The organism is Halorubellus salinus (assembly GCF_020567525.1).
GTDB classification, from domain to species: Archaea; Halobacteriota; Halobacteria; order Halobacteriales; family Natrialbaceae; genus Halorubellus; species Halorubellus salinus.
Map to the genome: position 1 here is coordinate 171686 of NZ_JAJCVI010000003.1, position 113437 is coordinate 285122.

Consider the following 113437-nt stretch of genomic DNA (forward strand, 5'->3'; position numbering starts at 1 on the left):
GCCGAGACGGAGGTGCTCGCGAATGAGCGCGAGCACCGGCGTCATCGAACGCGACGCGGACGAGGACGTCGTCCTCTCCGTCGAGAACGTCGACTCGGGGTACGGCGACGTCCAGGTGCTGGATGACCTGTCGATGACGCTCGCCGAGGACGAGATCGCGTGCCTCGTCGGCCCGAACGGTGCCGGGAAGTCCACGGTCCTGAAGACGGTCTTCGGGATGCTGACGCCGTGGACCGGGCACGTGAAGTACCACGGTGACGACATCGGCGGGATGGCGCCCGAGGACATCGTTCGCACCGGTATCGGGTACGTCCCGCAGACGGAGAACGTGTTCGGGAACCTCACGATCGAGGAGAACCTCCGCATGGGTGGCGTCGCGCGCAGCGACGACCTCGACCCCATCATCGACCAGCTCTACGACCGCTTCCCGCTGCTCACCGAGAAGCAGTCCGCGAAGGCGCGGACGCTCTCGGGTGGCCAGCGGCAGGTGCTCGCGTTCGCGCGAGCTCTCGTGATGGAGCCGGACGTGCTGCTCATCGACGAGCCCTCGGCGGGCCTGGCGCCGAACACCGCGGACGAGGTGTTCGCGGACGTCCAGGCGGTGAACGAACTCGGCACCGCCATCCTGATGGTCGAACAGAACGCCCGGAAGGGACTGGCTATCAGCGACAAGGGCTTCGTGCTCGACCAGGGCACGGTCGCGTACGCCGACGACGCCGACGGCCTGCTCGACAACCCCGAGGTGTCGCGGCTCTACCTCGGCGGCTGAGTCGACCACACACCCGCCGCGTTCGCCTTCTTTGGTCCTAGTCACTGCTCGATGTCGAGTGCGCCCTCCTCGGCGGACGTGGCCTCTCGCCACCAGACGAGTTCGAACTCGATGCTCTGTTTGGCGTCTGTCTCCCCCTGTGACCAGTCCGATTCCCCTTCGAGTTTGAACGTGACGGGGTCCGTCGGACGGAACTGCACTGTCTTCCCGCCGAGGTCGAGCGTCACGTCACCGTCACCGTCGAGCTGGTCGGCCAGCTCTCGAAGGTAGGTAGCGATCTCCGCTCGCGTCTTCTGCTCCTCTGTCTCGAGTTCTCCCATACGTGACGATACTCGCAGGTGCTCGAAAAGCATGTGTATGATTCCCAAAGGCCGGGAGGGTCGAACTCCCTCCCAGCAGGACCATCGGCCACTGGACGGCCGTGGTCGGGCTCCTCGCCTCCGTCCGACGGCCGCCGTCTCTGGCAGTCAGTACCCGGCAGCGCTCGAGGGGCTCGATGGAATCGCTTCGTTCGACGAACGCCGAAGCGGCGGTCCGCGAGGGCTCAGGCGTCGGGCGTCTCGAACCGTTCGAGTGTCAGAGTCGTCGCGTCCAGTTCGTAGTAACTCCGCCAGGCGGCGTCGAGTCCGACGACGCGCGTGTCGCGGTACGTCATCTCCAGGTGCTCGTGGTGGTGCCCGACGAGGCAGAGGTCGGGGTCGAGCGCGTCCAGGATGTCGTCGACCTGATCGCAGCCGGGGTCGTAGTGCTCGTACTTGAGGAGGCCGTTCGGTGCCTCGTGCGAGAGGAAGACGTCGACGTCCTCCAGGCGTTTCGCCGCTTCGACGTCGTCCCTGACGAAGTGCCGGCGGCGGTCGCCGTGGAGGTGCGTTCGCTGTTTGTCGTACTGCGTCGGCGCGAAGTTCCCGGAGAGCCCGGCGAACCGGACGCCATCGAGGTCGACGGTCGTGCTGTGCACGAGGTTCGCGTTCTCGGTCCCCGGCGGGTGCTCGCCGGCGCGGAGCGCCTCGATGACGTCCAGGTCCTCGTTGTTCCCCGCGATGAACCACGTCGGCACGGGGAGGTCGTAGTACATGAGGTCGCCGAGCTGGAGCGCCGTCGTCGCACCCGAGGCCTCGTACGCCGAGCGAAGCGCTCGTCGCCGCTCCGGTTCGACCGCGTGTGCGTCGCCGAGGACGAGCATCTGGTAGAGAACACCGGTCGGCCCCCTTTAGCGTTGATATTTCGCGAGAAGCGACGCGCAGCGGTCACCGCGACCGTCGACGGCCCCAACGGTACACCTAAGAGACCGCGAGCCGTACCAATCGTAGTTATGCCACCCGAACAGCCCGAAGACCACGGGACCGACGACCGGGTGACGGTCTCCGCCGAGAACTTCGGGATCGCCCTCGGCGACCCGAGTCGCCGAAACGTCCTCTTCCACCTCAAACGTCACCGAAGAGCCTCCTTCGAGGACCTCGTCGACGTGGTCGTCGCGACGGTCCCACCACGAACCAGCACGGCCGTCGACGAGAACCGGTCTGCCGTCGAGAACGCGCTCTTCCACCTGCACCTCCCGAAACTCCAGCTGCTCGGTGTCGTCGACTGGAACCGCGACACGAACGAGGTCGTGCTGCGCGCGGACCCCGAGCGACTCGCCGACTGGCTCGAGCTCTCGTTCGCCGAGAGCGTTCACGGTGCAACCGGGACGAACGACGTCGCCGTCCTCGGGCGGGCCGACACCATCGAGATGCTGTTCGTCGAGGACTACGAACCGCTCCGCGAGGTGCTCGTCGACCAGTTCGCGTCCGAACACGACGACATCTCGGTGACGACGGCGTCGAACCCGGAGAGCGCGCTCGAAGCGCTCGAATCGACCGTGTTCGATTGCATCGTGAGCGACTACGACATGCCGGGGTCGAGTGGCCTCGACTTCCTGAAGGCGATCCGTCGCGTCGACGAGACCGTTCCGTTCGTCATCTACACGGGGAAAGGCACGGAGGAGACGCGCGTCGCGGCGTCGGACCACGGCGTGAGCGCGTACCTCCAGAAGAGCGGCGGTGCAGCGCAGTTCGACCTGCTCGCGGACCGCATCCGCCAGGTCGTCGCCGAGTACCGCGACGGCAGACCCACGGCGGCGTAGTCGGGCGGCTCAAGTGGCATAGTCGGGCGGCTCAAGTGGCTTAGTCGGGCGGCTCAAGTGGCGTAGTCGAACGGCTCAAGTGGCGTAGTCGAACGGCTCGGGCGACGTAGTCGGGCAGCTCAAGTGGCGTAGTCGGGTGGTTCAGACGTCGTCGTAGCCGTCGACGCCGGTGGCGCGGAGGTACTCCTCGAGGAGCGTCGGGAACTGGCCGCCGCGGACGTACCGGAGCCCGAACTCGTCGGCCCACGAGATGATGCCGCGGTCCTCGGTGACGACGCCGGCGTCGAGTTCGCGGGCGAGCACGAGCAGGTCGAAGTCCTCGCGCGAATCCAGGACGCCCTTGCGGAGCGCGCGCCGGTACTTGTCCCGCATCGACGAGAGGATGCGGTCGGCTTCGGTCATGTAGTCCCCGGCGTTCTCGTCGGCGGCGAGCGCCTCGGGGTCGAGTTGCTCGACCTCGCGGAGGGCCTCCTCGCTGACGCGGAGACCGCGGTCGACGCGGTCGCTCATCTCGTCGATGAACTCGTAGACGATGTCCGCCGGGATGGTGACGCCGTACCGGTCCGGGCTCTTCCGGACGATCCACGTGTCCAGGCGTTCGAACACCTCGTCCCCGACGTGGCGCTCGCGGAGCATCGCCGAGAGCTCGTCGTGGATCGACGGCGGCACGTAACAGGAGATGTTGAGCTCGAGCCGTGCGGTCGCGACGAGGTCGAGGAGCCGGAGGACGGCGTCCTCCAGCGATTCGTCCTCGCGACGGATCTGCTCGGTGATGAACAGCGAGGTGTCGAGGACGAACCGTTGGCGGGGGAGGTCACCGGGCATACACGCACCTAGAGCGTGCTTGGCGTTAACGTTTCCCGAGGTTCTTCGCGGGGTGGGCGTCGTCGCGAAGGCCACCGAACGGGGCGCGATGGTGACGGACACGGCCGGGCGCGAGCGTCGTGCCGAGGTCGCTCTCGCTGGGCGAGGCCATCCCCGAGTCGACGGTCGAGACGGTTCGCGCGCTCAGACGCTGGCGAGCGTCGCGGCGCCGAAGGGAACGGAGAAGTCGTCGCACCACGCGGCCACGCCGTCGGCGTCGTCGCCGTCGACGCCAGCGGGTAGCGACCCCGCGAACGTCCCGGTCTTCGTCAGCTCGCCACCGTCCGCACCGCCGTCGATGCGGACTCTCGTCCCGCCCGCGACATGGGCCTTCGTCTCCGGGTCCGCGTCGGGCGTGAGGTAACAGAAGACGTCCGGCCCCGGCGTCATCTCGAAGTCGCGGAACTGGAGGAATCGCCCCTGCGCGTCCTCGGCGAGTTCCACCGTCCCCGAGCACTCGTGGCCGTCCTTCCCCGTGAACTCGCCGCGCTTCAGCACCGTCGCCCCGTCACCACCAGCGCTCGACCCACCGCCGTCGCCGTCGTCGCCCGAACCCGAGTCCCCGTCCATCGAGGCTCCGTCGGTCCCGCCGGCGACGCGGTCCTCGTCGACCGCGGTCGTTCGCTCCGGCGCGAACAGTTCCCAGCCGAGGTACCCGCCGCCGAGGACCGCCACACCGCCGACCGCGCCGAGGAGCGTGCGTCGCTTCATACCGTCCCGGACGCCAACGAACGTGAAAGCGATTTTTCAAACTCCGTCTAGAATCCGTGGGAACTCCTGGAGAGCGCGGCGGTCGCGCCGGGACCACAGGTGCGCGAGCGGTCCCGGCGGCGGTCGATAGGTCGGGCTACGTGTCGTCCGCGGCGTCGTGCTCGAGACGCGTCTTGAGGTTCTCGAGCGTCGTCCGGACCTCGCGGTCGTTGTACCGCTTGACGAACGGGGCGGCGAGTCGCTCGAGGACGCCCCCCGGGACGTCGTACCCGGCGGCGTACGTGAACCGCGTCCCGCCGTCCTCGGGTTCGAACGTCCACGTTATCTCCCCGGAGAGGTCGCCAGTCATCTCCCACACGATGCGCTCCTCGGGAACGTACTCGACCGCGTCGAGTTCGCCGTCCATCGTGATGCCGCCGAGGCCGTACCCGTACGCGACGCGCTTGCTGCCGTCCTCGCGCGCCGCCAGGATCTCCGACCGCTGCAGGCTCGGGGTGATCTCGGGCTGGTTCGCCGGCTGGTCCATGTACGCGAACACGTCGCTGACGGGGACGTCGACGTGGACGTCGTGACTTGTCTCTATCATGGGTCTCCCGTGGCTGGGTCTACGTGCCGCCGCGCCGTAAGTACGGGGCGTGTCGCCGACGGTCAGGCGACGCGCGCGCCGTCCTTGAACGTCGCCGCGACGACGTCCTCGCCGAACCGATAGGGGACGTGGACGTGACTGGGCGCGTCCACGATCGCCATGTCTGCGGGACTGCCGGCGTCGAGCCGGCCCTTCGCCGGTCGGTCGACGGCGAGCGCGGCGTGTTCGGTGGCGGCGACGAGCGCCTGTGCGGGCGTCATCCGCATCTCGACGCAGCACAGCGCCTGTGCGAACGCCATCGAGCGACTGTGGCAGTTCGGGTTGAAGTCGGTCGCGACCGCGACGGGCGCGCCCGCGTCGAGCATCGTCTCGGCGTCGGCGTAGTCCGCGCCGAGGCCGAACGCGGTGCCGGGGAGGACGACCGGGACGACGTCCGCGTCGACGAGCGCGTCGACGTCCTCGCGCGTCGCGTGCAGGAGGTGGTCTGCACTCGTCGCACCGACCTCCGCTGCGAGCTTCGTGCCGCCGACGTGCGCGAGCTCCTCGGCGTGCACCTTCGGCGTCAGGCCGGCTTCCTTGCCGGCTTCGAGGACCCGCCGGGACTGCTCGACGCTGAAGACGCCCTCCTCGCAGAAGACGTCGCAGTACTCCGCGACGCCCTGGTCGTCGACCGCCGGGAGCTGCTCGTCGACGACCGCGTCCACGTACGCGTCCGCGTCCATCCCCTCGGGGACGGCGTGTGCGCCCATGAACGTCGGCACGACGTCGACCGCGTGGTCCTCGGCGACCGTCTCGACGGCCGAGAGGAGCTTCAGTTCGGTCTCGGTGTCGAGCCCGTACCCGGACTTCACCTCGACCGTCGTGGACCCGTACGCGAGCATCGCGTCGAGGTGCTCGCGGAGATTGCTGGCGAGGTCGGCCTCGCTCGCCTCGCGGACCGCGCGGACGGTGCGGAGGATGCCGCCGCCGTCGGCGAGGATGTCCTGGTACGTCTTCCCCTTCAGCTTCGCCTCGAACTCGTCGCTCCGGTCGCCCGCGAACGCGGCGTGCGTGTGCGGGTCCACGAACCCGGGGACGACCGTCTGCCCCGTCGCGTCGTAGGCCGAATCCGCGTTCTCCGCGGGATACTCGCGGAGCACGTCCTCGGTGGGGCCGACGGCAGCGACTTCGCCGTCGACGACCGCGACGGCCGCGTCCGCGTACGTCTCGAGGAGTTCGCTCCCCTCACCGGGCCACGCCCCTTCGCGTTTCCCGACGACGACCTCCGCCGCGTCGTGAACGACCGTCTGGAGATCGGCGCTCATTCCCCCTCCCCGTCAACGTGCTCGTGCCGGTCTCGCATCGGGACGGCGACGCCGCTCCGTTCGGCCTCGTCGATGGCGTCCTCGTAGCCCGCGTCCGCGTGCCGGATGACGCCCATCCCGGGGTCGGTCGTGAACACGCGCCGGGCCTTCTCCGCGGCGAGCTCGGTGCCGTCGAGGACGACGTGGTTGTTCGTGTGCAGCGAGTTCCCGATGCCGACGCCACCGCCGTCGTGCACGCTCACGATGTCCGCGCCCGACGCCGTGTTCGCGAGCGCGTTCAGTATCGGCCAGTCAGCGACCGCGTCCGTGCCGTCCTTCATCGCTTCCGTCTCGCGGTTCGGGCTCGCGACCGAGCCCGCGTCCAGGTGGTCCCGGGTCACGACCACGGGCGCCGCTATCTCGCCGCTCGCGACGAGTTCGTTGATGCGGACCGCGAACAGCGCGCGCTCGGTGAGTTCCATGTCCTCGTCGACGTGCGTCGCGTCGAGCGGCGTCTCGCTCACGGGCGTCGTCTCGTACCCGAGCCAGCAGACGCGACTGGGGAGACCCTGGAACGACACCTGCTCCCTGGCGAGGTCGATCCAGCGTGCGAGGTCGTCCTTCTCCGGGAACAGCTCGAGGACGGCCTCGTCGGTCCGCGCGATGTCGTCCTCGTCCCCCGACAGCGCCGCCCACCGGAACGGGCCCTTCCCGCGACAGAACAGCGGCCGGATGTACGCCGGCACGAACCCCGGGAAGTCGAACGCGTTCTCGAAGCCCCGGTGGTTCTGGACCTGTCCGCGGATGTTGTTCCCGTACTCGAACGCGATCGCGCCCTCGTCCTGCATGTCGAGGATGCCCTGCACGTGGCGTTCCATCGTGTCGAGGCTCGCCTCGACGTACGCCTCGGGGTCCTCGTCGCGCAGCGAGTCGGCCTCGTCGACCGTGTACCCGCTCGGGTAGTACCCTTCGAGTTCGTCGTGCGCGCTCGTCTGGTCCGTGACGATCTCGGGGACGAAGTCGCGTTCGAGCATCCCCTCGAACATGTCCGCGGCGTTCATGTGCAGGCCGATGGAGAGGGGTTCGCCGTTCGCCGCGGCGTCCTCGGCCATCGCGATGGCCTCGTCGAGGTCGTCCGTCTTCGTCATGCAGTAGTCCGTCTCGATGCGGCGCTCGATCCGGTGCTCGTCGACCTCCGCGGCGATGCAGACGCCGTGATTCATCGTCACCGCGAGCGGTTGTGCACCACCCATCCCGCCGAGACCAGCCGTGACGGTGATGGTGCCACGGAGCCCCTCGCTCTCGGGGAAGTGCTGGCGGGCGGCCTCCGCCAGGGTCTCGAACGTCCCCTGGATGATGCCCTGCGTGCCGATGTACGCCCACGACCCCGCGGTCATCTGGCCGTACATGATCTTCCCCTCGGCCTCGAGCTCGTGGAAGTGCTCCCAGTCGTCCCACGCGCCAACGAGGTTCGAGTTCGCGATGAGGACTCGCGGCGCTCGCTCGTGCGTCTCGAACCGCCCGACCGGTTTCCCGGACTGCACGAGCAGCGTCTCGTCGTCGCCGAGGTCGCGGAGCTCGGCCAGGATGGCGTCGTACGCGTCCCAGCTCCGCGCTGCGCGACCCGTCCCCCCGTACACGACGAGGTCCTCGGGGGCCTCCGCGACCTCGGGGTCGAGGTTGTTGTTCAGCATGCGGAGCGCGGCCTCCTGCCGCCAGCCCTCGCACTCGAGGTCCGTCCCCGTGGGCGCACCCTCGTACTCGCGATACTGTTCGCTCACGTCGCCAACGTCCAGGTTACCGCCGCCTGCGTTGTCCGCCATACCTACGAGTTCGGCCGGGAGCCGGTTGGGTCTTGACCCACCACTCGGAGTGGTATTCAAATACGAGCCGGCGGGTCGCGTCGGAAGGCCACGCTCGCCCGTACCGCTCTCGGCGCGAACCCAGCCGCTCCCGCCCGGATTTATGTCGGCGCGACCGGAAGGGCGGGTATGGAAGACGTCGACTTCGACGAACTCGTCGCGTCGCTCACGCTCCGAGAGGAGAACACTGCCATCAAGAGCTACCAGAACACCGTCTCGGTCACCTGTCCCGCGTGCGAGGACCCGTTCGACGACCTCGTCGTCTGCAAGGAGAACCCGACGAGCCTCAACCTCTCGCGGCAACTCGACCTCTGCGTCGGAAGTGTCGACGGCAACGCCGTCATCTTCACGCACAAGCGCTGACGGCCGGAATCGAGCGTACTCGGACGGAGTCTCGCCCCACCGGACGGTCGACCGTGCTGCGACGAACGCGCTCCAGCCGACCGCGCCACCGCTTCGATGGGAGTGCCGTGGTTCGCCGTCAGGCCCGGAGCGCGTCGCCGGGCGTCGCACCCGTGGTCTCGCCGTCTCGCACGACGAACTCGCCGTTCACGAGGACGTGCGGGACGCCGTCCGCGTACTGCGTCGGGTTCTCGTACGTGGCTGGCGAGCCGACGACCGCCGGGTCGAACACGGTGACGTCCGCGTCCATCCCGGGTCGCAGGACGCCCTTCGAGTCCAACCCCATCGACCGTGCGGGGAGCGACGTCATCATGCGGACCGCCTCCTCGACGGAGACGAGGTCCTCGTCGCGGACGTACGTCCCGAGGACCTTCGCGAACGCGCCGTAGACCCGCGGGTGGGGGTTCCCGCCGAACAACCCGTCAGTGATGACGTTCACGCGCTCGTGGGCGAGGATGTCGCGGACGTCGTCCTCGTCGATGAAGTGATTCACGCAGGAGACAGCGAGGTCCTCCTCGGCGAGGAGATCGCAGACGGCGAGGATGGGTTCGGTATCCCACTCGTCGGCGAGCGCCTGCACGGTGAGGCCCTCGAGGTGGTCGTTGGCGTCGCTCTCGACGCTCGCCACGACGACGTTCTCCCAGCCGGAGTACCAGCCGGGGTTGTCCCAGCCGTCGATGCGGTTCTCTTCGACGTCCCGCAGGATGCGCTGGCGGGCGTCCGCGTCCTCGAGGTACGCGACGGCCTGCTCGGGGCCGTCCGCGTGCACCCACGGCGGGAGGACGTACGAGAGGAGGGTGTTGCTCGCGGCGTAGGGGTACTGGTCGGCGGAGAAGTCGACGCCGCGGTCGCGAGCGGCCTCGACGAGCGCGAGCGCGCGGTCGGCCTTCCCGTGCTGAGGCGGGCCGCCGAGCTTGAAGTGACTGAGGTGGACGGGGACGTTCGCGTCCGCGCCGACGTCCACGAACTCGTCGAGCGCCGACCAGATGTCGGCGCGTTCGCTCCGGATGTGCGCGACGAACGGTCGCCCGTACGGCTCCAGGCGCTCCGCGAGGTGCGTGATCTCCTCGGTGCTCGCGTACGAGCACGGCGTGATGACGAGCGCCGTCGACAGGCCGAACGCGCCGTCGTCCATCGCTTCGGTGACGAGGTCCGCCATCTCCTCGAGTTCGCTCTCGGTCGGCTCGTCGTCGCGCATCCCCATGACGTTGAACCGCACCGTTCCCTGGCCGACGAGCGTGCCGACGTTCGGTGCCACGCCGTCGCCCTCGACCGCGTCCAGGTAGTCGCCGACGCCGCCCCACGTCCACTCGCGGTCGACGCGACCGGCGAGCCCCGAGAGCTGGTCCTGCCACTCCTCGGCACCGCCATCGCGGCGCATGGGCGCCATCGAGAACCCGTCCTGGCCGACGATCTCGGTCGTGATGCCCTGACGGGCCTTCGGCGCGAGCGTCGGGTCGTCGAACAGCTGGAGGTCCGAGTGCGAGTGCGTGTCGACGAACCCGGGTGCGACCACCGCGTCGTCGACGTCCACGACCGTCTCGGCGTCGACGTCGTCGGCCGCGAGGGCGGCGTCCGGAGCGTCCGTCGGGTCGGGGACGCGTTCGACGGTAGCGATCTCGCCGTCGCGCACGCCGACGGCACCGCGGAACCACGGCGCGCCAGTCCCGTCCACGACCCGCGCGTTCGTCAGGAGTACGTCCAACATGGGTGCGAGTACCTCGCACGGTGGGTTATGCGTCGAGTCTCCGTGTGGTGGGTGAAAGCCCTCCTGCGCGATAGGGCGGGTGGTCGGTCGCGGTCAGGCGCCGAGCAGTGCGCGGACGGCGACGAGGGCGACGACGCTGGTGGTGACGAGCGCGGTCAGGAGGAGCGCGATCGGCGTGACGCCGGTGTCCCGGAGGTCGGCGACGTCGACGCTGAGTCCGAGGCCGACGAACGCGAGCAGGAACAGCCAGCGGTACGCGTTCGTGAGTTGCGCCGTGGCGGCGTCCGAGACGACCGCGGTGGACGTGAGGACGACGACCGCGAAGAACCCGAGGACGAACTTCGGGAAGGCGTCCCAGAGTCGACGCGGCGAGAACGCGCTCGCGGTCGACGCGTCCTCGCCCGGGGCGCCGTCGGCGTCGTCGCTGCCGGGGTTCGCGTACCGGATGGAGTACGCGCCGACGAGGACGCCGAGCAGGAGGTTCCGGGTGAGTTTCGTGACGGTCGCCCACTGGCCGGCGGCGTCGCTGAACGCGAACCCGGCCGCGGTGACGGGACCAGTCGAGAACATCGTGAGGCCCGCCCAGACGCCGAACACGCGGTCGGAGAGCCCGAGGACGCCACCGAGTGCGGGGTACGTGAACAGCGTGACGACGTCGAACAGGAGGATGGTCCCGGCGGCGTACGCGACGTGCTCCTCGGTCGCGCGGACGCTCCCAGCGACGCCGACGGCCGCGGACACCCCGCAGACGCTCGCGCCCGCAGCCAGGAGCGACCCGAGCTTCCGGTGGACGTCGAAGACGCCACGAGCGAGTACCTCCACGAGGACGAGCGTGAGTGCGACGATACCGACGACGAGGACGGCGAGTTGCGCGCCCGTGTCGACGAGCGTCCCGAGCGACACGCGAGCCCCCATGAGGACGATGCCGGCTTCGAGCCAGAGCTTGTGCGTCGACGACCCCGCCTGCAGGCGCTCGGGGACGCCGACCGTGTTCGTGAGGACGATGCCGAGGGCGACGGCGACGACGAGCGCGCTCGCGTACGGGACGAGCGTGCTCGCCACGCGTGCGAGAACGGCGAGCACGACGAGGAACGCGACGCCCGGTGCGACCTCGCGGACGACCGCCAGCGGCGACGTCCCGGTCGCGTCCGCGTCGCGACCGCCCGGCGAGGTCTCGTCGTCGCTCATCTATCGATCAGTACGGGACCGGTACGCCGGTCTGTGCGATGAACGTGACGATACCCGCCACCGCGACCGCGCGCCACCCCCGGTCCAGGTGCCGCCACCGGTCGACGGCCCACTCGAGGGGGCTCGCGACGGTCCCGGAGTCGTCCGCGGTCGGTTCCGTCGTCATTCCTGCCGCGAGTACGACGTCGGGAGGCTGGTCATCGTCGCGAGCCCCGGGTCGGCGTCGACGACCGTCGGTGCGACGTTCGCGACGACCGCGGACGTGGAGACGTCGCCGTGGTAGCCGCCCTCGACCTCGACCGCGACGTCGGGTTCGCCGTCGAACTCGACGCGGTCGTGGGGGTCGTCCGCGCCGACGTACATCCTGAGGTCGAGTTCGACGACGGCCTCGCCGTCCTCGTAGCCGTGCACGACCTGCTTGATGCCCGCGACCTCGCCCGCTTCGGCGGTGAGGTAGTCGGTCTCGACGCGCTCGTCGGCGATCACGGGCTCGATGGATTCCTCGATCTCGTCGAGGTCGAAGTCGAGCGCGTCCGCGAGCATCGCGACGGACTCCGTGCTCCCGACGTGCCCGGCTTCGGTCGCGATCTCTTCCTCGAACGTCTCCTCCGTGACGCCCGCACCGACTTTCTCCTGGAGTGGCTTGCGGCGCTCGCTCGCGTTCTGCACGCGCTCGACGCGCACCGCGTCCACCTGGGCCATCGGCGTGGAGAGGGCCGCAGGCATCGCGTCCATCACGAACCCGGGGTTGATGCCAGCACCGAGAACGGTGCCACCGTGCGCTTGGGCGGCCTCGTCGAGTTCTTGGGCGACATCGGGGTGACTCCACCACGGGTACGAGAGTTCCTCGGTCGTCGACACCACGCTCGCGCCCGCTTCGAGCGCCTCCTTCAACTGGGGTGCGGCGGCCTCGACGGAGGAGACCGTCGAGTGGAAGACGACGTCCGGTTCCGTGGCGAGCGCGTCGGCGGCGTCGTCGGTGACCTCGACGCCGAGTTCCTCGCCGACGCCGGCGACCTCGCCGAGGTCCTCGCCGACCTTCTCCGGGTCGATGTCGATAGCGCCGACGAACTCCACGCCGGTGCGGTGCGCTGCGTTCACGATGCGACTCCCGATCGGGCCGATACCGTACTGGACGGCGGTGAGGGATTCCTGAGTCATTCTTGGGTCCCGGGCCTCGCGGCCCGCGTGTCGTGATTCGACAGAGCGTGGCGCGCTCGGTATATATGGCGTCTCCAATCGGAGGGTGAAGGGGGAGAGGGTCAGGAGGCATCGTTCGTCGATCCACCAGCCGTCTGGTCGCAGTCCCCCGGTCCAAACACCGTGGCCGTCTGGACGCCGACCCAGGGGTCGCCGGACGCCTGGATCGCCATCTCGACGAGCCGGAAGTCGGTCTCACCGAATGGGTCGACGACGGTCCCGTTGAGTGGCCCGACAGCCATCCAATGGAACCTGCCGGTGCTCGTGTCGACGTACGTGAGCACGAGGTCGTAGGAGACGTCGGCGGGGTAAACCGTCATCTCGAGTGCCGCGCAGTCGAGCGTGACCGTCGCGTGAGCGTGCGTGAACGCTATCTCGTGCGTGTCGTTCGACGGCGTGTCGCGCAGATTCGGCCCATTCGTCAGTGCATCGAGTGCAGCGGGGTCGGTCGGCCCGGCGACAGCTTCGGTCGAGTTGGTCCCGGTCGGGTCGGTCGCGGTCGGTTCCATCCGAGACGAGTCAGCCGCGGTCGGGTCCGCTCGGGGTACGTCGACCAGGTATTCAGCGCTCGGTGGGACGGTCTTCGCAGGGTCGACGTGTTCGGGGTCGTACCCGAGCGCGTCGTCCGCGAAGCCTGCTGCGAGCGCGAGGAGGAGCGTGAATGCGAGCGCGAGCGTGATGCGTTTCTGGTGGGTGAGTCTCATGGTGGTTCCTGTGACTGGATAGGTCGCGCAGCCGGTTAAATGTCAGCTGAAATATATTTATATAGGGTCGCGAACGGAAATTCTCGTCCCTAATCCTGCCGACACGTCGGTTGCATACCAAGAGCCAAGACTAACCAATCAGGACAAGACCCGCGGTTCGTGCCGACCGCTCGAACGCTCGACGCGGTTTAAGTCTGAGCGACCCCTACAAAGAGAGATGGACAATCCAGGGAGCAGCGACCCGCGCCTCGACGGCGATAGCGAGCGAGCCCGCTCGGAAGCGGCCCTCGCCGCAGTCGGTGACGAGACCCGGCTTCGCATCCTCCAAGCGCTCCACCGGGCGCGAGACACGAATCGACACCCGGACGTTCGCCCGGTTCCCTTCACCGAACTCCGAAAACGCGTCGGGATGCAAGACGGCTCGCAGTTCAACTACCACCTCAAGCAGCTCGTCGGCCCCTTCGTCCAGCGAACCGAGGACGGGTACGTGCTCCGGCGAGCCGGTGAACGCATCGTCACCGCGGTCCTCGCGGGCGAGTACGCCGACGCCGTCGTCTACGACGCGGAACCGGTCCCCACGCCCTGTGCCATCTGTGGGGGCGACGTCGTCCTCGACTACAACGTCGAACCGTTCCTGGACTACCTGGTCGTTCGCTGCACCAACTGCGAAGGCGTCGTGTCGGCACCCGGACGGCCACCGGGCATGCTCTCGTTGACCGACGCCATGCCACCCGTCGGGATGCAGACGCGCGACCCCGTCGAGACCTACCTCGCCACGTTCAGCTTCATCGGGAACCAGTTCCGGACGATCGTCGACGGCATCTGTCCGCACTGCTCTGGACGGCTGACCGCCGAACCGCGCGTCTGCGAAGACCACGATCCCGGCGACGGAACCGTCTGTGAGCGCTGTGGAACCATCTTCTTCGTCTGGTACCACCACCGATGCGACGTCTGCGGGTTTTCAGCGATGATCTTCCTCGACCGACACTTCGTCGTGCACCCGACCGTCGCCGCGTTCTACCACGACCACGGCTACGACCCGTTCGGTCCCGAGTGGCTCCGCGTGGCGGCGGAGACCATCGCCTCACAGACCGTCGTCACCGAGGACCCGTTCGAACTCGAAGTTCACCTGGCGATAGACGACGACGCGCTCACGGTGACGCTCGACGGGAACGGCGACGTCCTCGCGGTCGCGTAAGGTTCGACGATGACGTCGACGTCCTCCATCAGCCGCGTCCGGCGAGTGAGAATCGCGAGATACCCGGCGACGAAGACGTGCTCGACGTCGAGGTCGGCGAGCATCCTGGAACACTCGATGCCGAGGTCGTCGACGACGTTCGATTCCCAACCGACGTGGAGCGGGTCGTCACTGGGCCCTTTCCCGCCCATACCCTGCGTTCCGCCGTCTTCGCATCAAAATGCACGCCGGGTCGAGGTGTCGAATCACTCGGCGTCCGCGTCGATCGGGCGGTCGACGTGCGTGCCGCGGCCGCGCTCGGCGACGACGTCGCCGTGCTCGTAGGCGACCTCGCCGCGGACGACCGTGTGGGTCGGCCAGCCGGTGACGTCGCGGCCCGTGTACATCGTGTAGTCCGCGGCGGACTGGAGGAGGTCGGGCGTGACGGTCTTCGTCTCCTCCAGGTCGACGACGGCGAGGTCGGCATCGCTCCCGACGCGAATCGCGCCCTTCTTCGGGTAGAGGTCGTACGCCTTCGCGGCGTTCGCGCTCGTCACCTGGGCGACGCGCCGGAGCGAGAGCCGGTCCTCGTGGTAGCCCTCGGAGAGCACCAGCGGGAGCATCGTCGCGGAGGACGGCGACCCCCACATGGAGTCCCAGATGTCCTCGCCGACCTTGTTCGCCCGCTTGTTCGAGATGTGGTCGGTGCCGACGACCGAGAGCGTACCGTCCGCGAGGCGCTCCCAGAGCACGTCCTGATGTTCCTCGGAACGAACGGGCGGGTTGATCTTGTGGCGGTCGTCGCACTCGTCTCGCGTCAGGCAGAGGTAGTGCGTGCACGTCTCGCCCGTGACGCCGTACCCCTGCTCGCGGAGTGCCGCGAGCTCGTTCGCGGTCTCCTTCGCGCTCACGTGGACGACGTAGAAGTCGTCGTCGTAGTCGTGCTGGCGGGCGAGGTTCGCGCCCGAAACCATGCTCTGGGCCTCGGCGTATCCCGGGAACCGCTCGACGATGAGGTCGTAGCCCGTCGCGTCCGCCGCCCGCAGCTGGTCGGTGAGGTGGTTCGTGATCTCCGAGTTCTCCGAGTGGTACGCGAGCGTCGTCGGCGCGTCGACGTCGGCCAGTTCGCGGAGGAAGTGGTCCGAGACGTCGTCCAGCAGGTTCTGCTCGAGGTCGAACATCTCGGCGACGTCGAGCTTGTAGTTCATGTACCACTTGAACGACGTGATGCCGAGGTCGTCGACGATGTCGGGGACCTCAGCGGCGTGGTCGTGCGAGAGCAGGCCGAGCGTGAAGAAGTAGTCGTGCCGATAGTTCGCCTCGGCCGCCTCGAAGAACTCGTCCATGATGTCGCCGTAGGCGCCGCCCCGGCGGAAGATGTTCCCGGTCGTGGTGACGCCGCCGACGAGCCCGGATCGGGACTCGCTCGCGGCGTCGTCGTCGAGCGGCCGGAACAACCCGTGGTGGACGTGCGGGTCGACGACGCCCGGGAACACGTGCTTCCCGCTCGCGTCCACGACGCGCTCGCCGTCGAGGCTTCCCGGATCGCCGATCGCGGAGACGACGCCGTCCGTGGCGGCGACGTCCGCCTCGAAGACGCCCTGGTCGGGACTGACGACCGTGCCGTTCGCGACGACGAGGTCGTGCACGGCTAGTCGTCCTCCGCGGACTGCGACTCCGCTTCGACCGCCGCCGGTCGACCGTCCTGGTCCGTTGGGGCGGCCTCCTCGACCGCGACGCGTTCACTCATCGGAATCGGGACGTCGGACTGCACAGCCTCGTCGACCGCCTTCTCGTAGCCCGCGTCCGCGTGCCGCATCACGGCCGTCGCCGGGTCCACGTCGAACACGCGCCGGGCCTTCTCCGCGGCGAGGTCGCTCCCGTCGAGCACGACGTGGTTGTTCGTGCTCGTCACCTCGCCGACCGCGCCCGCGCTCGAGTGGATGCTCACGACGTCCGCCCCGGCGGCGGTGTTGAGGAGCGCGTTCAGGATCGGCCAGTCCGCGACCGCGTCGGTCCCGTCCTTCATGTCCTCGGTCGCCTCGTTCGGGTTCGCGATGCTCCCGCCGTCGAGCTGGTCGCGCGTCACGACGACCGGCGCGGACAGCTCGCCGTCGGCGACGAGTTCGTTCACGCGGAGCGCGAACCGCGCGCGCTCGCTCAACCCGGAGTCGTCCGCCTGGTAGCCGAGCCAGCACACGCGAGCGGGGAGGCCCTGGAACTGGACGTGCTCCTGCGCCAGGTCAATCCAGCGCGTGAGCGAATCGTTCTCGGGGAACAGGTCCTTGACGACCTCGTCGGTCCGGTGGATGTCGTCGGGGTCGCCCGAGAGCGCGATCCACCGGAACGGACCACGACCCTCGCAGAACAGCGGCCGGACGTACTCGGGCGCGAACCCGGGGAGGTCGTGGGCGTCCTCGAACCCACGTCTGTCGGCGACCTGTCCGCGGATGCCGTTCCCGTACGTGAACGTCACCGCGCCGGCGTCGTGGAGGTCGAGCATCGCCTGGACGTGCCGTTCCATCGAATCCAGGCTCGCTTCGACGTACGTCTCCGGGTCGTCCTCGCGGAGCGCGTCGGCCGCCTCGACGCTGTAGTCGACGGGATAGTACCCGGTGAGTTCGTCGTGCGCGGCCGTCATGTCCGTGAGGACGTCCGGGACGATGTCGCGGTCGCGCATCGCTTCGAGGAGTTCGACGACGTTCGCCTGCACGCCGATGCCGACCGCCTCGCCCGCCTCCGCCGCTTCCTGCGCGCGTTCCAGCGCGTCGTCGACGGTGTCCACGCGCTCGTCGCAGTACCCCTCCTCGATGCGGCGGTCGATGCGCTCGCCGCTGACCTCCGCGACGAGACAGACGCCCTCGTTCATCGTCGCGGCCAGCGGCTGGTTCCCGCCCATCCCGCCGAGCCCCGCGGTGACGACGACCTGGCCGCGCAGGTCGCCGTCGAAGTGCTGGCGAGCGACGGTCGCGAGCGTCTCGTAGGTCCCCTGGAGGACGCCCTGCGAGCCGATGTACCCCCACGACCCGGCGGTGTAGTTCCCCATCATCATCTCGCCGGCGGCCTCGAGTTCGCGGAAGTGCTCCCAGGTGTCCCACTTCGAGACGAGGTTGGTGTTCGCGATGAGCACGCGCGGAGCGCGCTCGTGCGTTCGCAGTCGACCGACCGGTTTGCCCGACTGGACGACGAGCGTCTCGTCGTCGCCGAGGTCGCGGAGTTCCTCGACGATTGTGTCGTACGCGTCCCAGTTCCGCGCGGCGCGCCCGACGCCCCCGTACACGACGAGGTCCTCTGGGCGCTCGGCGACCTCGGGGTCGAGGTTGTTGTTCAGCATGCGGAGCGCGGCCTCCTGCCGCCAGCCCTCGCACTCGACGTCGGTCCCGGTATTCGCACCCTCGTAGGCCCGCCACGTGTCGCTGGGCTCGCCGACGGTGGTATCGTCTGTCATGGTTTGGCGTTACGACCTTCGCGGATTATATATGGACCTTCCAGATGGAGGGGTAATGTTTTCCCGGGGAACCCGTCACCGTACTCGTATGCCAACAGTTCACGCGTCGCGTCCCGCAGGACCGCCGCAGGTGCCCGACGCCGCCAGTCGTTCGGGTGGTCGACGATGGTGACGGTCGACGGCGCCCTGACCGTCGACGCCGTCGAGGCGGTCGCGCGCGACGGCGCGCCCGTCGAACTCGCCTCCGAGGCGCGCGAGCGGATGGCCGCGAGCAAGCGCGTCGTCGACGACGTCACCGACGCGAACGAGGAATCCGTCTACGGCGTCAACACGGGCTTCGGGAACCTCAAGGACATCAGTATCGACCGCGAGGACCTCGAGACCCAGCAGCACAACCTCCTGCGGAGCCACCACGCCGCGACCGGCGACCCGCTCCCGAAGGACGTGACGCGAGCCGCCGTCCTCGTCCGCGCGAACGCGCTCGCAGTCGGCGCCTCCGGCGTCAGCGTCGACCTCGTCGAGCGGCTGCTCGCGCTCCTCGACGCCGACGTCCTCCCCGTCGTGCCGAGCGACGGGAGTGCGGACAACGCTTGCGAGCTCGCGAACGTCGGGCTCGTGCTCGCGGGCGACCCCGCCGGCGAGGCCATCGTCGACGGTGAACGCGTTTCGAGCGACGCGGCGCTCGACGCCGCGGGCCTCGACCCCTACGAGTTCGGCCCGAAGGAGGGGCTCGCGCTCATCAGCGGCACGAGCGTGCAGACCGCCCAGACCGCGCTCGCCGTCGCAACGCTCCGACGCGTCGCGACCGCGGCCGACCTCGCCGGCGCGTGGACGGTCGCGCTCGTCGGCGAGGAACCGGGCGCGTTCGACGACCGGGTCTTCGACGTGCGCGACGTCGACGGTCACCGCGCGACCGCCGCGAACGTCCGCGCACTCACCGGCGAGGACGCCCCAGACCGCGCGGACATGACCCAGGACCCCCTTTCAATCCGCACGCTCCCGCAGGTGAACGGGACGCTCCACGAGCACCTCGCGATGGTCGCCGACCCCGTCGAGCAGGAGCTGGCGAGCGCGACCGACAACCCGCTCGTGTTCCCCGACGGGACCGCGCGCTCGGTCGGCCACTTCAACGGCCAGCACCTCGCCGGGCTCGCGGACCTCCTCGCGCTCACGACGCGGAAGGTCGCCGTCGCGAGCGAACGCCGCAGCGACCGCCTCCTGGAGACGGCCGCGAACCCCCACCTCGCGACCGACCCCGGCCTCGAGACGGGACTCGCACGGGCGCAGTACGCCGCCGCGAGCCTCGTCACCGAGATGCAGACGCTCGACACCGCGAGCGACCGGTCGTTCGTCGCATCGACCGGCCAGGAGGACGTCCACGCCGCCGGGAACCTCGCGAGCGCGAACCTCCTCGAGACCGTCGACCTGACGAGTCGCGTCGTCGCCACCGAACTGCTCTGCGCGGCGCGCGCCACCACGCAAGCTGGCGTCGACCTCCCACGCCCGCTCGACGTCGCGTACTCGAAGGTCGACGAACTCGTCGGCCTCCAGCTCGGCGACGTCACCTGGAGCGAGAAGATCGAGTGCCTCGCCGCCGCCGTCCGCCGCGGAAGCATCGTCGAAGAAGTCCGCGCCACCGGCACCGAACTCCACTGACCCGCGGACGCTATCCGGGGTGCACAGCGTAGCGAGAACAACCCCGTGGAGGACCTCCTTCGGTGACAGAACTCCGCTGCTGAATGCGGAGTTCACACCGGCCGTGAGAGATGGCCGTGGCCTCGACATACCGAACTGGTAGATACAGAGAGTACACTTATCGACCCACAGTAGATCCTTTCAACCGCCCATTTTAAGAGAGCTGGAAGTCACCTCTCCGAAACATGAGTGACGACAATCAGGACACGCAATTTCGGTTGAGTTATTTGGAAAATCTCGTCATTCTTGGCCTTCTCATCAACGCTTACTACTACTTTGGAGTCCAAGGCGCGTTCATCGCGTTAGTCCTTGCCCTCATTCTCGAACCGATCTCCAGAACAGATGTCCTCTTAAGGACATCTTCGGACGAGGACGACGAACCTCAGCAGTAGCGAGCGTTGCCAACACGAATTGGCCCGAGAGCCATCTAAGGACTCACCAATCCAGTCTTCGTTCGGTTCGCACGCCTACCTAACAGCAGTTTCATCAGATGAGATGTCTAACGAATAGGATTTCAACAGAGCTATCTTCCGGCGAACCGCGGTAAGGCTGATAACTGACCTATCCCCTAACGAACTCCTCACTACCACTAATTAGGGTGCGGACACGATGTTTTTCGGGGTCCTCAGCATGAGCACAGGTTTCCCTGATACTCGCTAATTTCTTCATCTCATTCCAGGATGTCTTATCAATCACGTCCGCCTCGTACAGGGTCTGGGAGAGTCTGCTAATCCCATGAGATGGATTGAATTTGGCGACCTGCTCCGACTCCTCACACAGCGTCATCAACTCTCTCTCCACCGCCACGGCCGCAACTACACCAGCAGCTCTGATGAAATCTCCTTCAAACAATTGCCAGGCTTGCTCAATTTCGTTTCGAGCAACATTCTTAGAAACTTGACGTCGAGCTTTGAGTTCCTTGACCTCTATTTTACCTATTATACTCCGGATTATTGCCGTCTGAGCGTCTAATGCATGGAAGGTTTCGTTTGTGACTCCTTCTGGGCTTGTGCTCGTTTTCGTATCGCCTCCAAGTCGGAGCGTTTCCTGAATAGTTTCGTAGTGAGACTGAAAGTCTTCTAAGCGAGTCGCCCGGTATTCTCGTACCAATTCCTCGGCCTTTGCGTGCCACTTTTCATACTCAATTTTCGCTTCCCGCTTCATAGGCACAGAGTCTCCAGCGTCATTCCATGCATACTGGACCGTCGATATCTCTGTTCGCTCCGACTCAGTTTCTATATCGCTGAGAAATCGCCGAATCCTGTCCTCAACTTCGAGTACGTCCTCGTCTAATTCTTCGACTAGTTCCTCAACCTCTTCTGATGAAAACATACTCAATATACGGAATAACCTCACTTAGTGGTGTCTCACTGAGGGGTCGGCTATAGTAGCGTTCCTGCCGGCATTCTTGGATGAAATGACTTTGTTCCGCTACTGCTGAGTATGCCTCATCGGTCGGCGACGCTTGCACAGCACTGGATATACCTGAATCCAGCGGGACCATTATTACGGCCTCGACAGTCGTGCCGGTATGCTCGATTCTGAGTACAAGATTCCCGGCGATCACAGGTTATCCCGGTCGATATCAGTCTGGCCACAGACCTCACCCGATCCAATCTTTCAAAAGATGAACTTCGCGACGGTGATCTCTCGAGGGCTGGTTTTTCCAACCGGATCTGTCGAAGACTATCCTTACAGACGCCAAACTCTCGGAAGCCGAACTTTTCGGCGCAGACCTCCCAACAGCTATCCTAATTTAGAGAGTGTCATAGAACTCTTCACAAGGAGCTTATTTTCAGTGTGAAACTGGCTCAAGACGCTGTTCACTAAGCACATCTACTGAACAGGAGATTCGGCGCCTCATCCGTGGATTGAACCGGGTTGGTGTCCCGGACTCGGTCCGTGTATGCGATACGGCCGCTGAAACGAGTCGATGGACGAGGGGCTCGGTACGACGACCTGGATTGAACAGTTGTCCAAGCAGTCGTTCGAGAACGTCGTAGCAGCGAGGAGACGTGCGCGCCGGGTCCTCAGGCGGCCGCGCCGCCCTCGGTCGTGTCGCGGCTCACGCCCTCTGGCGTGACCATGCCTTCGAGGACGCTGAACCCGCGGTCGAACGCGATGACGGTGAGCGCCCCGGGGATGGCGCCGGCGAGCATCACGTCGTAGTTCACCGTCGTCAGCCCGGCCTGGATCCACGTACCGAGGCCGCCAGCGCCGACGAACACGCCGATGTACGCGACGCCGACGCAGAGCACGGTCGAGGTCCTGATGCCCGCGAAGATCACGGGGAGCGCCAGCGGGAGTTCGATCCGGCGGAGTCGCTGGACGTTCGTCATCCCCATGCCGCGGCCCGCGCGAACGTCCGCCTCCTCGACGTTCTGGATGCCAGCGACCGTGTTCTTCAGGATGGGGAACAGCGCGTAGATCGTGATAGCGAGGATCGTCGGTCGCTTCCCGAGCCCGAGGAAGGTGAACGTCAACGCGATCACGCCGAGTGCGGGGATGGTCTGTGCGACCGCACCGAGGTTCTCGATGATGCGCGCCAACCGCGGGTCGCGGGTCGCGAGGATACCGGCGGGGACCGCGATGAGGATCGCGAGCAGTTCGCCGATTCCGACCATCACGAGGTGGCCGCGCAGGAGCGTCAGGAACTGATCCCAGTTCGCGCCGATGTAATCGATCCAGCCCGTGAACACGGACGAAAGCGGGACGTCGAGCAGTGCGAGCGCCGCAGCCCACGACATCACTGTAGCACCTCGCTCGTCCGCCGGTCGGTCACCGCCTGGATGTCCGCCTCGCTCACCTGTCCGACGACCTCGCCGTCTTCGACGACCGGGAGCGGGTCGCCCTGCTGGAAGATCCGCTGGAGTGCGACCTTCAGCGAATCGTCCGGCGACAGCGGGTTCTCGCCCGCGCCCTCACCGACCTGGGGCGCGTTCATCACCTCGCGTACCGTGACCGCCGAGAGTTGCTTGAGGACGCGGTCCTCGCCGATGAAGTTCGCGACGAACTCGTTCTTCGGGCTCCCGAGGAGGTCCTTCGGCGCGTCGTACTGGACGAGTTCGCCGTCCCGGAGCACCGCAACTCGGTCGCCCATCTTCAGGGCCTCGTCGATGTCGTGCGTGACGAACATGATCGTCGTATCCAGTTTCTGCTGGATGTCCAGGAACTCGTCCTGGAGTTCGTCGCGCGTGATTGGGTCGAGCGCACCGAAGGGTTCGTCCATCAGGATGATGTCCGGCTCCGCCGCCATCGCGCGAGCGACGCCGACGCGCTGGCGCTGCCCACCGGAGAGGTTCGCCGGGTACTGGGTCTTGACGTCCTGGGGGAGCTGGATGAGCTCGAGGAGCTCCTCGACGCGCTCCTGTTTGCGCTCCTCGTCCCAGCCGCGGAGGTCCGGCACGATGCTGATGTTCTCCGCGATCGTCATGTGCTCGAACAGCCCGATCTCCTGGATGACGTACCCGATGTTCCGCCGGAGGTCAATCACGTCCGTGTCCTGGATCGACTCGCCGTCGATCCGGACGTCGCCCTCCGTGATCTCCGTGAGCCGATTCACCATCGTCATCGTCGTCGTCTTCCCGCAGCCCGATGGCCCGACGAGCGTCACCGTCTCGCCTTCGGGGACCTCCAGGCTCACGTCGTCCACCGCCACTGTACCGTCGCCGTACACCTTCCGTACGTTGTCGAGTTCGATCATGGTCAGGTCGCCTCCGAGCCACCGGGGAGTGCGCGCTGCACCGCGAGCAGGCCGTAGTCGGTCGCGATCGCGATCACGGACACGACGATCGTCGCACCCAGTACTTGCCGCGGGAAGTCCAGTCGGATGCCCGCGAAGATCGATTCGCCGAGGCCGCCCGCGCCGAAGAACGCCGCGATCGTCGTGATCCCGATGACGAGCACCGCGGCCTGCCGGATGCCCGCGAAGATGACGGGGAGCGCCATCGGTATCTTCACCTTGAACAGGAGTTCGCGGTCGGTCATCCCGAGGCCACGGCCCGCGCGCACCATCGACTCGTCGACCTCCTCGAGCCCCGTGTACGTGTTCCGGATCATCGGGAGCGCCGAGTACAGGACGAGCGCGACCACGGCGGGTGCGACGCCGATCCCGACGATCGGGATGAGCAACGGCAGTAACGCGAGGCTCGGGAGCGTCAGTATCATTCCCGCGGTCCCGATGACGGGCGGCGCGAACTCGTCGTGCTCGTGCAGGAAGAGTCCGAGGGGGACCCAGAGCACGAGTGCGATTCCGACCGACGTCAGCGAGACGTTCAGGTGCTGGATGGTCTGTTCGATGACCGACTGCTGGTTCTCGACGAGCCACGTGAGCGTGTCCCCGAGTATCGTGAGCGGTGGATACATCGCTCGTTACAGGAATCCTTCGCTCGTGAGCCAGTCCTCCGCGACCGCGGACGGGTCCTCCTTGTCGATGGACACTCGCGCGTTCAGGTCGATCATCGTCTGCGTGTCGAGCGCGCTCGTCGGCTCGTTCAGCACCTGCTTCACCTCGTCGGTGAGGACGTCGCTGTCCACGACGGGCGCGGGATAGTAGATGACGAACCAGTTCTCGTCGTCCTCGACGGTCGCCAGGTCGAACTTCTTGATGTTCGGGTTCGTCGCGAACCCGACGCCGAGGTCGACGTCGCCGTTGGACACCGCCTTGTAGTTGATGGTGCCGATCGCCATCTTCTCGTAGGTGACGTTGTCCATGTTCTCCCGGTACTCGTAGAAGTCCGGCATGTTCCCGAACGCGGTCGGGTTGTTGATGTACTCCTGGGAGACCGCCCACGTCACCTCGTTGCCCGCGTTGATGTGTTCGGCGAGGTCGCTCATCGTCTCCACGCCCGTCTCCTCCTGCCACTGCTGGTTCGCGGTGACGACGTACGTGTTGTTGAACTCGGCGGTCTGCAGCCACTCGATGCCGTACTCCTCCTGGTAGGCCTCGTTGACCTTCTCGTGGAGCTTCTGGGGGTCGCGGATCTTCTCGTCGGTGTTCCCGAGGTGGTAGTTCCACCCGGTTCCCGTGTACTCCCAGTAGTGGTCGACGCGGTCGTTCGTGAGCGCCTTGTGGTTCGCGGTGTTCCCGCCGACCGGGAACTTCGAATCGACCTCGAAGTCGTTGGACTCCAGGAGGTGCTTGCTGATGTTGCTGAGGATGAGTTGCTCGGTGAACTGCTTCCCGCCGATGGCGACGGTACCCGTGCCGCCACCGAGGAGGCTCATGCAACCGGCGGTGCTTGCTGCCGCGCCTGCGCCGACGCCTTTCAGGACGTCACGCCGAGTGGGACTGGTACGCATACGTGTGAAACTCTCCCACCCAAGGATATATTATCCGGCACCGTATGGGGCTGTCTTTAAATGACAGAACTCGCATCCGTGCGAATTAACGTATGAGGTGACAGTTTTCGGGCGATTCGGCGATCTGGCTTCCCTTCGGGATCGCCCGTCCGAGACGACGAACGTCCTCGACTGCAGTGGGCAGTGCTCCCGCCGACGCTGACGAGGACCGCCACGAACCACGGTACGACAGGATAGCGAATCGCGGACGCGTGCGGACGACGGTCGTCGTACGAGGTCGCGAACCACCGCGAACGACGACGGTAGCCGGCGACCGACAGCGCTGACCGTGGAACGCCGGGGAGTGGCGCGACGGAGCTTGTTGCGGTCGGCAGTCGAACGAAGACGAAGAGCCGTGGGTGCCGGCGTCTTCGGCGAGGAGCGCCCGTCGGTGTCGACGGGCATCGCGCGTCGACCTAGAGGAGGTTCTCGCTCTGCAGCCAGTTCTTCGCGACCTGGGAGGGGTCCTGCTTGTCGATCGAGACCCTCGCGTTCAACTGCTGCATCGTCTTCGTGTCCAGGCGCTCTGGCACCTGGTTCAACGTCTGCTTCAGCTCGTCGGTGAGGACGTCCTGACGGACGACTGGCGCCGGATAGTAGATCGTGAACCAGTTCTCGTCGTCCTCGACGGTTCCGAGGTCGAACTTCTCGATGTTCGGGTTCGTCGCGAACCCGACGCCGAGGTCGACCTCGCCGGTCGCGACCGCCTTGTAGTTGATCGTCCCGATCGCCATCTTCTCCCAGGTCACGTTATCTTCGCCGTCAGCCCACCCGTAGTACTCGGGGAGCCGCCCGAACGAGGTCGGGTTGTTCAGGTACTCCTGACTCACTGCCCACGTGACCTCGTTCCCACCGTTGATGTACTCGGCGAGCCCGGAGAGCGTCTTCACGCCCGTCTCCTGCTGCCACTCTGGGTTCGCGGTGACGACGTACGTGTTGTTGAAGTTCGCCGTCTGGAGCCAGTCGACGGCGAACTTCTGTCGGAACGTCTCGTCGACGTTCTCGTAGAGCTGCTCAGGGTCCCGGATCTTCTCCTCGGTGTGATTGAGGAAGTTCTTCCAGGCGGTCCCGGTGTACTCCCAGTAGTGGTCGACGCGACCGCTCTTGACCGCCTTGTAGTTCGCGACGCTTCCACCGACGGGGTACTTCGCACTCACGCCGAAGTCTTTCGACTCGAGCAGCTGCGTCGAGATGTTCGAGAGAACGAGCTGTTCGGTGAACTGCTTCCCGCCGACCGCCACCTCGGCCTTCCCGCCGCCGAGGAGGCTCGTGCAGCCGGCGGTGCTCGCGGCCGCGCCCGCGGCGCCGGCTTTCATGATATCGCGCCGCCCAAATTGCTGGTTCATGCTACCAACTCTCACGGCCCCGTGGGAGTAAAGTCGGTCTCCGTGTGGGGAGGGTTTATCATGCGAGCGCGTCCGTAGATACGGTCGAGATGTACGAGGCGACCTTCCACATCCGTGGCGACGTGGCCTACGAGGACGCGACAGCGGGTCGCGACGTCGACATCGAGCTGTGGTGCAACGACCACTGCGACCTCCTGCACGTCCGCGGCGACACGAACGGCGCGGTCGTCGAGGAGGTGTCCGCCGCGGTCGGCGTCGAGGATACGATCGAACGCGGCGACGAACAGATCATCATCACGTCCGAGTGTCTCCGCCCGCACACCGAGCAGAACGTCGAAGGGTACCTCGAACGCCACGACTGCCTCCTCCTCCCGCCGCTCCGGTACGAGAACGGCGGGAAGCTCGTTCGCGTCCTCACGCTCGACCCCGAGAACCTGACGCGATTCTATCAGGACATCCAGGACTCGTTCCACGTGACGGTGCGCTCGAAGCGCGAGATCGATAGCGTCACCCAGGACCGACCGTTGCTCTCGGTCGATACGCTCATCCCCGAACTCTCGGATCGCCAGGAGGAGGCCGTCGTCAGCGCGTGGGAGGAGGGGTACTACGCGATCCCGCGGGAGACGACGACCGAGGAGCTCGCGACGGCGCTCGACATCGACCGTCGGACGTTCGAGGAGCACCTCCGGATCGCCGAGAACAAGCTCGTCGGGACGCTCGTCGAACAGCTGTTCGCGTGACACGCGGCCGACGGTCGCCGTCGTTCGTCCTCGGTGTCGCCTCGGACCTTACAGGTCGAACGCGTCTGGGAGGAACGACGGTTCGGTCTCGCCGCGGTCTGCGAGCGAGAGGTCCATCGCGGTGACGATGCTCGTCGCGGACTGCGCGTCGCACGTCAACAGGAGCAGTTCGACGACCTGGCCGTCGTCGTAGCCCGCGTCCCTGAGCGCGTCCACGTCGGCCTCGTTCACGGCGTCGGGGTCCCTCGCGACGGTCGCGGCGAACGAGACGACCGCACGGTCCCGCGGGTCGAGCGCACCGAGGTCGCCGCGGGCGACGCTCGCGACGACGGCCGGGTCGAGACCGTGCTCGTCGACGAGGTAGCGCCCGTGCGTGGCGGCGACGAATCGAGTGTCCGTGACCGCGGCGACCGCGAAGTACGCGAGTTCCTTCTCGCGCTTCGGGACGTCCCCGTCTCGCATCAGCGTCCGGAAGTACTCCGCGCGCGCCGGCAGGACCGCGTCGGCGTTCGACAGCAGCTCGTAGAACAGGTGGCGGTCCTCGCTCTCCGCGTACGCCGAGCCCTCGAGCGCGTCCCGCACCCGCTCGGGTGCGTCCTCGTACGCGAGGTAGTCGATGAGTGGCATGGGTTCGCGTTGCCCGTGCACGTGCTTCAGCGCTCGCCCGCCACGCGGAGGGACATACTTGAGTCCCGTGGACGTGGCCGGTCGCCGGGCGCGTTCGGCGACAAGATTCCGTCGGCGTCCGACAGTCAAACCTGTAGCATCGACAACCCCTCCTCTGACGTGGTCGAAGCGGTGGGTATGACGAATACCGATTCCTGGCACGAGGACGAGCGGTTCTGGGAGGCGTTCCGGGACGCGATGTTCCCCGACGAGACGTTCGAGCGCGCCGGCGAGGAACTCGATAGCGTCCTCGCGCTCCCCGGCGTCGACGTCGACGCCGGCGACGCGGTTCTCGACCTCCCGTGTGGTCCCGGACGGCACAGCGTCGCGCTCGCCGACCGCGGGTTCGACGTCACCGGCGTCGACGCGACCGTCGCGTATCTCGACGAAGCCCGGACGCGCGCCAGCGACGCCGGCGTCGCCGACCGCACGTCGTTCGTGGACGCGGACATGCGCGAGTTCCGACGCGACGGCACGTTCGACCTCGCGTTGAACCTGTTCACGTCGTTCGGGTACTTCGACGACCGCGCGGACGACGAGCGCGTCGCCGGGAACCTCCACGACTCGCTCGCCCCCGGCGGCACGCTCGTGATGGATCTCGCGTCGAAGGAGACGCTCGCCCGCGACTTCCGAGCCCGCACGTGGGACGAGTTCGAGGACGGGTACGTCCTCGAGGAGCGAACGGTGACAGCGGACTGGTCGTGGATGGAGAACACGTGGCGGCTCGTCGTCGACGGCGACGTCCGCGAGTTCGACGTCTCTCACCGCCTGTACTCCGCGTACGAACTCACGTCGCTCCTCGAACGCGTCGGTTTCGAGCAGGTGGACGCGTACGGGACGCTCGACGGCGACCCCTACGACGAGGACGCCGAGCGACTGCTCGTCGTCGCGCAGCGCTGACTCGGTCGCGCGTCAGGCCGGAAGCGACGCGCGACGCGGCGTTCGAGTCAGGCCGGCGTGCCGGCGGCGAGCGTGAGACAGCAGACCGAGCCACCGGCCTTCTGGAACTCGCTCGTGTCGACGGTGACGACGTCGAACCCGGCGTCCTCGAGGAGCCCCGCGGTGTCGGGGAGGCCGGCGCCAAGGACGACGGTGTCGTCGATGACCTCGACGTTCACGGCGAGGTCGTCGCTGGATTCGTCGCGCGGCGCCTCCAGCAGGGTGTCGAAGACCGCGTCGAGTTTCGCGAGTGCCGCGTCGGTGAACGCGTCGGGCTGGACGAGCACGGTGTCCTCGTCGAGCGGCGCCATGGAGACGTCCAGGTGGTAGTAGTGCTCGCTGGTCAGTTCGAGCGGGACGACCGTCGCGTCGAGCGCGGCGGCGAGTTCGTCGTAGGCAGCGCGGTCGCTGCGGACGCCGTGGCCGCCCCAGAGGAGGCGCCGGCCGGGGTGCCAGAGCGCGTCACCCATCCCCTCGAAGACAGTGCGCGGCGCGTCGAGCACGCGGTAGCCCTCGCGCTCGGCCCACGCGCGGAAGTGCGCGGGTTCGCCGGCGCGTTCGGCGGTCGCCATGCGCGCGAGCACGAACCCCTCGCCGTCGGCGGTCGCGAGCGCGTGGTTCGCGACGAACGCCATGTCTGGACGGTCAGCGGGGTCGGGCGCCGCGTCCGCGCGGCTTGGGGCATCGGCGTCGAGCGCGCGAGCGGTCTCGCGGGGGTCGAGGACGCGCACGTCGTCGACGCGTCGCTCGTACACCTGCTTGAGTCGCGTCCACTGCTCGCGCGCCCGCTCCCGGTCGACCGACCCCGCCATGTGGGGATTGATGACGTACTCGCGGTCGAAGAACGCCGGGTCCACGAGGACCTTCGTGTCGTGCACCGGGCGCGACGCGGTCGACCGCGATGAAAGTGACCGAACGTCCGAAACAGTGTCGAGAACGCCAGCGGTTGCGCCCATATAACCGCAGACGCTGCTCTATCGGATAGGTATTTTGGGTCGAAAACAACCGAACGTCCGTTAGTCGTCTACTGCCTGGTCGGTGCCCCGCCAGGCGTCGTCGAGGGCGACGTCGAGCGCCAGCTCCGTGCCTTCGTCGACGGCCCGGTACCGGAGCGGGTCGTCGGCGACCCGCTCGGCGTACCCGAGCGCGGCGAGGTCCTGGAGGTGCGCGAACGCCTCCCCGGCACCGAACTTCACGTGGTAGCCGGTCATGTCGCCGAAGCGATCGCGCGCGACGGCCCACGGCGTGACGCCGTCGGCGTCGTTCTCGTCCGCAGCGAGCGCAGCGAGCGAGTCGGCGACGAGCGCGGCGCGTTCGCGGTGGTGTGCACGTAGTTCCGCGAGCCGCGGCGCAAGGTCGAACGCGGTCCCGTGACCGGGGAGCGCGCGCCAGCCCTCGCCAGCGAGCCGGTCGAGCGTCGTCCGGTAGGCCGCGAGCGGCGTCTCCTGGCGGGTGTCGCCGCCGCCGACGTTCGGCGTCACCGTCCGCAGCGCCGCGTCCCCGACGAGGACGCGCGAGTCCGCCCTGCTCCCGTCGCCGGCGTGGAGCGAGAACGCGACGTGGCCGGCGGTATGCCCGGGCGTCTCGACGACCGCGAGCGGCCCCACGGCGTCACCGGCCGCGAGGTCGTTGACCGGCGTCTCGTCGGGTATCGGCGACGGCGAGTCCGCGTCCCGGATCGAGGCGACGTGCTCGTCGGGTACGCCCCACCGCGAGAGCGCCGCTGCGTCGCGGTCAACGCGACGTTCGCGCTCCGTGGCGTACGCCGCGACCAGCGGTGCGTCGCGCTCGTGGAGGTGGAGGCTCGCGTCCGCCTCGGTCGCGAGCCGTGGCGCCAGCCCCGCGTGGTCGACGTGCCAGTGCGTCACGAGCACGTGCCGGACGCCTTCGAGGCCGATTCCGGCCTCCTCGAGGCCACTTCGAACGGAATCGAACGCGACGTCACCGGGCGGTCCCGGGTCGACGACGATCCCCGGATCCGGCAGCACCCACGCGCTGTTCCCGCCCTCCGGGCCCGACCCGTACGCCGTCGACACCTGCACGCGCTCGACGCGCTCGCAGTCGTCGGATTCACTGGCGTCGTCGGTCGTCGACGACTCGTCGACCACTCAGTCACCACCTCCGTCGGTCGCGGCGTCCTCGTCGTCGAGCGCGTCGAGGTACCCGGTGAGACCGTCGCGGAGGTACGCGACGTCGACGCCCGCGACGACGTAGTCCATCCCCCAGCCGTCGCGGCGTGGCGTCGCGTTCTCGTGACTGGTGGCGAGCGTGCCGACGGCGACCGATCCCGGAGCCGTGGACGCGGCGTCGACGACGGTGTCGACGCTGGCACGGAACGCGTCGGTGTCGAACGCACCGAAGTCGCCGAGGCGCGCCGAGAGGTCCGCGGGACCGACGAACAGCGCGTCCAGGCCGTCGAGCGCGGCGATGGCGTCCGCGTCGTCGATGGCACCGGTGGTCTCCATCTGGACGATGGTCGCGACGTCGTCGTTCGCGTTCGCGACGGCGTCGTCGAGCGTCCGGCCGTAGTCGGCGGCGCGACCGCCGGCGACGCCGCGCACGCCCTCTGGCGGGTACCGGCTGGCGCGAACGGCCTCGCGAGCGTCGGCGACGGACTCGACCTGCGGGACGAGGATGCCGTCGGGCCCGAGGTCGAGGAGACGCTTGATCTCCGCGCGGTCGGGACCGCTCGCGCGCACCACGGTCGCGGTGGCGGTCGCGTCCGCGTCGCCGTCCGCCGACGCGGCGTGCTGGCTCGCACGGTGGTTCGCGGCGTCGACCGCGCGCACGCAGTCCGCGATGTCGCCGAGGTCGTTCTCGGAGTGCTCGCCGTCGAGGACCACGAAGTCGACGGGTTCGGATGCGAGCACCTCGGCGACGACCGGATGGCCGGCGGTGCACCACGCGCCGACGAGCGCGTCCCCCTCGCGGAGTCGGGCGGCGAAGTCGGGTTGCATACCCGAGGCGACGGCGTGCAGCGTGAAAAGTGGCTGCGTCGCCGGTGGGCTCTTCCGTGTCGAGCGCGTCCCTTCGGTCGTGCTGGGCCTTCGATACTTCGCGTGCGAGGCGTGCGACGCGGTGCACGCCGACGTCGACCAGCCGGCGGCGTGCGGTCGCTGCGGGCGTCGCGGCGACGCCGCCTTTGCGGACGTGACCGCGACCCTCGACGACGCGGCCGCGTCGTACTTCTCGCGCGCCGCCGCGACCCGGTGACTCGCCGAGGCTACCGGCGCTCGCCCGATATACCGTGACTCCCGTGTCTGCCGGCGACTGGTCGGTATCCGGCGAACGCCGTGAGGCATGCGAACGGCTTTCACGCGCGCGGTCGACGCTGCGCGTATGCCACCGCTGACGGCGCGCGTTCGCGCACCGGAGCGCTCCTCGATACGCGTCATGTACGACCTCGCCGAGGCTCACGACGGCGATCTCGTCCGCCTCGAGGTCGGCGAACCAGACTTCGACACGCCCGGGCACGTCGTCGACGCCGCGATGCAGGCGGCGCGCGACGGCGACACGCACTACACGCCCAACGCCGGCACCGTCTCGTGCCGCGAGGCCGTCTCCGGGGTGCTCGCCGACCGGTACGACCTCGACTACGGCGTCGACGAGCTCTGCGTCACCGTCGGCGGGATGGAGGCGCTCCTCCTCGCCGTCCTCGCCACGGTCGGCCCTGGCGAGGAACTGATAGCACCAGGGCCGACGTGGCCGAACTACGAGACGCAGGCCGCGCTCGCCGACGGAACGTTCACCGAGGTCGCACTCCCAGCCGAGACAGGGTACGACCTCGACCCGGACCTGGTCGTCGACGCGATGAGCGACGACACCGCCGCGGTCGTGCTGACGACGCCGAACAACCCGACGGGACGCGTCTGGGACCCCGCGGACTGCCAACGCATCGTCGACGCCGCCGCCGACCACGACGCGTTCGTCATCGCGGACGAGGTGTACCTCTCGCTGTGCTACGACCGCGAGGCGCGCGCCATCGCGGAGTACGCGGGCCAACCCGAGCACGTCCTCACGGTCGGCTCGTGTTCGAAGGCGTACGCGATGACCGGGTGGCGGCTCGGGTGGCTCGCCGGGGACGCCGACGTCCTCGAACGGATCGTGACGGTGCGCGAGTCGACGACCGCGTGCCCGTCGAGCGTCGGGCAGGCCGCCGCCGAGGCCGCACTCACCGGGCCACAGGCGCCGTTCGAGGAGATGTACGCGGCGTTCGAGGACCGCAGGGACCTCGTCCACGAGCGCCTCGCGGAGATGCCGGGCGTGACCGCGCCCCGACCCGAGGGCGCGTTCTACGCGTTCCTCGACCCGGGCGTCGACGACTCGCTCGCGCTCGCCAAGCACCTGCTGCGCGAGCACGGCGTCGTCCTCGCCCCGGGGAGCGGGTTCGGCGACGCCGGTCGCGGCCACCTCCGGCTCTCGTTCGCGAACTCGAAGGACAGGCTCCGGGAGGGACTGGACCGACTCGAAGCCGGCCTGTCGACGTTTTAGTGTAGCAGCAAATTTTACATATTCCTTCAGGCAGCGCAGCTGCGTCCTGCCCGGAACGGTGATTGCCATTGAGAGCGCCTGAAACCCATAATTTCGCATTCAGCGAGCATGGCATTCCATGCCATAGTTCCTGTAATTTGCCTCGACCTGGGTAGAAATCCACGATTTGGCCAACATGATTAAGTCAGTAAGAGAGATAATAAGGTTCGACAATGCACAGGAGAGAATTCCTGCTCAGCGCAACCGGTATCGTCGGCGCAACCACAGTCGGATCGATAGCCTACACGAGCGCGACCGTCGAGCGGAACGTTACCGCGAACGTCGAAGGCGACGACGATGGTATCATCGAACTTACCCCAGGCATACCCGCAGCCTCGAAGAACAACAGCGGCAATCTCTCACTCAACCTCAACGAGGACCTTAACAAGGAGGGCACGTTCGAGTATGGCAGCTGGAGCGACCCGACTGCAACGCCGCTGTTCACAATCACGAACAAGGACGACCAGACCCACGACATATCGGTCGACCTCTCGAGTACATCTGGTTCTATCAGAGTGAAACTGTCGCCCCCATCTGCAAGCGACATCACGGTGAATGACGGAGGCTCTTCGGGAGACATCACGCTGGACGGGACGAACAACACGGCCCAGTCCATCGACGTCGCGCTCGAGATTGATACGTCGGGCGTCGCCACGGGAACTGATGCGGTCGACGCCACGATAACAATCAACGGGAAACCGGACGGGCAGTAGGCCGGACCAGCCAATGAACCGGGGTGCGGTACTCGCCGTGATGGCGTTGGGGATGGTGTTGACGCTCGGCGCGGTAGCGCCGGGTATCGCGCCGGTCGTGGTCGCGACGCCGGATTCGGGGAGTATGGTGCCGACGGCGGAGACGCACTCGCTGGTGGTCGTGCTCGACACGGAGCCGACGGTCGGCGAGATCGCGCTCTTCGAGACGCCGACGCGTGACCGCGCGGTCCTGCATCGGCTCGTCGACCGGACCGCGGACGGCGAGGCGTTCGTCACGCAGGGGGACGCGAACGCGGCGACCGACCAGGAAGCGGGCGACCCGCCCGTACCGCCGTCACAGGTCTACGGGACCGTCCCGACGCTTCTCGGCCAGCCGCTCGTCATCCCGTACGCCGGGCTCGTCCTGACGAATCCGGTGTTCGCGTTCGGCGTCTGGGCGCTGCTCGGCGCGTCGCTCCTCTACACGACGACGGGCGGGCAGGCGGTCCGCGAGACCGTCGCGGCCGTCCCAGTGCGCGTGCACGTGGTCGTGCTCGCGGTCGCCATCATGGTCGTCATCCCGGCGGCGACGGTGGCGGCGCCCGCGAGTGCCGACGCGGAGATACTGACGACGACCACCGCGACCGGCGACGACCCCGGCATCGTCGCGCCCGGCGAGGTCGGCGAGCGAACCATCGAGGTGTCCTCGCCCGTCATCTGGGGCCTGGAGACCGTCGCCGAGGCGGAGGGCGACCTCCGCATCCGCGACGTCGAACCCGCGGGTGGCGGAACGCGCCAGGTGACGGTCGCGAACGAGCCCGTCGAGACCCCGCAAGTGCAGCGGAGCACCATCACCGTGTACTCGTTCCCGGCGACGCTCCCCAAGCCGGTGCTCGCGGCGCTCGTCGACGTGCATCCGTTCGTCGCCGGGTTCGCGGCCGCGCTCCCCATCGGCGGGACGGTCCTCGTCGCCGCCGTCCTGTTCATCGACCCGCGACTCCCGCTGCGAGCGAGCCGGAAGGCCATCCAGCGACGGCGGCGTCGCGAGCGAACCGACACACCCCACCTCGACTGAAATGAACCCACGACAGCTCTCCACGTCCGCATCGCACGCCGCCGAGAGTCCGTCGCTCGCGTCCGCCGGAGACGCGGCCGACGGGAGTGTCGCGAACGGAGGTGCGTCGCGATGATGGAGTCGTACTCGTGGCTCCGGTTCAAGCACGCGCTCGCCACGAACACGAAAGCGATCGTCGTCGCGTGCGTCGTCGTCGCACTCTTCACCACGACGATGCTCATGACGGGGTTCGTGACGGACGCGAGCGCGCTCAGCCCGCTCGCCGACGACGACGAGGTGACGTCGTTCCACGCGGCGAGCGTCGAACAGCACGCGACCGTCACCGTCCGCAACGACACCGACGCGTACGCGGACGGGGAGACGCTCCGGGACGCGTCGCTGTACCCGCGCCAGAACGCGAGCGACCCGACCGTGAACGCGAGCGCGACCGTCGACCGCGGGTCGCTCGACGCCCTCAACGTCACACTCACGTACACCGCGACGCGAGCCGCCGGCGACGGGAGCGGCTTCTACGAGAAGGACGTCGTCGTCGCGACGGTCGACCGACCGCGGAGTTCGGCGAACGTCAGCGCCGACCTCCCGATCGAGGACGTGTTCGAGACGCGCGACGACCTGGAAGCGGAGTTCGGCGACGGCGTGTCCGTGTCGGTGTCCATCGCGACGATGGCGACGTACTCCTACGAGACGCCGACCGGGCGGACGGTCACGCGCACCATCGAGACGGGCGGCGCCATCGAGCCCGTCGGCCAGTTGTACGCGCTCCCGACCGGGAGCGACCGCGCGACCCACCGCACCGGCCCGAGTCCCGACGCGAACGGTGGCGTGTCGCCGTTCGCGAACTGGCTCGCCATCGTCGCACTGTTGTCCTCGCTCGTGTTCGGGGTCGCGACGGTCGTGAGCGACCGGTTCATCGACGCCGACGATGTCGCTCGCGAGATCCAGTGGCAGCGGTTTCGCGACTGGGTGACCGAAGTGGAGTCGTACACGCCCCAGGGCGACGTGAACACGGTCGAGGTGACGAACCTGAACGACCTCGTGAACCTCGCCATCGACACGAACCGGCGCGTGCTCTTCCATCGTCCCGTCGAGGAGTACATCGTCGTCGAGAACGACGTGATGTACAAGTTCACACCGGACGTGGGCGAGGACGCCGGAAGCACGGAACTGTTCGGGCTCCGCAAGGAGGACTTAGAGGAGACCGAGTTCCCGAACTTCGAGAACTTCGAGGCCGCCGAGAGCCGGGAGCGACCAGGGGACTGACGACGAGGTGAGTCACTGATGCCACGACGACCCCCTCGCCGCAGCGGGGGAACGGGCCGCCGGAACCTGCTCGCAGCGGTCGCGACCAGCGTCGCCGGCATCGGACTCGGCCTGAACGTCCTCGAACCCGAAGCGTACACGTCCGCGGTACTCGGACGTGGGGCGAACGTGGCGGTCGCCGACGACCCGAACGCCGTCCTCGGCCTGGAGGGCTTGACCGATACGAGCGTCACGCCGACGTTCACGAACCGGTCCTCGTCGACGATGGACGTCACGCTGGACGCCGTCGAGTCCGGTATCGAGTGGGACGTCGGCGACGATGGGACCTACGCCACCGACCCTGTCACGTTCACTGTGGCGAGTGGTTCGACGACCGAGGTCGCTGTCAAGGGCGCCGACGAGGTGACCGCCGACATCCAGGCGATCCGCGCGTCGAACGGCACCACGACGGGTCGCATCGAGCTCCAGCGCGTCATCGACGTCCCGCAGTCGAACGTCGTCCAGGAGATCCAGGGGAGCGCCAAAGCCGCTGGGAACAGCGGGAAGTACGAGTTCGAACTGGAGAACACGGGGAACGTCGACGTGAGTCTCGTCGCCGTGGGCGTGAACGAGACGACGAACCCGGACGCCACCCAGGTCGACGGCGGCGGCATCCTCCTCGCGGCGGGACAGTCCGTGGTCTCGAGCGAGATACCCGTCGATAGCAGCGATCCGAGCGGTGATACGCGAGTCGACTTCGACCAGTCCGTCGCGTTGAACGCCGGCCAGACGAAGTCCTTCGAGTTCGACCGGTTCCGGGATATCGACGGGAAGAACGCGAAGATGAAGGGCGAGGACCTCAGGGTGACGTTCTACTTCACCGACGGAAGCGCCGGCGTCGTCGAACTCTGTCTGAACGGGTGCAGTTTCTGACGGCGCTCGCGCGGTCGGTTCCTTCGAACGTCGTCGCTCGTGCGGTCGGTTCCTTCGAACGTCGTCCCTCGCGCTCGACGGGACTCGCGCCGGTCGCGGCGCGCTCAGGACTGGTACGCGAAGTCGGCGACGTCGTCTACTGCCGAGGGTTCGAACCACTCGTCGCCCGTTATCGGGAGGTCCTCGCAGACGACGATGCCGTTCACTGGGTCGTAGTCGAGGAACCCGTGTGCGTCGAGCTTCGGGAGGACCGAGTGATGGAGGTACACCTCGACGTCCCGGTCGCCCCACGAGCGGTCAAGCGGTGTTCGTGGCCCGGACGCCGCCTCGATAGCTTCGGCGAGCGTCGACCGATCCCATGGTTCTTCGGCTGTTGTGAGAATCGCGAGCACTCGTCGTACCAGCGGTTTCCCAAGGGTCGACCATGCCACGTCGTCTGGCGTCCGTCGAACCCCGTACTCCACTGTCATCACTATCCCGAACACGCCTCGGACGCATGAGCGTCTTACCGGAACAAGCAGGCTTGACAGCGAACCGTCACGTCGGGTCGTCCCTCGACGATTCGGCGGAACCGAGTCCGAGGTACTGCGAGAGCACCTTCCCCATGGCGATCCGCAGGTGCTGGTGGAGCGTCGACGACGAGATGTCGAGCGCGGCCGCCAGCTCCTCGCCCGTCGTGCGTCGACGCGGCCACTCGAAGTACCCCGAGAGGTACGCCGCCTCGAGGACGCTCCGCTGGCGGTCCGTAAGCTCCGATTCGGCCATCGTGTCGAACAACGCTCCCGGGACGTTTCGCTCTACCTCTCGCTTCGCGACGAGGTTCGCGTCGACGCCGCGACGTTCCACGCGATGCAGGTACGCACGGACGTCGGACCCCGCCGTCACGTCCACCACGAACCGGGCACGGCCGTCCTCGATGGTTCCGCCACGGATCCACCCGCCTGCATCCAGGAGCGCGCTGACCGGCGACGCCTCGCTGACGCGCAGTTCGAACCCGAACCGGTCACCCTCCGCGCCCACGACCCGGATGCCCTCCACGACGTCGAGTTCGGCGGCGGCGCGCTCGAGCGCGGCAACGTCGGTATCGGTGGCGGTGAGGTACAGCAGGTACTCGTGGTCCTCGACCGGGACCACGCCCTCAAGCGTCCACGACCCACCGACGCGTTCGTTCAGCGTCGGTAACGGCGCCGGGTCGCCGGCGACGTCGAGTTCCAGTTCCTCGAAGACGGTCGCGTGAAGCAGGTGTTTCGTGCGTATCGAGTCTATCGCGGTGCCGAGCAGTTGCCCGAGTTCCGCGAGGACGCCCAGTTCCTCCGACGCGAACGCGTCCTCGTCGACCGCGCCGATGGTGAGGACGCCGTGAACGACGCCCTCGTAGGACAGCGGGACGTTCGCGATCGCTCGAACGGCTTCGGTCGCGGTGTACTCGCCGAAGGCCTCCGCCAGTCGGTCGTCGCGTCGGACGTCGACGACCGTCGGCGTCACCGTCTCCACGGCCTCGACTATCGCGTCGTCGAACGTGTCGCCCGTCGACGACTGGAGTGCTCGCATCTCCTCGGGCGTCGCCCCTGCGGCGTGCTCGACCTGGACGTCGCCGTCGAACGTCACGCGGGCGGAGACCGCGAGCGGGTACGTGTCCGTGGCGCCGAGCGTCCGGCAGACCGCCGCCACGACCGCGTCGCGGTCCGTCGCAGCGACGATCGCTCGGTTGACGTCCCGGATGATCTCGTTCACGCGATTCAGTCTGTCTAGTTCGTCGCGCTGGGCTTCCAGTCGTTCCGTCGCTTCCGTCCGTTCGGTGATGTCCCTGAGCGCGGAGAGGTGCTGGCCGGGGCGGACGTTCGCCGTCGCCGCGAAGTCAGTGACGCGGACGTCGCCGTCGGGCCTGACGAGCGTGAACTCCCCGCGCATCGTCCCCTCCTCGAGGAAGGTCTCCCAGATCGCGTCGACGTCGACGTCCGGTGGCGCGAACTCACGCGGGTGACGCCCGAGGAGTTCCGCCTCGGGGAGCCCGTAGAGGTCGCACGCGGCTTCGTTGACGGCGACGTAATCGCCGTCGTCGTCGGCGAGAACGAGCGCGTCGAGGGTCCCCTCGAACACGGCACTGAACAGGTTCTCGCGTTCCCTGAGTTCCATCTCCGCGCGTTTGCGGTCGGTGACGTCCTCGAACGTCACGACCACCCTGGAGATGTCGCCGTCGTCGTCGAAGACCGGCGCGGCGCCGACGACCAACCAGAGACGGGACCCGTCGGGGTGACCGAGGGAGAGTTCCACGTCCCGTACCGGGGCGGCCGTCTCCAGCACGTGATTCAGTGGGAACGATTCGACTGGCAGCGGGTCGCCGTCCACGTCGAGTGCGTCCCACGGGCGGTCGGGGAGCGTCGTTCCGACGAGGTCCTCCGGCGGGAGTCCGAGTATCTCGGCGCCGCGCTGGTTGACGCGAACGAACCGTCCATCGGCGTCGTGCACGGCGATACCCATCGGCGCCAGTTCGAGGAGTTCGTCGAAGACGTCGCGTTCGTGTCGGAGCGCGCTCACGCGCTCCATTCGCTCGCTGTCGTCCGTGAAGTATATCCGGAGCCTGGTCGGGGACGGGAACGCGCGGATCTCCAACCACTTGTCGAGGGTGTCGGCGTACCAGTCCATCGTCACCGGTTCCTGTCGCTCCATCGCCCGCTCGAACGCGGCCTGCATCCGCGTGCCGGCGACCACCTCGAAGACCTCCCAGATGGGGCGACCGAGGAGGGACTCGCGCGATTCGTCGACGAGTGCCGCTGCCTTGTCGTTCACGTACGTGTACCGCCAGTCGGTGTCGAGTTCGACGATGCCGTCCGTGACGCGCGACAGGACCGCCGCCGCGTCGAGAGGCCCGGGGTCCACTCGACGACAGTGGTACGCCCACAGCGGCGTGGATTCGTCGACGGGTTCGACGGCGACCTCGACGGCGATCGCTCGACCGTCCGCAGTCGAGACGGTCGTCTCTCGCCGCGTCGGCTCGTCGACTCGTCCGTCACCGGGTTCGAGGCGTTCGACGAACTCGGTCCCGAGGACGTCCGCGACGGTGGTGCCCGTCGAGAGGTCGCTCCGCGGGCGCCCGAGGACGGCCTCGACGGTCGGTGACGCCCAACGGATGGCACCCGTCCCGTCGGCTAACAGCACGCAGTCGCCGCCGCGAGCACGTTCGCTGTACGAGTCGTCGTTCGTGGCTGGCATCGTCCTCTCGTTCCTTCAGGTGGCCGTCGTTCAGGTGGCCGTCGTTCAGGTGGCTGTCCTTCAGGTGGCGTTCGGGTGTCGGTCGACGGTACCCGTGTCGTGGCCGGTCATCGTGCTGTAGTGCATCTTCGGCGGTCGGCTGGGGACGGCGCCGACCATCACGACCGCCTCTCGCTCCGCGCGGGTTGTGCTGTCATACCATACGATGCTCGCGAGTTGGCATAAACGCACGCGACAGTTTGGGGACCGGTCACTTGCAGCGACCCCCTACTCGCAGACCTGCTCCCGACGGATTCCACGCGATCCCTCCCAGTGAGGTCGTGGCCAGGTACACGCGGAGCGACATGATCGACGACGTCGAGGAGGCGACGTCTCCACGTCCGCGGCGACACCGGCGTCTTCGACGCCCCGTCCGAGCACTGATTCGCCGGATTCCGGCGGTCGAGGCGTTTCGTGCACGAGAATCCCGCATAGAAGTTCGGGAACGTTTATACTAACCGCTATCGTACCTCTCCCGATGAGTGTGGAGACGAGAACGTGGGCGGAACCGACGCAGCGCATCGTACAGGCCATCGCCGACGCGGAAGGCGTAGAGCCGGTCGACCTCGACCCACCGCTGTTCGACGTCCTCGACGGCGACCTCCTGAACGCGCTGGTCTCGTCCAACGAGACGAACGCGGACGAACCGAGCCTCCAGATGTCCTTCGAGTACCTCGGGTACACCGTTTACGTCGCCGCCGGCGGCGCTGTCTCGGTCAGCAAGTGACGCGATGACGCGACGGCGTCGGACCCCGGACGGCCGACGACCAGCTGGCCTCGCGCCACGATAGCCCGCCCCTCGTCCCACCAGCAGTTCGACAGCCCCGAGACTCGTTCTCCGCGCTCGACGATCGGTCCTTTCACGCACTCCCGATTCCGCCGCCCGATAGTCGACCGTTCCACGGCCGTCGGTGTGAGTGGCGTCGGCGGTCAGTCGTCGCCGGGCGTGGCGCGAGCGGCCGGTTCGACGTCGACGTCGACGTACCGCGTCCAGAGGACGAGGAGACTCGGGAGGACGAGGACGCTCGCGAGGAACGCGTAAGCGATGGCGGTCGCGGTCACGAACCCGAACCGCTGGAGGCTCGGGACGAGCGCGAGCATGAGGACGCCGAACCCGCCAGCGGTGGAGACGGCGCTCGCGAGGAGCGCGCCACCGGTGCCCTGGAGGGTGCGTTCGAGCGCCAGTACGGCGTCGCCTTGCTCGCCGAGTTCCTCCATGAAGCGTTCGCCGATGTGGATGGCGTAGTCGACGCCGACGCCGATGGCGATGCTCGCGATGATCGCGGTCTCCGTGTTGAACGAGATGCCGGCGAGGTACATCGTCCCGAACAGCCACGCGAGCGCGAACACCACCGGTGTCATCACGACCGCGCCGAGCGTGAGGGTGTCGTACCGCCGCCAGAAGATACCCGTCAGGAAGACGACGATGACGCCGAACGTGATCGCGAACCCGGTGACGAGCGTCTCCAGGAGGCCGCGCTGGACGAGTTCCTGGACGATGGGCGACCCGGTGGCGGTGACGGTGAGGTCGCTCCCGGATTCCACAGCGGTCGCGACGTCGCGCATCTCCGCGGTGACGGTGCCGGTGTCTGCGCCGCCGACGAGCGCGACGCTCACGCGGAGCGCGCGGTACTCGCCGTCCTCGCGGTAGAACGCCGCTTCGGCCGCGTCGGGGTTCGCGCGGTAGACCGCGTCGTAGACCGCGGAGAGGTTCCCGTCTGGCACGCCGTCGCCGTCCGCGTCGTTGCGGGCGACGACGTCCGCGACCGTCCCGTTCGTGGCGGCGGTCCGCTTCACGACCTCGAGCGGGCCGTCGACGCGGAGGCTCCCGTCGGCGAGCGTGACGGCGGTCTCGGTCTCCTCCAGGTCGGCCTCGGCGGCAGCGATCCGTTCGAGCGTGTCTGGTGCGGTGACGTCACCCTCCACGAGGAATATCGCCCTGGACTGGTCGCGGGACTGCACGAACTGCTCGTTGATGTAGACCGCGTTCGACCGGAGCGAGTAGTCGCTCGGCGCGAACGGCTCGGGGAGCGACTCCATCCACTCGGGCGTGTCCCGCGGGAGGAAGTCCACCTGGTCGATGCTCGTGTCGATGTCGGTCGCGGCGAGGCCGCCACCGGCGCTGAGGACGAGTGCGAGCGCGACGACGACCACGGGCGCCTTCCGTGCGACCGTCGCACCGGACGAGAGCGCGCGGCCGGCGACCCCGCCGCGACCGAACGGGCGCTTCTCGCGAGCGAACCCGACGCGTTCCGCGAGCTCCTCCAGTTCGACCTTCAGCGGCGGCAGGAGGACGCCGAAGACGAGGAACGCGGAGACGATACCGACCGCGGCGACGGTCCCGAACTGCTGGATGGAGACGATGGGACTGACGAGGTTCGACCCGAACCCGACCGCGGTCGAAAACGTCGCCGCGCCGATGGCGACGACGACGCCCGTGAGGCCGCGCGTCATCGCCTGCCGGACGTCGCGGTCCGGGTCGTCGACGCGTGCCTCCCGGTAGCGCATGACGACGTGGAGGGCGTAGTCGATACTCAATCCGATGAGGAGGAACGGCACGGCGATGATGAGCTGGGTGACGCCGATGCCGAGCCACCCCATCGCGCCACCCATCCAGACGAGGACGAGGACGACGCCGAGGAGGCCGAGCGCGACGTCGAGGACGTCCCGGTACGCGATCCCGAGGAGTGCGACGATGAGGAGGAGTGCGACGGGCGAGATGAACGCGAAGCTCTCGCCGGTCGCGGTCCCGGCCTCCTCGTCGACGATACCGAGGCCGAACGCGAACGCGCCAGCCGGCTCGATGGTGTCCTCGGCGTACGTCTGGATGGCGAGTTGCGCGTCGGTCACGGCCGCGGGGAGCTCGTCGGACTCGGCCCCGGTCGTGTCCTGGAAGGCGAACGTGATGCGGCCGCTCGCGGTCGTCGACCCGGCCTCGTAGTCGGTGGCGAGGAGCGTGTACGGGTCGACGGGCCCGCGGTCGTCGCGCTCGGGGTCGAGGACGTCCGCGACGGCGGTCTCGACCTCGTCGGGCGACATCGACTCCAGTTGCGCGATCTGTTCGTCGAGCGTCGGCTGGCTCGGCGGGCCAGCGCCACCGTCGCCCGCGGGCGGCCCACCACTTGACCCGTTCCCGTCGCTCGAACCACCGCCGCCCTCGCGCGCTCGTTCGGCGCGTATCGCGGCGGTGGCGACGACGTTCGAGAGGCCGACGACGGGCTGGTCGTCGCGGAGCGTGGCGTTCACGTCGGGGTCGTCGCGTATCGTGCGCTGGAACCGGAGCGTCGACAGCAGCGATTCCTTCGTGAGGACGTCGTCGCCGCGGACGACGACCTGCACGACCGTGCTGTTCTCGCCGTCGGTCGTGAAGTTCGCCTCGGCGTAGTCGAGTTTCTGTGCGGCCGTGGAGTCGCTCTCGAAGCTCGTGATGGAGAGCCCGCCGTCGAGGCTCGCCGCGCCGGCGCCGACGACGAGCGTCGCGACGAGCATGAGCGCGACCACCGTCTTGCTGTAGGTGGTGACGAGGGCCGCGTAGCGTGCCGGGAGTGTCATCTGGTCGTCCCTACGACGCCGGTGTAAATAAGTATTGTAGAATCCTACAACAAACGCTGGCGTCGACACCGGGGGACTGATACGACCCCTCCACGTAGGGGCGATACCACCAGACTCGACCGCGTTCGACGACGAACCGCGCGGTCGCGACGTCGGGACCGAACGCTGGTCACGACGCCACCCAACACACGCCACCCCGGCACAGACCCAGCCCATCAGCCCATGAGCGCACAGGACGCCGTCGCCGCACTGAAACGACTCGGACTCCCGAACTACGAGGCGCGCGTGTTCGTCGCCCTCCAGGAACTCGGGTCCGGGACCGCACAGGCCGTCAGCGACCGCTCCGAGGTCCCGCGCTCGCAGGTGTACGGCGCCGCGGACGAACTCGCCGAACGCGGCCTCGTCGAGGTCGTCGAATCCAGCCCGAAGGAGTACCGGCCCGTCGACCTGGTGACCGCTCGCGACCTCCTCACCGAGCGCCTCGACCGGGAGCGCACGCGCGCGTTCGAGAACCTCGAAACCATCCAGGCCACCGGGAGCGACCACGGGAAGAGCCAGGACGTCTCCACGCTCCGGGGTCGCCAACCCATCGACGACCGCATCGTCTCCCTGGTCGACGACGCCGACGCGTTCGTCGTCCTCGTCGCCCCAGAAGGCGATTCGCTCGGCGAGCGCGTCGCCGCGTCGCTCCGCGACGCCGCCGACCGCGGCCGACGCGTCACCGTCCTCACCGCCGACCGGTCGGTGAACGACCGGTTCGCCGACGACCCCGTCCAGGTCGTCGTCATGTCCGAGGACAACCCCGCGGACTTCGCCGGACGCGCACTCATGGTCGACGACAGCACGGTCCTCCTCGCCGTCGAGACCGCCGACGACCCGCTCGGCGAGGAGGCGATGTGGACCGCCGACTCCCGCATCGGCGGCATCCTCGCGCAGTTCATGCAATCCGGCATGGACTCCGGCACCGACCGGAACGACGACCGGGAGACCAGCGACCGCGGCGACCGGGAGACCAGCGACCGCGGCGACCGGGAGACCAGCGACGGGAACGGCGGCCGCGGGTGAGCGAGTCACCCGGGGCGGGATTCGAACGACTGCGATGGTGCCGACGCAACCTGTCGCACTCGCGGCCGGTTCCACCAGCACAGGGTCAGCACTTTTGCCGAACCGCATCGTACGTCTCTCATGTCAGAACCCGTCCGCGTGCTGCTCGTCCCGGCCGAGGGCGAGATAGCGTCGCGAGTACGCACCGCCCTGGAGCACGAGGCGGACGTCCTTGAGGTCGACGTCGCGACGACCGCCGAGGCTGCGCTCGCGCGACTCGAGACCGAGACCTACGACTGCGTGCTCGCCGACTACCCGCTCTCCGACGCCACCGGCACCGAGTTCCTCGCCGCCGTCCGCGAGCGCGACCCCGTCCTCCCGTTCGTGCTCGCGACCGGCCAGGGCAGCGAGGCGGTGGCGAGCGAGGCCGTCCGGCGAGGCGTCACCGACTACGTGGCGTCGTCACCAGGGCAGCGCACCGCCAAGGAGCTCGCGAAGCGCGTCCGTGGGGCCGTCGAAGGAACGCAGACCACGACCCCCCGAACCGACCGCGTCCCGCTCGACGCGTCCAGTCGCCGGAAGAGCGAACGCCGGTTCCGGGAGATAGCCGAACTCAGTCCGGACGCGGTGTTCCGCATCGAAGCGGACGGCACCATCCGGTACGTCTCGCCCGCCGTCGAGCACCTGCTCGGGTACGCGCCAGCGGACCTCGTCGACGAGCCATTCAACGTGCTCGTCGACCCCGACGACCTCGGGACGGCCGTCTCGGGGTTCCAGCGCGTCCTCGACGGCGAGGTCGTCCACGACCTCTCGGTGGTCCTGCGACGCCAGGACGGCGTCCGTATCGACACCGAGGTCAGCGCCAGCCCGGTGTACCGCGGCGACGGCGTCCACATCGTCCAGGGGTTCGCGCGCGACGTCACCGAGCGCCGCGACCGCGAACGCCGCCTGCACCGCCAGGAGGCACTCCTCGAGAACAGCCCGGACGCGTTCTACGTCACCGACGCAGACGGCGAGATCACGTTCCAGAGTCAACCGTCCGCTGACGTCCTCGGGTACGAACGCCGCGACCTCATCGGCGAGAACGTCATCGAGTACATCCACCCGGACGACCGCCAGGAGGTCCTCGCGGACTTCGAGTACCTCCTCGCGAACCCGACCGAAGCGGTGACGACCGAGTACCGCTACCGGAACCAGGACGGCGACTGGCGGTGGATGGAGAACCGCGCCGTGAACCTCCTCGAGGACCCGACCGTCGAAGGCGTCCTCGCGGTGAACCGGGACGTGACCGAACGCCACGAGCGACAGCGCGAGCTCGAAGCGACGAACGAGCGCCTGGAGCGGTTCGCGAGCGTCGTCAGTCACGACCTCCGGAACCCGCTCGCGGTCGCGACCGGCGCCATCGACCTCGTCGCGATGGACTGCGACGACCCGCATCTCGACAGGGCATCCGACGCGCTCGAACGGATGGACGCCATCATCGAGGACGTCCTCGCGGTCGCGCGACACGGCGACGCGAACCTCGAACCCGCGCCCGTCGACCTCCACGACCTCGTCGAAAGCTGCCTCCGAACGCTCGACGTCGGCGACGCAACCGTGACGTTCGAGGAGAACGCGACCATCTGGGCGGACGAACGCCGACTCAGTCACCTCGTCGAGAACCTCGTCCGGAACGCAGTCGAGCACGGCTCGACCGGTTCCCGGACGGGGTCCGGTGACAGCGTCGAACACGGCGCGACGACCACACAGCCAGCCGCGGCCGGCGCCGAGACGCGACCGACGGACGGACCCGGCGAGCACGACGATGCGACCGAGCGCGGCGCGGTCACCATCACGGTCGGCGCGCTCGACGACGGGTTCTTCGTCGCCGACGACGGCCCCGGCATCCCAGAGCGAGAACGCGACCGCGTGTTCGACACCGGCCACACGACCTCCGAGACCGGCACCGGGTTCGGGCTCGCCATCGTCCAGGACGTCGCCCGCGAACACGGCTGGACCGTCACCGTCGACGAGAGCGACGACGGCGGCGCCCGCTTCGAGTTCCACGGCGTCCGCACCGAGTGAGTTCGACGCACCGAGCGAGTTCGACGCTCACACCGGGCGAGTCGCTGTCCGCGAACGGAGCGCCTAAGCCGCACGGTCGATTCCGCACGGACGAGACCACTCGCCATGCCGGGAGGAGACCACGGGACGACCGACGAACGCGTCGACGACCTCGACGACGCGTGGAGCGTCGCTGGCGCGACCCTGTACGGCGCGGCCGACGAGCCGGGCGACCCGGAGCGGTTCGGGGGGACGATGGGGGCGAGCGCTCTCGCGACGGCACTGGACCGCGCTGCGGAGACGGTCCGGGAATCGCCGCCGGACGCGAAGGGGTACGCGGTCCCACTGCACGCAGCCGACGGGCCGCGCGTCACCGACGAGTACGTCCTCTGGCGACCCGACGCCGAACAGTTCGGGTGGTACGACATCGGGTTCGGCATCGACGGCATGGTCCGGTTCGTCGACGTCGCCGAGGCGGCGCGAACGACGGTCTGTGACCGCTTGCGACTGTGGCATCCCGACGAGCACTCCGACGCGGACTCCGGGTCGGACGAGCCCACGGCAAGCGCAGCCGACGGCGACGAGCGCACGGACGCGGTGCCGCCGACGGTCGTCGACCCCGACGCGTCGCGGTCGCCAGACGACGTGGCCGCGTTCTTCGACGACCTCCGGGCGACCGTGACCGCGGAGCGCGCCGCCGCCAGACGCGCGAACCGCGCCCGCCACCGGAACGCCACCCTCCGCGCGCTCGCGAACGAAGGCGTCGCAGCCGGCCCCTTCGTCTCCCTCGGGCGCGCGAACCGCGAGGACCACATCGGCGAGTTCGTCCTCCAACGACCGGAAGGATCCACGACGAACGCACACGAGGGGCGAACGCGCCCGACGCTGCATCGCGACAGCGTCCTCCTCGTCGACAGCGACGACCACGACCCCGACCTGCCACTCGCCGTCCGCACCACCCGCGTCGACGACCCCATCATTCGCGTCAAACCCGCACGCGCCGGCGACGTCCCACTGGAGCGGTTCGAGGCACTCCTCACGGACCGCGACCGCGACTTCTACGTCGCCCCACTCCTGAACCCCGTCCCGTTCGAACGACGAACCGACGCACTCGACGCGGTCGCCGACCGCGACGAGAAGCGCGCGCTGTTCGCGACCACGCGCCCGATCCGGTTCGACGGCGACACCCTGTCGACGCCGAGCACGCCACTCGACCTGAACGAGTACCAGGAACGCGCACTGAAGTGGGCCGCGGACGCCCGGGACGTCGCACTCGTCCACGGCCCACCCGGAACCGGGAAGACCCGGACGCTCACCGCGTTCGTCCTGCACGCCGCGAGCCGCGGCGAACGCGTGCTCGTCACCGCGCACTCGAACCAGGCCGTCGACAACCTCCTCGTCGGCGACAGCACCCTCGACGCACCCGAACCCGGGACGCTCCACGCCTTCGCGACCGGCGAACAGGGCGACCTCGACGTCGACGTCGCCCGCGTCGGCCGCCAGTCCACGAACGACGTCGTGAACCGCGAGTACGCGAGCGCATCCGTCGCGAACGCCGACGTCGTCGCCGCCACCACGAACGGCGCCGCGCGCTTCGAGACCAACGAGTTCGACGTCGGCATCGTCGACGAAGCGACGCAAGCCAGTCGCCCCGCGACCGCCATCGTCCTCGACGCCGCCCAGCGCGTCGTGCTCGCCGGCGACCACAAACAGCTACCACCGTACGCCACAAGCGACGCCGACCCCACGAGCGACGCCGACCCAACGAACGACGCTGACCCCACCAGCGGTGGCAACGCAACCAGCGAAGGCGGCCGCAGCGACGCCGCCGTCCGACGGTCGTGGTTCGAGGACGTCCTCGACGCGTACGGCGACGACGTCGCCGTGCTCCTCGGCCGCCAGTACCGGATGCACGACGCCATCGCCGCGTTCCCGAACGACGCGTTCTACGACGGCCAGCTCGAGACCGCCACCCGGAACGCCGACTGGCGCGTCGACGACCGCGAGCCACTCGTCGCCGTCGACGTCCACGGGCCCGAACGCCAGGAAGCAGGCGGCGACTCCTACCACAACCCGACCGAGGCCGACGTCGTCACAGCCGAGGTCCGCTCGCTCGTCGACGGCGCACTCGACCCGGAGGACGTCGCCGTCATCTCGATGTACGCCGCCCAAGCCGACCGCATCCGCTCGCAGCTCGCGACCGGCGACGTCCCCGGCGGCCAGCACGTCACCGTCGACACCGTCGACTCCTTCCAGGGCGGAGAGCGCGAAGCGATCGTCGTCTCGTTCGTCCGCAGCAACGACACCGGCGACAGCGGGTTCCTCGAGACGCCCGCCGTCGGCCCACGCCGCCTCAACGTCGCCCTCACCCGCGCCCGGAAACGCCTCGTGCTCGTCGGCGACTTCGACACGCTCGGCGCGGTCGCACCACACCGGACGCCCGAGGACTCCTGCGCGCCCCTCTACCGCGACCTCGCCGCCGCCGTCCGCGAACACGGCCGCATGACGACGCGACGCTGACCCGACCAGCTCCCGCTACTCCCACCGCCGACCCGTCGCCGACGGCGACGACCGACTGGTCCCGGAGACGAGCCCACGCGTCTCGCGACCGTCGAACTACCCCCGGGTCAACACCACTCGCACAGACACCACCAGATAGCTGCTAGCACACGACAACGGTGCAGCCGGCAGACGCCAGGACCAACCACCAGCACGCAGAAACAAGTTACACTGACCAGTAACACTGAACAGAAAACCAGAAGACTGCGACCAGGTGACTCGCACTCAACGCACTCACAGGTTGATATGCGACGTCGACGACGGCATATCGTCATCGTCGTCGTCGCCCTGCACCGGCCCCTCGTAGAGGTACGTCAACTCCTCGTCAACCAGATACATCTGCCCGTCCACCACCTCGATGTCCACGTCCGCGAGCGTCATCCCCTCTGCCTTCCCGTTGTCACAATCCCCCGAACACGTATCGAACGTCGACCCATGCCGCGGACAGATCATCTCCCCATCCCGAACCACCGCCCCAACACCCTCCCGAGCGAGCCGCTGATCGCTCTCGTGCACGCAGTAGTTCCGGAACGCAGCCACCCCGTCCTCGCACGGCACCACCACCACCTCCCCATCGTCGCCGTACGAATCCCGAACCGCGAACAGGTACGACCCCGACTCGTGTACCGCCTCAACGCTCGTCACCCGCGTCCGCGCACTCATACCAGCCAGCAACGGTCGAGTCCACGTAACCGTTTGGGCATCCCCCAGGGCTAGCGGCCACCGCACTCACCGAGTATCCTTGGCGCGAGCACGCGCGCCCACCGCGGCGAGCGGTGCGCGCCGCGCTCGCGAGCGGGAGGCGAGGAGAAAGAGGGGTCCAGGGGAGAAAGAGGGGTCCGGGGAGAAAGAGGGGTGCGTGGATTCTATACGAACAGCAGCGATGCGGTCGCAGTTGTGTTGGCGAGGACGTGCGCGATCATCGCGCTGCCAGTTCCGTACCGGTGCCGGAGGACGCCCCAGGCGAACGCGAGGAACAGGAGGGTGGCGACGCGCATCGGTGTTGCGCCGAGGTCGACGACGACGTGCTTGGCGGCGAAGACGACGGCGGTGAGGGCGATGCCGGCGAGGGCGCCGAACGCGTCGGTGAGCGCGGTCTGGACGACGCCGCGCCACGCGATCTCCTCGGCGATCGGCCCGAGGACGCCGTTCACGGCGACGAGCGCGACGAGCGCGCCCGTCGAGAGCTCGGCGGCCCAGAAGCCGCGCGTGCCGGCAGCGGGGTCGATACCGAACACGGCGGCGGCGACCGCCGACGCGGCGATGATGAACACGTAGTACGCTGGTAGCGTGGCGACAGCAGCGACGACACCGCGCTTCGAGAGCGAGAGCTCCCAGTCCGCGGGGTCGATGCCGACGCGCGTCCCGAGGACCGCGACGAGCGGTGCGAGCACGACGCCGGTGAGCGCGAGCGTCGCGATCGGGGCGACCTCACCGAACCCGGGGAGGTCCGCGAGCGGTCGCGTGAGGCCTTGGCGGATGGCGAACTCGCCGACGACCCAGAGGACGCTACCGAGGGCGGCGACGGCGGCGAGCGAATTGGTGGGCGATGTAACTCCGGACGTGGTGGTGTGTGCGTCTGTCATCGGTGGGCGTATCCGTGTCGTAGCGTGTGTGTCGGGGCGGTCCCGTGGCTATCGAGCGAGCGGCTGTCGAGCGAGCGATACTCGGTCTGTCGGTCCGTTCGCGTGCGTGTCTCGGGTTATCTCGTGAATTACGCCGCCTCGTCGGCCTCGAGTTCGAAGAGGTCCTCGACGAGGCAGTCGAAGTACGCGGCGAGCTTCAGCGCGAGCTCGAGCGACGGGTCGTAGCGGTCGCGCTCGATGCTGTTGATGGTCTGGCGGCTGACGTCGACCGCCGCGGCGAGGTCGGCCTGACTCATGTCGGCGTCGGTCCGGTACTCTCGGACGTGGTTCCTCATCGGCGGAGTCGAGTCACCCCGTAGGCGAGCCCCCAGACGACGAAGACGGCACCCCAGCCGAAGAGGACGCCGTCGACGAGCGGTGGGACGTCGTAGACGTTCGCCTCGGCGAGCGCGTCGATACCAGGGGCGAGCACGAGGAGGCCGCCGCCGATCACCTGGATGGTGCGATGACTCGTGATGCGTTCGAGCGCCGCGTCGCGCTCGTCCATGATGACGTCGCTCCGGTACAGGACGACGATCGCCCCGGCGACGAACGTCCAGTAGGCGGCGACCGCGACGATGGGGCGCCCCATGAGGTCGAGCGTGAAGAACGCGAACATCGCGGCGGCGATGAGCCCACCGAACAGGCGTCTGTCGCGGCGGCGTTCTGCGAGCGGTCCGGGGTCGTCGGTCGATGTGAGTGACATGAGTGGGTCAGGTACTGCGTTGGTGGTAGGTCATCGCGACGGTGAAGACGCCGAAGAGACAGGCGAGGGCGCCCATCGCACCCCAGAACCAGCCGGGTGCGGTGTACGCGTTCGCAGCCTCGAGGGCGGCCATCCCGGGGCCGCCCGCGATGAGCGCGAACGCAGCCGCACCGAGGGTGCTGCCGGCGGCTTTCGCCTGGATCTCTTGGTCGCGTTCGTCGTACGGTTCGGCCTCGGTGACGAACCCGTAGCCGACGAAGGCGACGCAGCACAGCCAGTAGAGGCCGACGCCGACGAACGGCAGGCCGAGCGCGATGCCGGCGAGGTACGCGAGACAGCCGAGGGCGACGAGCCCCCAGATGACCCGGCGGCTGCGACGGCGGGCGGCGAGCGGGTCGTGGTCGGTTGATTCGGTTTCGAACATGGCTCGTGTGTAAAGCGCGTTTGTCGTAAAGCTCGCTTTACAGTAAAGCGTACTTTACACTCCTACTTAATTCTGACGGGGGAAGTCGCTCATCGAACCCGCGATGGCGGCGACAGACCCTTCACACGCCCCGCCGACGACACGCCCATGCCAGCCGACACGGTCTTCCTCACCGGCTTCCCGGGGTTCCTCGGGAGCGCACTCGTCGACCGACTGCTCGGGCGCGACGAGCACGTCACGTGTCTCGTGCAGTCCCACTACCGCGACCTCGCGGAGCGACGCCGGGACGCCCTGGAGCGCAAGCACGACGTCGACGACGCCGTCGCGCTCGTCGAGGGCGACATCACCGAACCCGACCTCGGACTCCCCGAAGAGGGCGACTTCGCTCCCGACGTACTCGCAGACCGGACGACCGAGGTGTACCACCTCGCCGCCGTCTACGACCTCGCCGTCGACCGCGACCTCGCGATGCGCGTGAACGTCGACGGCACCGAACGCGTCCTCGAGTTCTGTCGCGCCTGCGAGCCCTTCGACCGACTCCACTACGTCTCCACGTGTTACGTGAGCGGACGCTACCCCGGCGAGTTCACGGCGGACATGCTCGTCGAAGGCCAGTCGTTCAACAACCACTACGAGTCCACGAAGTTCCTCGCGGAGGTCCGCGTGCAGGACGCGATGGACGACGGTCTCCCGGCGACGGTCTACCGGCCGAGCATCGCGGTCGGCGACAGCGAAACCGGAGAGACCCAGAAGTACGACGGGCCGTATCACGTCATCGAGTACTTCCTCGACCAACCCGGTGTCGCGGTCGTCCCCGAGTTCGGTGACCCCGGTGCGGTCGAGGTGAACGTCGTCCCGCGGGACTTCGTCGTCGACGCCATCGACGCCATCAGCGCGCGCGAGGACACCAGCGGGGAGGTCTACCAGCTCGCGGACCCCGACCCGCCGTCGGTCGCGGAGATGCAGGCCGCGTTCGCCGCCGCGGCGAACACGTGGACCCTCGACGTCCGCTTCCCGAAGTCCGCGTTCCAGTGGTTGCTCCGCGAGGTCGACGCGTTCCGCGACTGGACCGGTATCGACCCCGCGATCGTCGACTACTTCACGCACCCGACGCGGTACGACACGACGAACGCCACGCGCGTCCTCGCCGACGAGGGCATCGAGTGCCCGGACTTCCGCGAGTACGCACCGCGGCTCGTGGACTACGTCCGACGGCATCCACACGTCGGGAACGACGCGATGACGTGACCGCCACGTTGCCGTCGGGGACGGGAACGGTCGCGAGGCCGGCGAACGCGAGCACGAGTGCGAGCGACAGGTGGTGGGTATCGGGCGACGAATGGCCGTGTCGCGACCGGCGGTCAGCCGCCACGGGGAACCCGTTCGTTCGACACCAGTTCCGTGGGTCCGTGAGGGTGAGTCGACTCAAACGCCCGTTTGAGTGAACGTGTCCTTGAAGTGAGATGCCGTGGTAGCAGGAGGTGGTGCTTCGGTCCGCCTGACCGAACCGCCGGCGCGACCGCCCATCGTCGCCGGCACCACGCCCGAGTCGACTGCCCATCGACTCCGGGGGAAGTGGCTGGGGTGCCTGCCAGGACGCCTCGGCCGAACGGAGCACCAGCCTGTCTGACACACCGCGTCGACGCGTCGCGCTCGCCCTGCCCGTCGCGTCGACGCGACCGCATTCTTTGCCGATGCCCGCGCGTCGCTCGAACCGGTGAGCGCGCCGTATCGCCAGAGGGAGGCCAATCCTTAAGCGAACGAGCGAGTAAGCAGGAGTGATGACGGCATCCGACGGGGCGCCGCCCGACGATCGACCGCTGGTTCCGCCACCGGCGGCGTTCGAGGGGCGGGTGACCCCGACCGCGGACGACAGGGCGTCGTTCGACGCGGACTGGCCGGACGCGTGGGCGACGGCCGCGGACGCACTCGACTGGACCGCCGGCTACGACCGCGTGCTGGCGACGGACGCCGACGGCGGCCCGCCGTTCGAGTGGTTCCAGGGCGGGGAACTGAACGCGTGCGCGAACTGCGTCGACCGCCACCTGGACGAGCGCGGTGACGCGGTCGCCCTCGAGTGGAACGGCCACCTCGGGGAGTCCCGGACGTACACGTACCGCGAGTTGCACGCGGAGGTGAACGCGGTCGCCGCCGGCCTCCGCGACCTCGGCGTGAACGAGGACGACGTGGTGACGACGTACCTCCCGGCGGTGCCGGCGGTCGTCGTGACGATGCTCGCGTGCGCTCGCCTCGGCGCGGTCCACAACGTCGTGTTCGCGGGGTTCTCCGCGGACGCGCTCGCGACGCGGATGGAGCGCGCGGACTCCCGGTACCTCGTGACGAGCGACGGGTACTATCGGCGCGGTGAGGCGGTCGACCAGCGGCGGCGCGCGGACAACGCGACGATGTCGCTGTCGTACGACCTGGACGCGACGGTCGTCGTCGACCGTCTGGGGACGGACCCGGACGTCGACCGCGAGGGCCGGTACGCGTACGACGACCTCGTGGCCGCGAACGCCGACGCGACCGTCGACCCTGTGTCGCGCGCGGCGACCGACCCGCTGTTCCGCATCTACACGTCGGGGACGACCGGCGAGCCGAAGAGCGTGACCCACACGACGGGCGGGTACCTCGCGCAGGTCGCGTGGTCGACCGAGCGCGTCCTCGACGTTACTGCGGACACGACGGTGTGGTCGACGGCGGACCCGGGGTGGATCACGGGGCACTCCTACGGCGTGTACGGGCCGCTCGCGCTCGGTGCGACGACGGTCCTGACGGAGTGGAGTCCGGACGCGGTCGACCGCGACCGCCCGTGGGCGCTCGTCGAGGACCTCGACGTGGAGGTGTTCTACACGGCGCCGACGGTCGTCCGGTCGTTCGCGAAGTGGGGCGCGGAGTACCCCGACCGGCACGACCTCTCCTCGCTGCGCGTCCTGGGGAGCGTCGGCGAGCCGTTCGACGCGGAGACGTGGGCGTGGTACTTCGAGCACGTCGGCGGCGGCGACTGTCCGGTCGTGGACACGTGGTGGCAGACGGAGACGGGCGCGGTCCTGTTGTCGACGCTCCCGGGCGTCGACGGCGCGAAACCCGGTTCGGTGGGCCGGGCGCTCGCGGGCGTCGCGGTGTCGGTACGCGACGGCGCGGGTGACCCGGTCGGCCCGGGCGTTCGCGGGTGGCTGGCCGTCGACCGACCGTGGCCGGCGATGGCGCGCGAGCTCGCGACCGGGACGGCGTGGGGCGAACGCGTGGCGGTCGAATCGGAGGCGCTCGACGACGCCGACGCGCCCTCCGACGAGGATGCGGGCGCGGACGCAGGTGCTGGCGCGGGCGCCAGCTGGTGGTATCGGGTCGGCGACGAGGCGACCGTCGACGAGGCGGGGTACGTGACGGTGCTGGGGCGCGCGGACGACGTGGTGAACGTCGACGGTCGCCGGTTCAGTACGGGCGAGATCGAGCACGCGCTCGTCGAGGTCGACGGCGTCGCGGAGGCGGCGGTCATCGCGCGCGACGACCCGGACTCGGGGAACGCGCTCGTCGCGTACGTCACGACCGACGACGACCGCACCGACGTGTCGACGCTCCGGGACGCGCTCGACGACGCGGTCGCGGCCGCCATCGGCGCGGGCGCGCGCCTCGACCAGGTCGTGTTCACGCCGGACCTCCCGAAGACGCGCTCCGGGAAGATCATGCGTCGCCTGCTGGAGGACATCGCGAACGGCGAGTCCTACGGCGACACGAGCGCACTCCGGAACCCCGAGGTCGTCGGGGAGCTGGAAGCACGCCACGACGACTGACGGGACGTCGACGCGCGGCTCGAAACGTCCTCACCACCTGTCGCTCCTCGTTCGAGCCGAGTAGCTGGACGAGCACGAGCTCACTCTGACCTCCCGGAACGAACCGTTTCGTGTTCAGTAGTAGTGCGAAACTATTCGGGCGAATCCTCCGAGCGGTGCCCAGTCGGACTCCCTCCAGTTGCCAGCTCGAACCCTAGAACTATTGCGTCGCGTCTGGTAGCGCGAAACGTGGTCGACCCGCTCTCGGACGCCGACTACGCGCGGCTCCGCCGGCACGCCCGCACGCACCGCGAGGACCTCGTCGTCCGCCTCTGCGGCGAGGCAGGCCTGCGGCCAGCCGAGGTCGCGTCCCTCAGCCCCGGCGACGTCGGCGCGGTCGACGGAACGACGGTGGCGTCGGTCGACGACCGGACGACGTGGCTCCCGCCGGCGGTCGCACACGACGTCGAGAAGTACGCCGCGTCGAACGGCGTCGATGACGACGAATCGCTCGTCGACGTGTCCGCGCGACGCGTCCAGATGCTCGTCCGCGAGGTCGCCGACCGCGCCGCGGCCGCGACCGGCGACGACCGCTTCGCCGCGGTCGACTCGCGGTCGCTCCGCGAGCACTTCGTCGTCTCGCTGCTCCGGCGGGGCGTCGACGTCCGCGTCGTCGCCGCAGTCGCGGGGTTCGAGAGCGTCGCCGGCCTCGCGCCGTACCTCGACGACCCGAGTCCCGTGGAGATCGCGGCCGCGGTCGACGATGCCGCGGCGCTCGCGGCCGACGACGGCACGCCCGAGCCGGTCAGGGACGCCGCACGCCTGCTGGCCGCCGTCGGCGACGTGCTCGGCGACCAGGAGTCGCCGGGCGCGCTGTTCGACGCGGTCGTCGAACGGGTCGCGAGCACCGACGGCTACCGGTACGCGTGGGTCGGCCGGTGGACCGACGAGGACGCGTCCGCGGACGTCGTGGCGAACGCCGGCGTCGACGCCGCCGTCGCCGCGGCCGAGCTCGGAGCCGCAAGCGGCGACGACGCGACCGGCACGGACGACGACGCGGACGGGAGCGAGCGCGGTCGCGCCCGTAGCTTCGACCGCGACCGCGGGGGCGTGCTGACGCTCCCCGTCGGCGAGTTCGAGGGGGTCGCGTACGCGCTCGGCCTCGGCGTCGAGCACGTCCCAGACGCGGACGGGACGGTCGCCGCGCTCCACGACGCGCTCGGTGCACTCGTCGCTCGCGCGTTCGAGGCGACGCGACGACGTCGACGGCTCGTCGCGGACGTCGTCACCGAACTCCGGTTCGACGTCCACGACCGGGACGCGGTCCTCGTCGCGCTCGCCGACTCGCTCGATACGACCGTCGAGGTCACCGGCGTCGTCCCCGGGGGCCCCGGGCTCGTGCTCTACGCGGAGGTCGCCGACGTCGCGCCGAAGGACGTCGTCGACGCGACCGACGACGAGGACGCGGCCGGCGTGGCTCGCGTCCGGTACGTCGACGACGGCGACGACGGCCCCGTCTTCGAGTTCGTCGTGCAGGACTCGCCGGCGCGGACGCTCGTCGACCTCGACGCACGCGTGCAATCCTATCGCGTCGACGCCGACGGCGGTCGCCTGACCGCGGTCGTGCCTGCGGACGCCGACGTCAGGGCGGTCCGCGATGCGCTTCGGGACGCGTGGCCGGACTCGGCGCTCGTCGGCCAGGAGACCGTCGAACGTACCGTCGAGCACGCTCGCGGATTCCAGGACCGACTCCGCGAGGACCTCACCGACCGCCAGCTCGCCGTCCTCCAGTCCGCGTACCACGGCGGGTACTTCCAGTGGCCGCGCGAATCCACCGGCGAGGAGCTCGCCGACTCGCTGGACGTCGCCGCGCCGACGCTCCACAACCACCTCCGCGTCGCCCAACGCAAGCTCCTCGACGCCTTCTTCGAGTCCTGAGCGCTCGCGGGACCGTACTGGTGACGGCAAGGAGCGAGTGACCGGGCGTGAGCCCGAGCGAGAGTGCCCGTGCGATTCGATGACTATCTGTTTAGGCCGAGCGAGTCTGTCGGGGCGAACGTGTCGGTGAACCGAACGGCGGTCGACCGAGCCGCGTTCACCAACGTCCAGCCCGTTTCGTCGCGTTTCTCGCGGGTTCGGGGCTTCCATCACGGTCGTTCGGCCCATTAGTTACCGTCCTTTTTACGTCGGGTGTCGCGGTGCGAGGTATGTCGGGCGAGACCGAACATAGCATCGAGGCGCGCATCGCGGACGCCGACGAGTTCGAGCCACCGGAGTCGTTCGTCGAGCAGGCGAACGTCACCGACCCGGAGATATACGACGACTTCGCCGAGGACTGGCCGGCGTGCTGGGAGGGCGCCGCCGACCTCCTGGACTGGGAGACCGAGTACGACCAGGTCCTGGACGACTCGAACCCGCCGTTCTTCGAGTGGTTCACCGGCGGGGAGCTGAACGCGAGCTACAACGCGCTCGACCGACACCTCGACGAGCGCGGCGACGAGCCCGCCATCGAGTGGATCGGCGAACCGACCGACGAGGCCAACCGGACGTACACGTACCGCGAACTCCACCGCGAGGTCAACGAGTTCGCGGCCGCGCTCCGCGACCTCGGCGTCGGCGAGGACGACGTCGTCACGATGTACATGCCGATGGTTCCCGAGCTCCCCGTCGCGATGCTGGCGTGCGCTCGCATCGGCGCCCCCCACAGCGTCGTGTTCGCCGGGTTCTCCGCCGACGCGCTCGCGACGCGGATGAACGCCGCCGACTCCGAGTACCTCGTCACCTGCGACGGCTACTATCGCCGCGGCGACGCCCTGGAGCACAAGGCGAAGGCCGACGACGGCCTCGGTGGCGTCGACCACGACGTGACGGGCGTCGTCGTCGACCGACTCGGCGACGCGTACGACCACCCGATGCGCGACGGCGCCGGCGGCGCGGACGCGTCGGGGCGCGACCACGATTACGACGCGCTCGTCGACGACCACGCCGGCGCCGAGGTCGACCCCGTGAGCAGGGACGCCGAGGACATGCTCTTCCTCATGTACACGTCGGGGACCACGGGGCAGCCGAAGGGCGTGAAGCACACCACGGGCGGCTACCTGTCGTGGGTCACGTGGACGAGTCAGGCGGTGCTCGACGTCAAACCCGAGGACACGTACTGGTGCTCGGCGGACATCGGCTGGATCACGGGTCACTCCTACATCGTGTACGGGCCGCTGAGTCTCGGTACGACGACGGTGATGTACGAGGGGACGCCGGACTACCCCGAGAAGGACCGGATGTGGGAGATCGTCGAGGAGTACGAGACCACGCAACTGTACACCGCTCCCACGGCCATCCGCGCGTTCATGAAGTGGGGCGAGCGCTACCCCGCCGAGCACGACCTCTCCAGCCTCCGTCTGCTCGGGACCGTCGGCGAACCCATCAACCCGCGGGCGTGGAAGTGGTACTACGAGCACGTCGGCGACGAGTCCTGCCCCGTGGTCGACACGTGGTGGCAGACCGAGACCGGCGGCATGATGATAACCACGCTCCCCGGCGTGAAGGACATGAAGCCGGGTGCGGCGGGACCGCCGCTCCCGGGCCTGGACGTGAACGTCGTCGACGCCGTCGGCGACGAGGTCGACGCCGGCGAAGCCGGGTACCTCACCGTCGACAAGCCGTGGCCGGGGATGCTCCGCACGCTCTACAAGAACGACCAACGGTTCGTCGACGAGTACTGGCGCGAGTACTCCGACGTCGACAGCGACGACCCCGACGACTGGACGTACTTCCCCGAGGACGGCGCGAAGATCGACGACGACGGCTACATCACCGTCCTCGGGCGCGTCGACGACGTCATCAACGTCTCCGGGCACCGCCTCGGCACCATGGAGATCGAGAGCGCCATCGTCGGCGTCGAAGGCGTCGCCGAAGCCGCCGTCGTCGGCGGGAACCACCCGGTGAAGGGCGAGGCCGTGCACGCGTACGTCATCACCGAGGACGACGCCGACGGCGACGAGGCACTCCGCGAGAAGATAATCAAGGGCGTCGAGGACGCCATCGGCCCCATCGCACGCCCCGAATCCGTCGTCTTCACGCCCGAACTCCCGAAGACGCGTTCCGGGAAGATCATGCGTCGCCTGCTGGAGGACATCGCGAACGGCGACGACCTCGGGAACACCTCGACCCTCCGGAACCCCGGCATCGTCGAGGACATCCAGGCCGCGGTCGACGCGGGAGGTGACTGACCGAGCGCCCCCGCTCGCTCCCTCCCGGAGCAAGGCCAGGTGAACCGACAGCCGACCACCCGCGGCACTTTCGACACCGAATACGCGACCCGGCCACCGACCAGCCAACACACATAGCATGAGAGACACTGACTCACAACGCGAGTCGACCTCGGCCCGCGACCCGACGACGACCGACGCATCGACCGAAGACGAGGACGAAGCCGTCACCGAGACCCCCACCGAAGGCGGCGACGGCACAGCCACTGGAACGCCCACCGAGCACCCGCACGAGGCGGCGGCCCCGCATCCGCGTACCGACGGCGGTACCGTCACCGCCGACGCCACGTCCCGCGACCGCGGCGAGGACGTCGACTACCTCGAGCGCGAGGTGAACATCTTCAAGCCGTCGACGCCGTTCATGCGCGACCACCTCCGCGTGGTCTGGGCGATGTTCGCCGCGTGGGCGGTCGTCGTCTTCGGGCCCGTGACGGCGACGGCGCTCGCCCCGGACGCGATGACGAGCGTCACCGTCATCGGGTTCCCGCTGCACTACGTCACCACCGCCATCGGCGCGCCCACCGGTGCACTCGTGCTCTCGTTCGTCTACGCCCGCAAACGCGACCAGCTCGACGAACGCTACGGCATCGACCACGGCGACGACGCCGGGGCCCCGAGCGACGACGCCGCCAAGGAGCCGACCGCGGCCGACGGCGGGGTGGAGCAATGACGCTCGCCACCGCGACCGCTGAACTGCCGTTACAGCTCCTCCCCGACGCACTGAACGGGTCGTTCAAGCTCGTGCCCGCGATCATGGTCACGGGGATGCTCCTGTTGTTCCTCGGTATCGGGTACGCGTTCCGCGTCGCCGACACCGACGACCTCTGGGTCGCCGGGCGCTCCATCGGGAACGTCGAGAACGGCATGGCGATCGGCGCGAACTGGATGAGCGCCGCGTCGTACCTCGGGATGGCGGCGCTCATCGCCCTCTCGGGGTACTACGGGCTCGCGTTCGTCGTCGGCTGGTCGACGGGGTACTTCATCCTCCTCATCTTCCTCGCCGCGCAGATGCGGCGGTTCGGGAAGTACACCGCGCCCGACTTCGTCGGCGACCGGTTCGACTCCGACACCGCGCGCGCCATCGCCGCCCTCACCACCATCCTCATCGGGTTCGTGTACGCCGTCGGGCAAGCCCGCGGGATGGGCCTCGTCGGCATCTACGTCTTCGGCGGCGACTACGCGACGATGGTCGTCCTCCTGATGGCCATCACGGTCGGCTACCTCGCGCTCTCGGGGATGCTCGGTGCGACGAAGAACATGGCCGTCCAGTACGTCATCCTCATCGTCGCGTTCCTCGCCGGCCTGTACGCAGTCGGGTTCACGCAGGGGTACTCGACGGTCCTCCCGCAGGTCGAGTACGGGATGCTGCTCGACCAGCTCGGCCGCGAGTTCACCGAGCCGTTCACCTCGGGGAGCTACTACCTCTGGATCGCGACCGCCTTCTCGCTCATCGTCGGGACGTGCGGGCTCCCGCACGTACTCGTGCGGTTCTACACCGTCGAGTCCGAGCGCACGGCGCGCTGGTCGACCGTGTGGGGCCTGTTCTTCATCTGCCTGCTCTATCTCTCCGCGCCCGCGTTCGCCGCGTTCGGCACCGACCTCTACGCGAAGAACGTCGGCGCCGTCTACGGCGCGAACGGCATGAGTGGCGCCGAGGGTGACGTCATCGTCGTCATCGCGAGCCAGCTCGCGAACCTCCCGACGTGGTTCGTCGGACTCGTCGCCGCCGGCGGCATCGCCGCCGCCATCGCGACCACTGCCGGGCTGTTCATCGCCGCGTCCTCCGCGGCGGCGCACGACATCTACACGAACATCGTCAACCCCGACGCCACCCAGCGCCAGCAGCTCCTCGTCGGGCGGGCGACCATCATCGCGCTCGGCGCCATCGTCACGGTCGTCGCGCTCGACCCGCCGGCGCTCGTCGGCGAACTCGTCGCGTACGCGTTCTCGCTCGCCGGTCTCGTGCTGTTCCCGATGTTCTTCCTCGGACTCTGGTGGGAGAACACGAACCGCCAGGGCGCGCTCGCGGGGATGACCACCGGGTTGCTCATCTGGTTCACCGCGATCATCAACGAGGTGCTCCCGAACTACGTCGGCTTCCTCGGCGACGCCGCCGGGGACGCGGGCGCCATCGTCCCGCTCTACGCGGACGTCTTCCCCGCCATCGGTGCCGCACTCGCCGGGACGCCCGTCGTGTTCGCGGTCACCATCGCGGTGTCGTACGCGACCGAGGAACCGAGCGAGGACATAAAGCGCATCGTCCGCCAGTGCCACAGCCCGGAGCCGATGGGCCAGCAGCAGTCCGCCGAGGACGTCGTCGGGAACAGCGGAAACAGTGGTGTGGCGACCGACGGTGGGCGGGACACCACGGACGACGAGACGCGGACGAACACGGAGGCCTGAGTCATGTACGAGCACATCCTCATCCCGACGGACGGTAGCGAGACGGCGGAACGCGCGGTCGACGAGGCGCTCGAGGTCGCGTCGCGGTTCGACGCGACGGTGTCGGCGCTGTACGTCGTCGACACCGACTCGGTCGGCATCAGCCTCGGCGCCGAGCAGGTCGACCGCATCCGCCAGGGCCGGTTCGGCGAGATGGACGACCTGGAGGGGCGAGCGAGCGACGCGACAGCGTACGTCGCGGAGCGCGCTCGGGACCGCGGCCTGGACGTCGAGGAGCACGCACGCGCCGGTCGGCCAGCGTCCGTCATCGCGGACTTCGCCGACGACGCGGCCGTCGACCTCGTCGTCATGGGGAGTCACGGCCGGAGCGGCCTCTCCCGGGTCGTCCTCGGGAGCGTCACCGAGCACGTCCTCCGCGAGACCCACAAGTCCGTGCTCGTCGTCGACACCGGGCACGCCGGCGACGACGCCGAGGAGGCGGGCGGCGAATGACGGCGACGTCCCGCATCGACCGCGTCCGCGAACACGTCGTCGAGAACCGAGATACCGTCCTCGCCGACCTCGCGTTCGCCGTCGTCTGGGTCGCCGTCGTCACGCTCCTGTTCGACGTCCTGCAGGGACCACGGTGGGTCTACCACCTGACGCTCGCCGGCGGCATCGTCGCACACTACGGGTTCTTCGCGTCCCTCGACGCGGTCAGTGACCGGTCGAGTTGAGGACCGACTGACCGCGCGAGCCCGTTCCGCTGTCGCTCCGCTCCTCCACATGCGAGGGCACTCGCCCACCACAAGGAATAAGCCAGAGGCATACTAACTATATTTCATATGAGCCACAAGCATCAGGAGTTGGTCGGGTCGCGCATCCCACACGGTGCCGCGTCCAGCCTCTTCCCCGTCGAGGACCTGCCCTGCGACATCTACCAGCACCGAGACGCGAAACGCATCCTCGAGTCGACGCCCAGCGACGCCGTCCTCGGCCTCCGGAAGACCGGGCTCGCGAGCGCGTACTTCCTCCACAACCACGCGCTCACCGTCGTCGACACGGTCTCGCTCCCCGACCACGCGAAGGCCGACATCCTCGACCGAACCGGCGTCGACGTCCACGACTACGAACTCCTCGCGATCGGGAACACCGACCGGAACTACGAGAACCGCACCCTCGGCGAATACGCCACCCGCTGACGCTCGACCGACCCCATCACCCGCGCCATCCGCCGCCGCACGCGACCGACGCTACTCCCCTTACCCGGCACCGCAGGCGCGCATCAGCGTCCACCGGCAAGCCCGAGCCACTGAAGCCGTGGCATTACCACACCTCCCATCCATACTCTACCCATGGACCTCGACCTGGTCGTCTCACGCGCGAAGGAGGTGAAGGCCGTCTTCGGCGAGAAGAACGTCACGTTCCTCGCCGGCAGCATCGCGTACAGCGCGTTCGTCTCCCTCGTCCCACTCTTGTTGTTCCTCTTCCTCGTCGTCTCGGCCCTGGGCGCGCCCGAACTCCAGACCCGCATCGTCGACGTCGCCACGCAGAGCGTCTCCCCGGCCGTCGGCGGCGTCATCGAGGTGATGATCGAATCACAGCGCGACGCCAGCACCGGGTCGACGCTCGGTGCCACCGTCATCGGCGCGCTCGTCCTCGTCTGGGGTGCCATCAAGGTGTTCCGCGGACTCGACACCGCGTTCTCGACGATCTACGAGACGACCGCCGAGGACACGTTCCTCGACCAGATCAAGAAGAGCCTCCTCGTCCTCGCGACGCTCACCCTCGGCGTCGTCGCGATGGTCGGCGCCACCAGCGTCGTCGCGTTCATCTCCACCATCCCCTTGCTCGGCCTCCTCGTCCCGTTCGTCCTCCTCGGCGCGCTCGTCCTCGCGTTCCTCCCGATGTACTACCTCTTCCCGGACGTCGACCACGAGCCACGCGACGTCCTCCCCGGGACGGTCATCGCGGCCGTCGGCTGGACGGTCCTCCAGGTCGGCTTCCAGGTGTACGCCTCGCTCAGCGGCGAGGAGAGCAACCTCATCGCGAGCATCCTCCTGTTCGTCACGTGGCTGTACTTCACCGGCGTCGTCCTCCTGCTCGGCGCGACGTACAACGCGGTCGTCCTCGAGGACCGCAGCGTGGACGCGGACAGGCGAACCGAAGCGACCGACCAGGCAGGCACCTGAACGCGACCGACGGCGAGCCGGCCGGTGTGGGAAAACTACTTTCACCTGTACCCGCGTGACACGTGATACCGCATGGCTCGAACTGGCGGTGGGAACGGCGACATCGGCCTGCTGCACGCCGTGAGCATCGAGGTCGGCCTCATCGTCGGCGGCGCACTCTTCAGTCTCACGGGCGTCGCCGTCGGCCTCGCCGGCCCCGCGGTCGTGCTCGCGTTCTGCGTCGCGTTCGGCATCGCCATCCTCGGCCTCCTCCCCACCGCGATGCTCGGCGCCGCCTACCCGACCACGGGCGGGAACTACCGTTACCCCGCCGCGCTCGTCTCCCGGCCGCTCGCGTTCCTCGCCGCCATGGGTCTCGGCGTCAGCATGTTCACCGGCGGCCTCCCGCTGTACGCGCTCACCGCCGGCCAGTACGTCGACGCGCTCGTCCCCGTCAGCCCCACCGTCGTCGGATTCTGCCTCCTCACGCTGTTCTTCGCCGTGAACCTCCTCGGGCTCCGCCCCGCCGCCACCGCTCAGCTCGTCATGTTCGTCGGACTCGTCGCCGCCCTCGGGTCGTTCGTCGCGTTCGGCATCCCCGCCGTCGACCCCGGGAACCTGACGCCCGCGTTCCCCGGCGGCACCGTCGGCGTCGTCACCGCCGCCGGCGTCCTCTACTTCGTCTGCCTCGGCGCGAACTTCGTCGTCGACGTCGGCGGCGACGTCCGCGACGCCACCGTCACCATCCCGCAGTCGTTCGCGGTGTCGGTCCCACTCGTCCTCGTCACGTACGCCGGCATCGGACTCGTCGCCGTCGGCACCGTCGGCGCGGACGCCATGACCGACGCGACGCTCGCCGTCCCCGCCGAAGCCATCCTCCCCCGTGGCTTCCAGGAGCTGTTCGTCGTCGGCGGCGCGCTGTTCGCCATCGCGACCAGCATCAACGCCGTCTACATCATCACCCCGAAGTACCTCGAAGCGCTCGCCGCCGACGGCCTCGCCCCGGCCGCGCTCGCCGCGACCAACGACCGCTTCGGCACCCCGCACTGGGCGACCGCGCTCGTGTACGCGTGCTCGGCCGCCGCGCTCGTCTCCCCGCTCCCCATCGCCGACCTCGGCACCCTCCTCGGGTTCGGCGGCGCGTTCCTCGTCGTCCCCGTCATGCTCGCCGCCATCGTCGCCGTCCGCGACCACCCCGACGACGTCGCCGACACCCTCCCCGTCCCCGGTCGCGCACTCGCCACCATGGCCGCCCTCGCCGTCCCACTGAACTGCCTGCTGCTCGCGCTCCTCGCCACGCAATCGCCCACGCTGTTCGTCGCGTGGCTCGCCGCACTCGCCGTCCTCGGCGGATACTACGTCGTCCGCACCCGCACGGCCAGCACGAGTCGCACCGAACTCACGACCGACCCCGACGCGGACTGACACCACTGGACACCGATGATACCACCGACTTACACCGACGCACTCGACTTCGCACGAACCGGCGTCGTCGGCGCGGGCCTCATGGGCCGCGACGTCGCCGGCTTGCTCGCCAACGCCGGGTTCGACGTCACGCTCGCCGACGTCGACCCCGACGCCCTCGAAGCCGCCCGCGACTACCACGACACCGCGCTCGCGGACGCGCTCCGCGCCGGCGGCTTCGACCCGGACGAGGACATCACGAGTCGCATCGGGTACGCGACCGACGTCGACGCGCTCGGCGACTGCGAGTTCGTCGTCGAAGCAGTCCCCGAGACGCTCCACCTGAAACGCGCGGTGCTCGCCGACCTCGAGAGCGTCCTCGACGCGGACGCCGTCGTCGGCACGAACACGTCCTCGCTCACGCCCGGCGACGTCGCCGTCGACGCCACGCACCCGGAGCGCGTCGTCCTCTTCCACTTCGCGAACCCCGCACTCGAACGCGACCTCGTCGAGATCGCCGGCGACGGCGCCACCGACCGCGCGCTCGCCGTCGCCCGCGACGTCGCGGACGCCATCGACCGCCACCCCGTCGAACTCGGCGCCGAGTACCGCGCGAACTGCCTCAGCAGGCTCTCCGCGAGCATCAAGTGCGCCGGCACCTGGGAACTCGCCGCCGCGACCGAGCGAGTGCCGGCCGACCACTCCTGGGGCGTTGCAGCCGCCGTCGTCGACCGCGGTGCGCGCAACGTCGGGTTCGATCGCGGTCCCCTGGAGTTCGTCGACCTCATCGGCGTCGACGTGCACCTGGACACCATCGAGAACCTCGCCGAGGCCTACGGCGACCGGTACGCACCGCCCGAGTCCGTCCGCGAGCGGATGGACGCGATGGTCGACCGCGGCGACCTCGGCAAGAAGACCGGCCAGGGGTTCTTCGAGTGGGACGGCGAGACGTGCCTGCTCCCCGACGTCGACGACCCGCACGACGTCACGCCCGTCCTCGCCGCGCTCGTCAACGAAGCCCATCGCCTCGTCGACGACGGCGTCGCTGACCAGGAGACGGTGAACGACGTCCTCAAACGTGGCAGCGGCGGCGACGTCGGCCCGTTCGACCTCGAAGCGACGTTCGGCGCGGACTACCTCCGCGACGTCCTCGACGAGCGCTACGCGGAGACGGGCGCTGGCGTGTACGACGCCGTCTTCTGAACCTCCCGAGAGCGGTATCGGTGCAGCTACTCGGTGGTCTGACTCGCGCCCTGTTCCAGGGCGGCCGCGGGCTCTGCTTGGACTCGCAGGACGTAGCCGATACCGAGGAGTGCGATGGCCTGGCAGGTGGCGAGGACGAACGGCCCCCACGTCGGCGTCGTCGACCCGAGCGACGCGACCCGCACGACGTTCACGAGGAAGACGAGCGGAGGGGCGGCGAGCAGGAGTGCGAGCCGCGTCGACGACCCGGAAGCGCGCACCACGCCGACTGCGACGGCGAGGAAGCCGAGGACGATACCTGCCAACAGCAGTGCTTGCAGTGCGTCGACGAACGCGGGCAACGTGTCGACGACGCCGGTCAGTTCGAGGAGGTTGCCGACCGCGGTGACCGACGCGCCGACCAGTCCGAGCGACGCGAACGCGCCGGCAACGCGCCGCGACCAGACGCCATCGAGTTCGCGAGCGACCCCCAGCAGGCCGACGAACGCGGCCGTCCAGCCGATCGGCCCGACGGTGTCCTGGAGGACGCGGGACTCCATCGCACCGAGTGCGAACGCCCCCCAGAGTCCTGCGAACACGGCGAAGCAGATGCCCGAGAACGAGAAGGCCTGCGACGTCCAGCTTTCGACCGCCGAGACCGAGTCGTTGTCAGTTCGTGACATGGTGGGATGGTAGTCGGGAGCGAGCCCGATAACCATCATCTATACGACATTATAGTTGCCTTGCTGACACGCCGACGCTGCGGGTTGCGCACCACTCACGCTTATGTCACTTCCCAGACTACTGAACCTATGACGGCCGACCCCCACGGCGTCGACGGCGGAACGGGCGGCGACCGAACGAAGGGAGGCAGTACGGACGCCGACGGTACGGACGCAGTTGGAAGGGAAGAAGGCGCAACGGAGGAAGGTGGAACCGAGGAAGGTGGAACCGAGGAAGGTGGAGCGAAGGAAGCCGCAACGCGCGGTCGCGGGCGGCTCCCGCCCGACGAGGCGTTCGCGGTGCTCGGACAGGAGACGCGCCTCGACATCCTCCGCATCCTCGGCGACGCCGACGGCGAACTCGAGTTCTCCGCGCTCTTCGACCGCGTCGAGTACGACACGAGCGCCAACTTCAGCTACCACCTCGAACAGCTCGTCGGCCACTTCGTCGAGCGCACCGAGGACGGCTACGGTCTCCGCCAGGCAGGCCGTCGCGTCCTCGAAGCGGTCCTCTCCGGAGCGGTCACCGACGCACCGGTCGTCGAACCGACCGAGATAGAGTGGCCGTGCCAGCACTGTGGGGCGTCCACCGTCGAGGTCGAGTACGTCGAGGAGCAGGTCGGTATCTACTGCACGAACTGCCCCGGCCAGTACGGCGGTGCCCGAGCGGCGGAAGACGACGCACTTCCCGCCGACCGCGCGCGGATCGGGTACGTCCACCTGCCGCCGGCCGGGACGCGAGACCGGACCGCGAAGGAGGTGCTCGCCGCCGCGAACACGTGGACCGTGATGCAGGCCCAGTCGCTCCACCGGGGGGTCTGCCCGCGATGCGCGGCCGCCGTCGTGCACGACCTCGACGCGTGCGGTTCCCACGACGCAAGCGAGGGCATCTGCGACGCGTGCGACCGCCGGTTCGCGGTCGCCTCCCGGAGCACGTGCACGAACTGTGGGTTCGAACTCGGCGGGTCGGCCATCGGCCGCCTCCACACCGAGCCCGACCTGTTGGGGTTCCTGTTCGAGCACGACGTCGACCCGTTCGCGTCCGACTCGGCGAGCACCCTCGAGGTCGCGGACTTCGACGAGACGGTCCTCGCGACCGACCCACCGAAGGTGCGATTCACCTTCGGCATCGGGGACGACCGGCTCGAACTGCTCGCCGACGACGACCTCGACGTCATCGAGGCGACGCGGCGGACCACCACGGACGCGGACGACTGAAGCCCGGACTCGAACGCACCCTCGGCACGGTCATCGAAGAACGTCTGGGAACCACCGCCGACGCACGCTCTCGGGGCCTCAGACCAGTAACGGCGGGGCGGCGAACGCGTCGACCTGGACGTCGAGCAACGTCGGTGCCTCGGACGCGATGGCGTCCTCGATGGCTGGCCCGACGCGCTCGGCGTCCTCGATGCGTTCGCCCTCGCAGCCGAACCCGCGGGCGACCTGCGCGTAGTCGACGCCCGGCTGGAAGTCCGTGGACTGGTCGACGCTGTGAGTCGCCATCTGACTCATCTTCGACGACCCCAGGGACTCGTTGTTCGTCACGACGACGGTCACGGGGAGGTCCTCGCGAGCCGCCGTCTCCAGGTCCGCGACGTGATACCCGATGCCGCCGTCCCCGGAGAGCACGACCACCGGGGCGTCCGGGCGCGCCGCCTGCACGCCGAGGGCCTGGGGCAGCGCGGCGTTGATGCCGTCGCTCCCGCGCGCCTGCAGGTACCGAAGTCCCGACTCCTCGGTCTCGTAGAACGCCCCCGAGAAGAACCCGGGGAAGCTCGTCGCACTCACCAGGACGCCCTCGGCGGGTATCCGCTCGTTCAGCTCGTGCACGACGCGCTGGGGTTGGACGGGCGAGCGGTCGCTCGTCAGGTCGTCCCGGTGCTCCTCGCGCCACGCTTCGCGGTCCGCGGCGAGGGAGTCCACGCGTGCCGCGCGAGCGTCGGCCCCGGCCGGTGCGTCCGCGTCGACGGCGTCCGCGAGCGCGTCGAGGGTCGCCCGCAGATCGGCGCGGATACCGACCGCGGGCTCGTAGTTCCGGCCGAGCCACTCGGGGTCGAGGTCGACGTGCACGAGCGGCGCGTCATCGGGGACGAGCGTCCACCCGACCGACGTCAGCTCGCCGAATCGCGTCCCGACCCCGAGCACGAGGTCCGCGTCCGCGAGCGCGTCGTTCGCCACCCGACAGAACCCCCAGCGGCCGACCACGCCGACGGCGTACGGCTCGGTCTCCGCGACCGCGCCCTTCCCGTTCATCGACGTCACCACCGGCACGTCCGCAGTCCTCGCGAAGCGCGAGAGCGCGTCCATCGCGTCGGCGCGAACCACGCCCTCGCCCGCGACCACGACCGGGCGCTCTGCCCCGGCGAGCAGGTCGAGGACGTCCACGACCGCGTCCGCGCTCGGCTCCGGTCGCTCGCGTGGGTACGACCCGTCGACGTCACCGCGGAGGAACGACGCCGCGTCCGCGCTATCGCCTCCCCCCGCATCCGCGTCCACGTCGCTTCCTTCCCCTGTCTCCGCGTCGACGTCGCCCCCGAGGACGTCCTCGGAGAGGTTCACGTGCGCCGGTGCGGGAACGGTCGCGGTCGCCGTGCGGATGGCGCGCTGGACGGCGTCGACCGCGCGCGTCGGCGACTCCGGGTCCGCGGTCGTCGCCGTCCACGGCGCCAGGACCGCCTCGTTGTCCGCGTCCTGGATGACGCCGTTCCCGCGCGTCGCCCGGTCGTTCCCGCCCGTGAGTGCGAGCACCGGCGAGGACGCCCCGGCCGCCTCGGAGAGCCCCGCACCGATGTACGCCGCCCCCGGGCCGCTCACGCCGTCGACGACGCCGAGCGTCCGCGCCGCCCGCGCGTACCCGTCCGCCATCAGCGCCGCGCTCGCCTCGCTGCGCGCCAGGACGTGCCGGAGGTCGCTCTCGGCGAGACTCGCGTAGTACGGATCCATCTGCTCGCAGGGGAACCCGAACACCGTCTCCACGCCCGCCGCCTCGAACGCCTCGACGACGACGTCGGTCGTCCGCGTCACAGCCATCCACCACCGCGTCGCGTGCGTCGTGTGAACATGACTCCCTCAACTCGCGGGGCCCTCAAAAACGCTCCCCCGGAGCGTCCCAGGAGCCGCATCGGAAGTCCGGCCAGCGACGAGGGCTGGGTGAAGCGAACCAGAGCGGTGAGGAGCACGCCGAGTCGGGGTCCCTTCGGCGGTCAGACGACTCGGTCGAGTCCGGGACGAGTCGCCGCCGCAGGACCGCGTAGACGACCGCGACGGGCGGCATCACCAGCACACCGCTTCACTCGCCGTGGTCCGCCCCAGCGGTCCCACCTGGCCGGAAGAGGAGGTCGTGGTTCCGGGCGACGTACGTCAACTCGCCGCGCGCGAGCTGTGCGTGACGCGTCGACGACCACTCCTCGGCACCGTCGACGTCGCTGACCGCGTCCGCGACGAACGACAGGATGCATCCGAGGAAGAACCGTTCGTCCTCCCGGTACGCGCCGTCGACCGGCCGGACGATCCAGTCCGAGGACCCGACGGCCTCGACGTGCGCGTCGCGCTCTCTGAGGTGCTCGCGGACGTGTCGAGCGGCACGACTGTCACGGCCCGGGGTCGCGTCGATGGCGTCGTGGAACGCCGCCAGAACGCGGTCGTCCGCGGGATGCGCTGGCTGGAAGACGGTGTCGCCGTCGAACGTGAGCGGCGCGTACACCAGCCCGTCCGGCGAGACGACCGCTTCGGCGACGTCCAGGGCCGAGCCGAGCGGGACGAGGTCGAGGAACGACTGCGCGAGCAACAGGTCCACCTCGCCGGCCGAGTCGACCGCTGGCAGCGCCTGGAGCGCGTCGCCGGCCGCGAATTCGAGGTCGGCGTCCCCGACCCGACAGCCCCGACCCGTCTCGACCGCGTCGAACCCGCGCCGACGGAGCACGCGAGGGGCCACGTGCCGCGCGAACGCGACGATACCCGCGTCGACGTCGACCCCGTGGTACGACGACGGCCGGACGCCCCACTCGTAGAGCGCCGGCACCGTCAGGCCCGCTCCGCACCCGGCTTCGGCGACCCGGGGCTCCGCCGGGAGCGCCGCCAGCAGTCGGTCGCGAACGCGCCGGTTCCGGGCGCGCTCGTCCACCGAGCGCTTCGCCGCCAGGTACCGCCGACGCGCGTGCTCGTGCCCGCCGTCCGTCATCGCAGTACGCGTTCGTGGCTCGCCCACGCGAGGTCGTCCTCCCACATCCGGACGGTCAACCGCGTCGGCGTCGGGTCCGCGAGCGCGGACGCGAGTCGTTCCCCGAAGTACGCCGCGAACCGTTCGACGCTCGGGTTCACGCCCTCGAACTCCGGCAGGTCGTTCAGGACCGCGTCCCCGTACCGCGCCTCCAGGTCGTCGAGGACGTCCTCGACCGCGTCGATGTCGACGACGTACCCGTAGTCGCCGAGTTCCGGGGCGGCGAACTCCACCTCCGCGGTGAACTCGTGACTGTGCACCTCGCCCTCCGGCCCGGGGTCCGGGACCGTGAGGTAGTGCTGTGCGATGAACCGTCGACGGACGGTGAGACGATGCGGTTCCGCCGGTGGCGGTGAATGCTCTGACATGTGGTCGTTGCTGGTGGTATGGTCGACGGCCGTACAAGTGTACCGTCGAACGAGTTGGGTGACCGGCGACGCAGCGTCGGGCACCGATAGGTCAGCACGACGTGCGGCGCGTCGCCGTCACTGGTAGGTCAGCACGACGTGCGGCGCGTCGCCGTCACTGGTAGGTCAGCACGACGTGCGGCGCGTCGCCGTCACTGGTAGGTCAGCACGACGTGCGGCGCGTCGCCGTCACTGGTAGGTCAGCACGACGTGCGGCGCGTCGCCGTCACTGGTAGGTCAGCACGACGTGCGGCGCGTCGCCGTCACTGGTAGGTCAGCACGACGTGTGGCGCGTCGAGGTCGCGGTCGTCGAGTCGGCGGTACGCGTCCGCGGCGTCCGCGAACGGCACCGTCTCCGTGAGGAGGACGTCGGTGTCGAGCGCTCGCAGGTGGTCGAACGCGACGTCGAACCGCCGGGACTTGTCCCAGCGACCCTGGAGTTCCGGCGCTATCGTACTCACCTGGCTCGATTCGACGCTGATGCGGTCCCGGTGGAACGACCCGCCGAGGTCGACCATCGCGCGCTTCGAGCCGTACCACGAGCCCACAACGACGCGGCCGTCGTAGCCGACCGCGTCGATCGCGGCGTCGAGCGTCGCCGGTTGCCCGGAGAGCTCGTAGACGAGGTCCGCGCCCGCAGCACCGGTACCGCCGACGGCACCGTCGAACTCGTCGGGGTCGACCGCACGGTCCGCGCCGAGCGTCCGAGCGAGTTCCCGTCGCGTCGCCATCGGTTCGACGACGACGAGCTCGTCGAGCGGGAACGACGAGAGCACGTGCGTCGTACAGAGCCCGACGAGGCCAGCGCCGAACACGACGACGCGCTCGCCGACGCGCGGCCGCCCGTCGAGCACGAGGTTCGTCGCCGTCTCCACGGACGGCAGCAACGTCGCCTCCTCGACGGTCACGTCGTCGTCGACCGGAACGACCGCGTCCGCCGTCGTCGTGAACCGGTCCGCGTGCGGGACGAACGCGAACACGCGCCGGCCGACCCACTCCGCCGCGACGTCCCGGCCGGCGTCGACGACCTCGCCGACGGCCGCGTACCCGTACCGGAGCGGGTACTCGAACGTCCCCGAGAGCGCGTCGATGCTCTCGTCGACCGCCATCCCCTCGGGGAACTCGCCGCGGTACACGAGGAGCTCCGACCCCGGACTGATGCCGGAGGCGACCGTCTCGACGAGCAACTCGTCGGCGGCCGGTTCCGACAGCGAATCGGTCCGCACCTCGACCGTCTCCGGGCCATCGAAGTAGAGGCTTCTGACGTCCATCGACTCAGTCATCCGCGACCGTCCACGGCCCGTGCACGCGCTCGCCGGTCTCGCGGCACGCCTCCAGCGCGTGCTTCGCGTCGTCACCGGCCGCGTGCGCGGTCGGGCCGTGCCCGACGCCGACCTGGAGGTCGACGCCCGTTCGTTCGCGGACGCGTCGCAGCACGTCCGACAACGCGTCTGGCGACACCGACGGACAGACCGCGATGACGTTGTCGCCGCCGACGAACTGCGTCACCGCCTCGTGCTCGTCGCGCAGAATCTCGTCGAGCGTCGAGACGGCTCGCTGGACCGTCCGGTCGGCGACCGCCGGGGAGACCCGGTCTGTCAGGTCGCCGGTGGCGTCGACCACGTCGAAGTGCGCGACGGTGAGCGCACCCGGGGTCGCGTCGTCGACGACGCGATGGTCGAGGACCTCGCGTCGGTCCGCGGACTGCGCACTCCCCGCTTCCTGGAGGGCCGCGCCGGCAGCGTCGAGCGCCTGCGCAGGCGTCCGCGCAGTCCCGACGCCGACGCTCACCGAGACCGGGAACCGGTTCCGAACTCGTTCCTGTAACCGCTCGAACGTACTCGGGTCGACCCCGTTCGCCACGCCGATCATGTTGTCGTACCTGGACGTGAACGCGTAGCCGTCGTGGTCGCCGAAGAAGTCAGCGGTGGTCGCGAACAGTCGCGCCTGCAACGCCTGCAGGTCCGTTTCGCGTCGCGGGGCGGGTGTCGTCGTCCAGGGCCCGTAGTCGTCGATCTGTACGACGACGAGCCTGGCACCGTCACGAGAGTCGCTCACGTCTCGGATTGAAGGTCCGGCGTTTCATTAGCGTTCGCTTCGGGGAACCGCCCGGTCACGGCGAGGTAGTCGCGAGCGAACACCGCGAGCGACGGTATCATCGCGACCGTGGCGACCGGCCACGCGACCGCCGGTCGCGTCACGGGGAGGAGCGCGAACGCGACGACCGCCATCTGGAGTCCAGCCAGTGGTCGGCGCACGCGACTCGGCGGCAGGTCGCCGACCGGTCGCCCGCGTCGCTCGCGCACCCAGCATCCGAACCGGAAGAGGTACCGAGCGACCGAGATGGAGAGGTACCAGACCGGGAGGGCACCCCACGCGACGGCGACGACGGGCGCGACCAGGAACCCCATCGTGTCGAACGCCAGGTCCAGGCGCTCGCCGAGACGGGTCCGTCGCCCCACCGTACTCGCGAGGGCGCCGTCGACGTAGTCCAGGCCCGCGCCGACGCCGTACCCGACCGCGGGCACCCACGCCCACACCGCCGTCGCCGCCGCAGCGCCCGACGCCACCTCGCTGGGTGGGACGAGCAGGCACCCCGCGACCCACGCGAACAGCCAGCCGCGCGCAATCGTCACGCCGTTCGCGACCCCGAGCGTCCCGTAGACCACCGGTTCCGTCGCACCCTCAGCCCGCGTGGACGGCGCTTGCTGGTGGTTCTCGCCGAGGGCTCCGTGGAGGAACCAGAGCGTGTACCCCATCGGTACCGCGGCCACCGCGAGCCATCGCGCCGCGGCCGCGACCGTGAACGCGCCAGCGACGGCCACCGCGAGCGCGGCGGTCGCGGCCACGGCGACGACGACCGTCACCCGGAACCCCCGCCGGAGACCTTGAGGCACCGCCGTCATCGTTCGAACGAAGGGTCGGCGAGCCCGTCGAGTCGTGCCATCGCGTCGTCGTCCAGGCGGTGCCGTGCGCTCGCGAGGTTCCCGACGGCGTGCTCGGGTGAACTCGTCGACGGAATGGGGACGACGTCGCGGGCGACGTTCCACGCCAGCACCGCCTGCGCCGGCGAGATGCCCGCATCCGCCGCGACCCCTTCGACGACCGGGTCGTCGAGGAGCCCGAGCGCGGACAGCGGTGAGTGCGCGACGACGCGGATGCCCCGGCGGCGACACCACGCGACGAGCGCTGACCGCGGCCGATACGGATGGCGCTCCACCTGCACGACCGCCGGCGGCACGCTGGCGTGCGCGACGAGGCGAGCGAGTTGCGGGAGCGTCACGTTACAGACGCCGAGCGTCCGCGCGAGCCCGTCCGCGTGCAACCGCTCCATGCGCGTCCACGTCTCGACGAGCGAGTGCGGTGCCGTCCGTGGTGCACCCGACTCGTCCGTCGGGAACGTCAACGCGTCGCGCTCCGCGACCGGACGCTTCGAGAGCGCCCGGAGGTCGCCCTGGTGCTCCCACGCGCCCGGCCAGTGGAGCGCGTAACAGTCGAACGACTCCACGCCGAGTTCCGCGAGCGACCCCTCGCACGCCCGCCGCAGGTCCCCCGGGCCGTGGTTCGTCCGCCACGGCTTCCCGAGGAGGAACACCGACTCGCGACTCGGCCCACCCAGCCCCGCGAGGCGGTCGCCGACGCGCCACTCGTTCCCGTACAGCTCCGCGGTATCGAACAACCGATACCCGGCGTCGACCGCAGCGCCGAGTGCCAGGTCGACGTACCGCTCGCCCCCGCGGTACCGCGAACACCCGAACCCGACCGGCGGCAGTCGAATCGACTCTGACAGCGACGACCGAATCGACTCTGACTGCGACGTGGGCTCGACCGCCACCGACCCCGTGGCTCCTGCCTCGTGGTCGTCGTCGGCGGGAACGGGGACGGCGCCGCCATCGGCCGCGGCCGACTCGATGGCCTCGCAGACCGCGACGACGTGCGCCGCTCGTCGCGCACTCGCGCGACTCGGCCGACCGTCCTCGACCGAGCGCGCGAGACGTTCGGGGCCAGCGGCGTACGGACGTTCGCGACGCGGCGCCGGGTGTGGCGCGGTCGTGAACTCGCGGTCGCCGCCGCGGACCGCGACCGCGTCCCGCTCGGCCGCGAGCGCGCCCGTGTCGTCGAGCGAGAGCGTCCCGTCGTCGCCGTGGAGTTCCAGCCCGTAGAAGTCGCGGCTCCGGTGGTCGACGTAGAAGCTCGCGCGGAGCGCGACCACCGGCCCGTCAGCGAACGAGAGCGTCGCCTCGACGTGCGGCGGCGCGCCCGCCGCCGCCGGTTCGTCGTCGTCCGGCCACACCGAGAGTGCGTCGGCGCGACGCACGCGTTCCACGCGACCGAACCACGCCATCAGGAGCGATAGCGGGTACACCGCACCGTCGTAGAGCGGGCCGACCGAGAGGAACGACTCCGGGCGGTCGTGCCACTCCCGGACCCGGCCGACGTTCGCCGTCGCCGTCGCGAACCGCACCGCCCCCAGTCGACCGTCCGCGACGAACCCGCGAGCGTGCCGCTGGGCGTCCCCGAGGTGGTTCTCCGGCGCACACCCGAGCGCCAGACCGCGCTCCTCGGCGAGCGCAACGAGGGCACGGGCCTCCCCCGCATCCAGCGCGAGCGGTTTCTCGGAGAACACGTGCCGGTCCGCCTCCAGGCACGTCCGCGTCACGGACGCGTGCGCCGCGTGACTGCTCAGGTTCACGACCAGCGGCGCGTCCTCCGCGTCGAGCGTCGATCGCAGGTCCGCGTACGCCGACGCCGCCGGGAACCGGTCGGCGAGCGCGCTCGCCCGCTCCACGTCGAGGTCGCACACCCCGGTCAACCGGAGCGACGACTCCGAGAGCCCGTCCGCGTACCGCTGCGCGACGCTCCCCGCGCCGACGATCACGCACTTCACCTCCGACCGTAACGCGACGCTCGGCATATAGCTGCGGCAAGCGGTCCGTGGTGCCGGGATTCAAATACCGCGCGCACCCCGTTGAGGACATGGCTCGGCTCGCGGTGTTCCACAACACCCTCGACTTCCGCGGCGGTGCGGACGCCGTCTGCCTCCACGCGATGGCCGCGCTCGCGTCCGGCCACGACCTCACGCTCTACACCATCTCGGAGACCGACCCCGAGACGCTCGCCGAGCGCTTCGACGTGTCCTTCGACGCCAGGGTCGTCCAACCACCGGGCGCCGACGTACTCGCCCGTGCGCTGAACGCGCTGGGACCACGCGTCGGCCCGCAGCTCGCCGCCCGGAGCGTGCTCCTGGCACCCTTCGTTCGCCAGCACGCCCCCGCGTACGACGCCGTTCTCAGCACCGCGAACGAACTCGCGCTCGACTGCCCCTCGGTCCAGTACGTCCACTTCCCCCAGTTCCACCTCGACCGGACGCGCGCCGCCGAACCCGGCCGACTCGACGCCCTCTGGTCGCGGCTCGCAGCACCGACGCCCGGGAACGTCCCGGACGATACCCGTCTGCTCGCGAACTCGTCGTGGACCGCCGACGTCGTCGCGACGATCTACGGCGACCGCCCGAGCGTCTGTCACCCGCCCGTCGACCCCATCCCCGGGCGGGACTGGACCGACCGCGAGGACGCCGTGCTCGTCCTCGGGCGCATCGCACCGGACAAGCGCACGCTCGACGCCATCGCCGTCGTCGACCGTCTCCGAGAGCGCGGCTACGACCTCACGTGTCGCGTCGTCGGTTCAGCAAACCGCGCGTCCCGAGAGTACGTCGACCGTGTCGAACGAGCCGCCGCCGACCGGCCACACGTCACCCTCGAAACCGACGCCTCCCGCGAGCGCGTCCGCGAGGACCTCGGTCGCTGCCGGTACGGCCTCAACATGAAGCGACAGGAGCACTTCGGGATGGCCGTCGCGGAGTACGTCGCCGCCGGCGTCCTCCCCTTCGCCCCCAGAGACGGCGGTCAGGTCGACGTCCTCGCGGGCGACGACCGCCTCCTCTTCGACGACGACACCGACGCCGTCGACCGAATCGCGACCGCCATCGACGACGACACCCGCCCGTTCCTGCCAGCGGACCGCTTCGACACCGACCGCTTCGCGACCGCCATCCGCGAGCACGTCGCCGCCATCCTGAAATAGAACCCCCCCGACGTCCACTGCTAGCACACCGCAACTACCGGCGATACCACCCAGACCCGAACGCTCACCCAGGTCGTCGTCTGGTACGTCGTGAACGCCCCCGACTTCAGCCCGCTCGATATCGCCGACCAGATCGTACAGCTCCAGCTCGTCGACGCGCTCGTCGCCCTCTACCGCCGCCACTGACGAACCACCGCTGTCGGTACGGCCCGCGGAGCGGTCCCTCGCGTTACTCCTCGTCGGCCGTCGTCACCGTCACCGGCCGGTCCGTGTTCAGGAGCACCTCCTGCGTGACGCTCCCGAACAGTATCTTCCCCGCCGGCGACCGCTTCCGTCCACCGAGGACGATCTGGTCCGCGTTCACCGACTCCGCGACGTCGATGATGTCCTGGGCCACCTCGCCGCTGTCCTCCTGGATGTGGTAGTCGACGCTCGCCTCGTCGAGGACGTCCATCACGCGTCGAACCGCGTCGATGCGCGTCGGCGAATCGAACCGCTTCATCTCCTCGGGCGTATCCGGCGAGCGCTCCCGGCCCGTGAATACGAACAACACGTACGCTTCCACGTCCATGCCCTCCTCAGCGAGTGACGCGACGAAGTTCGCCTGACTGAGTGCTCGATCGACGTTCAGATGGACCGGAAGGAGTACACGATGCATGACCGGACGTTCGAACGCTGACGATTTATAACTACCAGGTCAGCGCAGCCGAGCTGGAATCGCCCGGGAGTGAGTCCCCCTGGCACGCGGTCGCCCTCGGTTCGTGCCCGTCACTCGGGTCCCGGAGTGGAGGCGTCCACGTCGCGCTCGGTCGCGCTCTCGTGGGTTCGCCAGTGGCCGCGCAGGTCGAGTGCCGTCTTCACGAGCACCATCACGACGACGGCCCCGACGGGCGCGCTGACGCCACCGATAGCGAACGCACCTAGGACGATAGTGAGGTGCAACACCAGCACGCGCCGGTACGGGTCGATCATCAACGCCACCGGCCCGCGGCGTTCGAACTCGCGGTACCCGACGAAGTTCAGCCGATACGAGACCACGTGGTAGCTCGCGAGCCCCACGGTTGGAACCGCCACGGACACCCACTCGCCGTCGAGGAGCGGCGCGAACCCCCTGAACACCGTGAGCACGAACACGCCGTGCACCAGCCAGAAGACGCCGTAGTGCTGCACGAAGAACCACGCGATCGACCGGTTCGGGGCACCGACGAACGACGCGACCGACCGGTCGTTGAAGCGCATCGACGGGAGTTCGGCCGGGTCGTCCGTGCCCTCCGCGCGCAGTATCTTCGCGATGGATTCCACGCCGACGACCGCACTCTCCACCCAGTACACGAGCAGTAACGCCGGGACACCCCACCCGTAGAACAGGACGCCCACCAGTGGAATCGCGTTCCCGGCGAGCAACCCCACGACGGCCACGCGCGAACCCGGCGGTGAACGCATACCCGAACGTGGGCAGGCGTCGACATAAACGAAGCGAGGGCACGGCATCACGACACCGTTCACGCGGCCTTCCCGCCACCGGACCGGCGCGCGCGTTACTGGGGGTGTGCGAGCCGTTCGACGTCGTACCCGGCGTCGCGGATGCCCGCGAGCAACTGGTCGGCGTGCTCGCGGCCCGCCGCCTCCACGCGGAACATCAGGTACGCTTCGCCGACGTCGAGGTCGTCGACCGCTCGCTCGTGGCGGACCGACCGGATGTTCGCACCCTGGTCCGCGAGCACCCGCGATACCTCCGCCATCTTCCCCGGACGGTCCTGGATACGGACCCGCAGATGCAGGAGCTGGTGGCGCGCCGCCTGCGCGTGCGTCAGGACCCCCTGGAGCGCAGACACGTCGATGTTCCCCCCGCACAGGAGCGGTATCACCGTCTCACCGGCGACGTCGAGGTCGTCGGAGAGCAAGGCGGCGGTGCTCACCGCGCCCGCACCCTCGACGAGCTGCTTCGCGCGCTCCAGCAGGAGCAGGATGGCCTGCGCGATGCGGTCGTCGCTCACCGTCACCACCTCGTCCACGTACGCGTCGATGTGCTCGTAGGTCAGCTCGCAGATGCCGCCGGTCGCGATACCGTCGGCGATCGTCTGCGGGTCGTCGTTCGCCACGGGTTCGCCCTTCTGGAGGCTCTGCGGGACGGTCGCCGCGTGCTCGGCCTGCACCCCCACGATGCGGACGCTCGGGTCGCGTTCCTTGATCGCCGTCGCCACACCAGAGATGAGCCCACCCCCACCGATCGGTGCAACGACCGCGTCCACGTCCGGGAACTGCTCGTAGAGCTCCAGCCCGAGCGTCCCCTGGCCCGCGACGATGGCGGGGTCGTCGTACGCGTGCACGAACTCCCAGTCGTGCTCTGCCTCGAGGTCGCGCGCGTACGACACCGCCTCCTGGAACGTCTGCCCGACGAGTTCGACGTCCGCACCGTAACTCCGCGTCGCGTCCACCTTCGCTTGCGGCGCCGTCTCCGGCATCACGATGGTGGACTCGATGTCGTTCGTCGCCGCTGCCAACGCGACGCCCTGCGCGTGATTTCCCGCGCTCGCCGCGACCACGCGCCCCGAGAACGCGTCGTCCTCGGCGAGGAGACTCACCTTGTTGTGCGCACCGCGCGTCTTGAACGACCCCGTCCGCTGGAGGTGCTCCATCTTCAGGTGGACGTCCGCGTCCGCGCGCTCAGACAGGCTCCGCGAGTACTCGATAGGCGTCTCCTCGACGATGTGCGTGTCCCGGACGCGAGCGCGCGCCGCCTCGATGTCCGGGAGCGAGACGCGAGGCATACCTGAGAGTCCACGCGCCCCACTCTTGAACGTACGCAATTCAGAATCGAGTACCTCGCTTGCGGACGGCTGTCCGAGCGTCGGTTCATCGCCAGCCCGCACCGTACGCTGTCAGCGTGCGCCCGCAACGCCGCTCCCGATGGCGGCGCCACAGTCGCCGCACGCGACGAGGTAGAACCGCTCCGAGGCCTCGAAGAACCCGCTCTCGGCGCCCATGTCTCCGAACTCGACGTCCTCCTGTCGTTCCAGCGTCGCGTCGCACTCCGGACAGTGAACCATGGAACCGACTCGACGCTCGCCGACCGTATCGATACGGGCTTCTCCGGACACGCCGGTGTGCATGGGAGCGAGTCGACTCGGTCCCGGTCCGCGCTCGCTGCCCGACACTACGAACGCTGATGGAACGAACTCGGTCTGGAGGTATCCCAACGTCACCCATGCTCCCCACCTCGAACGGAACACCACCGCGTCCGCAGATACGACCGCACTTTCACCGCCTACCCGGACACCACCGCGTCCGCGGCTTCCACTGCCCCCCACCCAACCCGGACCCAGCAACTACCCATCCGTTCGCGCACGCACTCCACCAAACCCGTCGAGACGTCGCACTCGTCGGTCCACACGGACCCAATCGGTGCCGAGGCTGAGTCCAACACGTGCCCGACTCCTGGCCGGCTCGTCCTCGTGACGAGCGCCGCTGCCGGCGTCGTCGGCGGACGAGGTCCCCTCACCGTCCTCCCGGACGTCTTCGCCAGCGTCGCGGTCCTCGCCAGCGTCGCGGTCGTCGCACTCCTCCATCAGAGCGACAAGTGACAGCGCACGTGAGAACTCCGGACGCGGTGGGGTCGGCGAGCACCTCGGTTCGCCCACCCCAGACGCTGCACGCATCGTCGTCCGGGACGGGGATACCACTCTGGGGCCACCGACGACCGTAGTCGCTTCACTGCGGGCCGATAGCTGCGATGTCGGCACCGACGGTCGCCAGCGCGTCGGCGGGATTCGGGTCGCTATCGGCCAGGTGCGTATAGCGGTGGTCGGGGATGCCCGCGAGCAATTCGGCGACGGCGTCGCTGTACGCGTCCACGCCGGGTTCGGTCGGGTCGTCGCCACCCCAGACGTCCCGGATGACCGTCATCGAGTCGATGCGGACCTCCACGCTGCGTGGGTCGTACCGCGTCGTGAGCTCTGTGAGGCCGAGCTGGAGTGCGACGTACTCGGCGGTGTTGTTCCCCGTTCGCGACCCGACCGGCCGCCCGAGTCGCGCGAGCTCGGTGCCGTCGGTGTCCAGGACGACGGCGCCCGCCCCTGCCGGGCCTGGGTTCCCGCGCGAACTCCCGTCGACGTACAGGACGAACCCGTCGGTTGTCGGCTCCGGAACCGCGGGTCGCGTGAGGTCCGACGATTGCAAGCGTTCGAGTGCGTCCCGAAGCTCGCCGTGCGCGGTCGCCGGGTCGAAGAGCCCACCGAAGCCGGGGACCTCGTCGTCGACCGCATCGATAGCCGTCGCGAGCTCGTAGCCGACGGCTGCGAGGACCGCGTCGACCTGCGCCGGGAGCGGCGGCAGATACTCGGCAGGAAGCCGGTCACTCACCGCGACCACCGCCGCGCGTCGAGGACCCGGACAGGGTGGTTCGATTCGCGGAATCGCTCCAGCACGTCATGTCGACACTACCGGCCTCCACCGGCATAAGCTGTCGCCGTAAGCGACTTCCAGAAGCGGCCTGCTTCGAGCGAACCGAAACGACTGGCTCGCTGCGCCAGTCACCAAGTCGGGTCCCGTGGCCAGTTGCCGGGACGAACCGCATGAAAAGTCACATCTACACTCGAACCGAACGCCAGCGTGGGATCGAAGCGCCAATGGGAACGCTTGTACTCGACATCGAGACCGCGAGCCCGTTCGACGAACCACCCGAGCACTCCAACGACACGCGGTACTTCGAATGGTTCGCCGTCGGACTCGCGTACGTCGACGACCTGGACGACGACCCCGAGACCGCCGTCCTGTTCCGGCGTGGCGACTGGGCAGACACCCACACGACGGGCCTCTTCGAACGACTGTTCGACTACTGCGACCAGCGGACCGTCGACCGCGTCCTCACGTACAACGGCGCGTGGTTCGACGCCAAGCACCTCCTCAACTGGGCCGAAGCCCTCGACGCGACCGCCGACAGCGAGATACACGCTCGAACCGAGACCCTCTTCGAGAATCACGTCGACGTCGCACTCGCCGCCGCCGACGAGTACGCCGACGAACTCTGGGACGACCAACACATCCTCCCCGACTGGAAAGCCTACGACCTCGCAGGGATCGACAACGACAGCGTCTGGTACGACGACTACGAGTTCCCCGACACGTACCTCGACGAGATCGACGGCGACGCGATGCAGGGGAGACACATCGGTCGAGTCATCGGCGAACGCTACGTCGACAACGTGACCGCCGGCATCGAAGCGACCAGCGTCCACAGAGAACTCACTCGCCTCCTCGAGGACTACTGCCGGAGCGACGTCGCCGACCTCGTCGACCTCTACACGACCCTCGGCGGTCCCGACCTCGACGACACGTACCGTCGCCCGCCGAACGACATCCCCTGACTGGCTCGTACCGCCGCCAACCGTCACCTCCCCTCGCGGACCGCCGACGGGCGCGTCGTTCTATTACCACGGAGTGCGAACTGCACGCATGGAGTTGGTCTCCGAAGCGATCGATATCGGGACCCGAACCCCGACGGTCCTGCTCAATTCGACCGACGCGAGCGAGCTGGGCGTCCACCCGCTCGACCGGATCAGGATCCACCGGGACGGCCGCACCATCATCGGCATCGTCGAGATCACGGACGAACTCGTCGCCCCGGGAAAGCTCGGCGTCACTCGTTCCCTCGGACACGTCACGGGAACCGTGACGGTGTCGATCGCGCCACGCCCCGATTCCGTCGCCTTCCTGACGAAGAAACTCGACGACGTCGAACTCGAGATGGACGAGATCCGCGCCATCGTCCGCGACATCAACCAGGACCGCTTGAACGACGTCGAACTCAGCGCGTTCGTCACCGGCGTGTACGCCAACGGACTCTCCCGAGAGGAGATGATGTGCCTCACGACCTGTATGGTGGACGTCGGCGAGACCATCCAGTGGGGACGCGACCTCATCGTCGACAAGCACTCGATCGGTGGCGTCGCCGGCAATCGCGTCACGCCGATCGTGGTCCCCATCGTCGCAGCCGCAGGACTCACCATCCCGAAGACCTCCTCGCGTGCGGTGACCTCCGCAGCGGGAACCGCCGATACGATGACGGTCTTCTGCGACGTCGAGTTCTCGATCAACGAGGTGAAAGCGATAGTCGACGAGACGAACGGCTGTCTCGTCTGGGGTGGCGGCGTGAACCTATCGCCCGTGGACGACAAGATCATTCGAGCGGAGACGCCGCTCTCGCTCGACCCACCGGGTCAGGTAATCGCGTCGGTGCTCTCGAAGAAGAAGAGCGCAGGTGCGACACACGTCGTCATCGACCTGCCGTACGGCGAAAGCGCGAAGGTCGAGAGCCTCTCGGAAGCGCGCGAGATGGCCGAGGACTTCAGTCGCGTCGGCACGAACCTCGGGATGGAGATCTATTGTGCCATCACCCGAGGTGAGCAACCGATCGGACACGGAATCGGACCGATCCTCGAGGCGCGCGACGTCCTCTCGGTGCTCGAAGGCGGTGGCCCTCGCGACCTCCGGGTGAAGAGCGAGTCCCTCGCGCAAGTCCTCCTCGACACCGCGAACGTCCCCGAGAACGCAGCCGAGATCCTCGAATCGGGGGACGCAGCCGCGAAGTTCCGCGAGATAATCGCCGCACAGAACGGTGATCCGGACGTCTCGATGGCGGACCTCGCTCCCGGTCCCTACCGATCGACGATTCACGCCCCCAACAGCGGCGTCGTGACCCACATCGACAATCGACAGCTGAACGAACTTGCACGGCGAGCTGGCGCTCCGAAGGACCCGTCGGCCGGCGTTGCGCTCCACTGCAAGCTCGGCACCGAACTCCAGCGTGACGCCGAGGTGTTCACGATTCACGCCGAAACAGCGGAGAAACTGGAACAGGCAATCGCGTTCGCCGAGCGCTCGCGACCCGTTCACGTCCTTCCCCCCGACGAAGCACTCGTCGAACGCATGTGACAGCGCAGGATTCGTCGAAGGCGTTGGACGACGCGGTAGCTCTCGGCGCCCTCGTGAGTGGTTTCAGTACTCGGTGAGCGTCGCGTTCTCGCCGTCGTTCACGACCTCTCGGGGGTCGATGTCGACGAAGTCCATCACGGAGTCGTGGATTCCGACCGATTCGACGGTCTCCTCGAGCGCCGAGAGGACGAGCGCGGGGTCGAGGTCGAGCGCGTACTCGCGGTACGTCCCACCGCGGCGGCCCTCGTTCCGCTCCGTGACGCTGATGATGCCGAGCATCGCGAGCTCGCTCAGGTGGTCGCGCATCCGTCGCGGGACGAGTGGATCGCGGTTCGCGAGCTCCGCGAACCGCGTATAGCGCGGGCGGACGTCTCTCGACCGGACGGGCGTATCTCCCTCCAGGTCGAGCGTGACGAGCGCGTACAGGACGAGGTGCCCGTGCTCGGTGAGGCCACCGATCCCCTCCTGGATGCGGCCGCGTTCCAGTTCGTCACGTCCAGCCTCCACGTGATCCGCGGTGACGGTCTCCGTCCCAGCTTCGCGCGCCATGTCGCCCGCGCTCATCAGGAGGTCGAGGCTCTGGCGTGCGTCCCCGGCGTCCTTCGCGCCGTACGCTGCGCAGAGTGGGATCACCTCGTCGGCGAGGACGCCGTCGTGGAACGCGACGTTCGCGCGCTGGGAGAGAATCTGACGCAGGTCGTTCGCGTCGTACGCCGGGAAGTGAATCTCTTGCTCGCACAACGACGATCGGACCTTCGGCGACAGGTCGTCGCGGAACGAGAAGTCGTTCGAGATGCCGATGATACCGATCTTCGCCGTCTCCAGGTTCCCGTTCGCTCTCGCTCTCGGGAGCTGGTAGAGGATGGAGTCGTCCTCGAGGTGGTCGACCTCGTCCAGGACCACGAGGATGGTTCCAGCGGCTTCCTCGAACTCGCTCCAGAGCATCTCGTAGACGGACGCTCGCGGATAGCCGGTCGTCGAGATCTGGTTCGTCTCGTCGCGGAACTCGTTGACGAGTCGGGTCGCGACCTGGTACGACGAGGTGAGGCCGTCGCAGTTGAGCATCGCGACGGTGAGGTCGATGTCGTCGAACTGTGCGGCGTCTTCTCGAAGATGCGCGAGGAGGTACCGGGACGCCGCGGTCTTGCCGACGCCGGTCTTCCCGTAGAGGAAGATGTTGTCGGGTTGCTCTCCGTTGATGACGGGCTGGAGGGCTGCCTGATACGTGTCGAGTTCGTCGCTTCGCCCGACCAGTTCCTCGGGCTGGTAGTCCTCCCGGAGTGCATCCCGGTCGGTGTAGATGTTCGTGTCTCGCTCGAACAGCGCCATCTTACCCGAACGGATGCGAGGGAATACCATAAAACCACCGCGTCCGGAGTGTCCGCGGTTTCCGCGGTTCTCGTTTCTTTAACTCAAGGTCGCGGACACACCCCCCCCATTGTGTCCGCTGTTGTCGCTGTGAAGGGTGGGGGGAGGGGGTCTGGCTGCAACTCTAAATAACGGTAAAGTTTATATCCCCCGCTAGGCAATTGGTCCGTAGCCTCTCCAATTCCATTTTTATGATAAGAGATTATAGTAAGAGAGCTAGCAGCTCTCGTTGTATAGTGTCTGATTTCTAGTATACGTTCGAGGTGGCTCGGCGTTGCCGAGCGCGTCCGAGTGCAGCCACGAGACCCCTCCCCCACGCCACTCACCGAGAACTGCGGACATAGTGGGGTGAGTGTGTCCGGGGTCGTTCGTCGACCGTCCCGTCCTCCTCGAGGAGATCGGCCGTGGACGTCAGCTGTCGTCGACCGGTCGACCTGACGATCGGACAAACCGTGACACGCGACGAACAGTCGTTGGCGGGTGAACCAGCGGATCGGCATCTCAGCGGCGTTACGTCTCGTTTCACGCCTTGGCCGCCTCTCTCCGACTCACTCACGATACAGCTGGACCTTGTCGCGGGCGATGATTCCTACGGACGCGAACGCTGTTCGTGGGACACGACAGGTTGCCACAGCGCCCGAACGACACCACCATGTCCGCAGTTATCGACTCCCGATCCACGACGACCCTCCACGATGTCCGTTGTTCTTCCATCGGCAATCAGCGTGGAACAGCGGACACAGTGGGGGGTGGGGTCAAATCGGGGCTTTCGCGGCCAAATCGGGGCTTTCAGATAACGGCTCACGTGCCCTTCGAGAATCGACAGATCGTGGAAGGGCGTCAGAAGGATGCGGCCAGCGAGCGCGCCGCCGAGAGCACAACAGCGTCCCTGACGTTCACACGTCAGCGTGATTCACGCGTCACACCTCAGTGTGACCTGTGTCCCTGGGGTGGTTCGGACCTCTCCGTGACGTCGTCCTTCGTACGCAGGAACGCACCGAAGAGGAGGGGGGAGAGGAGTGCGCCCACCAATCCCGCTGCGAGCCCGTACAGCCAGAGGTCGTCACCGCCGTCTGCAGCGCCGTCACCTTCCTGGCTCGCAGCGGCGTTCGGGGAGCCAACGACGACGGCACCCTTCATCCCCATCTGTTTGTGCGGCCCGCAGTAGTACTTCGAGATACCCGCGGAGTCGAACGTCCGCTCGTAGGTATCGCCGTCGCTGCCCTGCATCTCCGACTCGTAGCTGCCGTCCTCGGCGACGACGTTGTGCGAACCGCCAGCGCCGGTCCACTCCCAGGTCACGGTCGTTCCGGGGTCGACCTGGACTGCCGCTGGCCCGAACGCGTACGCCCCGTTGTTCCCCTCCGCACCGACAGTTATCGTCACCTCGCTCTCGCCGGTGCGGTCGACGGTCCCGTCGAAGTTCGCGACGTTCTCGAACCACCCGTCGTAATCGATGCTGTCACCCCCAGCGCCGGAACCGCTCTCGGCGTCGCTCGCAGCGCCGTCCGTGGACGGAACTGCAACCTCGACGTCGCCGACGACGACGGCGCCCTTCATCCCCATCGGCTTGTGCGGCCCGCAGTAGTAGCGGCTGACGCCGGCGCTGTCGAACGACTGCTCGAACGTCGCGCCTTCGTCGCCCTGCATCTCCGACTCGTAGCTGCCGTCCTCGGCGACGACGTTGTGCGGACTGCCCTCGCCGGTCCACTCGAAGACGACGGTCGTCCCCGGGTCGACGCGGACGACTGCCGGCCCGAACGCGTACGCGCCGTCGTTCCCCTTCGCACCGACCTCGACGGTCACCGTCGACTTCCCGCGTTCGTCGACGATACCGTCGAAGTTCCCGACGTTCTTCAGCCAATCCTCCAGCGACGCCTCCGCGCTGGCACTCGCGGACCCGCCGCTCGCGCCCGCGGGTGCGGCACCGACGGCAGCTGTCGAGGCCGCTGCGAGCCCTGCTTTCATGACGGTGCGTCTATCGTACCGCGCGTCGCGGCCAGTGAGTTCGTCGGTCATCTCTTGAATCCGTCGTCGGTTTCGGTGGACCGTGGTAGTCGACCGTTCAGGTGGTTCTCCGGGAAATGCATCGAGCGTCGCGAGCGACGGCCGTTCAGCCGTCGTAGCCCGCGTACTCCATGAGCTGTTCGAAGATGTCCGTGTCCATCGCTTCCTTGTAGACGAGGCCGCCGAGCATCCCGCCGGGGTAGAAGTTCCCGTTCATCACGTGGTTGACCTTGTGACAGTGCATCAGGTAGATGCCGGGGTCGGCGTCGGCCTCGAACTCGATGGTGTGCCGCTCCGCTGGCGCGATGTTCGTGATGTCCATCTCGTGCTGGGCGGCCTCCGGAATGGCACCGCCGTCCTTCTCGATGCGTTTGAACCGATGGTTGTGGATGTGCATCGGGTGACTCATGTAGCCGCCGTTGGCCATGTGGAGGCGGACGGTGTCACCTTGTTCGACGATTATCGGACTGCCGTCCTCGGGGTGGAGCGTGCGCGGCGCGCACTTCCCGTTCACGGTGAACACGTCGGGTCTGCGGTTCCGCGGGTCGTACTGGACGTCCTCGCCCGCCATCTGGCGGGAGAGCCGCGAGTCCCACTCCTTGAACCCGAAGAAGTACTCCTTGTCGGCGGGCTCGTAGCCCTTCGGGTCGACGCGGAAGATTCCCCACATCCCCATCTCGATGTGACGCTGGGTCTGATAGTGACAGTGATAGATGTGCGTGCCGGGGACGTTCGCGGGGATCGTGTACGTGTGCTTCTCGCCGGGATCGACGCGGATGCCCGTGGTCGTCGGGACGCCGTCGTCCTCCCACTTCTTCGAGACGCCGTGGAAGTGCAGCGTGTGCGGTCGCTTCCCGTCCGTGTTGTCGAGCGTCACTGCCATGTCCTCGCCTTCGGTGGTGCGGAGGATTGGGCCGGGGACGCTCGGGTCGCCGTCGTCCGCGGAGAACGCCCACACGCGAGGCAGCTCGACGGGGCCACCCATGGCGTCGCCGGGATGCGGCTTGTGGACTGCGGGCTGGGACTTCATCGTCACGGACCCGCCCTGTTCGTCGACGTTCACGACCTCGGGGGGACTGGTCTCCGGGAGGTCCGCGGTCTTCGCGCCGACGTCGTTCGTCGTGGTCGTCGTCTGCTCGGCCTCGAATGCGGTCGTGCAACCTGCGAGCGCGACCGCACCCATGCCACCGGTCGCCGCTACGAATTCTCGTCGCGATACGCCAGTGCCGGGAGCGCCGATACGATCCGACATTGTACACCTACACCTATCGACCCCTACTTGAACGGGGCTTCGCTGATTCTCGTCGTCGAAAAACAGTTCTCAGCGTCTTGGAACAGCACGGGGTCGACCCGAACCGGTTCGGTTCCAACCCCGAGAAGGTCGTTGCATCGACCCGGAGGTCATCCATGCGGCCTGTAGGTGGGCGATTCGAGGGACGTGCCAGGGATTCGACGTCGGCAGGTTTTTGAGGACTCCCCGACGAGCCCGAAACAGATGGTGCGGGACCCGTTCGTCGACGACGCCGAGCCGGACCTGCAGTCGGTCCTGGACGCGCTCGACGACCCGAACTGTCGGAAGATCGTCCAGGCGATGTCGGGCGCGATGACGGCGAACGAGGTGTCGGATGCGACCGACATCCCGCTGTCGACGACGTACCGAAAGCTCGACCTCCTGACGGAGGCGTCGATACTCGACGAGCGCACCGAGATCCGGTCCGATGGCCACCATACGACGAAGTACGTGCTCGCGTTCGAATCGGTGGAGATCGGTTTGACCGAGGACCGCGAGTTCGCCGTCGATATCTCGCGGCCCGCACAGTCGGCGGACGAGCAACTCGCACAACTCTGGAACGAGGTACGAAAGGAAACATGAGCAGTCACACACCGGCCCTGGTCGTTGCACTGAAAGCAATCACGTTGGCTCTCGGAGGCCTCATCTCGTACCTCTCGTATCGCGCGTATCGCCGGACGAACGCGCGAGCACTCGGCTATCTCGCGCTCGGGTTCGGTATCATCACGGTCGGGTCGCTCCTCGCGGGCGTGTTCGACCAGTTCTTGACGAACGTCGAGCGCAACACCGCGCTCGTCATCGAGTCGGCGTTGACTGCTATCGGGTTCGCTATCATCACGTACTCGCTGTACTCGGAGTAAGCGAGCGACCGCTCGGGGCTGGTCGAGGAAACGAGAGGAACGCGGACTCGGCGGTTCAGCCGAGGAAGCGGAATCGGCCGTTCAGCCGAGGAAGGGGACTCGGCGGTTCAGCCGAGGATGTAGTCGAGGCGCGGGTACTTCTCGAGGAGCGTCTGCCCGTCGGCGAACTCGTAGGTCTCGACGTAGCGGTCGAGGCCGATGATGCGGCCGGCGCCGAACGCGGCGATGGCGAGGAAGACGAGGACGTACGCCATGTCGCTGTTGACGAAGCCGTGTTCGACGGACCAGTTCCCGAAGTAGAACATGGTCATCATGAAGGCTCCGAAGAACGCCGCGAGGCGGACGAGGAGGCCGACGATGAGCCCGAGGCCGATCGCGATCTGGCCGAACGGGACGGCGACGTCGATGAACGCGAGCATCCAGCTGGTGTCAGCCATCCACGCGTACATTCCCGCGAGGGGGTTGCCGTTCGCTGCGGCGCCGAACGCGAGGTAGCCTTGCGCGGTCCATGCGCCTTCGAGGACCTTGCTGAGGCCGGCGCTGAGGAACGCGTACCCGAACATGAGGCGGAGTGCGAGGACGAACCACGCGCTCAGGGAGTGGGCTTGACCGTTGACGGTGATGCCACCGATGGTGCTCTCGAACCTGTTCGCGGATTGCTTGGTGGTGGGGATGGATGCCATATTAGTTCAACGAGTAGAGAGACGATACCCGTCCCGATATAAAGAGAGCGTGGTTCTCGGGGGGAGAGAAACGATACCGGAGACGTCCGTGTCGGCCCTGGCGCCGCCACGGGATGTCGGGGTCAGTCCGCTTTGACCTTGTCGCGGAACTGTTCGCGGACCTTCTTGATCTTCGGGTCGGCGTGGAACGTGCAGTAGCGGTCGTTCGGGTTCTTCTCGTAGTAATCCTGGTGCTTGGCTTCGGCCTCGTAGAACGTCTCCAGTGGGTCGACCTCGGTGACGATGTCGTCGTCGTAGACGTTCTCGTCTGCGAGCCCCTGGATGAACGCTTCCGTCAGGTCGCGCTGTTCGTCGGTCTCGTACAGGACGATGGAGCGGTACTGGGTGCCGACGTCGGGGCCCTGCTTGTTCAACTGCGTCGGGTCGTGGATTGTGAAGAACACGCGCAATAGGTCCTCGTAGGCGATGGTTTCGGGGTCGAACCCGACGCGAACGACCTCTGCGTGCCCGGTGTCGCCCGAGCACACCGCACGGTACGAGGGGTTCTCCACGTGCCCGCCCGCGTAGCCGGACGTCACCTCGTGGACGCCTTCGAGTTCCTTCATCGCGGCTTCGACGCACCAGAAGCAGCCGCCGCCGAACGTCGCTGTCTCGGTCATACCCGAACGTAGGTGCGGCGGCCGTAAAGGCTTGTCTCGCCGGACGGACGTGCCGGGTTCGACCTGCTTCGAGCGGGAGCACGACCCGACACTCGGACCGTTCGACGGTCGACGACGCTCCGGTCGGCGTCGTCGTGGAGTGGTCGACGGTGTCGTGGTTGAGTGGGCGAGGTCCTCGCGGGTGTACCCGGCGTCGTCGTCGCGCGACCGAACCGTGACATTCACGATTGCCGGCGCGAATCCACTGATACGACACGTTGCGAGCCGAACGCGTTCGGCCGTGACGCTTGCTTGCGGATACCGGGGTCTCGTGGTCGAAGTTTTAAGTAGTGGGCGTGAGTGTAGTAGGGTACCAATGGCCATAGACCCGAACTTCGAGCAGAACCGCGACGTCGTGGAGCAGCACGACGGTCACGACGTGTGGGGGCCGGTGGACGAACCCGAGGAACTCGGTATCCACGGGACGCACGTCGCCGTAGACTTCGACATCTGTATCGCCGACGGCGCGTGCGTCGAGGACTGCCCGGTCGACGTCTTCGAGTGGGTGGACACGCCAGACCACCCCGAGAGCGAGATCAAGGCGGACCCGGCGAACGAGAGCCAGTGCATCGACTGCATGCTCTGCGTCGACGTCTGCCCGGTCGACGCCATCGACGTCGACCCCGGCCGCGCGGGCCGCAGCTGACGCGAACGCCAACCGTCTTCCTCGCCGTCTCTGCCGTGCTGCGATAGCGTCTGTTCCAGTAATCGGCGTGCGGTAGCGGGTGTTCCAGTAATCGGCGTGCGGTAGCGACTGTTCCATCCATCGGGGTGGTAGGTGTCACTCGCCTGGCTCGTCGAGCCAGTCGTCTTGGTACTCGAATCCGTCCTCGGTGTATGATACCCACCGACACAGTGATAATCCCTCCCTCCGCCATGCTAGTCGAGCACATTCACGGTGATAGATAGCATGTATTCAGTCGTACTGACGAAAGGGGTCCCCGACTTCCGCGAGGGAGTGGTGTCGTTCGACGAGGACGGCCACCTCGAGCGCGGCGAGACCCCCACGGTGATGAACCCGAACGACAAGCACGCCGCGCGAGCGGCGCTCCAGACGAAGGTCCGCCACGGCGGTGACGTCACACTGATGAGCATGGGCCCACCGGGGTACGGCGACGTCCTCCGCGAGGGCATGGAAGACGTGTACGGCGACGACTGCGTGCTGCTGTCGGACCGCGAGATGGCCGCGGCGGACACGTGGGCGACCGCCATCACGGTCGCGACCGGCATCCAGAAGCTCGACGAGCAACCCGACCTCGTGTTCGCGGGGTTCAAGACCGCCGACGGCGAGACCGGCCACACCGGCCCGCAGGCGGCGTGGTGCATGGACTGGCCGATACTCACGCACGTCATCTCGCTGGACGTCGACGAGGACGAGGGCGTCGTCCGCGCGAAGCGACTCGTGCAGGGCGACGTCGAGGAGATAGAGACCGTCGAGGCCGAGTTGCCCGCGTTCGTCGTCACCGACCCCGAGTTCGAGCCGACGTACCGGCGCGCCGAGCATCGCCTTCTCCACAAGGACCTCCGCGAGGAGACTCAGGCGCGCGCGGAGGACCACGAGTCCGTGATGACGGTGTGGGACCACGAGGACCTGAACCTCGACCCGGACTACATCGGGCTGGACGGCTCGCCGACGATCGTCGGCGGCGTCGACCCGATTCCGAAGGCACCGAGCGAGCGGGAGGCGACGGACGTCGACCCGACTGACTCGCAAGGGATGGAGCAGGTCGTCGAGGAACTCACGCCGTACGCGGGAGGTGACTGACCATGGCTGTATTCGACCCGAACGACTTCGAGATCAGCGAACTCGGCCCGAAGGTGAAGGACGTCGAGGACGCCGGCGACCTGGAGGAGGTCCTCGAGCGAGAGAAGGAGGGCAAGAACCGGGACGCGGTGAAGACGCTCGTCCAGAGCCGCATCGACAAGCTCCACGACGAGGACGAGGACGCCATCGACTACACGGAACTCGATCCGAGCGAGCACACGGTCGCGGAGATGGCGAACCTCGTTCGCGACGTCGACGACGCGGACGCGCTTCGTGGGATGCTCGAGCGCGAGGAGGCTGGCGAGGACCGGTCGACGGCGAAGGACCGCATCCAGTCGCGCCTCGACCAGCTGGAGTCCAGCGACGACGACGGCGAAGAGGAAGAGTACGTGCCGCCCGAGGAAAAGTACCCCGACCTCGACCATCCGACCGCGGACAAGCAGTACGTGCACGGCGTCGACGACGGCGAGTACCGCGACATGTGGGTGTACTGCGAGACCCAGCAGGGCGAGCTCGTCGACGTGAGCCTGGAGATGCTCGGGAAGGCCCGCCAGCTGATGGACGACTACAACGACCAGTACGACGAGGAGGAACTCGTCGTCGCCGTCCTCATGGGTGACGACGTCGAAGGGCACGCCGAGGACTGCATCGCGTACGGCGCGGACCTCGTCGTCGTCCACGAGGACGAGCGGATGGCGCGCTTCCAGCACAAGGCGTACTCGGAGGTCTTCTGTGACGTGGCGCGGGGCGACGGGCACCCGTACGGTCGCGAGGACCGCAGCGAGCGCGACTGGCACGAGTACGAAGAACCGCGGTACGTGCTGTTCCCGGCGACGAACAACGGCCGCGACCTCTCCGCGCAGGTGCAGGCGGAACTCGACTCCGGGCTCGCGAGCGACTGCTCGGGGCTGTACATCGAGGACACCGTCATCTCGAACCCCGCGAAGACCGGCGGGGAAGGCAAGCGCCAGTTCGAGCGCGTCCTGCACATGAAGCGCCCGGACTTCTCCGGGTTCGAGTACTCCACCATCCTCTGTCTCGACAAACCCCATCGGGACTTCCACCCGCAGGGCGGGAGCGTCATCCCGGGGAGCTTCGAGATACCCGAAGCCGACGCGGAACGCGAGGGCGAGGTCGTCCACAGCGACCTGGACGCGCCCGACGAGTGGTTCCGCGTCGACGTCCAGGACTACGACACGCTCGAGGAAGGCATCGACCTCACCGGGTACGAGGTCGTGATCGCGCTCGGTCGCGGCATCGGCGACGATCCGACGAAGGGCATCGAACTCGGGCTGGAGCTCCGCGACGCGTTCGAGGACGCGGAACTCGGGCTATCCCGGGGCGTCATCACGTCCTCGTACAGCTTCGACGGACACGTCGAGCAGTACATTGGTGAGGACCGCCAGATCGGTGAGAGCGGTCAGGTGGTCGAACCCGACGTCTACATCGCCGCGGGGATCAGCGGCGCCATCCAGCACAAGGTCGGGATGGACGAGTCCGACGTCATCATCGCGATCAACACGGAGCCGGACGCGGACATCCGGGACTTCTCGGACTACTACGTCCAAGGCGACCTGTTCGAGGTCCTGCCGCGACTGACCGAAGCGGTCGAATCGGGCGAGTTACGCCTCGAGGAGATAGCGGCCGGAGACGACTGATTACAATGACTGACGATAGAGAACACTACGAGGCGGTCGTCGTCGGGTGCGGTCCCGGCGGCGCCGCGGCGGCGGCGGTACTGGCTGACAACGGCGTGGAGACCCTCGTCCTCGAACGTGGCACGGAGGCTGGGTCGAAGAACGTCTCCGGTGGCCTCATCTACGCGGAGGAGTCGGCACCGTACACGATCGACGACCTCTACCCGGGCTTTCGCGAGCAAGCGAGCGAGCGCCCGATCACGGAGTACCACATCCACAACGTCGCCGGGAACAAGGTCAAGAGCTACGACATCACGGACCTCCACGACCACGACACGGAGTGGTCGGACGCGGTCCTGCGCCGGAAGATGGATTCGTGGCTCGAGCGACGCGTGCACGAGCGGACTCGCGAGACCGGTGGTGGCGTCGTGACGGGCGTGCACGTGGACGGCCTCATCCAGGAGGACGGCGAGGTGAAGGGCGTGACGTGCGAGGAGCTCGACCCCATCGAGGCGGACCTCGTGGTCGCGGCCGACGGCGTGAACAGCGAGCTCGCCCGGGAGGCGAACCTCATGGACTGGGAGGAGCCCGAGGAGTGGTTCCAGGGCGTCAAGGCAGTCGTCGACCTCCCCGAGGGCGCCGTCGAGGACCGGTTCGGTATCGGCGCGGACGAGGGTGCGGCGCACCTGTTCTCGGGCGACCTGTTCGAGGGCGTCCGCGGCGGCGGGTTCGTGTACACGAACGAGGATACGCTCTCGGTCGGGACGGTCTTCCACCTCGACAGTCTCGTCGCGGAGGAGGCCGAACCCCACGAGCTGCTGGACGCGCTCCTGACGCACCCGATGCTCGCGGAGTACTTCGACGGCGAGTACGACGAACTGGAGTACTCGGCGAAGCTCGTGCCGGACTCGAAGAAGGTCGCGCACACGAGCCCGCACCGCGGGCGGCTCGTGCTCGTCGGCGACGCGGCCGGCCAGATGCAGGCGCAGGGCCCCATCATCAAGGGCATGAATCACGCGGTCACTGCTGGCGCGCTCGCGGCGGAGGCGTTCGTCGAGTCCCGCGCCCGGAAGAGCCGGAAGGCCGAGCCGACCGCGGGCGAACTCTACGAGCGCAAGCTCCACGAGGAGGGCGTGATGGGGAAGCTCCGCCCGAAGCGCTACGAGGTCGCTGCCGCGCTCGGCGAACGAGACGCCGTCACGAACCTCACCGACCGGGTCCTCGAGTCGCCGGTCGGCCGGTTCGGCATCAAGGCCGCGGACAGTCTCGGTATCATCGAGTCGGCGTACTCGTCGCCGTTCATGTCGATGCTGATGCCGGACACGAAGACGCCGTACGTGACGCTCCCGACGGTCATCGGGGAGGCGCTCGGCGACCGCGTCACGGGCGAGAACACCATCGAGCCGCCGGCGCTCGACGACCGCATCGGCGACCTCACCTACGACGTCGGCGACCCGCACATCGAGTTGCTCGACGAGTCCTACGCCGCAAGCGGCGCGGCGGTGTCGGCGTGCCCGGTGAGCGCGCAGGACTTCGGCGGCGGCTGTTACCGCTCGGAGACCGTGAAGACGAACGGTCACGAAGAGCGGGTCGTGAGTCTCGACACCCAGCCGTGCGTGGAGTGCGGGACGTGCGCGGTCGTCGCGGACACCGACTGGAACCACCCCGCGGGGAACAAGGGCGTCGAGTACAAGCAAGGGTGACCGATGGCGGACGCTGCAGGTGACCACGCCGGACGCCGCGGGGCCGTGAGCGGGAGCGACCGCGACGGTTTCGAGGCGCGCGCGGTCGCGCTCCGCGAGCGCGCCGCGGAGGCTCGCGAGGCGTTCGACCCGCCCGCGGACCCACCGGACGACGAGCGCGCGCTCGCGTTCGCTCGCGACGGCGTCGGCGAGGCGGCGGCGGTCTACATCGAGGCGCGCACGCAGGACTCGTGGGTGTACTTCGACACCGACGCCTGGGACGCGCTCGAGACTGGCCTGAACGCGTACCTCGAACTCTTCGCGGCGTGCCACGGCGTCGACTGCAACCCCGACGTCACCGTCCGAACCGCCGCCGAGACGCTGCTCGACACGCACGACGCCGTCGACACCGCGACCGTCCTCACGGGCGTCGACACCTGAAACGACGGCGTTCGCCGACGCACTGGTTCGAACCACCCTCGTCGAACGGCTTGGTGGCTTTTCCACGCTATCCGAAATCTTCCATACGCTTTGATTTCGAGCTCGTCCTGTGTTCGTTGAGTCCGAAACACTGATGGGAAGAACCCGTCAAGTCCGAGCGATGACATCCCGTAGCAGGCGGTCACTCCTCGCCGCTCTCGCGACAGGCACCGCCGCCCTGGCTGGTTGCACTGACAGGTCCTCCGACGCCACGACGGGTCAGACGACCACTGGTGGTCGCACGGTGACGACCGCACCACCGACGTCGACGACGCAGGAGCCCAGCACCGAAACCGAGACGACGACGGAGCCGGCGATGCCGACCACCGGCCCGCCACTCGCCGGCGTCGAGGCGTTCGACGAGCACGTCCCCGACTTCATGCGGAAGTGGGACGTCCCCGCCGCGACCGTCGCCGTCGCTCGCGGCGAGGACCTCGTGTTCACCCGCGGGTACGGCTACGCCGACCGCGAGACCGACGCGGTGGTCCAGCCGGACTCGCTGTTCCGGATCGGCAGCATCTCGAAACCGATCACCGCCGTGACCGTCCTCGAACTCGTTCAGCGAGGCGAGCTCTCGCTCGACGACCGCATGGTCGACCTCCTCCCCGACCTCGTCCCCGACGGCGGTCCGAAGGACCCGCGTGTTGGGGACGTCACGGTCCGGAACCTCCTCACGCATACCGCCGGGTGGAGCGAGGTCGAGATGGGGTACGACCCCGTGTTCGAGTCCCGGCGTATCGCCGAGGCAGAGGGAGAGACGACACCGGCGAGCGCCGAGACGACGCTCACCTACGTCCTCCGGCAGGACCTCAGCTTCGACCCCGGCACGGCGTTCGCGTACGCCAACGTCGGCTACGTGTTCCTCGGTCGGATCGTCGAAGCGGTCACGGGGCGGTCGTACCAGGAACACGTCCAGGAGCGCGTGCTCGACCCGCTCGGGATGGACCGGATGCAGATTGGGAACAGCAGACGCCGCGGGCGCCTCGAGGACGAAGTCCGATACTACGACGACCAGAACCGCGAGTCCGTCTTCCCCGACGGCGGCACTGTCCCGGTACAGTACGGCTCGTTCTCCATGCGGACGCTCGACGCCGCCGGCGGCTGGGTCGGGTCGACGGTCGACCTCTGTCGGCTCTTCCGTGGGTTCGACGGCATGGACGGCGTCCCGGACGTCCTCGACGAGGGAACTCGCGGGACGATGACCGCTCGACCGTCGCTCGACCACTGGGAGGGCGCGAACCAGTACTACGGGAAGGGGTGGTTCGTCGTCCCGAGATCGACGGGCGAACCGACGCTCTGGCACAACGGTTCGGTCCCTGGTAGCTACGGGTTCTGTATCCGGGATGGACCGGCGGACCTCACCGCAGCCGTGCTCTTCAACGGCCGATCCACTAGCCGATTTCCCACGTTCAACCGGGAGGCGCAGTCCGCGTTCATCACCGCGTTCAGCGGCGTCTCCTCGTGGCCCGATCGCGACCTCTACGACCAGTACGACTGACAGGACGCGACTCGCAATCGCACGGTTCGGTGGCAATACGTCCCGGTTCGACACCGAGATGGGGTTTCTTGTGTCGGCCGCGACGAGTAGCGGTATGGCTCCCTCGCACGTACTCGTACCGCTCGACGGATCGCCGCTGTCGGACGCGGCGCTCGACCACGCCCTGGAGACGTTCGACTGCGACGTCACCGTCCTGAACGTCGTCGTCCCCATCGACGCGCCGATGAGCGAGGGCGGCATCCTCGAGGACGTCACCGACAGCGACCGCGAGTCGGAGGCGCGCCGGCGCGCCGACCGCCTCGTCGAGCGCGCCAGCGACCGGGCCGCCGAAGCCGGCCGGGACGTCGACACCGCGGTCGAATCCGGCGACCCCGCGGAGACCATCGTCGCGTACGCCGAGGACCACGCGGTCGACCACGTCGTCATGGGCGGCCACGGCGGGAACTCCGGGCTCGCGAGCCGCCTGCTCGGGACCGTCGCGACCACCGTCGTCGCGGAGGCACCGACGACCGTCACCGTCGTCCGCGACTGAGCGCCGACGACCGTCACCGTCGTCCGCGAGTGACCGCCACGGAGTGACCACTACGGGTCCTCGCGGGCACCGTCGTACGCGGATCGGTGACCGACCCGCGGCGGGTTCCTCAAGCGCCTGGAGACCGCTAGGGTCGAGTATGTCGATAGCAGTCCGGCCGCTGTCGCTCGCGCTCTCCGACGCGTGTCTCGCGCACTGGCCGGTGGCCGCTGGAACGATCCGCGATCGAATCCCGGACTGGACCGAGCCCGACCGCTTCGACGACTCGGCGTGGGTCTCGGCGATATTGCTCTCGATCGACCGGTTCGACGCCTTCGGCGTTCCGGTGCGCCGAGACGTCGAGGCGGTGATCCTCCGAACGTACGTCAGCACGCCAGCGGGACAGCGAGCGATACACTTCCTCTCGCTCGACGTGAACGACCGGCTCGTGGCGGACGCGATGCGGAACCTGTTCCGGTTGCCAGCGCACCACGCCACCGTGAGGCGGCTCGAGGACGGCGACCGGACGGAGGTCGTCGCCCGTCGTCGCGGCCAGGACCGGGCGCGACTGGCGGTGACGTACACGCCCGTGGGCGAACCGGGTCCCACGGCTCCCGATACCCTCTCGTCGTTCCTCGTGGAGCGTGAGCGGTACGTCGCGACGGGTCCGCTCGGCTCGCGGCTCGTCGGGTCGGTCGGCCATCCACCGTGGCCGGTCCAGCCCGCCGACGCGACGGTCACCGAACGTTCGCTGCTCGACGCCGCCGACATCGACCCCGCGGGCGAGCCGTCGCTCGTGCACTACAGTCCGGGCGTCGAGATGACGATCGGGACGCTGGAGCGCGCGTAGTCACCGGCCCGTCTCGTCGTGGGGGGTTCGACGCTACCCGAGGACGGCGGCGAACGCCGTGTAGACGCCGAACCCGACCGCGACGGAGGAGAACAGCGTGATGAGCCAGAACACGACGGTCGTGAGGAGCTTCCGGCGGGAGACGCCGGCGCTCCCGCCGGCGAGGCCGCCGCCGATGACGCCACTGATGATGATGTTGTTGAACGAGATGGGGATGCCGAGGACGATGGCGGCCTGCGCGATGATGAACCCCGGGACGAGTGCGGCGATGGAGCGCCGGATGCCGAGCTGGGCGTACTCGCGGCTCGTCGCCTGGAGGAGTCGCGGCGCGCCCATCCACGCGCCACCGAGGATGCCGGCGGAACCGAGCCCGAGGAGGACGATGCTCGGCAGGCCGAGTTCGACGCCGTAGAGGTTCTCGAGTGGTCCGGTGGCGAGCCCGACCTGGCTGCCGCCGCTGGAGAACGCGACGATGCTCCCGAGCACGAGCAGGAACGTCTTCACGCCCTTGTCGACCGACGCCTGCGTTCGGCGCCGGATGAACTGGAAGCTGGCGGCCGCGAACGCGAGCGTGAGGACGACGACGAGGACGTCCACGCCCTCGACGGTCGGGGTGTCGACGAAGCTCGCCCCGTACGCGGCGAGACTCCCCTGGGTTGCGGCCCCCGGCGCGGGGATGATGCTCAACCGGACGTTCGCGACGATGCCGCCGACGATGGCTGCGAGGAGTGGGATGCCGACGGTGTCGGGGACGTCGTCGCGACGGAGGAGCGTCGCGGTGAGGTACGCGAGTCCACCCGAGACGGGCGGGACGAGCACCCAGAACGTCGCGATGCGCTGGTACGTCGAGATGGCGGGGTCGCCGCCGAGGCCGAGGCCGACGCCGACCATCGCGCCCGTGGTCGCGAACGCCGCGGGGACGGGGTAGCCGGAGTAGATACCGAACGCCATGAAGCCGGTGGCGGTGAGGAGACCGGCGGTCGCGCCGAGGCTCGTGATGGCGACGCCGTCGACGAGGCCGCTGCCGACGGTCTCGGAGATGCTGCCGCCTTGCGTGAGTGCTCCGAGCGCGGCGAGGATGCCGATGAGGAACGCGGCGCGCATCGTGGAGATGGCGTTCGCGCCGATAGCCGGGGCGAACGGTGGCGAGTTCGAGTTCGCGCCGAGCGCCCAGGCGGTGACGAGGCTCGTGACGGTGGCAAGCGCGACGAGCGCCCAGAAGACGGCGTCTACCACGGTTCCCTCCGACCGGGCGGTAAGACGGGGACGGCGGGCATGTTTCCCGGGTCGGCGGCCCGCATCAAGTAGTTGTCGCCGCCACGTCCCCCGCACGGGGGTCGTCGGTCCGCCCTCTCGTCGCCGATGCGCTGCGAGCCGGGTCGCACCCGACCAACCATTAAGTACTGTGGGGTGGTAACAGGTGGCATGGAACTGACTGGGAAGCTCGAGTTCGACCACGCGGACCGCGAGGCGATCTACGACTACGTGGAGTCCCACGGCACCGTCCGGTACGAGAAGCTCCGGAAGTCCGTCGGACTCGACGAACGAGCGTTCGGGCACCACATCGCCATCCTGAAGCGAAACGGCGTCCTGGAGGAGCCGGACCGCGACCACCTCGGCATCGCGTACGAATCCGGTGCCGAGGAGGAGTACGAGAGCGGCGAGGTGGCGTTCACCATCCGGCAGGCTCGCGAGGAGGACCTCACGGGACTGGTCGGCGCGATGCGCCGAACCGTCGAGGGCGGTGATTACGTCGAGGCGGAATCCGTCGCGCACATCCTCGAGGAGGAAGGCGTCCTCCTCCGACGCAACGAACTGGAGACGCGGATGTTCTTCGTCGCGTGCGTCGACAACGAGGTCGTCGGCTGGGTACACATCGATCACCCGGAGGTCGAGAAGCTCAGTCACACCGCCGAACTCACCGTCGGCGTCCTCGAGGAGTACCGCGAGCACGGCATCGGCTCTCACCTCCTGGAGCGCGGCGTCGAGTGGGCCGGGAGTCGCGGCTACGAACGCCTCTACAACTCCGTGCCGGCGACGAACGAGGCCGCGATCGAGTTCCTCGAAGGCCAGGGCTGGCAGACCGAAGCGGTCCGCGACGACCACTACAAGATAGCCGACGCGTACGTGGACGAGGTCATGATGGCGAGACACCTCGTCTGACGCGCTCGGGGAATCCACGGACGACCGTTCTCTTCCGGTATTCGCGCTCGAGCGACTGCACTGACTGGACGGCGGCGCTCTCAGGGGAGCTCGTCGGTCGCATCGGGGAGGGCGTCCGCGACGACGCCGTCCCGTCGAGCGAGGACGCGAGCGTGCGGCGCGCAGACGACGCGGTTCTCGGCCCACGGGACGTGGAGCTCGAACGCCGCAGGGCGCTCGCACTCTTCCTCGCTACACGTTGGCACGACCGTATCGAGGACGTGCAGCGACAAGGAAGCTTCCCCGGTCCCGCACGTCCCCGTTCTCCGCACTCACCCCCACCCCGTCCGCAGTTCCACACGCTGCCACACGTCCACGACGGGCACGCCCCGTCCCGGTTCGACCCCCACCGAGTCCGCTGTTCCACGCCAGGAGGCCACGGACACCGGTCGGTCCGCGGTTCGACGCCGCCAACCGAACGCACCACCCCGCAACGTCCGGAGAAAACCCACAGGAGGCGGCCGGAAACGCCACGACTCGCGGCACGACGACACCACTCCGTCCGCCGTACTTCCCGTGACGTCGGACGCACGACGCCCGCGTCGACGAACGGATGAACGACGCCCGTGTCGGCGGACGGATGCGTGTCGTCCACGCCGGCGGTACACTCATCCCGCGACGGGACCACGATACGAGCATGCAGCAGCGGTCCGGCATCGTCATCGCACTCGTCGTCCTCGTCGTTCTCGGTGGCTGTCTCTCCGCTGGCATCGATGCGAACGACGCCAACGGCGGAGGGGTCGGGACCGCGACCGACTGGACGGTCGAGGTCGTCGAGGTCGTCGACGGCGACACCCTCAAGGTCGAGTTCCCGGACGGCCGCGTCGAGAACGTCCGGCTGCTCGGAGTCGACACCCCCGAGGTCCACACGGGCGTGTCGCCCGACGAGTTCGAGGGCATCCCCGAGACCGAAGACGGCCGACAATGGCTCCGCGACTGGGGGCAGAAAGCCAGCGAGTGGATGATCCAGCGCGTCGCCGACGCCGAGGTCCGCATCGCGACCGACCCCGAAGCCGACCGCAGGGGCTCCTACGGCCGGCTCCTCGTCTACGTCTACGTCGACGGCGAGAACGTGAACGCCGAACTCCTGGAGCAAGGCTACGCCCGGATGTACGACAGCGCGTTCGCGGAACGCGACCGGTTCGCGAGCCTCGAAGCGAGCGCGCGATCCCAGAACGCGGGCCTCTGGGGGTACACGGACGGCGCCGGTGGTGAGGGAGCAGTCGGCAACGCCGACGGTGGCGCCGTCGGCGACAGCGGCCTCGCGGTGGCGTCCGTGCACGCGGACGCGGACGGCCCGGACGGCGACAACCTCAACGACGAGTACGTGGTCCTCGAGAACCGCGGGAACAGCACCCTCGACCTCTCCGGATACGTCGTCCGCGACGACGCCAACCACGCGTACACCGTCCCGGACGGTATCGAACTACGGCCCGGGGAACGACTGACGGTGTTCACGGGGAGCGGCGACGCGACCGACGACTCGCTGTACTGGGGCGCCAGCAGTCCGATCTGGAACAACGACGGCGACGTCGTCTACGTCGAGACCGCGAACGGCACCACCGTCGTCGAGTACGAGTACTGACCCGAGTGCGAGACCGCGTCAGCCCGGCGGTGCGACGTCCACGCCAGGGTCGTACTTCGTGTCCCGGCGGAACGCGACGACGTGGTACGCTTCGTCGAGCGTCGGCGGCGTCCCGACCGCCGAGCGCTGCCCGTATCCGATGCCGGCGTCGTTGAACTTCCCCGAGTCGGTCTGGGCGTGGATGTAGAGCACGTCGCCGGCCGATACTTCGCGGTCGGTGCGCGCGACGTACTTCCGCTGGCGCTCGGGGAGCTGGAACACCGAGATTCGCGAGCCCGGCGCCATCGACCCCGATTCGAGCGTCAATCGCACGTACTTGCGGTCGTCGGTCAGCCGCGCGGAGAACTGCGGTCGTCGCTCCCGGGCGGTGTCCACCCACGACGGCGCGTCGAGCGACACCGCTCCGACGTCCGAGAGCACGAACCGGAATCGCTTCCGCCGGACGTTCCCGCGCTGGTCCGAGGACACGTACACGGTCTGCAGGCGCCTGATGACGCCGTTCTCGTCCACGTGGAGTTGCGCGCCCTCGACGCTCTTCAACTCGCCCTCGCTGTGCCCCGGCGACCGCACCGTCTCGGCGACCGAATCGGCCGTCACCTCCCAGACCGCCGGCCGGTCGTCGTTCACGCGTTCGGGCGCGCTCCACGCCAGCCCTCGGAGGAGCGGCTGGAACTCCTCGCTCCAGAATATCTCCTGGAACGTCGGCCGCCTGCTCAGGCCGAACGTGTAGCCGCCATCGACCTCCTCGCGCCACAGCATGTCGCCGTCCGCGGGATGGTACGCGTCGACGGGACCACCGTCCTTCCGGTTCCAGTGCCCGAGCGCCGCGCCGTCCGATGCCTCGTACTCCCGATGCCAGTTCTGCGTCCCGCTCTCGACGTCGACCTTCGTGTACTCCGCGCGATAGGACAGTTCCGAGACGGCGGTCTGGCACGTCGAGTACAGGTACGATTCGACGCCGTCGTCGCTCAACCCGAACGGGTACGTCGGGTCCCCGCGCTCGGTCGTCGTCTCCGGGTCGGCCTCGGTCGCCGTCGCGGTCGCCGTCTCCACCGCGTCCTCGGCCGTGCCGGCGGTGCCTGTCCTCGCCGTGGTTCCATCGCCCCCTTCCAGCCGCAGGCAACCCGCGGTCCCCCCGACCGCGAGCACCCCGAGCAACGCACGTCGTCTCATTCGACCGGAACGAACGACGCGAACGGTATAACCGTAACGGGCGACGCAGAGCGATCTCGGCCCGGGCAGCGACGTCGCAGGACTGAAGCCGTCGGTCGCGAACCCACTAGCGTGTCCTGGACGTTCCTCGTCGTCGCCGGTCTGTTCGAGATCGCGTGGGCAATCGGCCTCCAGTACTCCGACGGCCTCACGAAACCCGTCCCGACCGCGGCGACAGCGGTCGCGCTCGTCGTCAGCATGGTCCTCCTCGCTCGCGCAGTCCAGAACCTCCCCATCGGGACCGCGTACGCCGTCTGGACCGGCATCGGCGCCGTCGGCACCGCGACGCTCGGCGTCGTCCTCTTCGACGAACCCGCCTCGCTCGCCAGAGTGGGCTTCATCGCACTCATCGTCTGCGGCATCGTCGGGCTGCACAGCGTCAGCGGCGGCGCGTGACGCTCGCCGGGGTGCCAGACCCACTCACCACTCGAGCGGGACGGTGAACGACTCGAGAGAGACCTCCCCTGGGGACTCGGTCACGGTCGCCGAACCGGACGGCGTGCGTTCCCTCGACGCCGTCGTGGTGGCCGCCACGAGCACGAGGCCGGTCCGGCGGCGCCCGGTCGTCGCCTCGACCGAGTCTGAGCCCGGTCAGCGGTCGCGCCTGGTGCCGTCGGCGCGCGTCACGGACACGGCTCCGGTAGCGCTGTCGACTCGGACGACGCGACCTTGGTCGCCACCGACGTCCTCGGCGGCGACGCCAACGCCGAGGTTGTCGAGCTGGGAGCGCGCGGCGGCGACGTTCGCCTCCCCGACGTCGGTGCCGAGGTCGTCGAACTCGACGATGGTGGCGCCACCGACGACGACCGCTTCCAGGTGCTGGTAGCGCGCACCCTGGTCGACGACCGCCTCGACGAGCTCGGTCGCGGCGGTGTCGGCGTACTTCGCACCGATGCTGTCCGCGCCGGCGTCGGCTTCCGGGAGGACTGCGACGGCCATCCCGGCGACGCCGGCGTCCGCGTCCCGAACGACGATACCGACGCACGACCCGAGGCCGTACGCGAGCAGGGTCTGGCCGCGGCTGGCGGTGACGTACTCCGAGAACCCGACCTGGACGACGTCCTCCACGACGGAGACGTCGTCGTTGTCGAACGTCTTCATCGGTCGACCTCCTCGGGGTCGGTGACGGCTTCCGGGTCCGGGTCGACGTCGTGGTAGTCGTAGGTCGCAGTCGTCGGCGCCTCGAAGACCCGGCCCGGGTCGAGGGATTCCAGCGCCTCGTACAGCGACCGTTCGGTCGGGACGACGTAGACGGAGACGTCGAACGCGTCCGCGACGGCCTCGATGCGGGTGTCGTAGACGAACGCGAACTCCTGCTCGCGGCTGAGCGACGTCACGAGCGGGTCGACGACCGCCGCGCCGAGGTCCTCGACGTAGTGCGGAGTCGTGTGGTCGATGGTGGTGCCGAGGACGTTCGCCCAGCCGTCGAGGAACCCGCTCGCCATGACGTTGCTGAACTCGGAGATGGCGTCCCGCCCCATGTCGGAGATGCCGTCGGGGTCGGCGTCCGGGAGCGTCGCCTCGACGAGTCGACGGGCGGCCGCGGCGTCGTAGACGAACACGAGGTAGCCGCTGGGCGTGCCGTCGAACTTGAACGCGACGCTGATCAGTCGTTCGTTCGGGACCTCCTCGGGGATGGTGTCGAGCGACCGGAAGTTGACGCGACGGATGCGGACGTCCATCTCGATGCCGGTCATCGTCGTCAGGTTCTGGGCGACCTCGTCGGCGCCGCGCTCGGCCATGTGATTGAACCCGATGAGTTTCCGGAGCGGCAGACCGTCTGCGGTTCGCTCCCCGAACAACTGTTCGGTGGCGGTGCCCGACGGGAAGAAGTAGTGGTCGAACGCGATGTCGTCGTCGAGGGTCTCGATGCGGTTCTGGAACAGGAGCGCGAGTTCGTCGTCACGAGGAACGGTGCGGACGGCGTCGACGAACGGTTCGGCGGTACTTCCCGAGACGTACTCGGGTGTCTGCAGGTCGATGGGGATGTCGAGCACTTCCGCCCAGCCATCGACGAATCCACTCGTCATCACCTGGCTCACCTCCAGGAGCGCGCTCTCGGCGATGTCGTCGACGCCCTCGACGGGCACGCCTTCGAGGAGTTCGTTCACGAGCAGTTGCGCGCTCTCGGCGTCGTACACGAGCAGCGAGTCGCCCTCGAAGCCGCCGGTGAGCCCGACGACGATACCCGCCTGCTGACCGCCCTCCGCGAGCGTCGCTCGGAGGTCTCGGCCGCGCATGAAGTTCAGTCGCGTGACGCCGACGCGCGTGGCGATGCCGGTCATGCGCGTGAGGCGGTCGGCGGAGACGCCGGCGCCTTCCCGCGCCATCTCGTAGAACGTTCCGAGCGTCTCGATGTCGATCTCGACGTCCATGTCGAGCGTGCCGTGGTCGTACGTGGGGTCGGTCATCGGTTACCTCCGAGTGCGGCGGGTTCGAGGACGACGACGGGCGTCCCGTCGCCGGCGAGCGCGGCGCCGCGAGCCCGCTCGTGGTCGCGGAGGACGCCGTCGAACGACTGGACGACGACGGACTCCCAGTCACGGACGTCCTGGCACCGGAGCGCTCGCGGGTTCGGGCCGTCGGTCAGCACGACGACGTCGGTGTAGGCGGGCGTGGACGCCGCTGCCGGGTCGACGTCGAGTTCGTCCGCCAGGTCGACGATCGGGACGCGTTCCTGGGTGTCTTCGCCCGTGAGCAGGCGGTACGTCTCGCCGTCGACGCGCTCGGGTGCGAACTCCTCGACGCGACGGATCTCGGTCGCCGGCAGCCCGAAGCGTCGCGGGCCGACGGAGACCGTGAGTACCTCCGAGAGGGCGACGGACACCGGGAGCGTCAGTTCGACGGTCGTCCCGACGTCCGGTTCGCTGGTGACGTCGAGGGTGCCCTCGAGGCGCGTTGCGACGTCCGAGACGACGTCCAGGCCGACGCCGCGGCCGCTGACCTCCGTTACCTCCGTGGTCGTCGAGAGCCCGGCGTCGAACATGAGTGCCAGTGCGTCGTCCCGGTCGAGCGCGGCCGCCTCCGCCTCGGTGTACAGACCGGCTTCGACTGCGGCCGCACGCAGGTCGTCGGGGGCGACGCCACGACCGTCGTCCTCGACGGCGACGGTGACGGTGTCGCCGTCGCGCTCGGCGCGCACGAGTACCGTCCCCTCGGACTCTTTGCCCTTCTCGACGCGTTCGTCCGGCGGTTCGATGCCGTGATCGACGGCGTTCCGGACGAGGTGGACGAGCGGGTCCGCGAGCTCGTCGACGACCTGTCGGTCGACCTCGACGTCGCCGTTCTCGGTCAGGAACGTCACCTCCTTGTCCTGGCTGCGGGCGACGCGCCGGCTCGTCCGGGAGAGCCCGGAGAACGCGTCGTCGAGCGGAACGAGCCGCACGTTCGAGACCTGGTCCTCGATGCGCGCGCTCACGTCGCGGAGCGACGCCAGCGCGTCGGCGGCGTCCGGCGGGAGCTCCGGGAGCGCGCCGGCGAGGCGCTGGGTGTCGACGACGAGTTCCTCGGTCAGCTCGAGGAGTTCGTCGGCCTCGTCGACGTCGAGCGTGACCTCTCGGACCGCGTCCAGCGACGACGTGCCGCTGTCGGGCGCTGGCGTCGCGCGGTCGAGGAGGTCCGGGTCGATGGTGGTGGCGGCGTCGGCGTCGACCCGCACCTGGTCGACGTCCACGCCGAGGGCGTCGTCGGTGAACGCCTCGTCGAACGCGGAGACGAACGCGCCCGTCGAACTGTCGGTCTCGAACCCGACGCGGTCGTAGAACTCCGCGGTCGCGAACTCCACCTCCTCGACGTCATCGAACTCGGTCTCCGCCAGGATGGCTTCGACGTCCGGCACGTCCGACGGCGTCACGTCCGGCTCCTCGACGGTCGCGGCCGCGTCGAACGCCGCCCCCAACTCGTCGTCGAGTCCGAGGTCGGCGGCGTCGCTCTCCGGGTTCGAGCCCCCGAAGCGCTCGCCTCGCGTCGGTGTCGCCTCTCGGTCGTCGGTCGCGTTCGTGGCTGTCGCGTCGTCGGCTGCCGCAGCGGTCTCGTCGAGTCGCTCGATGCGCTCGACGATCTCGCCGACGGCGGGGCTCGACGGCGACGCCGTACCGTCGTCGTCGGCGACGTCGTCCGTGGCCGCGTCTGCCTCCGCGCCCGCCGCCACGCTGGAGTCGGCGGTCGCGGCCTCGGAGCCCGCGGCCGCCATCGCGTCGGCGTCGACCACCTCGTCCGCCCGTTCCGACTGGCCAGCGTCGGACTCCCCGACGCGCTCGAGCGGCGCCTCCTCGTCCGACGCCGAGGACTCGCTTTCCGTCGGGCCGAACTCGAAAGCAGTCCCCTCGTCCACCAGGCGCTCGTCGTCCAGCACGACGTCGTCGGTCGTCATCTCTTCCGCGTCCGTAGTCGCCGCGTCGTCGACGTCGGTGGTCGGCGCGTCGTCGACGTCGGTGGTCGGCGCGTCGTTGAACGAGAACACGTCGGCCGCGTTCGACGCATCGGCTTCGACGACGTCGTCGGCCAGGTCGCCGTCGGCGTCCACCGGGTCGGTGCCGGACGTCCCCCGACGCTCCCCGCCCGGCTCGGCGTCCGCCGCTCCGCCCGCACGACCGCTATCGCGGCCGGTGGCTCGCCGCTCACCGCCTGGTTCGTCCTCCGCGAGGTCGACGAGCTCGCCGATGGAGAGGTCGTCGTCGTCGTCGAACTCGCCGAACGTGACGTCCTCGAGTTCCGACTGCAGGTCGTCGGGGGCGGCCCGCGTCGTGTCCGAGAGCACCTCCGCGTACGAGTCCTCGCCGGGGACGACGTCCGAGTTCCGGCGCGTCGAGGACGTCACCCCACCCGCATCGGCGCCGGTCTCGACCGACTCGACGGCCGCGTCGTCGGTGTCGAAGAGCCCGACACCCTCGACGTCGTCGAAATCGTCGGTGTCGACGCCCGCCTCGAGGGACTCCAGGTCGTCGAACACCGCCGCGTTCTCCAGGGCCTCCTCGGCACTGATATCCTCGCCGTCGTCCACCGACGGCAGCTCGATGCTGTCGACGTCGACGGTCCCGTCGGCACCGTCGGTCGCCTCGGTGCTCGCGTCCGGAACGAACTCCTCGACCGACGCCACCACCTCGCTCGCGTCCGTCTCCACGGCGCCCGTCGACTGGATCTCCATCAACTGGCGCTCGAGCACGTCCAACGCCTCCAGTGCCGTGTCGACGTGCACGTCGGCGAACGCGTCCGGCGTCCGGCGAACCTCGTCGAGGAGGTCCTCGAGCGCGTGCGCCGTCGTCGCCGGCGCTTCGAACCCCGCCGCCGCACAGTTCCCCTTCAGCGTGTGCGCGACCCGGAACAGGTCGTCGAGCGTCCCGCGGTCGAACCCGTCACGCTCCAGCGCGACGAAGCCGTCGCTCAAGCGCTCGATCTGGCCGGACGCCTCGTAGACGAAATCGCCATCCGACCCCGTCACGGTACACCTCCGCCCCGTCGCGGTCGATCGGCGGCCGACATCACGACGCACCTCCGCCCCGTCGCAGTCGATCGGCGGCCGACATCACGACGCACCTCCGACCCACTGCGAGTCCCTGTCGACGCACATCACGGCACCACGGCATCGACGGCCTCGCGTATCTCCGCGTCCTCGAAGGGCTTGGTCACGTACCCGTCCGCGCCGGCCTTCGCCGCGAGCTTCATCTTCTCCTGCTGGCCGACGCTCGTCACCATGAGTATCCTCGCCTCCGGGTCGATCTGTTTGATCGCCGCGGTCGCCTTCACGCCGTTGGCCTTCCGCATCACGATGTCCATGAGGACCACGTCCACCGCGCCCTCGTGTTGCTTGTACAACTGGACGGCCTCCGCGCCGTTCTCGGCCTCCCCGACGATACGCACGTCGTCGCCGAACGCCGATTTCAGTCTGTTCCGCATGTACCCCGAGTCGTCTACGATGAGGATGCCGGCAACCATGGTTCGTGTTGAGTCGTCGTCTGTCTCCGCACCGCCCTCACGCCTCGAGCCCGCCGCGGGCCGCAGGCACCGCTTCGCCGAGTGCCGCCACGTCGAGGACGAACGTCGGCTCGCTCGTCCCATCCCGCCCGAACGGCAGGAGTACCGCCTTCACCGGCACGTCCGCGTTCGGTCCCTCGCCGTCGAACGCCGCCGGCGTCGTGATCGCGGTCGTCTCGATCGTCTCCACGGCCGCGACGGCGCCGACCGTCAACCCGACGGGGCGCCGGTCGTCCTCGCGTTCGAACACGAGGAGGCGCTCCTCGTCGACGCCCAGCAACGCGGCCCCGGAGAGGACGACGACGATAGACCCGCGTAGGCTCGTCACGCCGGCGACGGTCGGCGGCGTCCCCGGGACCGGCGTCACCTCGCCCAGCTCGACGAGCTCGCGGACCCACCCGGTCTCGACCGCGAACCGGCCAGCGGGCGTCTCGAACGCGAGGCACTCCACGCGGTCTCCGTCCGTCACGAGCGCCACTCAGGGTGGTGCTCGTTTATGATTTCGGAATGGCGAAGTCTACCATCCGATATAAATTAGATTAATTACGTTTGCTATCCGGTGAACCGGTGTTCGCTGGTCGGTGCATTTGAATAGTCTCACTCTAACGTCCGGGTAACGAATCATGGGAACAAGCAATCCGACGCCAAGTGGGGGCGGGCTCAGATTCTCGCAGCGGCTGGTGTTGGCTCTCTCGGGGGCGGGGCTCGCGATCGCCGCGTTCGGCGTGCTCTCGTACGTGCGCGTCATCGCGACCATCGACGACCCGGCCGTGCGGTCGGCGGTCACGTCGAGCTTCCTCGGCCTCATCCTGACGGCGGCGATCAGTCTGGTCCTGGTCGCGGTGACCGTCGGGAGCAACACGGCGATCACACTGGAACTTCTCGCACAGAAGGCACGACGAATCGAGAACGGGGACATGGACGTCGACCTGTCGACGACGCGGTCCGACGAGTTCGGAACGCTCGCGAACGCGCTCGCGAGCATGCGCGACTCGCTCCAGGACCGCATCGACACCATCGAAGCCAACCGCCGCGAGATCGAGGCGCGCAACGAGGCGATCGAGCACACCGCCGAACACTATCGGGAGGTGCTGGCGGGGGTCACGAGCGGCGACCTCTCGCGGCGCGCGAACACGGACTCGGAGATCGACGCGCTCAGCGACATC

The 113437-nt window shown here is 68.6% G+C and carries 109 protein-coding genes (1 of these 109 only partly in view); 50 read left to right on the top strand and 59 right to left on the bottom strand.

Annotation, left to right across the window (positions count from 1 at the left end; genetic code table 11):
• Positions 1–22: 22 nt before the first annotated feature.
• Entirely contained in the window at positions 23–769 is a 747-nt protein-coding gene (locus tag LI336_RS09135; protein WP_227132815.1) for an ABC transporter ATP-binding protein, read from the top strand.
• A 41-nt stretch (positions 770–810) separates the two neighbouring features.
• Here LI336_RS09135 and LI336_RS09140 read toward each other — a convergent pair whose 3' ends face one another.
• Together LI336_RS09140 and LI336_RS09145 are read right to left on the bottom strand one after the other, a co-directional pair.
• Positions 811–1089, bottom strand: coding sequence for an amphi-Trp domain-containing protein (locus LI336_RS09140; protein WP_227132816.1), 279 nt, complete (start codon positions 1087–1089; stop codon positions 811–813).
• Positions 1090–1313: 224 nt separating this feature from the next.
• Positions 1314–1952, bottom strand: a complete 639-nt coding sequence (locus tag LI336_RS09145; RefSeq protein WP_227132817.1) for a metallophosphoesterase family protein — start codon at positions 1950–1952, stop codon at positions 1314–1316.
• A gap of 129 nt (positions 1953–2081) precedes the next feature.
• Here LI336_RS09145 and LI336_RS09150 point away from each other — a divergent pair, with 129 nt between their 5' ends.
• Complete coding sequence (locus LI336_RS09150; RefSeq protein WP_227132818.1) at positions 2082–2891, top strand: response regulator; 810 nt, start codon at positions 2082–2084, stop codon at positions 2889–2891.
• A 141-nt stretch (positions 2892–3032) separates the two neighbouring features.
• On the opposite strand, the gene LI336_RS09155 is transcribed toward LI336_RS09150, so the two are convergent.
• The 5 genes from LI336_RS09155 to hutU (LI336_RS09175) form a co-directional block, all read right to left on the bottom strand.
• Entirely contained in the window at positions 3033–3716 is a 684-nt protein-coding gene (locus LI336_RS09155; RefSeq protein ID WP_227132819.1) for an RNA ligase partner protein, read from the bottom strand.
• 183 nt (positions 3717–3899) lie between these two features.
• Positions 3900–4466: a DM13 domain-containing protein gene (locus tag LI336_RS09160; RefSeq protein WP_227132820.1), complete on the bottom strand. Its 567-nt coding sequence runs from the start codon at positions 4464–4466 to the stop codon at positions 3900–3902.
• 136 nt (positions 4467–4602) lie between these two features.
• Entirely contained in the window at positions 4603–5052 is a 450-nt protein-coding gene (locus LI336_RS09165) for an SRPBCC family protein (protein WP_227132821.1), read from the bottom strand.
• Positions 5053–5114: 62 nt separating this feature from the next.
• Positions 5115–6356 (bottom strand): imidazolonepropionase, encoded by a 1242-nt coding sequence (gene hutI, locus LI336_RS09170; RefSeq protein WP_227132822.1) that lies wholly within the window; start codon positions 6354–6356, stop codon positions 5115–5117.
• Entirely contained in the window at positions 6353–8158 is a 1806-nt protein-coding gene (gene hutU / locus LI336_RS09175) for a urocanate hydratase (protein WP_227132823.1), read from the bottom strand. Before hutU (LI336_RS09175) ends, hutI begins: the two co-directional genes overlap by 4 nt.
• A 168-nt stretch (positions 8159–8326) precedes the next feature.
• On the opposite strand from hutU (LI336_RS09175), the gene LI336_RS09180 reads away from it, so the two are divergent.
• Positions 8327–8560 carry a DUF7385 family protein gene (locus LI336_RS09180; RefSeq protein WP_227132824.1) on the top strand — a complete coding sequence of 78 codons (234 nt, stop codon included), beginning with the start codon at positions 8327–8329 and terminating at the stop codon, positions 8558–8560.
• 118 nt (positions 8561–8678) lie between these two features.
• On the opposite strand, the gene LI336_RS09185 is transcribed toward LI336_RS09180, so the two are convergent.
• The 5 genes from LI336_RS09185 to LI336_RS09205 all read right to left on the bottom strand — a co-directional run bounded on the left by LI336_RS09185 (position 8679) and on the right by LI336_RS09205 (position 13399).
• Positions 8679–10307, bottom strand: a complete 1629-nt coding sequence (locus tag LI336_RS09185) for an N-acyl-D-amino-acid deacylase family protein (protein WP_227132825.1) — start codon at positions 10305–10307, stop codon at positions 8679–8681.
• Between the two features lie 93 nt (positions 10308–10400).
• On the bottom strand, positions 10401–11495 hold the full coding sequence (locus LI336_RS09190; RefSeq protein WP_227132826.1) for a YeiH family protein: 1095 nt from the start codon (positions 11493–11495) through the stop codon (positions 10401–10403).
• A gap of 7 nt (positions 11496–11502) precedes the next feature.
• Complete coding sequence (locus LI336_RS09195) at positions 11503–11661, bottom strand: hypothetical protein (RefSeq protein WP_227132827.1); 159 nt, start codon at positions 11659–11661, stop codon at positions 11503–11505.
• Positions 11658–12656, bottom strand: a complete 999-nt coding sequence (locus LI336_RS09200) for an NAD(P)H-dependent amine dehydrogenase family protein (RefSeq protein WP_227132828.1) — start codon at positions 12654–12656, stop codon at positions 11658–11660. The genes LI336_RS09195 and LI336_RS09200 overlap by 4 nt, the downstream gene beginning before the upstream one ends.
• Positions 12657–12757: 101 nt before the next feature.
• Positions 12758–13399 carry a hypothetical protein gene (locus LI336_RS09205; protein ID WP_227132829.1) on the bottom strand — a complete coding sequence of 214 codons (642 nt, stop codon included), beginning with the start codon at positions 13397–13399 and terminating at the stop codon, positions 12758–12760.
• 217 nt (positions 13400–13616) lie between these two features.
• Here LI336_RS09205 and LI336_RS09210 point away from each other — a divergent pair, with 217 nt between their 5' ends.
• Complete coding sequence (locus LI336_RS09210) at positions 13617–14597, top strand: ArsR/SmtB family transcription factor (RefSeq protein ID WP_227132830.1); 981 nt, start codon at positions 13617–13619, stop codon at positions 14595–14597.
• On the opposite strand, the gene LI336_RS09215 is transcribed toward LI336_RS09210, so the two are convergent.
• Genes LI336_RS09215 through hutU (LI336_RS09225) form a run of 3 tightly spaced genes read right to left on the bottom strand, consistent with a single transcriptional unit; the run spans position 14525 to position 18024 of the window.
• On the bottom strand, positions 14525–14788 hold the full coding sequence (locus LI336_RS09215; protein ID WP_227132831.1) for a hypothetical protein: 264 nt from the start codon (positions 14786–14788) through the stop codon (positions 14525–14527). The two genes, LI336_RS09210 and LI336_RS09215, sit on opposite strands and share 73 nt — an antisense overlap.
• A gap of 54 nt (positions 14789–14842) precedes the next feature.
• Positions 14843–16225 (bottom strand): dihydroorotase, encoded by a 1383-nt coding sequence (locus tag LI336_RS20385; protein ID WP_227132832.1) that lies wholly within the window; start codon positions 16223–16225, stop codon positions 14843–14845.
• A gap of 2 nt (positions 16226–16227) precedes the next feature.
• The gene (gene hutU, locus LI336_RS09225) at positions 16228–18024 is read right to left on the bottom strand and encodes a urocanate hydratase (protein ID WP_227132833.1); all 1797 of its coding nucleotides are present in this window, start codon (positions 18022–18024) and stop codon (positions 16228–16230) included.
• A 165-nt stretch (positions 18025–18189) separates the two neighbouring features.
• Between hutU (LI336_RS09225) and LI336_RS09230 the strand changes: the two genes are divergently transcribed.
• Together LI336_RS09230 and LI336_RS09235 are read left to right on the top strand one after the other, a co-directional pair.
• Entirely contained in the window at positions 18190–19680 is a 1491-nt protein-coding gene (locus LI336_RS09230) for an aromatic amino acid ammonia-lyase (RefSeq protein WP_227132834.1), read from the top strand.
• Between the two features lie 224 nt (positions 19681–19904).
• A complete protein-coding gene (locus LI336_RS09235) occupies positions 19905–20111 on the top strand; it encodes a hypothetical protein (protein ID WP_227132835.1) in 207 nt (68 codons plus the stop codon).
• 169 nt (positions 20112–20280) lie between these two features.
• Here LI336_RS09235 and LI336_RS09240 read toward each other — a convergent pair whose 3' ends face one another.
• From LI336_RS09240 to LI336_RS09270, 6 genes are all read right to left on the bottom strand, one after another.
• Complete coding sequence (locus LI336_RS09240; protein WP_227132836.1) at positions 20281–21051, bottom strand: hypothetical protein; 771 nt, start codon at positions 21049–21051, stop codon at positions 20281–20283.
• 698 nt (positions 21052–21749) lie between these two features.
• A complete protein-coding gene (locus tag LI336_RS09250; protein ID WP_227132837.1) occupies positions 21750–22466 on the bottom strand; it encodes an ABC transporter permease in 717 nt (238 codons plus the stop codon).
• Positions 22466–23422, bottom strand: a complete 957-nt coding sequence (locus LI336_RS09255) for an ABC transporter ATP-binding protein (protein WP_227132838.1) — start codon at positions 23420–23422, stop codon at positions 22466–22468. Before LI336_RS09255 ends, LI336_RS09250 begins: the two co-directional genes overlap by 1 nt.
• 2 nt (positions 23423–23424) lie before the next feature.
• The gene (locus LI336_RS09260; RefSeq protein WP_227132839.1) at positions 23425–24084 is read right to left on the bottom strand and encodes an ABC transporter permease; all 660 of its coding nucleotides are present in this window, start codon (positions 24082–24084) and stop codon (positions 23425–23427) included.
• A 6-nt stretch (positions 24085–24090) separates the two neighbouring features.
• The gene (locus tag LI336_RS09265) at positions 24091–25020 is read right to left on the bottom strand and encodes an ABC transporter substrate-binding protein (RefSeq protein ID WP_227132840.1); all 930 of its coding nucleotides are present in this window, start codon (positions 25018–25020) and stop codon (positions 24091–24093) included.
• Between the two features lie 455 nt (positions 25021–25475).
• Positions 25476–26375, bottom strand: a complete 900-nt coding sequence (locus LI336_RS09270; protein WP_227132841.1) for a glycine betaine ABC transporter substrate-binding protein — start codon at positions 26373–26375, stop codon at positions 25476–25478.
• 119 nt (positions 26376–26494) lie between these two features.
• Here LI336_RS09270 and LI336_RS09275 point away from each other — a divergent pair, with 119 nt between their 5' ends.
• The gene (locus LI336_RS09275; protein ID WP_227132842.1) at positions 26495–27145 is read left to right on the top strand and encodes a helix-turn-helix domain-containing protein; all 651 of its coding nucleotides are present in this window, start codon (positions 26495–26497) and stop codon (positions 27143–27145) included.
• A 48-nt stretch (positions 27146–27193) separates the two neighbouring features.
• Here LI336_RS09275 and LI336_RS09280 read toward each other — a convergent pair whose 3' ends face one another.
• Positions 27194–27772, bottom strand: a complete 579-nt coding sequence (locus tag LI336_RS09280) for a carboxymuconolactone decarboxylase family protein (protein WP_227132843.1) — start codon at positions 27770–27772, stop codon at positions 27194–27196.
• 177 nt (positions 27773–27949) lie between these two features.
• Here LI336_RS09280 and LI336_RS09285 point away from each other — a divergent pair, with 177 nt between their 5' ends.
• Positions 27950–28711, top strand: a complete 762-nt coding sequence (locus LI336_RS09285) for an SAM-dependent methyltransferase (protein WP_227132844.1) — start codon at positions 27950–27952, stop codon at positions 28709–28711.
• A gap of 47 nt (positions 28712–28758) precedes the next feature.
• Here the strand turns inward: LI336_RS09285 and LI336_RS09290 are convergent, their stop codons facing one another.
• The 3 genes from LI336_RS09290 to LI336_RS09300 all read right to left on the bottom strand — a co-directional run bounded on the left by LI336_RS09290 (position 28759) and on the right by LI336_RS09300 (position 31707).
• On the bottom strand, positions 28759–29628 hold the full coding sequence (locus LI336_RS09290) for a dimethylarginine dimethylaminohydrolase family protein (protein ID WP_227132845.1): 870 nt from the start codon (positions 29626–29628) through the stop codon (positions 28759–28761).
• Between the two features lie 138 nt (positions 29629–29766).
• Positions 29767–30858, bottom strand: a complete 1092-nt coding sequence (locus tag LI336_RS09295) for an MBL fold metallo-hydrolase (RefSeq protein WP_227132846.1) — start codon at positions 30856–30858, stop codon at positions 29767–29769.
• Complete coding sequence (locus LI336_RS09300) at positions 30859–31707, bottom strand: HpcH/HpaI aldolase family protein (protein ID WP_227132847.1); 849 nt, start codon at positions 31705–31707, stop codon at positions 30859–30861.
• A gap of 79 nt (positions 31708–31786) precedes the next feature.
• Between LI336_RS09300 and LI336_RS09305 the strand changes: the two genes are divergently transcribed.
• The 6 genes from LI336_RS09305 (at position 31787) to LI336_RS09330 (ending at position 37219) form a co-directional block, all read left to right on the top strand.
• A complete protein-coding gene (locus LI336_RS09305) occupies positions 31787–31963 on the top strand; it encodes a hypothetical protein (protein WP_227132848.1) in 177 nt (58 codons plus the stop codon).
• A gap of 126 nt (positions 31964–32089) precedes the next feature.
• Positions 32090–33241, top strand: coding sequence for a pyridoxal phosphate-dependent aminotransferase (locus LI336_RS09310; RefSeq protein WP_227132849.1), 1152 nt, complete (start codon positions 32090–32092; stop codon positions 33239–33241).
• Positions 33242–33453: 212 nt separating this feature from the next.
• Positions 33454–33993, top strand: coding sequence for a hypothetical protein (locus tag LI336_RS09315; protein WP_227132850.1), 540 nt, complete (start codon positions 33454–33456; stop codon positions 33991–33993).
• Between the two features lie 13 nt (positions 33994–34006).
• A complete protein-coding gene (locus tag LI336_RS09320) occupies positions 34007–35047 on the top strand; it encodes a S24/S26 family peptidase (RefSeq protein ID WP_227132851.1) in 1041 nt (346 codons plus the stop codon).
• 111 nt (positions 35048–35158) lie between these two features.
• The gene (locus LI336_RS09325; protein WP_227132852.1) at positions 35159–36307 is read left to right on the top strand and encodes a DUF5305 family protein; all 1149 of its coding nucleotides are present in this window, start codon (positions 35159–35161) and stop codon (positions 36305–36307) included.
• A gap of 18 nt (positions 36308–36325) precedes the next feature.
• Complete coding sequence (locus LI336_RS09330) at positions 36326–37219, top strand: hypothetical protein (protein ID WP_227132853.1); 894 nt, start codon at positions 36326–36328, stop codon at positions 37217–37219.
• Positions 37220–37323: 104 nt separating this feature from the next.
• Here the strand turns inward: LI336_RS09330 and LI336_RS09335 are convergent, their stop codons facing one another.
• Positions 37324–37689 carry a DUF7344 domain-containing protein gene (locus LI336_RS09335; RefSeq protein WP_227132854.1) on the bottom strand — a complete coding sequence of 122 codons (366 nt, stop codon included), beginning with the start codon at positions 37687–37689 and terminating at the stop codon, positions 37324–37326.
• Positions 37690–37756: 67 nt separating this feature from the next.
• A complete protein-coding gene (locus LI336_RS09340) occupies positions 37757–40432 on the bottom strand; it encodes a PAS domain-containing protein (RefSeq protein WP_227132855.1) in 2676 nt (891 codons plus the stop codon).
• On the opposite strand from LI336_RS09340, the gene LI336_RS20130 reads away from it, so the two are divergent.
• On the top strand, positions 40422–40553 hold the full coding sequence (locus LI336_RS20130; RefSeq protein WP_264475352.1) for a hypothetical protein: 132 nt from the start codon (positions 40422–40424) through the stop codon (positions 40551–40553). The genes LI336_RS09340 and LI336_RS20130 overlap by 11 nt on opposite strands.
• Positions 40554–40949: 396 nt before the next feature.
• Positions 40950–41198: a HalOD1 output domain-containing protein gene (locus LI336_RS09345; protein WP_227132856.1), complete on the top strand. Its 249-nt coding sequence runs from the start codon at positions 40950–40952 to the stop codon at positions 41196–41198.
• A gap of 203 nt (positions 41199–41401) precedes the next feature.
• Here LI336_RS09345 and LI336_RS09350 read toward each other — a convergent pair whose 3' ends face one another.
• Positions 41402–44023 carry an efflux RND transporter permease subunit gene (locus LI336_RS09350; protein WP_227132857.1) on the bottom strand — a complete coding sequence of 874 codons (2622 nt, stop codon included), beginning with the start codon at positions 44021–44023 and terminating at the stop codon, positions 41402–41404.
• A 222-nt stretch (positions 44024–44245) separates the two neighbouring features.
• On the opposite strand from LI336_RS09350, the gene LI336_RS09355 reads away from it, so the two are divergent.
• From LI336_RS09355 to LI336_RS09365, 3 genes are all read left to right on the top strand, one after another.
• Positions 44246–45088, top strand: a complete 843-nt coding sequence (locus LI336_RS09355) for a TrmB family transcriptional regulator (RefSeq protein ID WP_227132858.1) — start codon at positions 44246–44248, stop codon at positions 45086–45088.
• A gap of 120 nt (positions 45089–45208) precedes the next feature.
• Positions 45209–47131: a PAS domain S-box protein gene (locus LI336_RS09360; protein WP_227132859.1), complete on the top strand. Its 1923-nt coding sequence runs from the start codon at positions 45209–45211 to the stop codon at positions 47129–47131.
• A 105-nt stretch (positions 47132–47236) separates the two neighbouring features.
• On the top strand, positions 47237–49630 hold the full coding sequence (locus LI336_RS09365) for an AAA domain-containing protein (RefSeq protein WP_227132860.1): 2394 nt from the start codon (positions 47237–47239) through the stop codon (positions 49628–49630).
• 273 nt (positions 49631–49903) lie between these two features.
• Here the strand turns inward: LI336_RS09365 and LI336_RS09370 are convergent, their stop codons facing one another.
• The 5 genes from LI336_RS09370 to LI336_RS09390 all read right to left on the bottom strand — a co-directional run bounded on the left by LI336_RS09370 (position 49904) and on the right by LI336_RS09390 (position 52424).
• The gene (locus tag LI336_RS09370; protein WP_227132861.1) at positions 49904–50332 is read right to left on the bottom strand and encodes a Rieske (2Fe-2S) protein; all 429 of its coding nucleotides are present in this window, start codon (positions 50330–50332) and stop codon (positions 49904–49906) included.
• Positions 50333–50535: 203 nt separating this feature from the next.
• Entirely contained in the window at positions 50536–51255 is a 720-nt protein-coding gene (locus LI336_RS09375; RefSeq protein WP_227132862.1) for a CPBP family intramembrane glutamic endopeptidase, read from the bottom strand.
• A gap of 128 nt (positions 51256–51383) precedes the next feature.
• A complete protein-coding gene (locus tag LI336_RS09380) occupies positions 51384–51590 on the bottom strand; it encodes a helix-turn-helix transcriptional regulator (protein ID WP_227132863.1) in 207 nt (68 codons plus the stop codon).
• A complete protein-coding gene (locus LI336_RS09385) occupies positions 51587–52000 on the bottom strand; it encodes a DUF2178 domain-containing protein (RefSeq protein WP_227132864.1) in 414 nt (137 codons plus the stop codon). The genes LI336_RS09380 and LI336_RS09385 overlap by 4 nt, the downstream gene beginning before the upstream one ends.
• Positions 52001–52007: 7 nt before the next feature.
• Positions 52008–52424, bottom strand: coding sequence for a DUF2178 domain-containing protein (locus tag LI336_RS09390; protein WP_227132865.1), 417 nt, complete (start codon positions 52422–52424; stop codon positions 52008–52010).
• Between the two features lie 147 nt (positions 52425–52571).
• On the opposite strand from LI336_RS09390, the gene LI336_RS09395 reads away from it, so the two are divergent.
• From LI336_RS09395 to LI336_RS09450, 12 genes are all read left to right on the top strand, one after another.
• Positions 52572–53672 carry an SDR family oxidoreductase gene (locus LI336_RS09395; RefSeq protein WP_227132866.1) on the top strand — a complete coding sequence of 367 codons (1101 nt, stop codon included), beginning with the start codon at positions 52572–52574 and terminating at the stop codon, positions 53670–53672.
• A 533-nt stretch (positions 53673–54205) separates the two neighbouring features.
• The gene (locus tag LI336_RS09400; RefSeq protein WP_227132867.1) at positions 54206–56218 is read left to right on the top strand and encodes an acetate--CoA ligase; all 2013 of its coding nucleotides are present in this window, start codon (positions 54206–54208) and stop codon (positions 56216–56218) included.
• Between the two features lie 228 nt (positions 56219–56446).
• Positions 56447–58135: a bacterio-opsin activator domain-containing protein gene (locus LI336_RS09405; RefSeq protein ID WP_227132868.1), complete on the top strand. Its 1689-nt coding sequence runs from the start codon at positions 56447–56449 to the stop codon at positions 58133–58135.
• Positions 58136–58404: 269 nt separating this feature from the next.
• Positions 58405–60426, top strand: coding sequence for an acetate--CoA ligase (gene acs, locus LI336_RS09410; RefSeq protein ID WP_227132869.1), 2022 nt, complete (start codon positions 58405–58407; stop codon positions 60424–60426).
• 118 nt (positions 60427–60544) lie between these two features.
• Positions 60545–61135, top strand: a complete 591-nt coding sequence (locus LI336_RS09415; protein WP_227132870.1) for a DUF4212 domain-containing protein — start codon at positions 60545–60547, stop codon at positions 61133–61135.
• Complete coding sequence (locus LI336_RS09420; RefSeq protein WP_227132871.1) at positions 61132–62868, top strand: VC_2705 family sodium/solute symporter; 1737 nt, start codon at positions 61132–61134, stop codon at positions 62866–62868. The genes LI336_RS09415 and LI336_RS09420 overlap by 4 nt, the downstream gene beginning before the upstream one ends.
• Before the next feature lie 3 nt (positions 62869–62871).
• Positions 62872–63360 (top strand): universal stress protein, encoded by a 489-nt coding sequence (locus LI336_RS09425; protein WP_227132872.1) that lies wholly within the window; start codon positions 62872–62874, stop codon positions 63358–63360.
• Positions 63357–63584: a DUF8119 family protein gene (locus LI336_RS09430; RefSeq protein WP_227132873.1), complete on the top strand. Its 228-nt coding sequence runs from the start codon at positions 63357–63359 to the stop codon at positions 63582–63584. Before LI336_RS09425 ends, LI336_RS09430 begins: the two co-directional genes overlap by 4 nt.
• Before the next feature lie 108 nt (positions 63585–63692).
• Positions 63693–64049, top strand: coding sequence for a DUF8165 family protein (locus tag LI336_RS09435; RefSeq protein ID WP_227132874.1), 357 nt, complete (start codon positions 63693–63695; stop codon positions 64047–64049).
• 153 nt (positions 64050–64202) lie between these two features.
• Complete coding sequence (locus LI336_RS09440) at positions 64203–65039, top strand: YihY/virulence factor BrkB family protein (RefSeq protein ID WP_227132875.1); 837 nt, start codon at positions 64203–64205, stop codon at positions 65037–65039.
• 72 nt (positions 65040–65111) lie between these two features.
• A complete protein-coding gene (locus LI336_RS09445; protein ID WP_227132876.1) occupies positions 65112–66443 on the top strand; it encodes an APC family permease in 1332 nt (443 codons plus the stop codon).
• A 15-nt stretch (positions 66444–66458) separates the two neighbouring features.
• Positions 66459–67625 (top strand): 3-hydroxyacyl-CoA dehydrogenase, encoded by a 1167-nt coding sequence (locus LI336_RS09450; RefSeq protein WP_227132877.1) that lies wholly within the window; start codon positions 66459–66461, stop codon positions 67623–67625.
• Between the two features lie 26 nt (positions 67626–67651).
• Here the strand turns inward: LI336_RS09450 and LI336_RS09455 are convergent, their stop codons facing one another.
• Positions 67652–68287 carry a hypothetical protein gene (locus LI336_RS09455; protein WP_227132878.1) on the bottom strand — a complete coding sequence of 212 codons (636 nt, stop codon included), beginning with the start codon at positions 68285–68287 and terminating at the stop codon, positions 67652–67654.
• Positions 68288–68416: 129 nt separating this feature from the next.
• On the opposite strand from LI336_RS09455, the gene LI336_RS09460 reads away from it, so the two are divergent.
• Positions 68417–69544 carry a winged helix-turn-helix domain-containing protein gene (locus tag LI336_RS09460; RefSeq protein ID WP_227132879.1) on the top strand — a complete coding sequence of 376 codons (1128 nt, stop codon included), beginning with the start codon at positions 68417–68419 and terminating at the stop codon, positions 69542–69544.
• 78 nt (positions 69545–69622) lie between these two features.
• Here LI336_RS09460 and LI336_RS09465 read toward each other — a convergent pair whose 3' ends face one another.
• The 7 genes from LI336_RS09465 to LI336_RS09495 all read right to left on the bottom strand — a co-directional run bounded on the left by LI336_RS09465 (position 69623) and on the right by LI336_RS09495 (position 77840).
• Positions 69623–71350: a thiamine pyrophosphate-binding protein gene (locus LI336_RS09465; RefSeq protein WP_227132880.1), complete on the bottom strand. Its 1728-nt coding sequence runs from the start codon at positions 71348–71350 to the stop codon at positions 69623–69625.
• 265 nt (positions 71351–71615) lie between these two features.
• Positions 71616–72533, bottom strand: a complete 918-nt coding sequence (locus LI336_RS09470) for a class I SAM-dependent methyltransferase (protein ID WP_227132881.1) — start codon at positions 72531–72533, stop codon at positions 71616–71618.
• On the bottom strand, positions 72503–72913 hold the full coding sequence (locus LI336_RS09475; RefSeq protein ID WP_227132882.1) for a 6-pyruvoyl trahydropterin synthase family protein: 411 nt from the start codon (positions 72911–72913) through the stop codon (positions 72503–72505). The genes LI336_RS09470 and LI336_RS09475 overlap by 31 nt, the downstream gene beginning before the upstream one ends.
• A 302-nt stretch (positions 72914–73215) precedes the next feature.
• On the bottom strand, positions 73216–74223 hold the full coding sequence (locus tag LI336_RS09480) for a zinc-binding dehydrogenase (protein WP_227132883.1): 1008 nt from the start codon (positions 74221–74223) through the stop codon (positions 73216–73218).
• Positions 74224–74227: 4 nt separating this feature from the next.
• A complete protein-coding gene (locus LI336_RS09485) occupies positions 74228–75010 on the bottom strand; it encodes a GTP cyclohydrolase IIa (protein WP_227132884.1) in 783 nt (260 codons plus the stop codon).
• Entirely contained in the window at positions 75007–75858 is an 852-nt protein-coding gene (locus tag LI336_RS09490; RefSeq protein ID WP_368408365.1) for a CDP-alcohol phosphatidyltransferase family protein, read from the bottom strand. Before LI336_RS09490 ends, LI336_RS09485 begins: the two co-directional genes overlap by 4 nt.
• Positions 75855–77840, bottom strand: a complete 1986-nt coding sequence (locus tag LI336_RS09495; RefSeq protein WP_227132886.1) for an aldo/keto reductase — start codon at positions 77838–77840, stop codon at positions 75855–75857. The genes LI336_RS09490 and LI336_RS09495 overlap by 4 nt, the downstream gene beginning before the upstream one ends.
• 89 nt (positions 77841–77929) lie before the next feature.
• Between LI336_RS09495 and LI336_RS09500 the strand changes: the two genes are divergently transcribed.
• Positions 77930–79036 carry a glycosyltransferase gene (locus tag LI336_RS09500; RefSeq protein ID WP_227132887.1) on the top strand — a complete coding sequence of 369 codons (1107 nt, stop codon included), beginning with the start codon at positions 77930–77932 and terminating at the stop codon, positions 79034–79036.
• Between the two features lie 229 nt (positions 79037–79265).
• Here the strand turns inward: LI336_RS09500 and LI336_RS09505 are convergent, their stop codons facing one another.
• From LI336_RS09505 to LI336_RS09520, 4 genes are all read right to left on the bottom strand, one after another.
• Positions 79266–79694 carry a universal stress protein gene (locus LI336_RS09505; RefSeq protein WP_227132888.1) on the bottom strand — a complete coding sequence of 143 codons (429 nt, stop codon included), beginning with the start codon at positions 79692–79694 and terminating at the stop codon, positions 79266–79268.
• Positions 79695–79804: 110 nt separating this feature from the next.
• A complete protein-coding gene (locus LI336_RS09510; RefSeq protein ID WP_227132889.1) occupies positions 79805–80479 on the bottom strand; it encodes a DUF6498-containing protein in 675 nt (224 codons plus the stop codon).
• A 95-nt stretch (positions 80480–80574) separates the two neighbouring features.
• On the bottom strand, positions 80575–81807 hold the full coding sequence (gene ilvA / locus LI336_RS09515; protein WP_227132890.1) for a threonine ammonia-lyase: 1233 nt from the start codon (positions 81805–81807) through the stop codon (positions 80575–80577).
• Between the two features lie 111 nt (positions 81808–81918).
• Positions 81919–82086 carry a hypothetical protein gene (locus LI336_RS09520; RefSeq protein ID WP_227132891.1) on the bottom strand — a complete coding sequence of 56 codons (168 nt, stop codon included), beginning with the start codon at positions 82084–82086 and terminating at the stop codon, positions 81919–81921.
• Between the two features lie 405 nt (positions 82087–82491).
• Between LI336_RS09520 and LI336_RS20135 the strand changes: the two genes are divergently transcribed.
• On the top strand, positions 82492–82620 hold the full coding sequence (locus LI336_RS20135; RefSeq protein WP_264475357.1) for a hypothetical protein: 129 nt from the start codon (positions 82492–82494) through the stop codon (positions 82618–82620).
• Between the two features lie 127 nt (positions 82621–82747).
• On the opposite strand, the gene LI336_RS09525 is transcribed toward LI336_RS20135, so the two are convergent.
• Positions 82748–83398, bottom strand: coding sequence for a ribonuclease HI family protein (locus LI336_RS09525; RefSeq protein ID WP_227132892.1), 651 nt, complete (start codon positions 83396–83398; stop codon positions 82748–82750).
• A gap of 266 nt (positions 83399–83664) precedes the next feature.
• On the opposite strand from LI336_RS09525, the gene LI336_RS09530 reads away from it, so the two are divergent.
• Both LI336_RS09530 and LI336_RS09535 read left to right on the top strand, forming a co-directional pair.
• Positions 83665–84402 carry a hypothetical protein gene (locus LI336_RS09530; protein WP_227132893.1) on the top strand — a complete coding sequence of 246 codons (738 nt, stop codon included), beginning with the start codon at positions 83665–83667 and terminating at the stop codon, positions 84400–84402.
• A gap of 88 nt (positions 84403–84490) precedes the next feature.
• Positions 84491–85969, top strand: a complete 1479-nt coding sequence (locus LI336_RS09535; RefSeq protein WP_227132894.1) for an AMP phosphorylase — start codon at positions 84491–84493, stop codon at positions 85967–85969.
• 63 nt (positions 85970–86032) lie between these two features.
• Here the strand turns inward: LI336_RS09535 and LI336_RS09540 are convergent, their stop codons facing one another.
• The 3 genes from LI336_RS09540 to LI336_RS09550 all read right to left on the bottom strand — a co-directional run bounded on the left by LI336_RS09540 (position 86033) and on the right by LI336_RS09550 (position 90596).
• The gene (locus tag LI336_RS09540; protein ID WP_227132895.1) at positions 86033–87298 is read right to left on the bottom strand and encodes a Cdc6/Cdc18 family protein; all 1266 of its coding nucleotides are present in this window, start codon (positions 87296–87298) and stop codon (positions 86033–86035) included.
• A gap of 966 nt (positions 87299–88264) precedes the next feature.
• Positions 88265–89356 (bottom strand): halocyanin domain-containing protein, encoded by a 1092-nt coding sequence (locus LI336_RS09545; protein ID WP_227132896.1) that lies wholly within the window; start codon positions 89354–89356, stop codon positions 88265–88267.
• 94 nt (positions 89357–89450) lie between these two features.
• On the bottom strand, positions 89451–90596 hold the full coding sequence (locus LI336_RS09550) for a multicopper oxidase domain-containing protein (protein ID WP_227132897.1): 1146 nt from the start codon (positions 90594–90596) through the stop codon (positions 89451–89453).
• Positions 90597–90839: 243 nt separating this feature from the next.
• On the opposite strand from LI336_RS09550, the gene LI336_RS09555 reads away from it, so the two are divergent.
• On the top strand, positions 90840–91217 hold the full coding sequence (locus LI336_RS09555) for a transcriptional regulator (protein WP_227132898.1): 378 nt from the start codon (positions 90840–90842) through the stop codon (positions 91215–91217).
• Complete coding sequence (locus LI336_RS09560; RefSeq protein ID WP_227132899.1) at positions 91214–91495, top strand: DUF7521 family protein; 282 nt, start codon at positions 91214–91216, stop codon at positions 91493–91495. The genes LI336_RS09555 and LI336_RS09560 overlap by 4 nt, the downstream gene beginning before the upstream one ends.
• 107 nt (positions 91496–91602) lie before the next feature.
• Here LI336_RS09560 and LI336_RS09565 read toward each other — a convergent pair whose 3' ends face one another.
• Positions 91603–92178, bottom strand: coding sequence for a DoxX family protein (locus LI336_RS09565; RefSeq protein ID WP_227132900.1), 576 nt, complete (start codon positions 92176–92178; stop codon positions 91603–91605).
• Positions 92179–92300: 122 nt separating this feature from the next.
• The gene (gene msrA / locus LI336_RS09570) at positions 92301–92837 is read right to left on the bottom strand and encodes a peptide-methionine (S)-S-oxide reductase MsrA (RefSeq protein ID WP_227132901.1); all 537 of its coding nucleotides are present in this window, start codon (positions 92835–92837) and stop codon (positions 92301–92303) included.
• Positions 92838–93192: 355 nt separating this feature from the next.
• Between msrA and LI336_RS09575 the strand changes: the two genes are divergently transcribed.
• From LI336_RS09575 to LI336_RS09610, 8 genes are all read left to right on the top strand, one after another.
• On the top strand, positions 93193–93522 hold the full coding sequence (locus LI336_RS09575; RefSeq protein ID WP_166042126.1) for a 4Fe-4S dicluster domain-containing protein: 330 nt from the start codon (positions 93193–93195) through the stop codon (positions 93520–93522).
• A 264-nt stretch (positions 93523–93786) separates the two neighbouring features.
• The gene (locus LI336_RS09580; protein ID WP_227132902.1) at positions 93787–94641 is read left to right on the top strand and encodes an electron transfer flavoprotein subunit beta/FixA family protein; all 855 of its coding nucleotides are present in this window, start codon (positions 93787–93789) and stop codon (positions 94639–94641) included.
• Between the two features lie 2 nt (positions 94642–94643).
• Positions 94644–96299 (top strand): electron transfer flavoprotein subunit alpha/FixB family protein, encoded by a 1656-nt coding sequence (locus LI336_RS09585; RefSeq protein ID WP_227132903.1) that lies wholly within the window; start codon positions 94644–94646, stop codon positions 96297–96299.
• A gap of 5 nt (positions 96300–96304) precedes the next feature.
• On the top strand, positions 96305–97981 hold the full coding sequence (locus LI336_RS09590) for an FAD-dependent monooxygenase (protein WP_227132904.1): 1677 nt from the start codon (positions 96305–96307) through the stop codon (positions 97979–97981).
• 3 nt (positions 97982–97984) lie between these two features.
• Positions 97985–98401, top strand: coding sequence for a DUF8055 family protein (locus tag LI336_RS09595; RefSeq protein ID WP_227132905.1), 417 nt, complete (start codon positions 97985–97987; stop codon positions 98399–98401).
• A 283-nt stretch (positions 98402–98684) separates the two neighbouring features.
• On the top strand, positions 98685–99938 hold the full coding sequence (locus LI336_RS09600) for a serine hydrolase domain-containing protein (protein ID WP_227132906.1): 1254 nt from the start codon (positions 98685–98687) through the stop codon (positions 99936–99938).
• 94 nt (positions 99939–100032) lie between these two features.
• On the top strand, positions 100033–100470 hold the full coding sequence (locus tag LI336_RS09605) for a universal stress protein (RefSeq protein ID WP_227132907.1): 438 nt from the start codon (positions 100033–100035) through the stop codon (positions 100468–100470).
• Between the two features lie 139 nt (positions 100471–100609).
• Positions 100610–101299, top strand: a complete 690-nt coding sequence (locus LI336_RS09610; RefSeq protein WP_227132908.1) for a YqjF family protein — start codon at positions 100610–100612, stop codon at positions 101297–101299.
• A 33-nt stretch (positions 101300–101332) separates the two neighbouring features.
• Here LI336_RS09610 and LI336_RS09615 read toward each other — a convergent pair whose 3' ends face one another.
• Positions 101333–102535 carry an inorganic phosphate transporter gene (locus tag LI336_RS09615; RefSeq protein ID WP_227132909.1) on the bottom strand — a complete coding sequence of 401 codons (1203 nt, stop codon included), beginning with the start codon at positions 102533–102535 and terminating at the stop codon, positions 101333–101335.
• A gap of 189 nt (positions 102536–102724) precedes the next feature.
• On the opposite strand from LI336_RS09615, the gene LI336_RS09620 reads away from it, so the two are divergent.
• On the top strand, positions 102725–103462 hold the full coding sequence (locus LI336_RS09620) for a GNAT family N-acetyltransferase (protein ID WP_227132910.1): 738 nt from the start codon (positions 102725–102727) through the stop codon (positions 103460–103462).
• Between the two features lie 80 nt (positions 103463–103542).
• Here LI336_RS09620 and LI336_RS09625 read toward each other — a convergent pair whose 3' ends face one another.
• Entirely contained in the window at positions 103543–103707 is a 165-nt protein-coding gene (locus tag LI336_RS09625) for a DUF8014 family protein (RefSeq protein WP_227132911.1), read from the bottom strand.
• Positions 103708–104138: 431 nt separating this feature from the next.
• Between LI336_RS09625 and LI336_RS09630 the strand changes: the two genes are divergently transcribed.
• Positions 104139–105086 (top strand): thermonuclease family protein, encoded by a 948-nt coding sequence (locus LI336_RS09630; RefSeq protein WP_227132912.1) that lies wholly within the window; start codon positions 104139–104141, stop codon positions 105084–105086.
• Between the two features lie 18 nt (positions 105087–105104).
• On the opposite strand, the gene LI336_RS09635 is transcribed toward LI336_RS09630, so the two are convergent.
• Positions 105105–106259: a hypothetical protein gene (locus tag LI336_RS09635; RefSeq protein ID WP_227132913.1), complete on the bottom strand. Its 1155-nt coding sequence runs from the start codon at positions 106257–106259 to the stop codon at positions 105105–105107.
• 111 nt (positions 106260–106370) lie between these two features.
• Here LI336_RS09635 and sugE point away from each other — a divergent pair, with 111 nt between their 5' ends.
• Complete coding sequence (sugE, locus tag LI336_RS09640; protein ID WP_227132914.1) at positions 106371–106694, top strand: quaternary ammonium compound efflux SMR transporter SugE; 324 nt, start codon at positions 106371–106373, stop codon at positions 106692–106694.
• Between the two features lie 195 nt (positions 106695–106889).
• Here sugE and LI336_RS09645 read toward each other — a convergent pair whose 3' ends face one another.
• From LI336_RS09645 to LI336_RS09665, 5 genes are all read right to left on the bottom strand, one after another.
• On the bottom strand, positions 106890–107399 hold the full coding sequence (locus LI336_RS09645; RefSeq protein WP_227132915.1) for a chemotaxis protein CheD: 510 nt from the start codon (positions 107397–107399) through the stop codon (positions 106890–106892).
• Positions 107396–108709, bottom strand: coding sequence for a chemotaxis protein CheC (locus tag LI336_RS09650; RefSeq protein ID WP_227132916.1), 1314 nt, complete (start codon positions 108707–108709; stop codon positions 107396–107398). The genes LI336_RS09645 and LI336_RS09650 overlap by 4 nt, the downstream gene beginning before the upstream one ends.
• Positions 108706–111738 carry a chemotaxis protein CheA gene (locus LI336_RS20390; protein ID WP_227132917.1) on the bottom strand — a complete coding sequence of 1011 codons (3033 nt, stop codon included), beginning with the start codon at positions 111736–111738 and terminating at the stop codon, positions 108706–108708. Before LI336_RS20390 ends, LI336_RS09650 begins: the two co-directional genes overlap by 4 nt.
• Positions 111739–111866: 128 nt before the next feature.
• Complete coding sequence (locus tag LI336_RS09660; RefSeq protein WP_227132918.1) at positions 111867–112232, bottom strand: response regulator; 366 nt, start codon at positions 112230–112232, stop codon at positions 111867–111869.
• 37 nt (positions 112233–112269) lie between these two features.
• Complete coding sequence (locus tag LI336_RS09665; RefSeq protein WP_227132919.1) at positions 112270–112740, bottom strand: chemotaxis protein CheW; 471 nt, start codon at positions 112738–112740, stop codon at positions 112270–112272.
• A 154-nt stretch (positions 112741–112894) separates the two neighbouring features.
• Between LI336_RS09665 and LI336_RS09670 the strand changes: the two genes are divergently transcribed.
• Positions 112895–113437, top strand: the beginning of a protein-coding gene (locus LI336_RS09670; protein ID WP_227132920.1) for a methyl-accepting chemotaxis protein. It continues 783 nt past the right edge of the window; the window shows 543 of its 1326 coding nt (coding positions 1–543); it begins with the start codon at positions 112895–112897; its stop codon lies off the right edge, out of view.

Excerpts from the sequence above, each read along its gene's own strand:
- LI336_RS09560 (WP_227132899.1), top strand. The coding sequence starts at position 91,214 with ATGAGCAGTCACACACCGGCCCTGGTCGTTGCACTGAAAGCAATCACG.
- hutU (WP_227132833.1), bottom strand. The coding sequence starts at position 18,024 with ATGACAGACGATACCACCGTCGGCGAGCCCAGCGACACGTGGCGGGCC.
- LI336_RS09415 (WP_227132870.1), top strand. The coding sequence starts at position 60,545 with ATGAGAGACACTGACTCACAACGCGAGTCGACCTCGGCCCGCGACCCG.
- LI336_RS09195 (WP_227132827.1), bottom strand. The coding sequence starts at position 11,661 with ATGACGACGGAACCGACCGCGGACGACTCCGGGACCGTCGCGAGCCCC.
- LI336_RS09365 (WP_227132860.1), top strand. The coding sequence starts at position 47,237 with ATGCCGGGAGGAGACCACGGGACGACCGACGAACGCGTCGACGACCTC.
- LI336_RS09230 (WP_227132834.1), top strand. The coding sequence starts at position 18,190 with ATGGTGACGGTCGACGGCGCCCTGACCGTCGACGCCGTCGAGGCGGTC.
- hutU (WP_227132823.1), bottom strand. The coding sequence starts at position 8,158 with ATGGCGGACAACGCAGGCGGCGGTAACCTGGACGTTGGCGACGTGAGC.
- LI336_RS09660 (WP_227132918.1), bottom strand. The coding sequence starts at position 112,232 with ATGGTTGCCGGCATCCTCATCGTAGACGACTCGGGGTACATGCGGAAC.
- LI336_RS09330 (WP_227132853.1), top strand. The coding sequence starts at position 36,326 with ATGCCACGACGACCCCCTCGCCGCAGCGGGGGAACGGGCCGCCGGAAC.
- LI336_RS09325 (WP_227132852.1), top strand. The coding sequence starts at position 35,159 with ATGATGGAGTCGTACTCGTGGCTCCGGTTCAAGCACGCGCTCGCCACG.
- LI336_RS09400 (WP_227132867.1), top strand. The coding sequence starts at position 54,206 with ATGACGGCATCCGACGGGGCGCCGCCCGACGATCGACCGCTGGTTCCG.
- LI336_RS09595 (WP_227132905.1), top strand. The coding sequence starts at position 97,985 with ATGGCGGACGCTGCAGGTGACCACGCCGGACGCCGCGGGGCCGTGAGC.
- LI336_RS09360 (WP_227132859.1), top strand. The coding sequence starts at position 45,209 with ATGTCAGAACCCGTCCGCGTGCTGCTCGTCCCGGCCGAGGGCGAGATA.
- LI336_RS09500 (WP_227132887.1), top strand. The coding sequence starts at position 77,930 with ATGGCTCGGCTCGCGGTGTTCCACAACACCCTCGACTTCCGCGGCGGT.
- LI336_RS09620 (WP_227132910.1), top strand. The coding sequence starts at position 102,725 with ATGGAACTGACTGGGAAGCTCGAGTTCGACCACGCGGACCGCGAGGCG.
- LI336_RS09425 (WP_227132872.1), top strand. The coding sequence starts at position 62,872 with ATGTACGAGCACATCCTCATCCCGACGGACGGTAGCGAGACGGCGGAA.
- LI336_RS09375 (WP_227132862.1), bottom strand. The coding sequence starts at position 51,255 with ATGACAGACGCACACACCACCACGTCCGGAGTTACATCGCCCACCAAT.
- hutI (WP_227132822.1), bottom strand. The coding sequence starts at position 6,356 with ATGAGCGCCGATCTCCAGACGGTCGTTCACGACGCGGCGGAGGTCGTC.
- LI336_RS09555 (WP_227132898.1), top strand. The coding sequence starts at position 90,840 with ATGGTGCGGGACCCGTTCGTCGACGACGCCGAGCCGGACCTGCAGTCG.
- LI336_RS09160 (WP_227132820.1), bottom strand. The coding sequence starts at position 4,466 with ATGAAGCGACGCACGCTCCTCGGCGCGGTCGGCGGTGTGGCGGTCCTC.
- LI336_RS09550 (WP_227132897.1), bottom strand. The coding sequence starts at position 90,596 with ATGTCGGATCGTATCGGCGCTCCCGGCACTGGCGTATCGCGACGAGAA.
- LI336_RS09240 (WP_227132836.1), bottom strand. The coding sequence starts at position 21,051 with ATGTTTTCATCAGAAGAGGTTGAGGAACTAGTCGAAGAATTAGACGAG.
- LI336_RS09335 (WP_227132854.1), bottom strand. The coding sequence starts at position 37,689 with ATGACAGTGGAGTACGGGGTTCGACGGACGCCAGACGACGTGGCATGG.
- LI336_RS09610 (WP_227132908.1), top strand. The coding sequence starts at position 100,610 with ATGTCGATAGCAGTCCGGCCGCTGTCGCTCGCGCTCTCCGACGCGTGT.
- LI336_RS09455 (WP_227132878.1), bottom strand. The coding sequence starts at position 68,287 with ATGTCACGAACTGACAACGACTCGGTCTCGGCGGTCGAAAGCTGGACG.
- LI336_RS09635 (WP_227132913.1), bottom strand. The coding sequence starts at position 106,259 with ATGAGACGACGTGCGTTGCTCGGGGTGCTCGCGGTCGGGGGGACCGCG.
- LI336_RS09435 (WP_227132874.1), top strand. The coding sequence starts at position 63,693 with ATGAGCCACAAGCATCAGGAGTTGGTCGGGTCGCGCATCCCACACGGT.
- LI336_RS09380 (WP_227132863.1), bottom strand. The coding sequence starts at position 51,590 with ATGAGGAACCACGTCCGAGAGTACCGGACCGACGCCGACATGAGTCAG.
- LI336_RS09215 (WP_227132831.1), bottom strand. The coding sequence starts at position 14,788 with ATGGGCGGGAAAGGGCCCAGTGACGACCCGCTCCACGTCGGTTGGGAA.
- LI336_RS09205 (WP_227132829.1), bottom strand. The coding sequence starts at position 13,399 with ATGAGACTCACCCACCAGAAACGCATCACGCTCGCGCTCGCATTCACG.
- LI336_RS09200 (WP_227132828.1), bottom strand. The coding sequence starts at position 12,656 with ATGACTCAGGAATCCCTCACCGCCGTCCAGTACGGTATCGGCCCGATC.
- LI336_RS09420 (WP_227132871.1), top strand. The coding sequence starts at position 61,132 with ATGACGCTCGCCACCGCGACCGCTGAACTGCCGTTACAGCTCCTCCCC.
- LI336_RS09605 (WP_227132907.1), top strand. The coding sequence starts at position 100,033 with ATGGCTCCCTCGCACGTACTCGTACCGCTCGACGGATCGCCGCTGTCG.
- LI336_RS09190 (WP_227132826.1), bottom strand. The coding sequence starts at position 11,495 with ATGAGCGACGACGAGACCTCGCCGGGCGGTCGCGACGCGGACGCGACC.
- LI336_RS09480 (WP_227132883.1), bottom strand. The coding sequence starts at position 74,223 with ATGGACGTCAGAAGCCTCTACTTCGATGGCCCGGAGACGGTCGAGGTG.
- LI336_RS09385 (WP_227132864.1), bottom strand. The coding sequence starts at position 52,000 with ATGTCACTCACATCGACCGACGACCCCGGACCGCTCGCAGAACGCCGC.
- LI336_RS09310 (WP_227132849.1), top strand. The coding sequence starts at position 32,090 with ATGCCACCGCTGACGGCGCGCGTTCGCGCACCGGAGCGCTCCTCGATA.
- LI336_RS09355 (WP_227132858.1), top strand. The coding sequence starts at position 44,246 with ATGAGCGCACAGGACGCCGTCGCCGCACTGAAACGACTCGGACTCCCG.
- LI336_RS09135 (WP_227132815.1), top strand. The coding sequence starts at position 23 with ATGAGCGCGAGCACCGGCGTCATCGAACGCGACGCGGACGAGGACGTC.
- LI336_RS09585 (WP_227132903.1), top strand. The coding sequence starts at position 94,644 with ATGGCTGTATTCGACCCGAACGACTTCGAGATCAGCGAACTCGGCCCG.
- LI336_RS09430 (WP_227132873.1), top strand. The coding sequence starts at position 63,357 with ATGACGGCGACGTCCCGCATCGACCGCGTCCGCGAACACGTCGTCGAG.
- LI336_RS09150 (WP_227132818.1), top strand. The coding sequence starts at position 2,082 with ATGCCACCCGAACAGCCCGAAGACCACGGGACCGACGACCGGGTGACG.
- LI336_RS09505 (WP_227132888.1), bottom strand. The coding sequence starts at position 79,694 with ATGCATCGTGTACTCCTTCCGGTCCATCTGAACGTCGATCGAGCACTC.
- LI336_RS09165 (WP_227132821.1), bottom strand. The coding sequence starts at position 5,052 with ATGATAGAGACAAGTCACGACGTCCACGTCGACGTCCCCGTCAGCGAC.
- LI336_RS09145 (WP_227132817.1), bottom strand. The coding sequence starts at position 1,952 with ATGCTCGTCCTCGGCGACGCACACGCGGTCGAACCGGAGCGGCGACGA.
- LI336_RS09210 (WP_227132830.1), top strand. The coding sequence starts at position 13,617 with ATGGACAATCCAGGGAGCAGCGACCCGCGCCTCGACGGCGATAGCGAG.
- LI336_RS09590 (WP_227132904.1), top strand. The coding sequence starts at position 96,305 with ATGACTGACGATAGAGAACACTACGAGGCGGTCGTCGTCGGGTGCGGT.
- LI336_RS09575 (WP_166042126.1), top strand. The coding sequence starts at position 93,193 with ATGGCCATAGACCCGAACTTCGAGCAGAACCGCGACGTCGTGGAGCAG.
- LI336_RS09265 (WP_227132840.1), bottom strand. The coding sequence starts at position 25,020 with ATGCGTACCAGTCCCACTCGGCGTGACGTCCTGAAAGGCGTCGGCGCA.
- LI336_RS09300 (WP_227132847.1), bottom strand. The coding sequence starts at position 31,707 with ATGCAACCCGACTTCGCCGCCCGACTCCGCGAGGGGGACGCGCTCGTC.
- LI336_RS09450 (WP_227132877.1), top strand. The coding sequence starts at position 66,459 with ATGATACCACCGACTTACACCGACGCACTCGACTTCGCACGAACCGGC.
- LI336_RS09390 (WP_227132865.1), bottom strand. The coding sequence starts at position 52,424 with ATGTTCGAAACCGAATCAACCGACCACGACCCGCTCGCCGCCCGCCGT.
- LI336_RS09155 (WP_227132819.1), bottom strand. The coding sequence starts at position 3,716 with ATGCCCGGTGACCTCCCCCGCCAACGGTTCGTCCTCGACACCTCGCTG.
- LI336_RS09510 (WP_227132889.1), bottom strand. The coding sequence starts at position 80,479 with ATGCGTTCACCGCCGGGTTCGCGCGTGGCCGTCGTGGGGTTGCTCGCC.
- LI336_RS09440 (WP_227132875.1), top strand. The coding sequence starts at position 64,203 with ATGGACCTCGACCTGGTCGTCTCACGCGCGAAGGAGGTGAAGGCCGTC.
- LI336_RS09490 (WP_368408365.1), bottom strand. The coding sequence starts at position 75,858 with ATGACGGCGGTGCCTCAAGGTCTCCGGCGGGGGTTCCGGGTGACGGTC.
- LI336_RS09565 (WP_227132900.1), bottom strand. The coding sequence starts at position 92,178 with ATGGCATCCATCCCCACCACCAAGCAATCCGCGAACAGGTTCGAGAGC.
- LI336_RS09185 (WP_227132825.1), bottom strand. The coding sequence starts at position 10,307 with ATGTTGGACGTACTCCTGACGAACGCGCGGGTCGTGGACGGGACTGGC.
- LI336_RS09260 (WP_227132839.1), bottom strand. The coding sequence starts at position 24,084 with ATGTATCCACCGCTCACGATACTCGGGGACACGCTCACGTGGCTCGTC.
- LI336_RS09535 (WP_227132894.1), top strand. The coding sequence starts at position 84,491 with ATGGAGTTGGTCTCCGAAGCGATCGATATCGGGACCCGAACCCCGACG.
- LI336_RS09285 (WP_227132844.1), top strand. The coding sequence starts at position 27,950 with ATGACGAATACCGATTCCTGGCACGAGGACGAGCGGTTCTGGGAGGCG.
- LI336_RS09180 (WP_227132824.1), top strand. The coding sequence starts at position 8,327 with ATGGAAGACGTCGACTTCGACGAACTCGTCGCGTCGCTCACGCTCCGA.
- LI336_RS09645 (WP_227132915.1), bottom strand. The coding sequence starts at position 107,399 with ATGAAGACGTTCGACAACGACGACGTCTCCGTCGTGGAGGACGTCGTC.
- LI336_RS09630 (WP_227132912.1), top strand. The coding sequence starts at position 104,139 with ATGCAGCAGCGGTCCGGCATCGTCATCGCACTCGTCGTCCTCGTCGTT.
- LI336_RS09545 (WP_227132896.1), bottom strand. The coding sequence starts at position 89,356 with ATGACCGACGAACTCACTGGCCGCGACGCGCGGTACGATAGACGCACC.
- LI336_RS09370 (WP_227132861.1), bottom strand. The coding sequence starts at position 50,332 with ATGAGTGCGCGGACGCGGGTGACGAGCGTTGAGGCGGTACACGAGTCG.
- acs (WP_227132869.1), top strand. The coding sequence starts at position 58,405 with ATGTCGGGCGAGACCGAACATAGCATCGAGGCGCGCATCGCGGACGCC.
- LI336_RS09320 (WP_227132851.1), top strand. The coding sequence starts at position 34,007 with ATGAACCGGGGTGCGGTACTCGCCGTGATGGCGTTGGGGATGGTGTTG.
- LI336_RS09530 (WP_227132893.1), top strand. The coding sequence starts at position 83,665 with ATGGGAACGCTTGTACTCGACATCGAGACCGCGAGCCCGTTCGACGAA.
- LI336_RS09315 (WP_227132850.1), top strand. The coding sequence starts at position 33,454 with ATGCACAGGAGAGAATTCCTGCTCAGCGCAACCGGTATCGTCGGCGCA.
- LI336_RS09650 (WP_227132916.1), bottom strand. The coding sequence starts at position 108,709 with ATGACCGACCCCACGTACGACCACGGCACGCTCGACATGGACGTCGAG.
- LI336_RS09255 (WP_227132838.1), bottom strand. The coding sequence starts at position 23,422 with ATGATCGAACTCGACAACGTACGGAAGGTGTACGGCGACGGTACAGTG.
- LI336_RS09395 (WP_227132866.1), top strand. The coding sequence starts at position 52,572 with ATGCCAGCCGACACGGTCTTCCTCACCGGCTTCCCGGGGTTCCTCGGG.
- LI336_RS09280 (WP_227132843.1), bottom strand. The coding sequence starts at position 27,772 with ATGCCACTCATCGACTACCTCGCGTACGAGGACGCACCCGAGCGGGTG.
- LI336_RS09345 (WP_227132856.1), top strand. The coding sequence starts at position 40,950 with ATGAGTGTGGAGACGAGAACGTGGGCGGAACCGACGCAGCGCATCGTA.
- LI336_RS09580 (WP_227132902.1), top strand. The coding sequence starts at position 93,787 with ATGTATTCAGTCGTACTGACGAAAGGGGTCCCCGACTTCCGCGAGGGA.
- LI336_RS09275 (WP_227132842.1), top strand. The coding sequence starts at position 26,495 with ATGTACGAGGCGACCTTCCACATCCGTGGCGACGTGGCCTACGAGGAC.
- LI336_RS09350 (WP_227132857.1), bottom strand. The coding sequence starts at position 44,023 with ATGACACTCCCGGCACGCTACGCGGCCCTCGTCACCACCTACAGCAAG.
- LI336_RS09520 (WP_227132891.1), bottom strand. The coding sequence starts at position 82,086 with ATGGTTCACTGTCCGGAGTGCGACGCGACGCTGGAACGACAGGAGGAC.
- LI336_RS09235 (WP_227132835.1), top strand. The coding sequence starts at position 19,905 with ATGAGTGACGACAATCAGGACACGCAATTTCGGTTGAGTTATTTGGAA.
- LI336_RS09270 (WP_227132841.1), bottom strand. The coding sequence starts at position 26,375 with ATGAAAGCCGGCGCCGCGGGCGCGGCCGCGAGCACCGCCGGCTGCACG.
- LI336_RS09340 (WP_227132855.1), bottom strand. The coding sequence starts at position 40,432 with ATGCCAGCCACGAACGACGACTCGTACAGCGAACGTGCTCGCGGCGGC.
- ilvA (WP_227132890.1), bottom strand. The coding sequence starts at position 81,807 with ATGCCTCGCGTCTCGCTCCCGGACATCGAGGCGGCGCGCGCTCGCGTC.
- LI336_RS09540 (WP_227132895.1), bottom strand. The coding sequence starts at position 87,298 with ATGGCGCTGTTCGAGCGAGACACGAACATCTACACCGACCGGGATGCA.
- LI336_RS09445 (WP_227132876.1), top strand. The coding sequence starts at position 65,112 with ATGGCTCGAACTGGCGGTGGGAACGGCGACATCGGCCTGCTGCACGCC.
- LI336_RS09250 (WP_227132837.1), bottom strand. The coding sequence starts at position 22,466 with ATGTCGTGGGCTGCGGCGCTCGCACTGCTCGACGTCCCGCTTTCGTCC.
- LI336_RS09140 (WP_227132816.1), bottom strand. The coding sequence starts at position 1,089 with ATGGGAGAACTCGAGACAGAGGAGCAGAAGACGCGAGCGGAGATCGCT.
- LI336_RS09460 (WP_227132879.1), top strand. The coding sequence starts at position 68,417 with ATGACGGCCGACCCCCACGGCGTCGACGGCGGAACGGGCGGCGACCGA.
- LI336_RS09475 (WP_227132882.1), bottom strand. The coding sequence starts at position 72,913 with ATGTCAGAGCATTCACCGCCACCGGCGGAACCGCATCGTCTCACCGTC.
- msrA (WP_227132901.1), bottom strand. The coding sequence starts at position 92,837 with ATGACCGAGACAGCGACGTTCGGCGGCGGCTGCTTCTGGTGCGTCGAA.